The sequence below is a fragment of the Tenacibaculum sp. 190524A02b genome, from assembly GCF_964036645.1.
Classification (GTDB): domain Bacteria; phylum Bacteroidota; class Bacteroidia; order Flavobacteriales; family Flavobacteriaceae; genus Polaribacter; species Polaribacter vairaonense.
Genome location: NZ_OZ038525.1, coordinates 2,459,217 through 2,574,559, shown reverse-complemented (window position 1 = coordinate 2,574,559; position 115,343 = coordinate 2,459,217). Strand labels below are relative to the sequence as shown.

The 115,343-nt window shown below is 29.7% G+C and carries 95 protein-coding genes and 1 other RNA gene (2 of these 96 cut by a window edge); 46 read left to right on the top strand and 50 right to left on the bottom strand.

The window, feature by feature from the left end:
- The 6 genes from ABNT65_RS10495 to ABNT65_RS10470 all read right to left on the bottom strand — a co-directional run.
- Positions 1 to 670: the start of a hypothetical protein gene (locus ABNT65_RS10495; protein ID WP_348737885.1), read on the bottom strand. It extends 4,478 nt beyond the left edge of the window; 670 of the gene's 5,148 nt are visible here — the first part of the coding sequence; the start codon lies at positions 668 to 670; its stop codon lies off the left edge, out of view.
- Between the two features lie 54 nt (positions 671 to 724).
- Positions 725 to 2,803: a hypothetical protein gene (locus ABNT65_RS10490; protein WP_348745807.1), complete on the bottom strand. Its 2,079-nt coding sequence runs from the start codon at positions 2,801 to 2,803 to the stop codon at positions 725 to 727.
- A 267-nt stretch (positions 2,804 to 3,070) separates the two neighbouring features.
- Positions 3,071 to 3,481 carry a heme-binding protein gene (locus ABNT65_RS10485; RefSeq protein WP_348704118.1) on the bottom strand — a complete coding sequence of 137 codons (411 nt, stop codon included), beginning with the start codon at positions 3,479 to 3,481 and terminating at the stop codon, positions 3,071 to 3,073.
- Positions 3,482 to 3,577: 96 nt separating this feature from the next.
- Positions 3,578 to 4,414, bottom strand: a complete 837-nt coding sequence (locus ABNT65_RS10480) for an AraC family transcriptional regulator (protein WP_348737887.1) — start codon at positions 4,412 to 4,414, stop codon at positions 3,578 to 3,580.
- A 4-nt stretch (positions 4,415 to 4,418) separates the two neighbouring features.
- Entirely contained in the window at positions 4,419 to 4,958 is a 540-nt protein-coding gene (locus ABNT65_RS10475; RefSeq protein ID WP_348737889.1) for a TPM domain-containing protein, read from the bottom strand.
- Positions 4,959 to 4,983: 25 nt separating this feature from the next.
- The gene (locus tag ABNT65_RS10470) at positions 4,984 to 5,673 is read right to left on the bottom strand and encodes a Crp/Fnr family transcriptional regulator (RefSeq protein WP_348737890.1); all 690 of its coding nucleotides are present in this window, start codon (positions 5,671 to 5,673) and stop codon (positions 4,984 to 4,986) included.
- 103 nt (positions 5,674 to 5,776) lie between these two features.
- On the opposite strand from ABNT65_RS10470, the gene ABNT65_RS10465 reads away from it, so the two are divergent.
- From ABNT65_RS10465 to ABNT65_RS10405, 13 genes are all read left to right on the top strand, one after another.
- The gene (locus ABNT65_RS10465) at positions 5,777 to 8,146 is read left to right on the top strand and encodes a heavy metal translocating P-type ATPase (RefSeq protein WP_348745806.1); all 2,370 of its coding nucleotides are present in this window, start codon (positions 5,777 to 5,779) and stop codon (positions 8,144 to 8,146) included.
- A 2-nt stretch (positions 8,147 to 8,148) separates the two neighbouring features.
- A complete protein-coding gene (gene deoC, locus ABNT65_RS10460; protein ID WP_348704123.1) occupies positions 8,149 to 8,817 on the top strand; it encodes a deoxyribose-phosphate aldolase in 669 nt (222 codons plus the stop codon).
- A gap of 11 nt (positions 8,818 to 8,828) precedes the next feature.
- Entirely contained in the window at positions 8,829 to 9,527 is a 699-nt protein-coding gene (deoD, locus tag ABNT65_RS10455; protein WP_348704124.1) for a purine-nucleoside phosphorylase, read from the top strand.
- A 4-nt stretch (positions 9,528 to 9,531) separates the two neighbouring features.
- Positions 9,532 to 10,896 carry an oxygen-independent coproporphyrinogen III oxidase gene (gene hemN / locus ABNT65_RS10450; RefSeq protein ID WP_348704125.1) on the top strand — a complete coding sequence of 455 codons (1,365 nt, stop codon included), beginning with the start codon at positions 9,532 to 9,534 and terminating at the stop codon, positions 10,894 to 10,896.
- A gap of 94 nt (positions 10,897 to 10,990) precedes the next feature.
- Entirely contained in the window at positions 10,991 to 11,329 is a 339-nt protein-coding gene (locus ABNT65_RS10445) for a hypothetical protein (protein ID WP_348704126.1), read from the top strand.
- A 137-nt stretch (positions 11,330 to 11,466) separates the two neighbouring features.
- On the top strand, positions 11,467 to 11,634 hold the full coding sequence (ccoS, locus tag ABNT65_RS10440) for a cbb3-type cytochrome oxidase assembly protein CcoS (RefSeq protein WP_348704127.1): 168 nt from the start codon (positions 11,467 to 11,469) through the stop codon (positions 11,632 to 11,634).
- 9 nt (positions 11,635 to 11,643) lie between these two features.
- Positions 11,644 to 13,845: a cytochrome-c oxidase, cbb3-type subunit I gene (gene ccoN / locus ABNT65_RS10435; protein ID WP_348704128.1), complete on the top strand. Its 2,202-nt coding sequence runs from the start codon at positions 11,644 to 11,646 to the stop codon at positions 13,843 to 13,845.
- Between the two features lie 4 nt (positions 13,846 to 13,849).
- A complete protein-coding gene (locus ABNT65_RS10430; protein ID WP_348704129.1) occupies positions 13,850 to 14,017 on the top strand; it encodes a CcoQ/FixQ family Cbb3-type cytochrome c oxidase assembly chaperone in 168 nt (55 codons plus the stop codon).
- Between the two features lie 13 nt (positions 14,018 to 14,030).
- Entirely contained in the window at positions 14,031 to 14,897 is an 867-nt protein-coding gene (locus tag ABNT65_RS10425) for a cbb3-type cytochrome c oxidase N-terminal domain-containing protein (protein ID WP_348737894.1), read from the top strand.
- Positions 14,898 to 14,927: 30 nt separating this feature from the next.
- Positions 14,928 to 16,349 (top strand): cytochrome c oxidase accessory protein CcoG, encoded by a 1,422-nt coding sequence (ccoG, locus tag ABNT65_RS10420; protein WP_348737895.1) that lies wholly within the window; start codon positions 14,928 to 14,930, stop codon positions 16,347 to 16,349.
- A gap of 24 nt (positions 16,350 to 16,373) precedes the next feature.
- Positions 16,374 to 16,823: a FixH family protein gene (locus ABNT65_RS10415; RefSeq protein ID WP_348745805.1), complete on the top strand. Its 450-nt coding sequence runs from the start codon at positions 16,374 to 16,376 to the stop codon at positions 16,821 to 16,823.
- The gene (locus ABNT65_RS10410) at positions 16,823 to 17,527 is read left to right on the top strand and encodes a sulfite exporter TauE/SafE family protein (RefSeq protein WP_348745804.1); all 705 of its coding nucleotides are present in this window, start codon (positions 16,823 to 16,825) and stop codon (positions 17,525 to 17,527) included. The genes ABNT65_RS10415 and ABNT65_RS10410 overlap by 1 nt, the downstream gene beginning before the upstream one ends.
- 178 nt (positions 17,528 to 17,705) lie before the next feature.
- Positions 17,706 to 18,539 (top strand): universal stress protein, encoded by an 834-nt coding sequence (locus tag ABNT65_RS10405; protein ID WP_348704138.1) that lies wholly within the window; start codon positions 17,706 to 17,708, stop codon positions 18,537 to 18,539.
- Between the two features lie 19 nt (positions 18,540 to 18,558).
- Here the strand turns inward: ABNT65_RS10405 and ABNT65_RS10400 are convergent, their stop codons facing one another.
- Both ABNT65_RS10400 and tsaD read right to left on the bottom strand, forming a co-directional pair.
- Complete coding sequence (locus ABNT65_RS10400) at positions 18,559 to 19,020, bottom strand: VOC family protein (protein ID WP_348745803.1); 462 nt, start codon at positions 19,018 to 19,020, stop codon at positions 18,559 to 18,561.
- Positions 19,021 to 19,038: 18 nt separating this feature from the next.
- Positions 19,039 to 20,067: a tRNA (adenosine(37)-N6)-threonylcarbamoyltransferase complex transferase subunit TsaD gene (gene tsaD / locus ABNT65_RS10395; RefSeq protein WP_348737899.1), complete on the bottom strand. Its 1,029-nt coding sequence runs from the start codon at positions 20,065 to 20,067 to the stop codon at positions 19,039 to 19,041.
- A gap of 233 nt (positions 20,068 to 20,300) precedes the next feature.
- On the opposite strand from tsaD, the gene ABNT65_RS10390 reads away from it, so the two are divergent.
- From ABNT65_RS10390 to ABNT65_RS10370, 5 genes are all read left to right on the top strand, one after another.
- Positions 20,301 to 24,692, top strand: a complete 4,392-nt coding sequence (locus tag ABNT65_RS10390; protein WP_348745802.1) for a translocation/assembly module TamB domain-containing protein — start codon at positions 20,301 to 20,303, stop codon at positions 24,690 to 24,692.
- Positions 24,693 to 24,698: 6 nt separating this feature from the next.
- Positions 24,699 to 25,622, top strand: a complete 924-nt coding sequence (locus ABNT65_RS10385) for a DUF368 domain-containing protein (protein WP_348745801.1) — start codon at positions 24,699 to 24,701, stop codon at positions 25,620 to 25,622.
- Positions 25,623 to 25,657: 35 nt separating this feature from the next.
- Complete coding sequence (locus ABNT65_RS10380) at positions 25,658 to 26,665, top strand: DUF368 domain-containing protein (RefSeq protein ID WP_348704148.1); 1,008 nt, start codon at positions 25,658 to 25,660, stop codon at positions 26,663 to 26,665.
- Positions 26,646 to 27,404 (top strand): shikimate dehydrogenase, encoded by a 759-nt coding sequence (gene aroE, locus ABNT65_RS10375; protein ID WP_348704149.1) that lies wholly within the window; start codon positions 26,646 to 26,648, stop codon positions 27,402 to 27,404. Before ABNT65_RS10380 ends, aroE begins: the two co-directional genes overlap by 20 nt.
- 89 nt (positions 27,405 to 27,493) lie before the next feature.
- A complete protein-coding gene (locus ABNT65_RS10370) occupies positions 27,494 to 29,335 on the top strand; it encodes a DUF349 domain-containing protein (RefSeq protein WP_348745800.1) in 1,842 nt (613 codons plus the stop codon).
- 38 nt (positions 29,336 to 29,373) lie between these two features.
- On the opposite strand, the gene ABNT65_RS10365 is transcribed toward ABNT65_RS10370, so the two are convergent.
- The 4 genes from ABNT65_RS10365 to ABNT65_RS10350 form a co-directional block, all read right to left on the bottom strand.
- Positions 29,374 to 29,721 (bottom strand): TfoX/Sxy family protein, encoded by a 348-nt coding sequence (locus ABNT65_RS10365; protein WP_348745799.1) that lies wholly within the window; start codon positions 29,719 to 29,721, stop codon positions 29,374 to 29,376.
- Between the two features lie 2 nt (positions 29,722 to 29,723).
- Complete coding sequence (locus ABNT65_RS10360; RefSeq protein ID WP_348704152.1) at positions 29,724 to 30,245, bottom strand: DUF4136 domain-containing protein; 522 nt, start codon at positions 30,243 to 30,245, stop codon at positions 29,724 to 29,726.
- A 105-nt stretch (positions 30,246 to 30,350) separates the two neighbouring features.
- Entirely contained in the window at positions 30,351 to 31,835 is a 1,485-nt protein-coding gene (locus tag ABNT65_RS10355; protein ID WP_348737905.1) for a S8 family peptidase, read from the bottom strand.
- Between the two features lie 238 nt (positions 31,836 to 32,073).
- On the bottom strand, positions 32,074 to 33,063 hold the full coding sequence (locus ABNT65_RS10350; RefSeq protein ID WP_348745798.1) for a M20/M25/M40 family metallo-hydrolase: 990 nt from the start codon (positions 33,061 to 33,063) through the stop codon (positions 32,074 to 32,076).
- Between the two features lie 68 nt (positions 33,064 to 33,131).
- On the opposite strand from ABNT65_RS10350, the gene kdsA reads away from it, so the two are divergent.
- Both kdsA and ABNT65_RS10340 read left to right on the top strand, forming a co-directional pair.
- Positions 33,132 to 33,950, top strand: a complete 819-nt coding sequence (gene kdsA, locus ABNT65_RS10345) for a 3-deoxy-8-phosphooctulonate synthase (protein WP_348704155.1) — start codon at positions 33,132 to 33,134, stop codon at positions 33,948 to 33,950.
- A gap of 53 nt (positions 33,951 to 34,003) precedes the next feature.
- A complete protein-coding gene (locus tag ABNT65_RS10340) occupies positions 34,004 to 34,954 on the top strand; it encodes a transglutaminase domain-containing protein (protein ID WP_348704157.1) in 951 nt (316 codons plus the stop codon).
- Between the two features lie 62 nt (positions 34,955 to 35,016).
- Here ABNT65_RS10340 and ABNT65_RS10335 read toward each other — a convergent pair whose 3' ends face one another.
- Positions 35,017 to 35,373 (bottom strand): DUF1801 domain-containing protein, encoded by a 357-nt coding sequence (locus ABNT65_RS10335; RefSeq protein WP_348704158.1) that lies wholly within the window; start codon positions 35,371 to 35,373, stop codon positions 35,017 to 35,019.
- A 167-nt stretch (positions 35,374 to 35,540) separates the two neighbouring features.
- On the opposite strand from ABNT65_RS10335, the gene ABNT65_RS10330 reads away from it, so the two are divergent.
- On the top strand, positions 35,541 to 35,726 hold the full coding sequence (locus tag ABNT65_RS10330; protein ID WP_348704159.1) for a hypothetical protein: 186 nt from the start codon (positions 35,541 to 35,543) through the stop codon (positions 35,724 to 35,726).
- A gap of 50 nt (positions 35,727 to 35,776) precedes the next feature.
- On the opposite strand, the gene ABNT65_RS10325 is transcribed toward ABNT65_RS10330, so the two are convergent.
- The 4 genes from ABNT65_RS10325 to ABNT65_RS10310 form a co-directional block, all read right to left on the bottom strand.
- Positions 35,777 to 37,276 (bottom strand): GEVED domain-containing protein, encoded by a 1,500-nt coding sequence (locus tag ABNT65_RS10325; protein WP_348745797.1) that lies wholly within the window; start codon positions 37,274 to 37,276, stop codon positions 35,777 to 35,779.
- Between the two features lie 466 nt (positions 37,277 to 37,742).
- Positions 37,743 to 37,958 (bottom strand): DUF3820 family protein, encoded by a 216-nt coding sequence (locus ABNT65_RS10320; protein WP_348704161.1) that lies wholly within the window; start codon positions 37,956 to 37,958, stop codon positions 37,743 to 37,745.
- Entirely contained in the window at positions 37,958 to 38,560 is a 603-nt protein-coding gene (locus ABNT65_RS10315) for a DUF2459 domain-containing protein (protein WP_348704163.1), read from the bottom strand. The genes ABNT65_RS10320 and ABNT65_RS10315 overlap by 1 nt, the downstream gene beginning before the upstream one ends.
- Positions 38,561 to 38,612: 52 nt before the next feature.
- Positions 38,613 to 39,821 (bottom strand): NAD(P)-dependent oxidoreductase, encoded by a 1,209-nt coding sequence (locus ABNT65_RS10310; protein WP_348745796.1) that lies wholly within the window; start codon positions 39,819 to 39,821, stop codon positions 38,613 to 38,615.
- Between the two features lie 237 nt (positions 39,822 to 40,058).
- Here ABNT65_RS10310 and ssrA point away from each other — a divergent pair.
- Positions 40,059 to 40,457, top strand: a transfer-messenger RNA (tmRNA) gene (gene ssrA / locus ABNT65_RS10305).
- 332 nt (positions 40,458 to 40,789) lie between these two features.
- Here the strand turns inward: ssrA and ABNT65_RS10300 are convergent.
- From ABNT65_RS10300 to ABNT65_RS10235, 14 genes are all read right to left on the bottom strand, one after another.
- Positions 40,790 to 43,336, bottom strand: coding sequence for a S8 family serine peptidase (locus tag ABNT65_RS10300; protein WP_348704258.1), 2,547 nt, complete (start codon positions 43,334 to 43,336; stop codon positions 40,790 to 40,792).
- Between the two features lie 440 nt (positions 43,337 to 43,776).
- Positions 43,777 to 44,913, bottom strand: coding sequence for a helix-turn-helix domain-containing protein (locus ABNT65_RS10295; RefSeq protein ID WP_348745795.1), 1,137 nt, complete (start codon positions 44,911 to 44,913; stop codon positions 43,777 to 43,779).
- A gap of 385 nt (positions 44,914 to 45,298) precedes the next feature.
- On the bottom strand, positions 45,299 to 45,484 hold the full coding sequence (locus tag ABNT65_RS10290; RefSeq protein ID WP_348704260.1) for a hypothetical protein: 186 nt from the start codon (positions 45,482 to 45,484) through the stop codon (positions 45,299 to 45,301).
- Between the two features lie 699 nt (positions 45,485 to 46,183).
- Entirely contained in the window at positions 46,184 to 46,552 is a 369-nt protein-coding gene (locus ABNT65_RS10285; RefSeq protein ID WP_348745794.1) for a hypothetical protein, read from the bottom strand.
- Between the two features lie 433 nt (positions 46,553 to 46,985).
- Positions 46,986 to 47,141 (bottom strand): hypothetical protein, encoded by a 156-nt coding sequence (locus ABNT65_RS10280; protein ID WP_348745793.1) that lies wholly within the window; start codon positions 47,139 to 47,141, stop codon positions 46,986 to 46,988.
- A gap of 33 nt (positions 47,142 to 47,174) precedes the next feature.
- Positions 47,175 to 50,333 (bottom strand): leucine-rich repeat domain-containing protein, encoded by a 3,159-nt coding sequence (locus tag ABNT65_RS10275; RefSeq protein ID WP_348745792.1) that lies wholly within the window; start codon positions 50,331 to 50,333, stop codon positions 47,175 to 47,177.
- A 431-nt stretch (positions 50,334 to 50,764) separates the two neighbouring features.
- Positions 50,765 to 54,208 (bottom strand): DEAD/DEAH box helicase family protein, encoded by a 3,444-nt coding sequence (locus tag ABNT65_RS10270; protein WP_348745791.1) that lies wholly within the window; start codon positions 54,206 to 54,208, stop codon positions 50,765 to 50,767.
- Between the two features lie 301 nt (positions 54,209 to 54,509).
- Entirely contained in the window at positions 54,510 to 55,466 is a 957-nt protein-coding gene (locus tag ABNT65_RS10265) for an HTH domain-containing protein (protein ID WP_348745790.1), read from the bottom strand.
- Positions 55,467 to 55,495: 29 nt separating this feature from the next.
- Entirely contained in the window at positions 55,496 to 56,695 is a 1,200-nt protein-coding gene (locus tag ABNT65_RS10260; protein WP_348747812.1) for a restriction endonuclease subunit S, read from the bottom strand.
- A gap of 1 nt (position 56,696) precedes the next feature.
- Entirely contained in the window at positions 56,697 to 58,367 is a 1,671-nt protein-coding gene (locus ABNT65_RS10255; RefSeq protein ID WP_348747811.1) for a class I SAM-dependent DNA methyltransferase, read from the bottom strand.
- Positions 58,368 to 58,383: 16 nt separating this feature from the next.
- Complete coding sequence (locus tag ABNT65_RS10250; RefSeq protein ID WP_348747810.1) at positions 58,384 to 59,724, bottom strand: DUF2130 domain-containing protein; 1,341 nt, start codon at positions 59,722 to 59,724, stop codon at positions 58,384 to 58,386.
- 63 nt (positions 59,725 to 59,787) lie between these two features.
- Positions 59,788 to 60,969 (bottom strand): hypothetical protein, encoded by a 1,182-nt coding sequence (locus ABNT65_RS10245; RefSeq protein ID WP_348747809.1) that lies wholly within the window; start codon positions 60,967 to 60,969, stop codon positions 59,788 to 59,790.
- A 2-nt stretch (positions 60,970 to 60,971) separates the two neighbouring features.
- Positions 60,972 to 63,461, bottom strand: coding sequence for an N-6 DNA methylase (locus ABNT65_RS10240; RefSeq protein WP_348747808.1), 2,490 nt, complete (start codon positions 63,459 to 63,461; stop codon positions 60,972 to 60,974).
- A gap of 53 nt (positions 63,462 to 63,514) precedes the next feature.
- Positions 63,515 to 64,513, bottom strand: a complete 999-nt coding sequence (locus ABNT65_RS10235; protein WP_348747807.1) for a WYL domain-containing protein — start codon at positions 64,511 to 64,513, stop codon at positions 63,515 to 63,517.
- A 586-nt stretch (positions 64,514 to 65,099) separates the two neighbouring features.
- Here ABNT65_RS10235 and ABNT65_RS10230 point away from each other — a divergent pair.
- The 4 genes from ABNT65_RS10230 to ABNT65_RS10215 all read left to right on the top strand — a co-directional run bounded on the left by ABNT65_RS10230 (position 65,100) and on the right by ABNT65_RS10215 (position 67,711).
- Positions 65,100 to 65,885, top strand: a complete 786-nt coding sequence (locus ABNT65_RS10230) for a DUF6261 family protein (protein ID WP_348747806.1) — start codon at positions 65,100 to 65,102, stop codon at positions 65,883 to 65,885.
- 762 nt (positions 65,886 to 66,647) lie between these two features.
- Positions 66,648 to 66,827, top strand: a complete 180-nt coding sequence (locus ABNT65_RS10225) for a hypothetical protein (RefSeq protein ID WP_348747805.1) — start codon at positions 66,648 to 66,650, stop codon at positions 66,825 to 66,827.
- The gene (locus ABNT65_RS10220; RefSeq protein WP_348747804.1) at positions 66,799 to 67,521 is read left to right on the top strand and encodes a hypothetical protein; all 723 of its coding nucleotides are present in this window, start codon (positions 66,799 to 66,801) and stop codon (positions 67,519 to 67,521) included. Before ABNT65_RS10225 ends, ABNT65_RS10220 begins: the two co-directional genes overlap by 29 nt.
- Positions 67,508 to 67,711 (top strand): hypothetical protein, encoded by a 204-nt coding sequence (locus ABNT65_RS10215; RefSeq protein ID WP_348747803.1) that lies wholly within the window; start codon positions 67,508 to 67,510, stop codon positions 67,709 to 67,711. The genes ABNT65_RS10220 and ABNT65_RS10215 overlap by 14 nt, the downstream gene beginning before the upstream one ends.
- A 384-nt stretch (positions 67,712 to 68,095) precedes the next feature.
- Here ABNT65_RS10215 and ABNT65_RS10210 read toward each other — a convergent pair whose 3' ends face one another.
- Positions 68,096 to 68,467, bottom strand: a complete 372-nt coding sequence (locus ABNT65_RS10210; protein WP_348747802.1) for a helix-turn-helix transcriptional regulator — start codon at positions 68,465 to 68,467, stop codon at positions 68,096 to 68,098.
- Between the two features lie 185 nt (positions 68,468 to 68,652).
- Between ABNT65_RS10210 and ABNT65_RS10205 the strand changes: the two genes are divergently transcribed.
- The 4 genes from ABNT65_RS10205 to ABNT65_RS10190 all read left to right on the top strand — a co-directional run bounded on the left by ABNT65_RS10205 (position 68,653) and on the right by ABNT65_RS10190 (position 72,155).
- Positions 68,653 to 68,826 (top strand): hypothetical protein, encoded by a 174-nt coding sequence (locus ABNT65_RS10205; protein WP_348747801.1) that lies wholly within the window; start codon positions 68,653 to 68,655, stop codon positions 68,824 to 68,826.
- Positions 68,827 to 69,493: 667 nt separating this feature from the next.
- Positions 69,494 to 70,249: a hypothetical protein gene (locus ABNT65_RS10200; protein WP_348747800.1), complete on the top strand. Its 756-nt coding sequence runs from the start codon at positions 69,494 to 69,496 to the stop codon at positions 70,247 to 70,249.
- A 243-nt stretch (positions 70,250 to 70,492) separates the two neighbouring features.
- The gene (locus tag ABNT65_RS10195; RefSeq protein WP_348737923.1) at positions 70,493 to 71,239 is read left to right on the top strand and encodes a hypothetical protein; all 747 of its coding nucleotides are present in this window, start codon (positions 70,493 to 70,495) and stop codon (positions 71,237 to 71,239) included.
- 166 nt (positions 71,240 to 71,405) lie between these two features.
- A complete protein-coding gene (locus ABNT65_RS10190; protein WP_348747799.1) occupies positions 71,406 to 72,155 on the top strand; it encodes a hypothetical protein in 750 nt (249 codons plus the stop codon).
- A 220-nt stretch (positions 72,156 to 72,375) separates the two neighbouring features.
- Here the strand turns inward: ABNT65_RS10190 and ABNT65_RS10185 are convergent, their stop codons facing one another.
- The 7 genes from ABNT65_RS10185 to ABNT65_RS10155 form a co-directional block, all read right to left on the bottom strand.
- Positions 72,376 to 73,455 (bottom strand): sensor histidine kinase, encoded by a 1,080-nt coding sequence (locus ABNT65_RS10185; RefSeq protein WP_348747798.1) that lies wholly within the window; start codon positions 73,453 to 73,455, stop codon positions 72,376 to 72,378.
- Positions 73,456 to 73,495: 40 nt separating this feature from the next.
- A complete protein-coding gene (locus ABNT65_RS10180) occupies positions 73,496 to 74,782 on the bottom strand; it encodes a sensor histidine kinase (RefSeq protein WP_348747797.1) in 1,287 nt (428 codons plus the stop codon).
- Between the two features lie 428 nt (positions 74,783 to 75,210).
- A complete protein-coding gene (locus tag ABNT65_RS10175) occupies positions 75,211 to 75,708 on the bottom strand; it encodes a hypothetical protein (protein ID WP_348747796.1) in 498 nt (165 codons plus the stop codon).
- Between the two features lie 144 nt (positions 75,709 to 75,852).
- Positions 75,853 to 82,206 carry a carboxypeptidase-like regulatory domain-containing protein gene (locus tag ABNT65_RS10170; protein WP_348747795.1) on the bottom strand — a complete coding sequence of 2,118 codons (6,354 nt, stop codon included), beginning with the start codon at positions 82,204 to 82,206 and terminating at the stop codon, positions 75,853 to 75,855.
- 235 nt (positions 82,207 to 82,441) lie between these two features.
- Positions 82,442 to 84,514, bottom strand: coding sequence for an OmpA family protein (locus ABNT65_RS10165; RefSeq protein ID WP_348747794.1), 2,073 nt, complete (start codon positions 84,512 to 84,514; stop codon positions 82,442 to 82,444).
- A gap of 10 nt (positions 84,515 to 84,524) precedes the next feature.
- Positions 84,525 to 85,478 (bottom strand): type IX secretion system membrane protein PorP/SprF, encoded by a 954-nt coding sequence (locus ABNT65_RS10160; RefSeq protein ID WP_348737934.1) that lies wholly within the window; start codon positions 85,476 to 85,478, stop codon positions 84,525 to 84,527.
- A gap of 6 nt (positions 85,479 to 85,484) precedes the next feature.
- Positions 85,485 to 88,379, bottom strand: a complete 2,895-nt coding sequence (locus ABNT65_RS10155; protein ID WP_348747793.1) for a gliding motility-associated C-terminal domain-containing protein — start codon at positions 88,377 to 88,379, stop codon at positions 85,485 to 85,487.
- A gap of 194 nt (positions 88,380 to 88,573) precedes the next feature.
- Here ABNT65_RS10155 and ABNT65_RS10150 point away from each other — a divergent pair, with 194 nt between their 5' ends.
- Positions 88,574 to 89,926 carry a UDP-N-acetylmuramate--L-alanine ligase gene (locus ABNT65_RS10150; protein WP_348747792.1) on the top strand — a complete coding sequence of 451 codons (1,353 nt, stop codon included), beginning with the start codon at positions 88,574 to 88,576 and terminating at the stop codon, positions 89,924 to 89,926.
- Here ABNT65_RS10150 and ABNT65_RS10145 read toward each other — a convergent pair.
- Entirely contained in the window at positions 89,918 to 91,003 is a 1,086-nt protein-coding gene (locus tag ABNT65_RS10145; protein WP_348747791.1) for a nucleotidyltransferase family protein, read from the bottom strand. The genes ABNT65_RS10150 and ABNT65_RS10145 overlap by 9 nt on opposite strands.
- Positions 90,993 to 92,102: a hypothetical protein gene (locus tag ABNT65_RS10140; RefSeq protein WP_348747790.1), complete on the bottom strand. Its 1,110-nt coding sequence runs from the start codon at positions 92,100 to 92,102 to the stop codon at positions 90,993 to 90,995. The genes ABNT65_RS10145 and ABNT65_RS10140 overlap by 11 nt, the downstream gene beginning before the upstream one ends.
- Before the next feature lie 110 nt (positions 92,103 to 92,212).
- Here ABNT65_RS10140 and ABNT65_RS10135 point away from each other — a divergent pair, with 110 nt between their 5' ends.
- The 3 genes from ABNT65_RS10135 to ABNT65_RS10125 all read left to right on the top strand — a co-directional run bounded on the left by ABNT65_RS10135 (position 92,213) and on the right by ABNT65_RS10125 (position 93,522).
- Positions 92,213 to 92,377 carry a DUF5522 domain-containing protein gene (locus tag ABNT65_RS10135; RefSeq protein WP_348737942.1) on the top strand — a complete coding sequence of 55 codons (165 nt, stop codon included), beginning with the start codon at positions 92,213 to 92,215 and terminating at the stop codon, positions 92,375 to 92,377.
- Between the two features lie 59 nt (positions 92,378 to 92,436).
- Positions 92,437 to 93,144 carry a DUF4197 domain-containing protein gene (locus tag ABNT65_RS10130; RefSeq protein WP_348737944.1) on the top strand — a complete coding sequence of 236 codons (708 nt, stop codon included), beginning with the start codon at positions 92,437 to 92,439 and terminating at the stop codon, positions 93,142 to 93,144.
- A 180-nt stretch (positions 93,145 to 93,324) separates the two neighbouring features.
- Positions 93,325 to 93,522: a Lacal_2735 family protein gene (locus tag ABNT65_RS10125; RefSeq protein WP_348704314.1), complete on the top strand. Its 198-nt coding sequence runs from the start codon at positions 93,325 to 93,327 to the stop codon at positions 93,520 to 93,522.
- Here the strand turns inward: ABNT65_RS10125 and ABNT65_RS10120 are convergent.
- From ABNT65_RS10120 to ABNT65_RS10110, 3 genes are read right to left on the bottom strand one after another with little or no spacing between them, the layout of a single operon-like run.
- On the bottom strand, positions 93,505 to 94,290 hold the full coding sequence (locus tag ABNT65_RS10120) for a helical backbone metal receptor (protein WP_348704315.1): 786 nt from the start codon (positions 94,288 to 94,290) through the stop codon (positions 93,505 to 93,507). The two genes, ABNT65_RS10125 and ABNT65_RS10120, sit on opposite strands and share 18 nt — an antisense overlap.
- Positions 94,283 to 95,401: a sensor histidine kinase gene (locus ABNT65_RS10115; RefSeq protein WP_348747789.1), complete on the bottom strand. Its 1,119-nt coding sequence runs from the start codon at positions 95,399 to 95,401 to the stop codon at positions 94,283 to 94,285. Before ABNT65_RS10115 ends, ABNT65_RS10120 begins: the two co-directional genes overlap by 8 nt.
- Positions 95,402 to 95,436: 35 nt before the next feature.
- Positions 95,437 to 96,225, bottom strand: a complete 789-nt coding sequence (locus tag ABNT65_RS10110; protein ID WP_348747788.1) for a LytTR family DNA-binding domain-containing protein — start codon at positions 96,223 to 96,225, stop codon at positions 95,437 to 95,439.
- A gap of 270 nt (positions 96,226 to 96,495) precedes the next feature.
- Here ABNT65_RS10110 and ABNT65_RS10105 point away from each other — a divergent pair, with 270 nt between their 5' ends.
- Both ABNT65_RS10105 and ABNT65_RS10100 read left to right on the top strand, forming a co-directional pair.
- Positions 96,496 to 99,573 carry a TonB-dependent receptor gene (locus ABNT65_RS10105; protein ID WP_348704318.1) on the top strand — a complete coding sequence of 1,026 codons (3,078 nt, stop codon included), beginning with the start codon at positions 96,496 to 96,498 and terminating at the stop codon, positions 99,571 to 99,573.
- A gap of 12 nt (positions 99,574 to 99,585) precedes the next feature.
- Positions 99,586 to 100,785, top strand: coding sequence for a RagB/SusD family nutrient uptake outer membrane protein (locus tag ABNT65_RS10100; RefSeq protein WP_348704319.1), 1,200 nt, complete (start codon positions 99,586 to 99,588; stop codon positions 100,783 to 100,785).
- A gap of 216 nt (positions 100,786 to 101,001) precedes the next feature.
- Here the strand turns inward: ABNT65_RS10100 and pyrF are convergent, their stop codons facing one another.
- Positions 101,002 to 101,829 carry an orotidine-5'-phosphate decarboxylase gene (pyrF, locus tag ABNT65_RS10095; protein ID WP_348704320.1) on the bottom strand — a complete coding sequence of 276 codons (828 nt, stop codon included), beginning with the start codon at positions 101,827 to 101,829 and terminating at the stop codon, positions 101,002 to 101,004.
- Between the two features lie 63 nt (positions 101,830 to 101,892).
- Between pyrF and ABNT65_RS10090 the strand changes: the two genes are divergently transcribed.
- Genes ABNT65_RS10090 through ABNT65_RS10055 form a run of 8 tightly spaced genes read left to right on the top strand, consistent with a single transcriptional unit; the run spans position 101,893 to position 106,593 of the window.
- The gene (locus ABNT65_RS10090; RefSeq protein ID WP_348704321.1) at positions 101,893 to 102,972 is read left to right on the top strand and encodes an ABC transporter permease; all 1,080 of its coding nucleotides are present in this window, start codon (positions 101,893 to 101,895) and stop codon (positions 102,970 to 102,972) included.
- 15 nt (positions 102,973 to 102,987) lie between these two features.
- Positions 102,988 to 103,473 (top strand): TlpA family protein disulfide reductase, encoded by a 486-nt coding sequence (locus ABNT65_RS10085; RefSeq protein WP_348737953.1) that lies wholly within the window; start codon positions 102,988 to 102,990, stop codon positions 103,471 to 103,473.
- A 3-nt stretch (positions 103,474 to 103,476) separates the two neighbouring features.
- Positions 103,477 to 103,965, top strand: a complete 489-nt coding sequence (locus ABNT65_RS10080) for a TlpA family protein disulfide reductase (RefSeq protein WP_348704323.1) — start codon at positions 103,477 to 103,479, stop codon at positions 103,963 to 103,965.
- Between the two features lie 58 nt (positions 103,966 to 104,023).
- The gene (gene tpiA / locus ABNT65_RS10075) at positions 104,024 to 104,782 is read left to right on the top strand and encodes a triose-phosphate isomerase (RefSeq protein WP_348704324.1); all 759 of its coding nucleotides are present in this window, start codon (positions 104,024 to 104,026) and stop codon (positions 104,780 to 104,782) included.
- Position 104,783: 1 nt separating this feature from the next.
- Positions 104,784 to 105,191 carry a hypothetical protein gene (locus tag ABNT65_RS10070; protein WP_348704325.1) on the top strand — a complete coding sequence of 136 codons (408 nt, stop codon included), beginning with the start codon at positions 104,784 to 104,786 and terminating at the stop codon, positions 105,189 to 105,191.
- Positions 105,191 to 106,024 (top strand): 50S ribosomal protein L11 methyltransferase, encoded by an 834-nt coding sequence (prmA, locus tag ABNT65_RS10065; protein ID WP_348704326.1) that lies wholly within the window; start codon positions 105,191 to 105,193, stop codon positions 106,022 to 106,024. The genes ABNT65_RS10070 and prmA overlap by 1 nt, the downstream gene beginning before the upstream one ends.
- A gap of 7 nt (positions 106,025 to 106,031) precedes the next feature.
- The gene (locus tag ABNT65_RS10060) at positions 106,032 to 106,307 is read left to right on the top strand and encodes an ATP-dependent Clp protease adaptor ClpS (RefSeq protein ID WP_348704327.1); all 276 of its coding nucleotides are present in this window, start codon (positions 106,032 to 106,034) and stop codon (positions 106,305 to 106,307) included.
- A gap of 1 nt (position 106,308) precedes the next feature.
- A complete protein-coding gene (locus ABNT65_RS10055; protein WP_348704328.1) occupies positions 106,309 to 106,593 on the top strand; it encodes a hypothetical protein in 285 nt (94 codons plus the stop codon).
- 1,444 nt (positions 106,594 to 108,037) lie between these two features.
- Here the strand turns inward: ABNT65_RS10055 and ABNT65_RS10050 are convergent.
- The 4 genes from ABNT65_RS10050 to ABNT65_RS10035 are packed head-to-tail and all read right to left on the bottom strand — an operon-like array spanning position 108,038 to position 113,127.
- Positions 108,038 to 109,426, bottom strand: a complete 1,389-nt coding sequence (locus tag ABNT65_RS10050; protein ID WP_348704329.1) for a TolC family protein — start codon at positions 109,424 to 109,426, stop codon at positions 108,038 to 108,040.
- The gene (locus tag ABNT65_RS10045) at positions 109,426 to 110,784 is read right to left on the bottom strand and encodes an HlyD family secretion protein (RefSeq protein ID WP_348704330.1); all 1,359 of its coding nucleotides are present in this window, start codon (positions 110,782 to 110,784) and stop codon (positions 109,426 to 109,428) included. Before ABNT65_RS10045 ends, ABNT65_RS10050 begins: the two co-directional genes overlap by 1 nt.
- 5 nt (positions 110,785 to 110,789) lie before the next feature.
- Positions 110,790 to 112,457 carry a peptidase domain-containing ABC transporter gene (locus ABNT65_RS10040; protein WP_348704331.1) on the bottom strand — a complete coding sequence of 556 codons (1,668 nt, stop codon included), beginning with the start codon at positions 112,455 to 112,457 and terminating at the stop codon, positions 110,790 to 110,792.
- Positions 112,450 to 113,127 (bottom strand): TetR/AcrR family transcriptional regulator, encoded by a 678-nt coding sequence (locus ABNT65_RS10035; RefSeq protein WP_348747787.1) that lies wholly within the window; start codon positions 113,125 to 113,127, stop codon positions 112,450 to 112,452. The genes ABNT65_RS10040 and ABNT65_RS10035 overlap by 8 nt, the downstream gene beginning before the upstream one ends.
- Before the next feature lie 195 nt (positions 113,128 to 113,322).
- Here ABNT65_RS10035 and prfA point away from each other — a divergent pair, with 195 nt between their 5' ends.
- On the top strand, positions 113,323 to 114,399 hold the full coding sequence (gene prfA, locus ABNT65_RS10030) for a peptide chain release factor 1 (protein WP_348704333.1): 1,077 nt from the start codon (positions 113,323 to 113,325) through the stop codon (positions 114,397 to 114,399).
- A gap of 333 nt (positions 114,400 to 114,732) precedes the next feature.
- The gene (gene rpsU / locus ABNT65_RS10025; RefSeq protein WP_348704334.1) at positions 114,733 to 114,921 is read left to right on the top strand and encodes a 30S ribosomal protein S21; all 189 of its coding nucleotides are present in this window, start codon (positions 114,733 to 114,735) and stop codon (positions 114,919 to 114,921) included.
- 90 nt (positions 114,922 to 115,011) lie between these two features.
- Here rpsU and ABNT65_RS10020 read toward each other — a convergent pair whose 3' ends face one another.
- Positions 115,012 to 115,343, bottom strand: partial view of a hypothetical protein gene (locus tag ABNT65_RS10020; RefSeq protein WP_348704335.1) — the final stretch only. The gene runs 445 nt beyond the window's last position; the window shows 332 of its 777 coding nt (coding positions 446–777); its start codon lies off the right edge, out of view; its stop codon occupies positions 115,012 to 115,014.

Sequence of the window (115,343 nt, the reverse complement as noted above, 5' to 3'; positions counted from 1 at the left end):
AAGAAATACCACCTCCTCCAATTCTATTACTAGCATATGAAATACCAATTCCGTTTGAACCTGCATTAATTCCCAAAGTAGCATCTTTTCCTTTAAAACCTGCATGAGCTCCAAAAGCAAAATAGCTAGATGTTTCACCTCCAAAGGCTCTATTTTCACCCCAAGCAGAGTATAAACCCACAGAATATTTTCCATTACCTCCCCAACCTACGCTTAATGATAATTTATTACTTGTAGATTCTCCTCCAATATTATATATCATATCTGTTCTTTTGGAATCTTTCCAGTCATCTGGAAAGCCATTTATAGATCTATTAATAGCACCAGGATTCAAAGACCAACCTAAACCAACCCATGAAGCTTGTTGATCCATAGCAATGCCAGCGTGATAGGATAGTGCCAAAGGATAGCCTCCTTCAGGACTTGGCACGTTTAATATAGGTAATACATAAGACATATCACCCGTTGCTAAGTTAACCATATCAGTAGCATCAACGGGTTCAAAAGCCATGGCTTCAGGAGCATTTGGACCATTATTGTTAGCCCATAATTGATGATGTGGGAGTAAACTTTGTAAAAAAGTAAATATAAAAAACAACGCAATGGCTTTATGCGAAGGCTTTGTAGTAACTTCTTTATTTGTGAGGTTATTTTTATTGTTTATTTGCATGAGAAATTTGTTTAGATATTAGTAATTAATAGCTAAGAATAAAAAACATAGTTATTACTTGTTTTGCTTATCCAGTAATAATTGTTCTAGTCTTTTTAATCGGTTCTCTTGTGTTTGTATTTTCTTTTCTTGAGAAATAGTGTATAAGGTTAACTCTTCAATTTTTTCTAAAAGCTTGGCATTAATTTCGCCTATTTTGATTCCTTTTTCAGCCACTTCTTTAGCAGAAGGTATGTTTTTAAGGTGTCCTTTCTCCTTTATATGAGTTTCAACCTCTTTTAAGGTAGGAAGGTTGTAATCCTTTTCAAAAACATAATCTGCCCAATCCGTTTCCACAGTTACTTCTTTAGCTCTTACTTGACCGTTGACAGATAGTTTAAATTTGGGATCCGGACTTGAAGTACCAATACCAACAATATCATTAGTTATTATTTTTCCTTCAAACATAGAGCTACCTTTTATCACTACCGCATGTTGTGTAAGGTAATCTCCATAAGTTCCTATTCTTAATCTTGAGTTTGGCTTACCCATTTGCATTACTTTAGCTCCATCTGCAAACTCTAATACTTTAAAATATTCTGACTGATCTTTATCTAATAAAATGAATTGACTTTCTTTTCCTTTGTCAGCAATAAAGCGTAACCTTCCTTTATTGTTTTGATCTTCAATGCCAAAAAACACAGAATTAGGAAAATCAAAAAAGTTAAGTAATCTTTCTTCAAAACCATTGTCGTAGGTTCCTACCAATCTTCCTGCAGATAAAGCAATACTATTAAGGTTTCTATCTTGCCAATTTCCTGCTGCATCTGCTTCAATTGCTGCATCTAAGCTTTTAGCTTCAAAAATACCTGTATTGGCTTTAAAATCCCCTTCAATTACTGAGGCTCCATTTACAACCATTGCTTTTTCAGGAAGGTATTCTGAAAGTCTACCCACTCGTAGTTTAGAGTTTGGTTTTCCCATTTGAAGAAAAGTACCGTCTTGACTCCATTGTACTTTGAAAAACTCATCACCGTTTGTATCATGATATGAGTTTGAAGTTAAATTAGGATATGCCCAAGTTTGTTGTCTTCTTTTTCCATTAAAATCCCATACACTTTGCTCTAAATATCCAGTTTTACTTATATGCCAAAGAAAATTTTTCTTTTCTCCATCTACATTTTTACCTAAACGTAGAGGATAACTACTAACAGATACATCTTCTCCTAAAATGGCTCCATTAACGCTTTTTAAAGCACCATCTATAAAAGTGTTTCCTTTTACAGCTAAGCTCTCATTACTATTAAATGTTTTAGTATTAATTCCAATTCTGTTTGTACTAAAGTCTCCATAAATTAGTGGAGTAGAATCGTTAGAGTTTTCTATATATAACTTGTTACTACCAGCTTCATTATATCCAGCATAATTACCAATAAGAACATTACCTTCACCTTTATTTTTAAATCCTGCATGAGAACCTATAAAAACGTTTCTGTCTCCAATGCCAGATTGCCCAGCTAAAGCACCTATATATACATTGTTTATCCCAGTAGTATTGGCATAACCAGAATAATAACCTAAAAAAGTGTTAAGTGTACCTGTAGTGTTAGAGTAGCCTGTTTTTGCTCCTAAAAACATATTATAAGAAGCAGATGTATTACTTCTACCTGCATCTTTACCTATAAAAGTATTAAAGTTTCCTAATGTGTTTTTAAATCCAGAAGTAGCACCAATAAAAAGGTTATTGTTTCCTGTAGTATTTTCTTTTCCTGAATTATAACCTAAAAATAGGTTGTTAGAAGCTGAGGTGTTGTTAAGCCCTGCATTTGCTCCAAGAAATAAGTTAAAATTACCATTAACATTACTATAACCAGAAAAACTTCCAATAAATAAGTTATTGGATGCTGAGATATTATTAAAACCAGAGCTATTTCCAATAAAAAGATTATAGAGGCCTGTAGTGTTTTTAGCACCTGCTTTAGCTCCAAAAAAGGAATTGTTACTGGAGGTGGTTAATTGCCCAGCTTGATAGCCAAAAAAACTATTATTTGTTCCTTGATTACCTGAATCTACACCAACATTGGTGGTAGATTGAGCATTGATAAAAGTTACTGTAAATAGTAACATAAACGCTGAGATGACATTTTTTTTCATTAGGAATGTGTTTGTTTTTAAGTTTTAGATACTATTTAGCTGTTTTATAATTTGATAATGAATTCAGTAAACAGTATTTTATACTGTATAGTGCTACTTAAAAAGAAATGTTACCCAGTTTTTTAGAAAATTTTCGAATACTAAAAATGGAATGATGTTGTAAGAAGAAAGGAAAGAAATACGTAATTTTTTTAGAAAGTATCATAAATAAAAAAAACTACAGCCAATAGACTGTAGTTTTAAAATAAAATTATTTAGATAAATATTTTATACGGTTGCTAAAATAGCATTAGCGGCAGCTTCCGCAACAATATGGTCATTTTCTACTGTGCTACCACTTACACCAACAGCACCAATAATGTTACCATCAGCATCCTTTAATGGCACACCTCCAGGAAAGGTAATTAAACCATTGTTAGAGTGTTCAATATTAAATAAAGCACCACCAGGTTGAGATAATTCTCCTACAGTACCAGTGTTCATATCAAAAAAACGAGCTGTTTTAGCTTTTTTAATAGAAATATCTAATGATCCTAACCAAGCACCATTCATTCTAGCAAACGCTACTAAGTTAGCACCTGCATCTACTACAGCAATATTCATTTTAGTATCTATTTCTACAGATTTTGCTTTGGCTTTTGCAATAATTTCTTCTGCTTGTTCTAAAGTAATGTTCATAATTTAATGTATTAGTTTTAAAGTACAGCAAAATTAATAGATAAAAGTGTTTAGATATTTACGATAAAAGTTCAATAAGTTATGAATAAAGTCCATTTAAACCTGAGTTGGATTTATACCAAATCTGGTTTTAAAGGCATTACTAAAGTTGGATAAGTTGTTATAGCCTAGATTTAAATAAATATCAGAAGAAGTTAGATTTCCTTGTTCTAATAATTCTTTAGCCTTTAATAAACGTTGCTCACGAAACCATTTACCAGGAGAAATGTTATACTCTTTTAAAAAATGACGTTTAAAAGTTGAGAGACTCATATTACACAAAAAAGCAATTTCTTCTAAAGATAAAGGTGTAAAAATATTTTGCTCAATGCTTTTTTTAAATGAAGATGTTTCTGGGGTAACTAAAGAGATTAAATAGTTTTCAAAACGAGCTCCATATTTACTCAATAAATACATTAAAAGCTCTTCAAATTTAATAGACAATAAAGCGTTTGAAAAAGTAGAACGTTTGTTAGTAATGGTAGTTAATGAGTTAAAATAATAGCCTAAATATTCATCATTATCAATGGTGAAAAAAGATGAAGATTTTACCTTTTTTTCTTTAGACTTAATCATTTGTTTATTTAAAAACTCCTTAAGATTCTCTTCAGAAAAAAAGAAAAGTTTACAGAAGTAAATAGTATCTTTATCCAACAACTCACTCCATAAACAATTTCCCTTTTTTATAAGAATAGATTGATTATTATTAACGAATGCTGAGGTGTTAGCAAAATGAACTTGTTTTTTGCCAGTTTGTAAAAAACTAAACATATGCATGTTTAAATTGACCTTAGTTTTTATAGAATCTTCGGTCATTTTTAAGTCGTATACAAATAAATTAGGTTTAGGTTTATTTGTATTGAAATAGAGTTCAGGTATGTTGTCTATAGGCATGAGTTTATTTCCATTGTTTAATTAATTCAGTAATCCCGTTTTCAAAACCCTCATAAAATTTACCTTCCTTAAAATAAGGAATCATATTATTGTTAAGTATAGTGCTACAAATGTCGTCTGTTAAAACCTTTTGGGTATCTAGTCCAGTAGCAATTCTTATTTGTTTACAAGGATTACAAAAAACGATTAAAATACCGTTGTTTTTTTCAGCACTTCCTATGCCCCAATAGTTTCCTAAATCAGTACTAAACTTTCTAATATCCGTGTAAGATTCAATATTATTAACGGTAACTAAAGCTATTTGACGTGTCGTTTTTTTATAATAGTTACTAATTAAACTCGTTAATTGCCGTTTTTGAGAAGGATTAAGAATATTACTATAATCATTAACAATTTGGCCTGTTAATTTACTTTGTTTGTATTTTTCTACAGAATTAAAGTCAAAAAAAGGAATAGTCTTTTTAGTGTTCCTTTCAGAAACCGTGAGCTTACAAGAAACAAGAGAAATTGTAAGTGAAATAAGTAAAAGTTGAATAATTTTCATTTTCTAATAACAAATTAATATAATATTAAAAACCATCAGCAATAGTACGTAATCCTTTTACATCCAACACAAAAATATCTTTTCCTTGTAAACGAATTAGTTGTTTCTTTTTTAATTCTGAAAGAAGTCTAATGGCAGATTCAGTTGCAGTTCCTATAATGTTAGCAATATCTTCTCTAGTAAGATGGATGTCAATAGCACCATTATCATGTTTAGTAAAACGTTCATCTAAATATAACAAAGTGGCTGCTAAGCGTTGCTTTACCGTTTTTTGAGCCATATCTACTATAATATTATCTGCATTTTTAAGAGAAGTGGCCATGTTTTTTAAAACCTCCATAGTAAAGTTTGGATTTCTAGCTAGGTCATTTATAATTTCTTCTTTAGGAATAAAACAAACTTCCATATCATTAACTGCTACAGCTTTTAAATTAGAAACTTCATTATTAATTAAGCTACGTTCTCCTATTAAATCACCTCTTTTAATTAAATGTACAATTTGATCACGTCCATTATCACTCCTTTTAGAAACTTTGCAAACACCATTTTTTATGCAAAAAACACCATTAATATGTTTTCCTTCTTCAAAAAGAATGTCTCCTTTTTTATATAGTTTATGGGTTTTACAACTAGATATTCTAACTAGTTCCTCTTTTGTTAATGCTTTTAAAGAGTTAAATTTTCGCACAATACATTGTTCACACTTCCCGTCCATAATGTAGCTTTTTGTAGTGTATCAAAGATACCAAAAAGCTGATAAATATCATATTTTTAAAACAAGCATAACAGCATCTTTGCAGTGAGTAATCAACAAAAGTATGAAGGGAGATAACTGTTTTCATTGTGGTAATGAATGTGATATAGATGCAATTAAGATTGATGATAAATTATTTTGTTGTAACGGATGTAAAACAGTTTATGAAATTTTTTCAGAAAATGATTTAACTTGTTATTACAACTTTGAAAACAGTCCTGGAGCTACTCCTGAAGAAATCAAAGGAAAGTACAACTTTCTTGAGAACGAGGAGATAGTTGAAAAGTTACTAGAGTTTAAGAATGAATCTGTAGCTGTTATCAATTTATGTATTCCGCATATTCATTGTAGCTCTTGTATTTGGGTTTTAGAAAACCTACACAAGCTAAAAAAAGAGATTAAACAATCAAGAGTTAATTTTCCTAAAAAAACAGTAAGAATTACGTATGATACTAGTATAACTTTAAAAGAAATAGTAGTAATGTTAAGTAGTATTGGCTACGAACCCTATATAAGTTTAGAAGATTATGAAGTAGGAAAGAAAAAAGTGAACCGTAATTTAATTTATAAACTTGGTGTTGCAGGATTTGCTTATGGAAATGTAATGTTTCTGTCTTTTCCAGAATATTTTGAAGTATCAGAATATTGGTTAGAGCAATACAAATTTGTTTTTAGATGGCTGATGTTTATTTTTTCATTACCTGTAATTTTTTACGCAAGCACGGATTATTTTATCTCAGCTTATAAAGGAATAAAATCTAAAGTTTTAAACATTGATGTACCTATTGCATTAGGAATTATCGTTTTATTTATAAGAAGTACAGTAGAAATTGTTTTTGATTTAGGAACTGGTTTTTTTGATAGTTTAACTGGTTTGGTTTTCTTTTTATTATTAGGGAAGTTTTTCCAGCAAAAAACATATCAATTTTTATCATTTGAAAGGGATTATAAATCCTATTTTCCAATTTCAGTAACAAGGTTAGGAAAAGAAAAAGAAGAAAATATATCTATTTATAAAGTAGAAAAAGGAGATCGATTATTAATTAGAAATCAAGAATTAATTCCTGTAGATGGTGTTTTAATAAAAGGAGAAGCTGCTATAGATTATAGCTTTGTTACAGGGGAAGCAAATACAGTTAATAAAAGTTCTGGAGATAAGATATACGCAGGAGGTAAACAAATTTCAGGAAGTATAGAAATGGAAGTGTTAAATTCAGTTTCTCAAAGCTACTTAACACAATTATGGAGCAATGATGTTTTTAAAAAAGATAAGAATACTTCGTTTAAGACACTAACTAATACAATAGGAGAGAATTTTACTATTGCAGTGCTAACTATTGCTTTTATTGCTACCTTATTTTGGGTATTTTATGATGCTAATAAAGCTTTAAATGTTTTTACAGCGGTATTAATTATTGCTTGTCCGTGTGCAATAGCATTGGCAGCTCCTTTTGCTTTGGGAAATATGCTACGAATTTTTGGTAAACAAAGGTTTTATTTAAAAAATGTTACTGTAATTGAGCAATTAGCTACTATAAATAGTGTAGTTTTTGATAAAACAGGAACGCTAACCAATACTAAAAAAAGCGAAGTTGAATATTACGGTCAACCAATAAAAAATAAACAAAAAAGTATATTAAAAAGTTCTTTACGAGCTTCTAACCATCCATTAAGTAGAACTTTATATAATACATTGAAAGATGATAAAATAGTAGCTATTGATGATTTTAAAGAACATGTAGGAAAAGGAATAGAAACCATTTGTGGAAATAATAAACTAAAGGTAGGATCGTCTTCATTTGTAAAAAATAAATCTGAAGTTAGTAACATGGATACTTCAGTGCATTTGAGTATAGATAGAGAATACCTAGGTAAGTTTACTTTTAAGAACTCTTATAGACAAGGAATGGAAAAGGTATTAGGGATGTTAAGTCATGATTATGATTTGGCTGTAGTATCAGGAGATAATAATGGAGAAAAAAAATACTTAGAAAAGCATTTGCCTAATAAAACAAATTTAGTGTTTAATCAAAAACCTAAAGATAAGCTTACTTATATAGAAAATTTACAAAAGCTAGATAAAAAAGTAATGATGGTTGGCGATGGCTTGAATGACGCTGGAGCATTAGCACAGAGTAATGTTGGTGTAGCTATATCTGAAGATATTAATGTGTTTTCTCCCGCCTGCGATGCTATTTTAGATGCTTCAAGATTTCATTATTTAACTACTTTTATAAAGTTGTCTAAACAAACAGTAAAAATAATTAAGTACTGTTTTTTACTATCTTTAGCTTACAATATAGTTGGGGTGTATTTTGCAGTAACTGGACAATTAACTCCAATAATAGCAGCTATTTTAATGCCTCTAAGCTCTATTAGTATAGTATTATTTACTACCATTGCTACAAATTTAATTAGTTACAAAATAAAATAAATATGGATAACATAAACCAATATATAGATCATACTTTATTGAAAGCAACAGCAACTCAAAAAGATATTATTCATTTATGTAAAGAAGCTAAAACTCATAATTTCTATGCGGTATGTGTAAACGGTAGCTATGTAGCATTAGCTAAAGAAGAATTAAAAGGGAGCAATGTAAAAGTAGCTGCAGTAGTTGGTTTTCCGTTAGGAGCAATGTGTGCCAAGTCAAAAATATTTGAAGCTAGGCAAGCAGTGGTTGATGGAGCAGAAGAAATAGACATGGTTATTAATATAGGAAACTTATTAGACGGAGAATATGAGAAAGTAGAAGAAGAAATCCGTCAAGTTAAATTAGCAATTGGGCATTATACATTAAAAGTAATTTTTGAAAATTGTTATTTAACTCAAGAGCAAATAAAAAAAGTGAGTCAATTAGCTATAAATGCAGGAGCAGATTTTATCAAAACTTCTACGGGGTTTGGAACAAATGGAGCCACAGTTGAGGATGTTACTGTTATGAAAGAAATAGCAAAAAATAAAATAGAAATAAAAGCTGCAGGCGGTATTAGAGACATAGCCACAGCTCAGACATATATAAAAATCGGAGTAACTCGTTTAGGAACATCATCTGGAGTAGCTTTGGTTACTGAAGGAAATATAAAAGACGGATCTTACTAAAAAAGCATTACATGAGCGTACATATAGAAGCAAAAAAAGGAGAAATAGCAGAGACGGTATTATTACCTGGAGATCCGCTTAGAGCAAAATGGATAGCAGAAACATTTTTAGAGAGCCCTGTTTGTTATAACAATGTGCGTGGTATGTTAGGGTTTACAGGAACTTATAAAGGAAAAAGAATTTCAGTCCAAGGAACAGGAATGGGAGTACCATCAGCATTAATTTATGCACATGAGTTAATTAATGAGTATGGTGTTAAAAAACTTATTAGAGTTGGTTCAGCAGGTTCATATCAAAAAGAAGTTAAAATCAGAGATATAGTAATAGCATTAGCTGCTTCCACAAACTCAGGGTTAAACAAAATTCGTTTTAATGGTGCAGACTATGCACCTACAGTAAGTTTCAAATTACTACAAAAAGTTATGCAAGTAGCAGCACAAAAAGAAATAGTGTTAAAAGCAGGGAATGTACTCAGTTCCGATGAATTTTACGCTGATGATTTTGAAAGTTATAAGAAATGGGCAGATTTTGGAGTTTTATGCGTAGAAATGGAAACAGCTGCATTATATACCATCGCAGCAAAAAATAAAGTAGAAGCATTATCTATTCTTACTATTTCAGACAGTTTAGTAACAGGAGAGAGAACTTCTTCAGAAGAAAGAGAACAAACATTTAAAGAAATGGTAGCCTTGGCTATAGAAATAGCTTAATTAGATGATGGAATCACTCATTCAAAAATACAATATACCAGGGCCAAGATATACTAGCTATCCAACAGTGCCTTATTGGGATTCAAACACATTTTCTATAGACAAATGGATAGAATCTTTTAAAAAGTCATTTAAAGAAAGTAATCAAACAGAAGGAATAAGTTTGTACATTCATTTACCATTTTGTGAGCGTTTATGTACGTTTTGTGCATGTCATAAACATATAACTAAAAGACATGAATTAGAAAAACCTTATATAGATACTGTTTTAAAAGAGTGGCAGTTATATACCAATTTAGTTGATGAAACACCTGTGGTTAAGGAGATTCATTTAGGAGGTGGCACACCTACTTTTTTTCAAAAAGAAGAACTTTTAAGGTTAATGGATGGATTGTTTGATTATGCTATTAAACACCCAAATCATGAATTTAGTTTTGAAGGACACCCTAATAATACAAGCAAAGAGCAATTACAAGCACTTTATGATGTTGGTTTTACAAGAGTTAGTTTTGGGGTGCAAGACTATAATGAAGAAGTACAAAAAGCAATTAATAGAGAGCAAACTTTTTCAGAGGTTGAAAAAGTAACAAAATGGGCTAGGGAAATTGGATATGTTTCTGTTAGTCATGATTTAATTTTTGGATTGCCATTTCAAACAAAAGAAAATGTAATTGATACCATTAATAAAACAAAAGAATTACAACCAGATAGAATCTCATTTTACAGCTATGCACATGTACCTTGGGTAAAAGGAGTAGGACAAAGAGGTTTTAATGAAAATGATTTACCCAATGGTGATGAAAAAAGAAAATTGTATGAAATAGGAAAAAAACTATTTTCAGAAATAGGATATGTAGAAATAGGAATGGATCATTTTGCGTTGCCTACAGATTCCTTATACAAAGCTTCACAAAGTAAAACATTACATAGAAACTTTATGGGGTACTCTGCTAATAAAACACAGTTAATGATTGGTTTAGGGATGTCAGCAATATCTGATTCTTGGTATGGTTTTGCTCAAAATGTTAAAACAGTTAAAGAATATGAAAGGCTGGTGAATAATGGAGAAATTCCAATTTTTAGGGGACATATTTTGTCACAAGAAGATCTGGTTATTCGTCAGCATATTTTAAATATTATGTGTCATTTTAAAACTTCATGGCAAGACAATAAATTACAAGTGAATAATTTGTCTTTTCACATAGATAAATTACAAGAAATGGAAAAAGATGGTTTGGTGATAATAGATGATATAGGGATAGAAGTTCCAGAAAAAGCACGTCCATTTGTTAGAAATATCTGTATGGCATTTGATAAAAAATTATACGAAAAACAATCAAATCTAAAATTGTTTTCTATGACGGTTTAGTGTAATTTATTGTTAGTTAAATATTTATGACTTATATCATGCTTTTTTAGTTAATTAATTGATAACTTTGAGTATAACTTAAAACTCAGGCGTCATGAAAACAATAATTGAAACAAACTGGACAGTACAAGAACTGTATACGTACATTTTTATTTACTGTATGAATGCAGATTATAAAGAAACATCAGAAGAATTAGATATGATTATTTCTAGGTTTGGAAGTGATATGTATCATAAGATGAGATTAGAATTTAAAAAAGATAACGATTACCAAAGTATTCAAAAAATTCAAGATACTTTAGAAGTGTTTAATTCTTCAAAAGTAGAGATAGATAAGTTATTTAATGAAATAAAAGAGTTGTTTCTGTCTGATGGTGAATATGTTATTTTAGAAAGAATTTTGATGACAGGCCTACAGAAACTACTTAAATAATATTACTAAAAATATTTAGCTAAAAAGACTGTTTTAAAACAGTCTTTTTTTTGTGCTGAAAAAACTTTAATATGATAAATATCATATTTTAAGAAGTAACTCCAATCTACCTTTGACGTATAATAATTTGAATGATTATGAGCGTTATTTACCTACTACTAACACTAAGTATACTGATAGCTATATTGTTTTTTATAGCATTTATTATTTCCGTGAAAAATGGACAATATGATGATTCGTATACACCTTCTGTACGAATGCTTTTTGATGATGAATTAGTAAAGAAAGAGAATATTAACCAATAAAAATTGATTATGGAAATGCAACAATTTTATTACGATAATAAAATCGTAAAGAAGTTTATTTATGCAACAATGTTATGGGGGCTTGTTGGATTTTCAGTAGGATTACTACTGGCTTTTATGTTTTTATTTCCCAATATTACTGACGGAATTTCGTGGTTGAGTTTTGGAAGGTTACGCCCGTTACATACCAATGCTGTAATTTTTGCCTTTGTAGGAAATGCCATTTTTGCTGGAGTTTATTATTCGCTTCAAAGACTATTAAAAACAAGAATGGCCAGTGATTTTCTAAGTAATTTTAATTTTTGGGGATGGCAGTTAATAATAATAGCAGCAGCAATTACATTACCGTTAGGGTATACAACTTCTAAAGAATACGCTGAGTTAGAATGGCCTATAGATATTGCTATAGCCTTAGTTTGGGTTGCCTTTGGAGCGAATATGATTTGGACAATTTTAAAAAGAAGGCAGCGTCACTTATACGTTGCAGTTTGGTTTTATTTGGGAACATTTGTTACCGTAGCTGTGCTTCATATCTTTAATAGTTTAGAACTACCTGTAAGTTTTTTAAAGAGTTATTCTGTGTACGCGGGGGTACAAGACGCATTAGTTCAATGGTGGTATGGGCACAATGCGGTAGCATTTTTCTTAACAACTCCTTTTCTAGGGTTAATGTATTACTTTGTTCCTAAAGCAGCAAATCGTCCAGTATATTCTTATAGACTATCCATTGTGCATTTTTGGTCATTAATATTTATATATATATGGGCCGGACCACATCATTTATTATATACCTCATTACCTGAGTGGGCGCAAAACCTAGGAGTTGCTTTTTCTGTAATGCTAATAGCACCTTCTTGGGGAGGTATGATTAATGGATTATTAACATTACGAGGAGCTTGGGATAAAGTTAGAGTAGATCCAGTGCTAAAATTTATGGTGGTTGCAATTACGGGTTACGGAATGGCAACATTTGAAGGGCCTATGTTATCTCTTAAAAATGTAAATGCAATAGCTCATTTTAGTGATTGGATTATAGCGCATGTACATGTTGGAGCATTGGCATGGAACGGCTTTTTAACATTTGGAATGTTGTACTGGTTAATACCAAGATTATTTAAAACAAAATTATACTCTACAGCCTTAGCAAATTTTCACTTTTGGATTGGAACTTTAGGTATAATAATGTACGCACTTCCAATGTATGTAGCAGGTTTTGTACAAGCTTCTATGTGGAAACAGTTTAACCCTGATGGTACCTTAACTTATGGCAACTTTCTAGAAACTGTGTATGAAATAATACCAATGTATTGGATGAGAGCTATTGGAGGAAGTATGTTTATTGTAGGAGCAATAGTAATGCTATACAATGTGGTAAAAACAGTAAAACAAGGAAGAGGTGTAACAGATGAGTTAGCAGAAGCTCCTGCATTGGTTAAAGTATCAAAATACAGAACAGGAGGAGAAACATGGCATACATGGTTAGAAAGAAGGCCAATAAAACTAACTATTTATGCAACCATTGCCATTTTAATTGGTGGAGTAATTCAAATAGTTCCAACGTTATTAGTAAAATCAAATATACCAACTATTTCAAGTGTAAAACCATACAGTCCTTTAGAGTTAGAAGGTAGAGATATTTATATCCGTGAAGGATGTGTTGGGTGCCATTCACAGATGATTAGACCATTTAGAAGTGAAGTAGAACGTTATGGAGAGTATGCAAAAGCAGGTGAGTTTGTTTATGATCATCCTTTTTTATGGGGAAGTAAACGTACAGGGCCAGATTTGTTAAGAATAGGAGGAAAGTATTCGGATAGTTGGCATTTAAATCACATGTATGACCCGCAGAGTACTTCACCAGGTTCAATAATGCCTAGATATCCATGGCTATTAAAAGATAAATTAGATAAATCTGATATAGAAGGAAAAATGAAAGCAATGGTAGCTTTAGGGGTTCCTTATAGTGAAGAGGATATTAACAATGCTCAACACCAAATGGATGTACAAGGAAAGCAGATTGAAGAAAATTTATATGCAGATCCAGATTTTGCTAAAATATATAAGGCAGACAAAAAATATGCAAAAGAAAATGGACTACAGTTCATAGAGATGAAAGATAGAGAAATTGTTGCATTGATAGCTTATTTGCAACGATTAGGAACTGACATAAAAGTTAAGGATATAGAGGAACAATTAAGTGTAAAAAATTAGAATCATGCTAAAGTTTGTGAAAAACCATTTAGAAAGTATTGCTGGAGTAGAAATTTACCCAATAATTTCACTAACAATATTCTTTACCTTTTTTGTAGTGCTTTTTTGGTGGGTATTTACAGCAAAAAAAGGGTATTTGAATAAAGTAAGTCAATTACCATTAGATAATTAATAAAGAAAGTAATATGAGAAAATACATTCAATCATTAGCTTATGTTGTTTTTTTAACGGTAACCATTTTTGCCATTACAAAAGCTATCACTTCTTATAAGAATCCATTTAGTTTATATGAAAATCCACTAGTATGGATAACAATTGTAGCTCTGATATTAGTAGTGTTATTAAAAGAATTGGTAAACATAATAGCATTAAAGAAAGCAGAAGAACTACAATTAGAAAAAGAGGGTATTAATCCAAAAGACATAGATAACTGGGCTTGGTTAAAAAAAATAATTCAGCAATGGACACAAGCGAAAGCAATAGAAAATGAAACTGAAATTGAATTAGATCATGATTATGACGGGATTAAAGAGTTAGATAATAATTTACCGCCTTGGTGGCTATATATGTTTTATGCTACGATGATTTTTGGAGTAGTTTATTTAGTTAAATATCACATTTTAGATGGCGATAATCAGGTAACAGAATATGAAAATGCCGTAGCTATAGCGCAAAGAGAGTTAGATGCTTTCAAAGCAACGTCTAAAGAAGAGGTAATTGCTATTGAAACGGTTACTGAATTGACTGATGAAGCGTCTTTAGGAAGAGGGAAAGCTGTATTTAATTTAAATTGTGCGGCTTGTCATAGAAAAGATGGAGGCGGAGGTATAGGACCAAATTTAACAGATGAATATTGGATTTTAGGAGGAGGTATAAAAAATGTTTTTAAAACAATTTCTAAAGGAGGACGAGCAGGAAAAGGAATGGTTCCTTGGGAAAAAACCTTAAAACCTAAAGATGTTCAGAAAGTTGCAAGTTATGTGATGTCTTTAAAAGGTACCAATCCAGATAATGCCAAAGCTCCACAAGGAGATTTGTTTGAAGGAGAGTAAAATTTAGTTGTTAGTTTTTAATAGTTGATAATGGAAAAGCCCAAGAGTGAAAAATTTAGAGATAGCATTAGTACTATAAATAAAGAAGGGAAGCGCTCTTGGGTATTTCCTAAAAAACCAACAGGGGAATTTTATAAATACAGAACATACGTAAGTTATTTTTTATTACTATCATTAATAGCTGCACCATTTATAAAAATAAATGGAAATCAATTTTTATTATTTAATGTTTTAGAAAGAAGGTTTCATATTTTCGGATTTCCTTTTTGGCCACAAGATTTCCATTTGCTAGTACTTTCAATGATAATAGGAGTAGTCTTTGTTATTCTATTTACAGTTGTTTTTGGTAGGATTTTTTGTGGTTGGATTTGTCCACAAACCATTTTTATGGAAATGGTATTTAGAAAAATAGAATACTTAATAGAAGGAGATAGAGGAAAACAAATAAGACTAGATAAACAACCTTGGAATGCTGAAAAAATTAAGAAGCGACTTTTAAAATGGTTTGCTTTTTTTGTGATTTCATTTGCTATAGCTAACGTGTTTTTAGCTTATTTAATAGGTGGAGACCAATTGTTAATGTACGTAAAAGATAATCCTTTGAATCATTTAGGAACATTGATTTCTCTATTAATTTTTACAAGTATATTTTATTTCGTGTTTGTGTGGTTTAGAGAACAGGTATGTATTATAGCTTGCCCATATGGAAGGCTACAAGGAGTTTTACTAGACAATAAAACTATAAATGTGGCTTATGATTATGTGAGAGGAGAAAAGGAAAAAGGGAGAGCTAAGTTTAAAAAAACAGAAAATAGGTTAACCTCAGGGAAAGGAGATTGTATTGATTGTTTTCAATGTGTGAACGTATGTCCTACAGGCATAGATATAAGAAATGGAACACAGTTAGAATGTGTGAATTGTACCGCGTGTATTGATGAATGTGATACAATGATGGAAAAAGTAGGATTACCTAAAGGCCTAATACGGTATGCTAGTGAAGAAAATATAAGTAAAGGAAAATCTTTTAAGTTTACTACAAGGATGAAGGGTTATTCTGGGGTACTGTTACTATTAATTATTGTTTTTACAGGAATGCTCTTTTTAAGAAATGATGTAGAAGCTACTATTTTAAGATTGCCAGGTCAATTATATCAACACAAAGAAAATAATATAATTAGTAATGTTTATACCTATAAAATAGTAAATAAGACCACTAAAGAAATTAATAAAGTGAGTTATAAATTATTATCTCATAAAGGGAAAATAGAAATAATATCTCATCAAGAAATTGTAATTCCCAAACAAGGAATAGCGTCAGGAACTTTGTTTATTAACTTGCCATCAATATTAATTAAAAAAGAAAAGGAGACTTTAAAGATAGGTGTTTTTAGTGATAATAAATTAATAGAAACAGTCAGTACTGTTTTTCTTAGTCCTAGAAGTTACCGATAAAAACAATTTTCAAAAATAAGTAAAATGAGACTAAATTGGAGTACAGGTATTGTTATCGGAATGATTGGATTTATAGGTTTTATAATGTACTTCGTAATAACAATGAGTACAAACAAAAACTATAGCCATGATTTAGTTACTGAAAAATATTATCAGAAAGAATTATTATATCAAAGTTCTTTAAAAGCTATTGAGAATGCTAAAAAAACAGAAGGCATAAAGATTAAAAAAGATAAAGAAGGACTTATTATAGTTTTTCCTAAAAAATTTGATTCAAAAAAAATAAAAGGAAGTGTACAGTTATATAGACCATCAAATAAGAAACTAGACTTTCAATTACCAATTTCAATGATACCGAAAACTTCTTTTATGCTGGTGTCAGACAAAAAACTATTGAAAGGGCGTTGGAATGTTACAGTTAACTGTAAATATAAAGGACAAGCTTATTTGTTTAAAAAAGAATTGTTTTACTAATGTTGATTTCAGCTTTTATATTAGGATTGTTAGGGAGTTTTCATTGCATAGGAATGTGCGGTCCAATAGCATTTATGTTGCCTATTGACAGATCTAATACTATAAAAAGCTTTTTACAAATAACAAGTTATCATGTAGGCAGGTTAATAGCCTATGGTATTATTGGGTTATTATTTAGTTTGCTTGGAAGAAGTTTCTACATATTTGGTTTACAGCAACAATTATCAATTTTTACAGGAGTTTTAATGATATTATTTATTATCTATCCCAAGTTGGGTGGCAATTTTCAAACACTTGTAAAGCCACTAACTATATTAGTTGTAAAGCTAAAATCGGCTTTAGGTAATCAATTAAAAAAGAAAAAGAAACGTGTTTTTATACTACTAGGGCTTTTGAATGGGTTTTTACCGTGCGGATTAGTCTATGTAGCGGTTTTTGGAGCTTTGGTAAGATCTAATATATTGCATGGAGCGTTATATATGATTTTATTTGGTTTGGGAACAGTTCCATTAATGGTTGCTACAACCTTTTTAGGGAATATTACAAATAGTTATGTAAAAAGAAAGCTTCAAAAAATAATACCATACATAGTTGTGGTTATAGGAATACTTTTTATAGTAAGAGGACTCGGCTTAAATGTTCCTTATATTTCTCCAGAAAAACAGGCTGCAGATATAACAGTTAAAGCAAAAGGTTGCCATTAGAAAAATAGTGCTACCTGACAAAAATCATATTTTAAAAATAGGATAAGAGGTAAATTTGAATAGTAGTATAAACTACCTTAATATATCCAAAAGGTATTTAGTAGAACACTAAGTTTAATTTCGAGGTAAATCTCGAGCTATTATATCTTTTGGCGAAGCCAATAAAAACAATATTATTATGAAAAAAATTATCGTACCTATAGACTTTTCTTTGTATGCAGAAAATGCCTTAAAAACAGCAGCATATTTAGCAAAAAAAATAGAAGCTGAAATTTTGGTAGTTCATATGTTAGAACTATCAAATGCTATTGTATCACAGTCAGAAGCATATACTCAAGAAGAAACATTGTTTTATTTTAAGTTAGCAGAAAAAAAGTTTTCAAAATTTTTAGAAAAAGAATATTTAAAAGGAATTAAAATTACTCCAGTAATTAAACATTTTAAAATTTTTAGTGAATTAGAAAGATTAGCTAGAGAAGAAAAGGCAGATTTAATTATAATGGGTTCCAAAGGAACAAGTGGAGTTAAAGAACTTTTTATAGGTTCTAATACGGAGAGAGTGATAAGATATGCAAATATTCCTGTATTAGTAGTAAAAGATGAACCTATGGAAACCGATTTTAAAACAGCACTGTTTGCCTGTGATTTTTCAGATGATGATATTAAGCCATATCAAGAAGCAAAAGCTTTTTTTGGAATGTTAGGTTGTGCTATGAAATTAGTATACGTTACTACTCCAAATTCTAGATTTAAAAGCACTAAAGAAATTATGAGTAAAGTAGTAAAGTTTATGAATAAAGTTCATGAAAAGATAGATTTTATGGACGGAATTAAAATTGTAGCAGATTACTCAGTTGAAGAAGGAGTATTGAATTATGCAAACTCAATTCAGGCTGATGTAGTGGCTATTGCAACACACGGAAGAAAAGGAATAGCTCATTTTTTTGAAGGAAGTATTTCAGAAGATGTTGCTAATCATAGTAGTTTACCTGTAATGACTTTTAAAGTATAATTGGAAAATAGATAAGAACTTATTTTTCATAAAGCTCAATAGGTAAGTCATCAGGATCAAAAAAGAAAGTGAATTTTTTACCTGTATATTCATCTATTCTAATAGGTTGTATAGACAGGTTTTCACTTTTAAGTTTATCAATAATAGTTTCAATGTTGTCAACCTCAAAAGCTAAACTAATAGGTTGTATAGACAGGTTTTCACTTTTAAGTTTATCAATAATAGTTTCAATGTTGTCAACCTCAAAAGCTAAATGTCTTAAACCACAAGATTCAGGAAAAGATAAGCGTTTTGGAGGATCAGGAAAAGAAAAAAGTTCTATAATGTAATTTCCATTTAAACCTAAATCCAGTTTATAAGAATCTCTATCAACTCTGTAATGCTCTTTAATAATTTCTAAACCTAAAATTTCAGTATAAAAATGTTTAGAAATAGTATAATTAGAACAGATAATAGCAGTATGGTGTATACGGTTTAACATATAAATATGTTTTTAAATTTATTCCGTTACTTTTAATCTAGCCTGAGCAGTTACGGAAACATCTGAATATGTCTTGTTTAAGTATTTTAAATACCCTGTAATGGCAATCATAGCTGCATTATCAGTTGTGTATTCGAATTTAGGGATATAGGTACTCCATCCCCAGTGTTTTTGAGCCATTTCTAAACGCTTTCTAATTTCAGAGTTAGCAGAAACTCCACCAGCTATTGCAATGTGTTTAATACCTGTTTGTTTTACAGCATTTTTAAGTTTATCCATTAAAATTTCAATAATAGTATATTGAATAGAGGCACAAATGTCGTTAAGATTTTCCTGAATAAAATTAGGGTTTTCTTTAACGTTTTTTTGAACAAAATATAAAATACCAGTTTTTAAACCACTAAAACTAAACTCTAGTTCGCCAACTCTAGGTTTGGTAAATTTAAAGGCTTTTGGGTTTCCTAATTGAGCATATTTATCAACTAACGGACCTCCAGGATAAGGAAGCCCAAGTATTTTTGCAGATTTATCAAAAGCTTCACCAACAGCATCATCAATAGTTTCACCTAAAACTTCCATATCAAAATGGTCGGTAATTTTTACAATTTGAGTATGCCCACCACTGATGGTTAAACATATAAAAGGAAAAGGAGGCTTTTTACTATTTTTTTCATCAATAAAATGAGCTAAGATATGCGCTTGCATATGATTTACATCAATTAAAGGAATGTCTAAACCCAAAGCTAATGATTTAGCAAAAGAAGTTCCTACTAATAAAGACCCCATTAACCCTGGACCACGAGTAAAAGAAATAGCACTCAAATCTTCTTTAGAAATCCCAGCTTGTTCAATAGCTTGCTGTACAACAGGAACTATGTTTTGTTGGTGGGCGCGAGAAGCCAATTCTGGAACTACACCACCGTACTTAGCATGCACTTCTTGATTAGCAACAATATTACTTAAAACTTTTCCATTATAAATAACAGCGGCACTTGTGTCATCACAAGAACTTTCAATTCCTAAAATGTAAATGTTTTCTGAACTCAAAATAAAAGGTTTAAACAGCAAAAATATTGATAATGCGTTAGAATTTAGTTAAAATCTAATTTTCTTTATAATAAGGCAGGATTTTTGGGGTTAGCTAGTTACTTTTGTTATGCCAATTATTAATTTTTGAGTTGATTATAAATTAACGATATTACATTAAATTTAAGACCATAAAAACAGTAAGAAAAATAGTATTTAAAGCTTTAAAGTACATAGTGCTATTTTTGATATTGTTGATACTTTTATTATCTACACCTTTTGTTCAAAGTAAGCTAGCCGGTTATGCTACCGATTATGTAAACAAAAGTTTTGGAACCAATATAGTTGTAAAGAAATTAGATTTATCATGGTTGGGTAGTGTAAAATTAAAAGAAATAGAGATTAGAGACCATCATCAAGATACCTTAATTTTTGTGAAAAAACTAAGTACCTCTCTACTTAATGCTAAAAAAGTAATTGAAAATAAAGTAGACCTTGAAGAAGCTTCATTAAGTGGTGTCCATTTCTATATGAAAACTTATAAAGGAGAGGATAATGATAACATGGCTGTTTTTATTGAAAGTTTTGATGATGGGAAACCAAAAGATAGTTTATCCAAGCCTTTTATTTTAAGAAGTGAAAAAATTAAATTAAGAGATTTAACTTTTAAACTCATTGATGCAAATAAAAAAGATGAGCTTCAGTTTTCTGCAAACAAGGCAGGTGCAAATTTACACAACTTTTCTATTGTTGGACCTGATGTTTCTATAAAGATTAAAGACATGTATTTTACGGAGAATAGAGGTGTCAATGTAACCAATTTATCTACAGATTTTGTATACACAAAAAAATACATGCTTTTTGAAAACACAACATTAAAAACAGATAATAAATCGGAGTTAAAAGCAGATATTAAATTTAAATACAAGAGAAAAGATTTTATTGATTTTAATGATAAAGTTAATATTAAAGCAAAATTTAAAAAAAGTGCTTTATCAGTAAAAGACTTAAGTAAACTTTATAAAGAGTTTAGAGGGAGTGATGTAATGTATTTTACGGGGAATATTGATGGTGTCTTAAATAATTTTAGTGCTACTAATGTAAGGCTACGCTCTAAACGAGGAATGCGTATTGTTGGAGATTTAGGGTTTGTAAATGCTATAAAAACGGATAGAGGTTTTGTTTTTGATGCTGATTTAAAAGATGTAACAGCTAATTATTATCAATTAAAAAGTGTATTACCAAATCTATTAGGAAAAACATTACCAAGCGAATTTCATAAGTTAGGAAACTTTACAATGTCAGGTTTGGTTAAAATTACCCCTGAACAAATGGAGGCAACATTAAATGTTGACTCTGAAATAGGAACTACTATTTCTGATTTACAATTGACAAACATAGATAATATAGATGAAGCAGCTTATGTTGGAGAAATTGAATTTAAAGATTTTGATATAGGTGTGTTTGCTAATGATCCATTATTGGGTAAAATTTCTTTGAGAGCAGATGTAAATGGAAGTGGTTTTAATATTGATAATATCAATACTACTATCATTGGAAAAGTCAGTAGTTTAGAGTTTAAAGAATATGAATATAAAGACTTAAATGTTAACGGACAGTTTCAAAATAAAAAGTTTGATGGTTTTTTAAGCGCAGAAGATGAGAATTTTAAAATGAAGTTTGAAGGACTTGCAGATTTTTCATCACTAGTACATAATTTTAATTTTGAAGCAGATATCGATTATATAGATTTAAAGAAGACTAACTTATTTGTTAGAGATAGTTTAGCAACATTAAAAGGAAGGGTAAAACTGGATATTTCTGGAAATACATTTGATGATATCGTTGGAAAAGCTACTTTTAATAACTTTAAATATAAAAATCAAAAACAAGAATATACATTTAGAAAGTTTATTATAAATTCTTCAGTAAAAGATAGCGTTAAAACCATTGAAGTAAATTCTGAAGATATTGTAAAGGGAAAATTACGAGGTAAATTTTTATTTAAAGAATTATTACCAATAACCCAAAATGCTTTAGGTAGCGTATATACAAATTATGAACCTCATGAAGTAACACCTAGCCAGTTTTTAGAGTTTGATTTTACAATTTATAACCAAATTGTAGATGTGTTTTTCCCACAAATAGCAATAGGAAAAAACACACACATAAAAGGTAAAATTAACTCAGATAAAAATTCATTAAAATTAACCTTTACATCACCCAATATAAATTTATATGATAACTTAATTGATGGCTTGGTATTGCGTATGGATAATAAAAATCCATTATATAATACACATTTAACAGCAAAAAAAGTTAACACTAAATATTATAATATAGAAAAGCTAAACCTTTTAAATAGAACACATAAAGATACTTTGTTTTTTAAGTCTGTTTTTAAGGGAGGGAAAAATTATGCAGAAAACTTCAATCTAGATTTTTATTATACAATAGATGAATCTAAAAAATCTGTAGTAGGAGTTCAAAAATCAATTCTAAATTACAAAGGATTTGATTGGGTAATAAATCCTAAGAATAATAAAAAAAATAAAGTAACATTTAATTTAAAAGAAAATGACTTTGTAATTAGCCCGTTTGTTTTTGCTTCAAATGAACAGAAAATTGATCTATCTGGGAGTTTAAAAGGGAAAAATTATCGTGACCTTCAAGCTAAGTTTACAAAAGTTAAATTAGAAAGTTTTTTGCCTACTATTGATAGTTTAAAGTTAAATGGAAAAGTAAACGGTTTTGTTAATTTTAAACAAGAAGAAAATAAAGTAGAGCCTAAAGCTAATTTATTAATAGAAGATTTTAAAATTAATGATTTTGAACAAGGAGATTTAGCATTAAATCTTACAGGGAAAAACTCTTATGAAAATTATCAAGTAACTATGTCTTTAGATAATGAAAAAGCAAAGAGTATTTCTGCTAAAGGAGATGTTAATTTAAGTGGAAAAAGACCTACTTTAGATTTAAATGTATCATTAAAAGAATATGAAATAGCAGCATTTAGTCCTTTAGGAGAAGAAGTTTTATCTAAATTAAGAGGAAAAGTATCAGGTGATTTTACGGCTAAGGGCCCACTAGGTAATCCAAATTTTAATGGTGTTTTAAATTTTGAAGAGACTGGTTTAGGATTTCCTTATTTAAACGTAGATTTTGATTTAAAAGGAAATACATCAGTAGAGTTAGAGGGACAACAATTTAAGTTGAATAATGTAATTTTAGAAGATACAAAATATAAAACTAGAGGTAGTTTATCAGGCTATATAGCACACCAAAACTTTAAATTGTGGTTTATGGATCTTGATATTAATACAGAAAATTTATTAATTCTAGATACAAAAGAACAAGAAGATATTCAATATTATGGGACTGGATTTTTAAAAGGCTCTGCTGAAATAACAGGGTTAACAAGTAATTTAGATATTGATGTTAATGGAAGTACACAGCCTGGTACTAAGTTTGTAATTCCTTTAAGTGATGTTAAAATGATTGATAATTATAAGTTAATTCATTTTAGAAGAAAAGATGAGGTGAAAAAAGAGGGAAATATTGCCATAGATGATATTAAAGGACTAGATTTAAAGATAAATTTAGCAGTAACCAAAGATGCTATAGCACAAGTGGTAATAGATAAAGTTTCTGGAAGTGAATTGCAAGGAAGTGGAACTGGTAACTTATTTATTGATATTGATACCCGAGGTAAATTTAATATGTTTGGTGATTTTACTGTTGATAACGGGTTTTATAACTTTAAATATGCCGGTATAAATAAACCTTTTAAAGTACAAAAAGGCGGAACAATTTCATGGAATGGTAGTCCGTATAATGCTGAGTTAGATATAACCGCTGTTTATAGAACAAAAGCAAATCCAGCACAAGTGTTAGATAATATAGCTTCTAATAGAAAAATACCCATAGATTTGTACACCAAAATAACGGGAGGTTTATTTAATTCAAAACAAGATTTTGATATTAAAATACCTAATGCTAATTCCACAGTAAGCTCGGAATTAGAGTTTGTGTTAAATGAGAATGATTTAAATACAAAAATGCAGCACTTCTCATTTTTATTAGCATTTGGAACATTTTATAACGAAGAAACCATTGGTAATAGTGCTAGTTCAGGTCTAACAGGAACAGCATCAGAAATAGCTTCAAGTATCCTTTCAAATATGTTAAATAGTGAAGGGAATAAAATTAAAGTTGGAGTAGGATATACACAAGCTGATAGAGGAGAAGTTAATAATTTAAATACGGATGATCAAGTAGACGTGTCAGTTAGTACACAGTTAAGTGATAGGGTATTAGTGAATGGGAAAGTAGGAGTTCCTGTAGGAGGAAATACTCAAACTAATGTTGTAGGTGAAGTAAAAGTAGAAGTATTGCTTAATGAAGAAGGGAACTTTAGAGGAACGGTGTTTAATAGACAAAATGATGTTCAGTATTCAGTTGATGATGAGGGGTATACCCAAGGTGTAGGTTTGTCTTATCAGGTGAATTTTAATAATTTATCAGATTTAAAAAAGAAACTAGGACTAAAAAAGAAAGAGCAAAAAGCTAAAAAAGACACCTTAAAAAAAGAAGAAAAGAAAATAATTCATTTTAAAACAAAAAGAAAGAAAAAAACAAATAACTAAACTTACATGAGTAGATCAATTAAAGATTACGTGGTAATTGGATTAAAAGGAATTGCTATGGGAGCAGCAGATGTAGTGCCAGGAGTTTCAGGAGGAACTATTGCTTTTATTTCTGGAATTTATGAAGAGTTGTTAACTTCAATTAGTAATATTAACTTAAAGTTATTAAAAACATTAAGAAAAGAAGGTTTTAAAAAAGCATGGAAACAACTTAATGGTAATTTTTTAGCTTCATTATTTATAGGAATTTTTATTAGTGTACTATCTTTAGCCAAAGCTATAGCTTGGTTGTTAGATAATCACCCTATATTGCTCTGGTCATTTTTCTTCGGATTAGTTTTAGCAAGTGTAATATATATAGCAAAACAAATAACAAAATGGAACCTTTTATCTGTAATGCTAATCATTTTAGGAACTGTATTGGCCTATTATATAACTACACTAAACCCAATGGTAACAGAAAGTTCGTCACCATTATTTTTGTTTTTAGCAGGAGCGTTGGCAATTTGCGCTATGATTTTACCAGGAATTTCAGGGTCTTTTATTTTAGTACTTTTAGGAGCTTATAAACCAATACTAACAGCGGTGAATAATAGGGATATGACAACTATAGCAACTGTAGGTGTTGGAACCATTGTAGGATTGCTTTCTTTTTCAAGAATATTAAAGTGGTTATTTAACAATTATAAAAACTACACATTAGCAGCTTTAACAGGTTTTATAATAGGTTCATTAAATAAAATATGGCCATGGAAAGAGGTGATCACATACAGGACCAATTCTCATGGAGAACAAGTACCCTTTAATGAAAGATCTATTTCCCCTTTTGTTTATGAAGGTAATGCTCAGTTATTATATGCGATTGTACTGGCAATAATAGGATTTAGTTTAATACTACTCTTAGAAAAATTAGCAGTTAAAAAGCAATAGAAATATGTAACTTCGTAGTTCTGTAAATAAAACCAATGTATAAAGATCGAACATTTGTAGAAAAAGTTACTCTTTTTTTAAAAGGTTTAGCTATGGGAGGCGCTAATAAAGTGCCTGGGGTTTCTGGTGGAATGGTAGCTTTTGTAATGGGGTTTTATGAAGAATTAATATTTACTTTCCAAAGAATTAATGGGAAAGCTTTTAAACTACTGTTTAATGGACGTTTTAAAAGTTTTGGACAATATGTAAATATCCAATTTTTAGCATTGGTAATGCTAGGAAGCATGTTTAGCTATTTTAGTATTTCTTTAGTGTTAGATTACTTCTTAAAAAACTATGAACTATATGTTTGGGCATGGTTTTTTGGGATGATTATAGGTTCTATTTATTACATCTCAAAAGATTTTGGAGATTGGAAGTGGAAAAATATAATATCATTACTTATAGGAGTTGGAATAGGGTTGTCGATAAGTTTTATGACACCAGCCAAAGAAAACGACAATTTATGGTTTGTTTTTGTATGCGGAATTATAGGGGTTTCAGGAATGACATTGCCTGGTCTATCAGGATCTTTTATACTTATTTTACTAGGAAACTACGTATTACTTTTGGTAGATAGCGTGAACGTTTTAGGAAGCGTAATAACTAGACTTTTTTCTGGTGATTTTAATGTGCTAAAAGATGAGATTAAAGTTAGGTATCTTAAAATAATAGGTGTTTTTACACTAGGGTCGGCTTTTGGTTTAGTTTCAATATCACATGTGTTAGGATATGTCTTAAAACGATGGCACCAAATTGTATCTGCTATTATTATAGGGTTCATTACAGGTTCTTTAGGAATTGTTTGGCCTTGGAAAAGAACTATATATAAAATGAACAATTCAGCATATTTGCTGGATAAAAAAGGAAATAAAATAGTAGAAAATTATGAGCGATATTTACCAGATTTAGCTTTGTCAGATACATGGTTAACTATTGGGTTTATTACACTAGGTATTATCATGATTTTAATTATAGATTTTTATGGAAAAAAACGAAAATAAACAACTATTCTCTCTAATAGGTAAAAATATATCGTACTCTTTCTCAAGAGGATACTTTACGGAGAAATTTGAAAAACTTGGTTTGGATAATTGTGAGTATGTAAATTTTGATTTTCAGAGTATTCAGGAGTTTCCAGCAAAACTAAAAGCACATTTTAGTGAATTAAAAGGAATGAATGTAACGATACCTTACAAGTTAGAGATTTTTGAATATTTAGATGAAGTAGATGAACAAGCAAAAGCAATAGGAGCTGTAAATACAATTAAAATAACAAGTAATGGAAAACTAAAAGGATATAACACGGACGCTTATGGTTTTAAACAGTCATTAAAACCATTGCTGAAAGAGTATCATAAAAAAGCGCTTATTTTAGGTACTGGCGGTGCATCAAAAGCTGTAGCATTTGTTTTAGATGAGTTAGGAATAGACTTTTTATTTGTTTCCAGACAAGCTAAAGAAGTAAAAACAATAACATATCAAGAAGTGACAGAGCAATTAATGATAGCTAACTTATTAATAATTAATTGTACACCGTTAGGTACACATCCAAATGTAGAAGATTGCCCAGATATTCCTTATGAATTCATTACCAATAAACATTTGTTGTACGATTTAATATATAATCCGTCAGAAACAACTTTTCTTAAGCATGGAAAAGAAAAAGGAGCTGTTATTAAAAATGGATTAGAAATGTTAGAACAACAAGCAGAAAAAGCGTGGAAAATTTGGCATAAATAAATCAAATGTTCATTAAAAATAAAGTTTGGTTTTATGTAATTATGTTTATCTTTAACATCTAAATAACAAGGAACTTAAACATTGTAGATATGTTAGAAAACAATCAAGAAAATTTAGAACAATCAACCAAAGAAGAAATTGTAACTGCAAATGATACTGATAAGGCGGTAAATGATGTAGAGAAAGAGTTAGCTCAAGATGCAGAAAAAGCAGAAGAGAAAAATGAAATCCCTATGCTTGATTACGATGCAATGGATTTACAAAAGTTGGTTGATGAATTAAGTAAATTATTAAAGAAATATCCTGCTCAACAGTTAAAAAATAACGTAGATGCTATAAAAGTTTCATTTAATGGAAAGTTTGGGAAGCTATTAGCAGATAAAAAAGAAGCATTTTTGGCCGAAGGAGGTAACTCTATAGATTTTCAGTTTTCTAGCCCTGTAAAAACAGAATACAATAAATTACTTGGAGAGTATAAAAAGAAAAGAGATGTTTATTACTCTCAATTAGAAAAGCAATTAAAAGACAATCTTGAAAAACGCAATAACATTATTGAAGAATTGAAGTCTTTAATAGAAAGCGCGGATATGAAGACGATGTATAACGATTTTCAAGAACTTCAAAATAGATGGAAGGCAATAGGAGCAGTTCCTAAAACTAAGTATAATGATACTTGGCGTACCTATCATCATCATGTAGAACGTTTTTATGACCTTCTACATTTAAATAAAGATTTTAGAGAGTTAGACTTTAAGCATAATTTAGAAGAAAAATTACGTTTAATAGAAAGAGCAGAAGCTTTAAATAATGTTGAAGATATAAATCAAGCTTTTAAAGAACTGCAAGAGCTTCACCGTTTATGGAAAGAAGAAATAGGACCTGTAGGTAAAGAATATAGAGAAGACGTTTGGAAACGATTTAGTGAAGCAACAAAAAAAATTCACGATAAGCGCCATCAACATTTTAAAGAGCTAAAGTCAAAGTATCAAGATATGATTGACGAAAAACTTAAAGTTGTAGCAGAAATTAATGCGTATGATACTTCCAATAACAAAACACATAATGATTGGCAAAAAAGTATTGTAGACATTGAAGCTTTACGAAAAAAATATTTTGATGTAGGTAAGCTTCCGTACAATAAGAGTGAAGCTATATGGCAACAATTTAAAGCGGCTACAAAGAAGTTTAATTCTGCTAAAAATCTGTTTTACAAGCAAGAAAAAAGCGTTCAGAGTGATAACTTAAAAAAGAAGATGGAGTTAGTAGAGGTTGCTGAGAGCTTAAAAGAAAGTGATGATTGGGAAGCAACTACTAATACGATGAAACGTATTCAATCTGATTGGAAAAAAATTGGACATGTGCCAAGAAAATATTCAGATGAAATATGGAAACGTTTTAAAGATGCTTGTAATCATTATTTTGATAGGTTACATGCTCATAAAAATGAGTTGAATAAAGAGCAGCTAGCGGTTGTTGAAGGTAAAAAGGAATTCATAGAGGCTATAAAAGCTAAAGAAGGTTTAACACTTGAAGATGTTCAAGAAGCTATAACTAAGTGGAAACAATTAGGAGCTCTGCCAAGAAATGCACGCCATTTAAATGAAAAATTTAACAAAGCAATTGATGCTCATTTGAATAAACTAAATATGGGAAGAGCTGATATTGAAATGATGAAGTTTAAAAATGTTGTTGATGGTTATTTAGCTCAAGAGGATTTCAGAAAGTTAGATAGTGAACAGTTATTCATTAGAAGAAAAATAGATGAAAATGTTCGTGAAATGCAACAATTAGAAAATAATTTAAGTTTTATATCTAACGCTACAGAAGATAATCCATTAGTTAAAAGTGTTCGTAAAGGAATTCAAGGATTTAAAGATGAATTAGACATCTGGCAAATGAAGCTAGATTATCTAAAAAGATTAGATTATTAAATGAGAGTAAGTAAGAAAAAAAAGAGTTAACTTTAAAGTTAACTCTTTTTTTTCTTACTGGCCTTGGCTTTAGGATTAAAATCTAAAGCTAACTGGAGCCAATAATAAAGATCTTCATCAAGATCAATAGCTTCATCAGATAAGAAAACAAAACCTTTAGCAGAACGGCCTGTAAAATCCATTTTATTACATCCTTTTTTAGTTAATGATATTTCATAGATGTCAGGATCAATACGAGCCATTACTTCATTTTTAAGAATACCAACACACATTTTATTATCAACCATAAAACATAAACCACCAAACATTTTCTTTTCTATAAAAGATACATTCTTACTCTTAAAAAAGTTAGAGATTCGTTCTGATAAAAATAAGTCGTAAGCCATGGTTAATGTTTATTGGGAGGGTAGTTAGAAAATATTTTGTTTATAACGGAACGATAATAGTTTAATCTTTTATATGGAGTAGTTTGTTCATTTATTCTATGCTCAGATATTCCTTGCCAAAATAAGTCATCCGTATTAGCTTTTACAAAATCTATGGTTAGTGTTTGTATAATTCTTCTATTATCTATAGGTATTCCTCCAGATATTCCAAAACCAACATTTCCGCCACCACCAATTCCAACTCCAATAGTACTTCTATTAACATCTTCAGTTTGTTTTGAAAAAAAGTTTATATAAAAATCTGGGTTTTCAGAAAGTCCCATACCTTTTAATCTAAGTTCGTCAGCAATTACTGTACGAATCCTTTTTATATCAAATTCATTTAAGCCTTCACCTACATCATCAAAAAAACCAAACGTTTGTTGTTTAGAAAAATTAGTTTTATTGTCATAATCATAAGTAACTCTTGAAGAGGAGCAACCAGCTGTGATAATTAAAATTAAGAAAAGTGCTATTTTTTTCATGATAAAGTTTACGTGTTGATATCAAAAACTATACCTATTATACTCTGTAAAAACAGAAAACCTCGAAAAATTTTCGAGGTTTTGAAAAAGTGTTAACTATTTGAATTATTGAACAGCTTTCAAGGCATCAATATTTCCATAACCAAATTCAGAATGTTTATTTGGGTAGAAATCTGCTGACTCTCTCATTTTTTGTAATACTTGTTCTCTAGACCAACTTGGGTGTTTGGCCCAAACTAAAGCAGCTATACCTGCTGTTGCAGCAGTTGCAGCAGATGATCCACCTACATAATTAGCTTTACCGTTATAATAGCTTAAAGCAGGTATTTTGTTGCTAGTACCATTAGTTCTTTCCATTTGTAAGGTGAAATCAATTTTAGAACCTGAATGGCAAACATCACAGGTTTCATATTTACCTTCTTTTACTCCAGTAACAGCAACTGTTTCATTCATACTAGCTGGGAAAATAACACCAAACCATGTAGTAAAACTAGTAGAAGTACCACCAGCAGCTAAAATCATTTTACCTTTACCGTAAGTATATTTGATGGCATCTTTCACTCTGTTTATAGTAAAAGGTGAACCTAGTGACATAGAAATGATTTTTACATCACTTCTATTGGCTAATGCTTTTAATGCTTTAGCGACACCTTTTTCTTCATGATAACCATTTATAACAACATCTTCAACAGATCTATAGGATACTAAATTAGAATTATAAGCTACACCAACAGGTAGATTATCATTATTTCTTGGAGCAGTTGCAATGGCAGCCATATTAGTTCCGTGTCCACATTTATCATCAACACCATCATAGTCATCAGACCAAGGCCAAATAGAGTCTACAAAATTACCATACTTTTGAACGGTTCTACCAGAAGAAAAACCATCATTAAAGTATTGATTCATCCATTTTTGATCTGGTGATAAACCAGAGTCAATAACGGCAATGGTGATACCAGTACCTGTACTGTGGCTCCATGCTTGTGAAATATTGTGAGCATCAAAAGCCCATGGAACTCTGGCGCCTGGAGTAACAGTTCTATAATCATTACCGTTTAATACATGTTGTCTATATCCACATCCAGATGAACTACGTGCTTGAGTATTTTGTCCAGTTTCAACAAAAGAATAGTCACTAGGCTCTATATACCTTACTCTTGGATGCTTTAATAAAGCAGAAACAGTCTCTTTGTTTTCTATTTTTAGGTCAATAATATTCAGTTCTTCATCTGAATAAAGTTCATGGGTACCTTTTGTGGATTTTTTTTCTAATTTATTAACTAGTTCTAAAAGAGAATTTTTTATAGATACTGATTTGTTACTTCTTGCAAAATCATCTTTTGAGTTTCCATAACCAATGGTTAATATATTATTTCCATGTTTTAAAGCACTCCAAATAGTGTGAGGGTTTTGATCATTCCAATAAAAATCACCGTTATTCTGTATAGATTCTTTTATAAGGTTGTTGATTTCAGTTTTGGTTAGAACTTCTTTTTGTTCTTGTGTAGTTACTTCTTGTAAGGGCTCGTTGTTAGTACAGGAAAACATTGTAACAATGATTCCTAAACTTAATAGTTTTTTTCTCATTATAATGAAGGGTTAGTATTATTTGTAGCGAATATATTAAAAATGCAGTATAAATAATATATGTTTTTTAAAAAACACCCTTTTGTTTTATCAAATTGTTAGGTGTTTTTTTTGGTGGGTTTTTCTTTTGGTTTGATTTATAGTTTGTTATAAGTTTTTTAGTTTGGATAAAAAAATACGGTTAAAACTATTTTAACCGTATTTTAATGATTTTATAAATAATAAAGAAATAAATTATCTATTTATCAATTATTACTCTAGATGGTGTATCTTTTCCATTAATAATACTTTCTGTACCTAAAGCAATAGCTTTAACTGTTTCAGTAATATTAGAAATATTAAGAGTTTCAGCTTCATCAGATACTTTATGGTAATGAACATCAACATCTATAGGTCCAGTTGAAAATGTATGAGCAGGAATACCAAGTTTAGCAAGAGAAGCATTATCAGACCTAAAAAAAAGTTTGTATTTAGGAAAAGGGTCAGGATATAATTTATAATTAGTTCCTTTTAAATTCTTTTGAATTATTTTACCAAAATTTGATCTTTCAAATCCAGTTAACCATGCTGTTTTGGGACCATAACTAGATTGTTTACCTATCATTTCTATATTAATTCCAGCAATAAACTTAGCCGGATTTACTTTTTTGCCAAAAAACGTAGAGCCAATTAAACCCATTTCTTCAGCTGTAAAAGCAATAAATAAAATAGTTCTTTCTGTACCTTTTTTAGCGTAATACTCTGCCAGGCTTAATACAGCGGCAACCCCAGACGCATCATCGTCAGCTCCGTTAAAAATACGATCACCTTCCCCATCTTTTTTCATTCCAAGGTGATCATAATGAGCAGATACTACCACATATTCATCTTTTTTACTTTTCCCTTCTAATACGCCTATTAGGTTGAACATTTTTAATTGGTTGTGTTCAAAGTTTTGACGATATTCTTTTAAGTTTTCAAATGTTGTTAAACCTATTCTTTTGAATTCGCTCTCAATATATTGAGCAGCTTTTTCTATTCCTTTACTTCCAGCTTTCCTTCCCTCCATATCATCAGAAGCTAGCGTGTATAAATGTTTTTTTACAGTTAAAGAGTCAATAGAAATATTAATTTCCTTTTTAGGTATGGTAACAATTTTTTTCGTAGTTTTTTCGTTTACATTTTTAGCTTGCTTACAAGAAAAAAGTAGAACAAAAATTGCAAGCAAAGAAGCTGTTTTTGGATTCATGTTAAATTGATTTTAAAGTCTAAAGATAGCTAATTTAATTTCTTACTTTTGCACCTAAATAATACATCATGCATTTATCAAACGTTCCCAAGATAAAACACACAGATTCAAATAATTTTTTTCTTTTAGCGGGGCCTTGCGCCATTGAAGGAGAAGATATGGCATTGCGGATTGCTGAAGAAGTAGTGTCTATAACAAATGAATTAAAGATACCTTATGTTTTCAAAGGAAGCTTTAAGAAGGCTAATAGAAGTAGGTTAGATAGTTTTACTGGAATAGGAGATGAAAAGGCACTAAAGATATTACGTAAAGTTTCTGAGACATTTGATGTGCCTGTAGTAACAGATATTCATGAGGTTTCTGATGCAGAAAAGGCTGCTGAATATGTAGATATTTTACAAATACCTGCTTTTTTAGTTCGTCAAACTGATTTAGTAGTAGCTGCTGCTAAAACTGGTAAAATAGTTAATTTGAAAAAAGGGCAATTTATGAGCCCTGAAGCAATGAAACATGCTGTAACAAAAGTGCATGAGTCTGGAAATGAAAATGCGTGGATAACTGATAGAGGAACGATGTTTGGTTATCAAGACATGATTGTTGATTTTAGAGGTATACCTACAATGAGAGCTTTTGCGCCTACTGTTTTAGATGTAACACATTCTTTGCAACAACCAAATCAGTCTAGTGGAGTAACTGGAGGAAGACCAGAAATGATTGAAACAATTGCTAGAGCAGGTGTTGTAAATAATATTGACGGTTTGTTTATGGAAACGCATTTTGACCCTTCATCTGCAAAAAGTGATGGAGCTAATATGCTAGATTTAAAATTTTTAAGTAAATTGTTGGCAAATTTAGTAGCAATTAGAAAAACAATTGTAAATTTATAGGCACAGTTTTTGATTAATCATTAAAGTTGTTAATAAAAATTCCCCTTATTAATATGAAGCGACTTTTCCCCCTTATAGTATTAATCTGCTTTAATGCGTATGCACAAAAGTACCAAGCAATTGATACAAAAGTAAAGGAATACCCTAGCGAAGTAACCGCAAAAGAACTAGCGAAGAAAGTTAAAAAAGACTTTTCTTCAAAAGAGAATCAAGTACGAGCTACCTTTTATTGGGTAGCAAACAATATTAAGTATAACCTATCGGAATACTATAATCCAAGTAGAAAGAGAATTGGATTTAGTTATACAGATGAAGCTGATAAGTTAAGGAAATTGCAAGCTATTAAAGATAGTATTGTAGAGCAAACCTTAACAACTAGACAAGCTGTTTGTGAAGGGTATGCCCAAACTTTATCTAAAATTTTTACTTTATTACAGTTAGAGAATTATGTGGTTAAAGGGTATGTTAGAAATTCTATTAGAGACATAAATAATGAGCCATTAATGCCTAATCATGCTTGGAATGTAGTAAAAGTAAATGAAGAGTGGATGGTTTTAGATGCTACTTGGGCTGCAGGTTCAGTTATAAACGGCAGATGGCAAGTAAGTTTTGAGGATTATTACTTTAATATTCCTAGAAGAAATTATTTAAAAACTCATTATCCAGCAGAAAAAAAATGGATGCTAGGTCAAAAACTATCTAAGAAAAGTTTTTACAGTCAACCAATATTTACACCTGAGTTTTTAAAAACAGATTTAGAGTTAATAAACCCATTAAAAGGAGCTATTAAATTTAAAAAAGGCAAAACAATTACATTAGAAGTCAAAAATTTACTTTCTTATCAAACAGTATTATGTGGTTTAAGTGGGTATAGATTTGCTAAACAACCAAATTTAGTTTATAAAAATGGTATAGGTTATATAAAAATTACACCAACTAAAGATTGTGATAAATTATCATTAGTTGTAGATGGAGAAATTTATATAAAATATAAGTTAATCTAAAAACCAAAAGAAGTAATTAACTATTTATCTTTCTATTTAAAACAGTATATAACTGAATAAAATTATTGTAATTGTTGTTTTATTTTATAAGCTTCAATTAATATATATATAAGTACTTCGTTGTTAATTTGCTCTGGAGTATAATAGCGTATAGATTTTACTACTTTTCTCTTTTCACTAATTAAAAATTCATTGTATTTATCTAAATCAGTAGATAAGTAAAAAGCAACATCCACATAGCCTTTTTTACTTGCATTTAAATAACATAAAGGTTTGTTATCTAAATAATAAAAAGGAATTTTCCATTTAAACTTTAAAACGACGCTTGGAAATGCATTTTCAATTAAAACTTGTAAGTGTAATAATATGCTTTTTAAGGGTTCTGGTTTATTAAGAATGTAAATTTCTGCAGGTTTCATGTTTCATGAGTGTTATTACAATAGATAAATATAGTTTCAATGTATTTAATAACAGTTAATTATTGAATATATTGAATTGGAGTTACTATAAAATATTCAAAACCTTATTTCTAACTATAATTTTTAGCTAATTTTAAGCCACTTTAAACCGCCTAAAATTTATAAAAATGAAATCAAAACTTTATTCACTAGGAAAAGTCTTAACAAAGGCTGAACAACAACAAATTAATGGATCTAACGATGCTTGTTATAATAAATGTGCTGTAACTTGGATGCAGTGTCTTTGGAGAGGAACACCTCAAAGTTTTTGCTTTGAAAATAGAGATGTATGCTTTAAAGGTTGTGACAGTTAATTAAGTTAAAAAGATATTGCCTAATTTAATAGGCAATATCTTTAGATAATCTAATCTAAAATAATTCTGCTAGTAGTACTCTCAGAATTTGTAATAGTTTGAACAAAATAAGTTCCGCTAGGTAATGAAGATAGATCTAAATTGATCGTATTTTTATAAGAAAAAGATTGAGAAGGTAAAACTTCAATGTTCTTATCGTTAAAAAACTTAAAGTTGATATTTTCTTGTTTTGTATTGAATGTGAAAGTTATATTGCCATCTTTACTTGGAACTGGGTGAACATTAACAATTGTTTCGTCTAAACTATTTAAACTATCAGCTGTTCTTCTATTTCTTTGTTCAGCAACATAAAGAACATAATCTTCTGTTTCTCCAAACCAAGATTCTCCACATGATGTTAAACTTTTACCATGTATAGTACGTATACGTAGTCTAGTTTTTCCGGTTTTGGCATGATTTGGAACTGTAAAGAAGAAGGTAAATTGATTAGATGTACTTTGATTGTTTGTTAATATTCTTTCTTCTCCAGCATCATCAAAATCATCATCTTGATTCCAATCTACCCAAAGACCAACTTTTGTATCTTCCCATCTGTTATTCACTTTAATACTCATAACAGTAGCTTCGTTAAGGTTTGTATAAGGCCCTTTTTCTACTGTTGCATTAGGAAATTCATATAATTCATAGCCACTATTATATTGAGTATGATTCACTACACCAGCAAACTCTACAGCAGTAATGTATTGACCATTAGGTTTTTCATTACTACTAATACAAAATTCATCACTAGGCAGTTCTACGGTAATGTAGTCTTTAATAAAGATTTCATCTTCACCATATTGATTTTTTACAATTAATTTTACAGAAAATTTACCAGATTCAGGATAGGTAACAGAAGGGGTTTGTTCTATACTTGAGGAAGGAATCCCTCCTTCAAATTCCCAGTGCCATGAGGTAGGAGTATTAGCAGATATGTCTCTGTATTCTACCACATCTTTTCTGCTTTTTACATGGTAGATTGAAGCATCAAAACGAGCACTTGGCTTTAAAGGGTTATTTACAATTACTGTATAATCTTCAACATCTGTTAGTTTTTGCACATTGTTGTTACAAGGCGACAATGCTTCAGCATAACTATACCTAACTCGCATAGTGGTTCTACCAATTTTAGCGTCCACAGGAACTGAAATATTTGAGGATAATAAGCCTGTTCCTGTTTTATAAAAAGCACGTTCAGTGTCTTCAAAAATAAAGTTTTGATTCCAGTCTATCCATACTTGAACAACGTTATAACCCCAATGATTCCATTTGGTATTTACACCAATACCGTAGGACTCATTTGGGTAAACTGAAGCTTCTTTACTAGTAAAATTAGTATAACCATTAGTTCCATTTCCAGAAAGGTTTTCAATGCCAGCAAAAACTACATCAGTAATATAGTTTTCTTGTCTTTCAGAGATGACAGAACAATAATTACTAGCTGTTTGGGCTAAAATTTGTTTGGCAAATACAATTAAAATTAATAACATGAATTGTTTAGTTGTTTTCATGATCTTTTGATTTTTGTTTAAAATTTTTAAGGAATAATTCCTATGGGTTTAATAGGGTTATTGAATAAGAGCTAAAACAATACACATATAACCGAAAAATAATCTTTGATTTTAGCTTCTTATTTTCGATGTAAAAGTAGTTGGTAATTCAAAAAAAAATAATTGGATTGTATTAAAAAAATGTTTCTTTTTGAGATTGTTTAACGGGTTTTAAGTCAGGTGTTTAGGTTTTTGGTTGATAAGTAAAATTAACATTAATTTATTGTATACTTCTTTTAAGATTTTAAAAAAAGTTTAAATTTTATTTTAAGGGCTTGTTTTTTGAGGTTTGAGTTTTACCATCTATAGTTTATTTTGTTTTAGATGATTTATAGTTAAAGCTTGTTCAATTTTGTAGAAAATTAACAAGGAGTAAATAAAGAATAGTTTACGATTAAGAATTAATTACGTAAGGTTAAACGAATAGTTAACTTCTAATTTTTCGTAGAATATCTTCCAAACCGTTAAGTTTAAGTTCATATACCAAAGCCATCATTTTTCCTAATTTTCCATTAGGAAAACCTTTGTTTTTATACCATACTAAATAATACTCTGGAATATCAATTAAATACACATTCTTGTATTTACCAAATGGCATTTTCATATTAGCAGTGTCTATTAAAAACTGTTTGTTGTCTATCATTATTTATACTTATTGAGTACACCAAAATCCCAAAGGGTCCAATAGCTAGCTTTTAGTCCACTTTCTTTTAAAGCGCTATTTACCCATGTATTACAAGTTTTAATAGGGGAGTAGCTACCTTTTGCACTGTAGAAAGAATCATAAATACTGTAGTCTTTATGTGGTATAGGTATTTTCTTTCCTTCTAAGTTAATTTTAAACGTATTTTTAATGTAAGCATTTAGCTTATATAGTTCTCTGTCACTTAATTTCACAGGAATCCATTTAGGTTGCTTATTATAATAAGTAGTTAAGTGTATAGCAGTTTCTCCGTTTAAAAAAAGCGCTTTTAATCCGTTTGAAACTTTAAAATCATCCCAAGTAGGAGTGTTTAAGTAAAAATAAGCATTTCCCCAGCCAAACATGAAATAGTGGTGGTTTTTAGAATACGACAAATCTCTTAATAAAGTAGGATCTATATTTTCTTTAGGTAAAATAATACTTAAATGAATACCATTACTGCTTAAATAAACTGTTTTATTATCTGTGGGTTTATTAGAGTTTTTATTAACAGTAATAAAACTGACAAGAATAGATATACCTGTATAGAGTATAAGCATCATTAAAAAAAAGAAAAAGTATTTTAATATTTTTTTAATGATGCGCATTGATTATTTATTCTTTACCATCAACATAGTCTTGTAAATAAGCATAACGTTGGGTGAGTTGTTTGTTTTCTGTCATTTTTGATCTTGCTAAAATACCATCTTTATCGTTATTATAAAAAGCAGGAATAACATGTTGTAAAAACATATCACCAAAACCTTCACTAGCATCTTTAGGTAATTCACAAGGTAAATTGTCTACAGCCATTACCACAATAGCATCTTCTTGTTTATAATCTACTTCACTTTCTGTAGCAGCGTGGTATCCGTATATAGGATCAGCAATGGTAGAAGCTCTAAGAGTTGAAGCTACTGGACCATCTACATCACATGAAATATCAGCTACGTACTTAATATTAAAGTCAGTATGTTTAGCATCTTCTCTAGTATATAAATATGGAGCACCATCTCCATAAAAATGACCTGCTATAAAAAAGTCGGTTTCTTTAGCATAAGGCATAAAATTACTTTCATAACCTGATGGATCTTTATAAAAAGCAAATTTATCACCTACTTTACCATCAATCCTTTTTGCATATTCCATTACATCTACCATGCAGTAAACTGGTTCTGTAAATTTAGATGTTAAATATAGCGCATCACTCACTTGTTTAATTTGTAAATGATCTAATATTTCTTTAGCACCATAGGCTACTTTGCCTGTACCTGACAATAAAATTTTAAGGTTATTAGGAATGGTAATTTTATCTAACTCCTTTTTAACGGCATCTAAATCCGATAAGGTTTCTACTTTAGGCAAAGTAAAAATTCCCTCTCTTAATCCAATAGCTCTAAAACCATTGTAAGCACCTACTAAACCAGCATAGCGACCAAAACCTATTAAACGAGCACCATTTTCTTTAATAATAGTTTCATGGTCATACATTTCAATGTTTTTTTCTAACATCGTTTTTAACAACTTTCTATTATAAGGTTGCTTTTTAATGGTATGAGAAAAGAAAAAATATTTTTTATTTGGAATCAAATTATCTAAAGGAACTTCTTTTACACCTAACAATACATCACAATCACTAACATCATTGGTAACTGTAAAACCAGCATCTTCATATGCTTTGTCAGGAAATACTCTAATATCTGAACTCTCTACTATTATTTCAGCCTGTGGAAATTGCTTTTTAAGTTCTTGTAGTTTACTAGGAGAAAAAACAACTCTTCTATCTGGTGGGTTTTTACGTTCCTTGATAATCCCAAATTTCATACTATTTTGTATTAAAATTAAACAATTTGATTTTAATTGTTGTAAATTACAACTATTTGTTGCGAAAATACTTTTTTTTAAATGATTTTACAAGTAGTATTTTTTTATATTTGCATCCGCTTATTTTATATTGCTAGTAAAATAATTTTATACAGTTATCAATTTAGATGTATGTTAGATAATAAAAACAGATTTACTAGTATATTTGAAAGAAATAAGTAATTCTTTGACATATTTGGGGACGACTGGTTTTGACAGCAAGATTAGTGAAAACGTAAGCATACCGAGGAGTGAGATGATAACTCGTTAAACTTATTTCAACTTTATAAACGGCGAAAATAATTACGCTTTAGCTGCTTAATAATCTGAATTATAGTAAGATTCAAGCCTCGGCGCACAAGGTGCGCAAGCTTTATGTCCACGAAAAGCCTTGGTTTACGGCGTTTCATTTTTGGGCATCGTAAAAGTAAACATAGAAAGCTTAGTACTTCGATAGGTTTTTGAAATTAAAGAAGATAAGCTAAAAGTGGGTAGTTTTGAATCAGCTTTTAGCCGACAATTAAATCAAAACTAAGTATGTAGAAAGCCTTTGAACTACTTGTTTGGACCCGAGTTCGATTCTCGGCGTCTCCACAATTGACCTCTGTAGCCCCTGTGGTTACAGAGGTTTTTTTTTGAGGTGTAAGAATAGGTGTAAGTTAAATGCTTTAAAGGTTACATTCTCCTTCTCAATCTTTTTATGTTTAAAATGTTGAAAATTGAAACAACATCTTTTAAGTTAATTTTAGAATCTTTGTAAAGTGGATTTAATGGATGTAAGGTTAATTGTTTGAATTTGAAAGGAACGTGGATGTTGGTTAAAATATAAAGCCCCAGCTATTTAATAGTTGGGACTTTAATCATGAATTATAAAGGGAGACTTTTAATTGATTTATACGATCAATTATTTCTTAGTTACAGAAGTTTAATTACTCTTTTATAAATTTAACTATACGTTGTTCTTGTTTACTTTTATATTCAAAAAAGTAAACTCCTTTTGTTAATTTAGATATATCTATATTTTTAGTTATTTTTCCAAACAGGACAGTTTTACCCGAGATATTAAAAATACGGTACTTAGCTTTTAACAAGAACGCAGTTTTTATGTTTATAAAGTTTGATGCTGGGTTTGGAAAAATTGTAATGTCTGAAGAAGCACTACTATTAGTCGAAAATTCATCCCAGTCCCAGTCGTCACCCCAATCCCAGTCATCATCATTTCCATCATCAAATTTAGTAGTTACATTAATTTCATTACTACTAGTAGAAACATTACCAGCCGCATCTTTTGCTTTTACCGAAAACTTATATGCTGTATTAGCAGTTAGTCCAGTTACATTATATGAAGTACCTGTTGCAACTCCTAATTTAGTTGTTCCTTTATATATATCGTAACTAGTTACGGCAATATTATCAGTTGAAGCTGTCCAGTTTAATGTTAAAGTGGTTTGTTCAACTTTGTTAGCTTTTAAATTAGTAGGAGCAGTTGGTGCTTGTGTATCTTGCACTGGCTTTTGTTTAGTAGTAAAATTAACAATAGAGCTGTAAGCTGAGCTTTTGTTAGCGCATTTACTACGTACTTGAATATCATATTTAGTTTTAGCCGTTAAATTAGTAACTTTATAATTGTTAGTAGTCACTTCTTTAGTTGTCCAATTAGTAGTACCAGACTTACGGTATCTTATATCATACTTTGCTCCAGATACAGTTGTCCATTCAATTTTAGCTTCTTTTTCTGTTATATCTTTTGAAATTACGTTTGTTGGCACCGTGGCATTACATACAACTGGTTCTCCTTTTAACCCAGTTACAATTAATGAAAAGTTTTGATTATTGCCTGTTAATGTTCCTTTATGAGTAACCGTAATAGTATAAGTACCAGACGCATTTGAAATATCTACTCTTTCATAAGGATCTACTTTGTTGTCTCCTTTTCCATTAGTTGCTACTCCTGTTAATCTCCAAGGTTTGTATGTTGTGCCACTTTTAGTAACTTTTAAATCTAAATCGTTTACTAAAACAGGTGTAGATTGATTTGCTTTTTCAGTAGCAGTACCCGGTCTATCTGTCCAAGAAATAGATGTTAATAAAGGGTTTTTTCCATCAGAATTAACAGTTAATGTATATGATTTACCAGAAGCTAAAGTTAACTCTTTAATTTGTGCTTCTTTACCATTTTGAGTAATTGCCGTAGCAGCTGCTTTAGCGTTTAATAAACCCCATCCGTAAATTGCATCTGGTCCTTTAGCTCCAACATCATCAGCAGTGTGTAAAGCCAAACCTTTTAAAGTTGCGGCTTTCATAAAAGTACCATTATTCTTATTTTTATAATGTTGTTGTAATAATACTAAAGAACCAGTTACGTTTGGTGCAGCCATTGAGGTTCCTGTCATTTCAATGTAATCATCAGTAATGTTTCCATCACTATGATTTGAGCTAGATGCTTTATCATAGCTAGGGAAATGAGTAGCAGAATACACTCCTGAACCGTTACCTGTAATATCTGGTTTAATACGTAGGTCATCAGTAGGACCTTCACTACTAGAACTATGAATCTGAACCGAGATTAACTTTCCACTTGAATCAATATTTGCATCTTGTGCATTTGCTACAACTAAATTATTTTTAGATGTTGAATGGCCTGATAATTTATCATAAGCGCTATTACCATTTAAAGGCTTAGCATTAGAACTTTCATCTTCTCCGTCATTACCAGCAGCTACTACCATTAAATAGTTTGGAGCATTAAACATAATCTCATCCCATTCACGAGATACCGCAATATAGGCACCAAAATAGTAGTCAGGAATTTGTTGAGCTCCATAACCATAAGAATGATTAGAAAGAATCATTCCATTAGTTGCAGCTTTAGTAGCCTCAGATTTATCATTATTCCAGTCATTTCCTACTGCAGTTGCATGAGGAGCCATTCCTTTTGATTTAGCTATTTTTCCAGATGCCACAATAGTAGCCGTTACATGCTCTGCGTGAAAATTAAGTGTTGAAGAACCGTCGCCTATAGATACTCTATTGTTTCCACCGGTTCCATCATATTCTTGATGGTCTTTATTAGGTATTCCACCATCCCATACATAAGCTTTCATACCTTGGCCTAAAAGGTTTAAGCCTAATGAACCTCCACTATGTAAGTGATTAGTTCTAGTTGATTTAGCTGCATCTACATTAAAAGTTGTATAGTAAATAGGTTTACCATCAACAACCTCTTGAAGTTCCATGTAAGTACCATTTTTGTTGAAAATTTTAGTTTCCCATCCTTTTCTCTTAGCAATTTTGAAAGCCTTTTCTTTCTTATCTATACTTTTTTCTTTAAAGTTATGACTCATTTTTTGTAGCTTTTTTAAGTCATAATTTTTACGGATAGATTCCACTTCTTTTTTGTTTTGCGCTTGTGTTTGATAATTAGTTCCTAAAAGAACTGAAGAAAGAACAAAAGCCTTTAAATACTTGTTTTTCATTTTGAAGGATTTATTTATTGTTTTAAAATTTCGGTTTAAAACTAAATAACCCACCTAAATTAAAGGTCAATTCTTATAATGCTAAGACAAAAAATAAGTCAATATTTATAAATATTGACTTTAAATTAATTTTCAAGTTATTTATAATTAGTGTTTTGAGAGTGTATGTTATATAGTCTATTTATTTCAGTTTTATGAAAACTATTTATTAAATAAAAATAAAAAACAAGTATCATTTCTTTTGCCTAAGTAATTTTTTTTGATAGTGTAGTAAATACACTTAATAATTGTGAATAAATATGAGGAGTTATGAATTTTTGTAGAAACTTTAAAACCTTCTAACTAGAGTTGATAGGGAGTAGAAACTTACTTTATAACGATTAATAACCCTGAGTTAGAATAGGGGAATTGTATTTGTAGTAGAAAGGAGAATTACTTTTTTAAATATTAGTTTTTTCTTTTTTATATTGACTAGGGGTCATGTTGGTTTGCTTTTTAAAAGCATTGTAAAAAGTAGTTTTATTGTTAAACCCTACATCTATAGCAATTGCAAAAATCGTATCAGGCTTGTCTATTAATAATTTTTTTTTAGCTTCTTCAACTCTAAAAGAATTGATGTAATCTGGGAAACTTTTTTGAGTATTTTCATTTATAGCTTGAGATATGTATGGTATTGATTTAGATAATTTTTTTGAGATCTTATTCATTTTTAACTCTGAGTCTAGATACAATTTTTCTTTTTTAACTAAGGTGTCAATTTCCATAAAAAGAGCATATGAATTATTTAAAGTAGAGTTTTTATATTTTTCTGTATTGGTTTCATACAAGGAAGGAAGGTCTTCGTACCTACCTGAATAAGCAAATACAGGAAAGTACATCATGGATATAGTTAAGAATATAAAAAATATTGATTGGAGCAGGTTTTCTATGCTAATAATAGAATACAAATTTTCTCTACTAAAAGAAAGTAGTATGGTATTTATAAATGCAAAAGTATATAGAGAAACAGAAAATATAAGTATAATATTACCCCATTTATAATATAAAGTTTGATTAGATTTTAAAGAGATAATTAAAGGAGCTTTTTTTAAAATTTTATAAGCTATAATAATTAAAGTTAAATTATATACAACCATTATAAACTCATCTATGTTTGCAAGTATTGTATAAAGTCTAAAATTAGGATTTGTAAAGTTTTTAATACCAGAAATATCTGTTTTTATTAATAATTCCTGTATAAAGACATAAAAAATTAACCTGAGTATGGAGATCCCTATAGTAATAAAAGTTATTTTTTTTATATGTTGAAAGTAATTAGTAATTACTGAGATGAAAAGCAATAAAAAATAACCTGTTAAATGTGATAATATTATGGTAATAAAAATAAATATATTATAACGATTTGGAGAGTGCTCAGCCATAATATATTCAGATATCGCTGAAAAAGTAAAAATAGTGATAACGCCAATAATAGCAGTTTTAGCGTAAAAGTTTTGACCTAAATTATGTTTGTTTAAAAAAATAAAAATAATTAAAGTTATTCCAATAACAGCATTGATCAAAGGTAGGATATCCATAGTTGATTTATCACTTTATAAGGGTAAATATAAAGTATAATTTCATAATATTTATTTAAAAATCAATTATTAAGAGAGTATAAGTTGAAATGTTTTTTCGTTTAAAATTATTATACTACTACTATTGATTATTTGTTATTGTTAAAGGAATTTTTGTTACTCAGTGTTTAAAATATGTTGAAAGATGAGTAAACATCATTTTAAAGTATTTGTAGAGCTAGAGAAGTATAAGGGAAATAATAATGTTTTGGAGTATATTATTAGCTGAAAAAATTTTAGTAACGCTTAGCAAGTTGAATTAAGATAAGAAAGAGTACTGCAAGAATCACTTTATGTAATAAAGAAAAAGCTAGAAACATAAATGCTTCTAGCTTTAACCTTAGAATTATAATTCTATCTCGTAACTTGTAATATCGTTAGGATCCATACATGGTCCTTTTTTTATTGTAGATCTTTTATTTTCGTGATCTTCAGTAACGCAATAAACATCACCTTCTGCACCTCCTCCTTTTACTGATTGTTGTGTTTCTTTGCTTAAAACTTTTCCTAAACTTAAAAGTTGATTTTTCATAATTAAAATTTAAAAAATTTATAAAATCTTGATCATTTTAAGACACTCAAGACTTGTGTCTATTTTCGCGAAAAATATTTTACATACATAGCATAATAGTTTCATTCTAAATAAAAATAGAAAGTACTATTAACTAGTATAAATAATATTAGAAGTAATGCTACATGTAATGCAATGCTTTGGTAATAAAAACCTGTGTTGTAAGAAAACACAAAGAATGGCTTTTATAAATGCAAATAACAATTTCACATAAAATGCATACTTTTTCTTTTAATTCAGTTACGAAGTAACGCAAAAAAAGATAAAAAAACAAAAAAATGATAAAAATGATGTTTGCTTAAATATGAAAAACAAGGCTATTGGTTTTATTTTTAAAAGCTTAATTGATGAAATTTTTATAGGGTAAATAGTATTATAAGTAAACATACAAACTCGATATAACTTTATGTTATAAGTTTAATAAACTTCCTGTTGTCACTGCGAAAAAACGTAATGCAATGGAGTTTTTGTGGCAGTCTTTAGTTAGTATAGGGAAAGATTACTTCTTAGCTTCATTTCATTTCGCTAATCGTAATGACTAATTATTTTGATTTTCAGGTAAATAAGATTTTTGTTATATCGGAATCACGTTGAATAATAAAACACCTTAATATATTATAAAAATACAAAAGGTGTTTTTAGTAACTATGAATTATTATTTTAACTATTTTCTCCTTTTTTAGCTTTCAATTTTTGATTTCGTTCTTTTAAGAGTTTCTTTTGCTTTTTTTCCATTTCTTTTTTGTGTCTCCATTTATCTTCTGCTAGTTTTCTTTTTCTTTCTTTTCTTTCTTTTAATAATTTTTTCTGTTTTTTCTCATTCTTTTTTCTTTTTTCTTTCATGGCTTTTTTACTTTCTTTTTCAAGTACTCGTTGCTTTTTTCTATCTGCTTTAGCCAATTTTTTTTCTTTTTTCTTAAGCTCTTTTTTGGTTTCCTTTTCTACCTTTTCTTGTGCAAATAATGAGGTATTTGTTGTAAATACAAATACCAATAATAATAACATTGTTTTGAGTAATTTTACCTTCATGATTTTGATTTTTTATGTTAATTATAAAAAGTAAGACTTATTGGTATGTATTGTTTAGTGTTTATGGGTACTGCAAAAAGTATAATAGCTATAAGATTTCCTAAAAATAAAACCTATTACCTTATTAGTTACTTATTGGTAGGTTACTTTTTAATTCACAGTAATTTAATCATTTTTTTTTAAATAAAAAACCGTTACTAAAAAGAGATGACACTAATTTTATATAATTACAACGTAGTTTAAATGAAGATGGATATGTAGAAATTTTAAAGGGAGTAGTATATTTAGACTTGGGCTTGGGTTTGAATCTTAGTACTCCTGTAATTAATAAGTCTTAACTTTTTTGGGTATAAAATCCTGATGAAGAACAATTAAGTAAAAAACTAAAAAGACTGCCTTTTTAAACAGTCTTTTTATGATATATATTTATGTTTTAAAAATTGTCACCAGGACGATCTGGGCTTTGAGCTTGTGCTTTTTTAGGATTTAATAGAATATAGGTACCTAATGCTGTTAAAGCTGTATATTTACCATAGTTCCCTATTTTTTTTAAAGCCTCTTTTCTTGAAATATCTTTAGTATCATTCATAATGAACTTTTGTGTATATTGTTTTTAAAATGCTTATTTTAAAATAATTTTTTTAATTACCTGTGCTTCTTTTGCCTTTACTTTTACAATATAAACGCCACTAGCTAATTTAGGTAGCATAAGTTGAGTGTTATTGTGTTTTAAATTTTTAGCAATAACCGTTTTACCTTGTAGGGTATATACTTCTATAGCTATTAAATCATTTATTCCTTCAACTTTAATTAAATTAGGTTTTATATGGTTTATTTTTATAGGAGTAGCTGCAATAGTATTGTTGCCTAATGTTTCTTTTGAAGAAGTGTGTAAGTAAAAACGTCCAGTACCATTTGTGTTTTTAGATAATGTAACTGAATAGTTTTCAGTTGTGTTATCAAGTTCGGTAAGAAGTTTCTTTTCTTTATCCTCAAGATATACATTTTTTAAATTATTTTTATTTTCAATAGAAAATTTAATTGTTTCTCCAGCAGAAGCTTTGATACCTATTGGAATAATAGTGTGTTCTTCTGTAGTAGGAATTGATTGAATTTGATATTTTTTATTTTTATTATTCTCTAATAATTCTGAGTACACCTCAAATTTATTTTCTACTCCTGAAAATAACTCTCCATCATATCCATTATCAAATCCTTTAGTAGCAGATGCTATAAAATAAATTTTAGTATATCTATCAACTTCTCCATTAGATACGAGTAATTTAAGTGCTGATTTATCATTTGCTTTTCTTTGAAAAGTTTCTGCTCCATGTGTTTGATCAGATAGCTGAAAATTAACAGTTCCTGTTGTTGCTTTTGATTTTACAAAAAAAGCTTGCCCCGTTGCTATGTTAAAATTATCTGCAGTTACTTTAGTATCATAACTATTGGTTGCTTGATTCCAAACCCAAATAGTTTCACTTTCTAATGATGCTGTATTCCTTGTTAAAAAACTTTGTGATTTAACAAGTGCTAAATACGGATTACCTATTAAATTATAAGGCGTAGCGTTTTTAGTTATAGATACTGCTGTATTACCAGGGTTCACTGACCCTTCAAAAGAAAAAACTCCAGGTGTAGACAATTTAACCGAAAACCCTTTCCCTAGATGTATAGATCCTGTTGAGTTTGATTGTTGATACCTCCATCTATCTTTAGATAAAACTTGAGTATTATCGTAAAATGCTAAACCTAAATTATTATTTGTGCCTCTTGCTAAAGAATTTTTAGCAATTAAGCCTTGTATTGTTTCTCTTACTAAAGGACTAGCCATTAAATACCAATTACTAGTTAATAATTTTTTTCTATAAATAGCATTACCTGTTACTGTAGCATTAGCTATTAATGTAGCGCCAGACTCTATTTCTATATTATTTACAGTGATAGCTTGGTTTATTGTAGGGAAATTAGTAGCTGTTGAAGGAATTAATACTCTATCAGTGATACTAGGTAGAGTTCCCCCAAGCCAGTTTTCTGCTAAGTTCCAATTTGAGTTTACATTACCAGACCAAGTTATAGGTTCACAATTTTCATTATAAGTAGCCGTAACATCTTTATTTTTCCAATTTGTAGTACTCCAAGTAGCATCATCAACTTGAATACAAGTTAACCTTGGTGTGTTTTTTACTTCAAAATATTGGTTTTTGATATTGGTGTTAGTGCCGTTTTTTAAATTTAAACTTTCTATTAACGGATTATTTGAGGCATTTAATTGCAGAAGTTTAGTATGCAAACTTAAGTCTAAAGTTTTTATTTGATTATTATAAATCTCTAAAGAAACAATATTTAAATTTGTACTTAAATCTATTACTTTAAGTAAATTGTTTCCCAAATTAAATTTCCCAGACAATTTTGTTTGATTGGTAAGATTAAGCTCTTCAATTTTATTATTTTCAATTGATAAACTCATTAACTCTAAATTTTTACTCAAATCTATAGCAGTTAACTTATTTGATTGTAAATACAAATGTTTTAAATTCGTATAAGTACTTAGATCTATAGAGGTTACCCCACAATTTCCTAGGTTAAGATATTCTAAGTTTATATTTTTACTTAAATCAAACGACTCTAGGTTAAAGTTTCCATAACCAAAAAGATTTTTTAATGCTGTGTTTTTAGATAAATCTAATTCCTTTAAATTGTAATTTTGGGAAATATCTAAATGTTCTAAGGCTTTAAACGCTTCTATACCTGTTAAATTTGAAATTTCTTTATTAGAAATATTCAAATTCTTTATAACACAAATTTTCCCTGTAGCTGCAGAACCATCTATAACATCATCATAGCCTAAATCTATTAACGCCTGTTCAAATTTTGTATCTGGTATACTAGTTTCCTCAAGATTTGTAGGGCAATTTTCATTAAAAGTTATAGCGGAACCTATATTTGTCCAATTTGTTCTACTCCAATCTGAATCATCAACTTGAATACATCCTAACCTTGGTAAATTTGTTGCTTTAAAATATGTACTAGTAATTTTAGTATTGGTACCATTCTTTATATTAAAATGCTCTAATTTAGAATTATTAGACACATCTATTTGAACAAGTTTAGTATGTAAACTTACATCTAATGTTTTTAATTGATTGTTATTAATTGTTAAAGCTTGAATGTCTAAATTTGTACTTATATCTATTTTATTTAACAAGTTATAAGCTAGTTCTAACTTTCCTCCTAATTTTGTTTGGTTGGTAAGGTCAAGCTCTTCTAATTTGTTGTTAGACAATGATAATCTAGTTAATTTGATATTCTTACTTAAATCTATAGAAGTTAACTTATTTGATTGTAAATACAGGCTAATTAACTCTGGATAAATACTTACATCTATAGAGGTTAACCCACAATACCCTAAATTAAGAAATTTTAACTTAGTATTCTTACTCAAATCAAAAGACTCTAAATTAAAGTTCCCATAACTATTAATATCAATTAACGCTGTATTTTTAGATAAATCCAACTTTTTTAAATTAATGTTTTGGGAAATATTTAAATTTTCTAATGCAGTAAACTCCTCTATACCTGTTAAATCAGAAATTCCTTTTCTACTAATAAACAAGTTTTTCACAGTACTAATGTTTGTAGTAAGTACAGCTCCATCTACAACATCATCATATCCTAAATCGATTAAAGCTTGTTCAAAATTTGGATCAGGTATTGCAGTAGTTTGCGCATAACTAATTATAGTTAAGCACATAAATAACAAGGGTATTATTTTTTTCATGATTAAATTATTTTAAGCCACAAAAGTATTCTAGCGTCATATTCTACACTTCACCCTAAAAGTGTGAATTTTGCTGTGTTTTTCTAACAATATGTTTATACATAATATGTTAGTGCTGTGTAAAATTATTTAGCTAGAATAATGTTCTTTAATCTATAGAATTCCTCAAGGCTCTGCCTTGGGGTTGTTCATTAAATTGTAATAGCTGTGTTCTAATGTAGCTGTATATGTTGTGTTTTTTGAATACTTGGCATCATTAAAAAGTGGTGAAATACCTGTTTTTTAATTCTTTTAATTGATTTAAGCTTAGATTAGTCTGTTGATTTAGGAACTACTAAATAGTATGTTTTGTCAAACGGTGTGTTCTATGAAAGTATTAATATTACAAGCTTCTTTAAAATAGGTATAGTGCTAGTCTAATGACTACCACATTATCCTGCATTATCATTTACTTCATCAATTAAAGAAATGATTTTTCGTATTTTTTTATCTTCTTTAAAAACACCAAAAATTCCATTTTCATGAGTTTTATTAAAGGGAGGTTTTTTCAATAACCTTTTGTCAATAATTCCATTATTTGTTAAAAAGTCAATTAAAATATTTACGAAAGTAATTTGGGTACTATTTAAGTTATTTTCTTGAATAAATTGAGCAAATATCCCATTGGTTACCGTAGCATCTAAACCAACAATACCGCGTATAAATTTACCTAAAGAAACCGCTCCAAACTCTTTTGCATATTCTTCTTTTGTACTATGCGTTTCCTCATAAAGAAAAGATTCCAATAAGTCTAATTCGGCTTCTGTTATTGGAATATTTTTATACAATTTATCAATTACTAAATGTGATTTGTTTTTCCTGATAAATGCTGTAATTCTATCTTTATAAGGTTGCAGATTTTTATGTATTTCCAAAATATCAACTTCCTCTACTTTCGAATGATCTAATACATCTTCAAAGTCTGTATAAACCACCTCTGTATGGTTTTTGTCTAAAAACTTAATAAGTGATTTAAGTTCATTTTTTATACTTTCTAATGTTGATACTCCCACAGTTTGCCAATATTCCATGTCAATAATATTCTCAATCGTTTCTATTTTCGCTGCTACCATTGGAATATTTCTTTTTCGGTACAATTGGTTTCCTATATCCATTATTTTACCAACATAGGTTTCTTGGGCTTTTGATTGCTGCAATAAAGCCAATTGAAAACGAAGCATTAATAACTCAAAACGCAGTTCAACTTCATTGGTATCATTACTCTTGGTTAGGGCTGCTAAATGCGTTATAATTTCAGAGACCACTCCTACTGATAAATGCTCCCAGCACTCTCTTTTTTGATATTTATCAACAAACTCTTGTACTTTTCTTACTTCAAATCTTTCAGGGTTTAAGTTTGTGATGGTTGTATAAAGTTCATTTGTATATTGTAATGCCAAAGCATCCTCTTCTTTTGTGGCTTCATGATGATTTCTAATTGCAGTAATCACATTTAATTTAGCCTCAAAAACTTGGGTAGTTACCGATTTTTGAAGCTTACTTTGATACCCTTCAGGGTTTGCTTCAAAAAATTCAAGGTTTTTGCAAAGGTCAAAGATTAAAAAGAACTCTTTGTCTTTATTGGGACCAAACAAATTAGGTCTTAATCGGGTACCTCTACCTACCATTTGCCAGAACTTTGCGTATGATTTTACCTCTTTAAAGAATACTAAATTTACCACTTTTGGAGCATCTACGCCAGTGTCCATCATATCAACAGAAACAGCTATTTGAGGCAGTAAATCTTCTTTGTCATCACAAAATTTTTCTAATAAATCTTGTGCTTTATCATTATAATTATCAATTACCCTTAAAAAATCACCGCTGTATTGCGGATAATTTTTATAAAATCGTTTTTCAATAAACACTGCATGTTTATGATTTTTTGCAAAAATAATAGACTTCCCTAAGGTATCGCCTCCATTTACTTTTAGTCCGTGTGTCATTAAATAATCCAAAACCAAATCAACTGTTTTTGAATTAAAAAATATTTTGTTTATCACACTTTTATCAATGGTAATATCAGTTTCGGAATCAGACTGGATTCCAAATTTTTCTTCGAACTTTGTTTTATCTTTTTCCGAAAGTTCACTGTATTTAATACCCTCTCTTATAAACTTTACAGGTACTTTATATGATTTTGGTGGGTTTAAAAAACCTTGAGCCACGGCATCATTTAACTCATACGCAAAAGTGGGGGTATCATCCTCTATATTAAACAAACCATAGGTATCATGATCTAATTCTTTTTTAGGAGTAGCGGTAAGCCCTATTAAAATGGCATCAAAATACTCAAATATGGCTTGGTATTTTTGATATACCGAACGGTGGGCTTCGTCAATAATAATCACATCAAAATGCCCTACACCATAAAAACGCCCTTCTTCATTTTTTAAAGCGTCTATTTTATTCATAATGGTCGGGTAGGTTGAGAATACCAAACGTGTTTTATCGTCTTCTTTTTCTTTTGTTAAATCAATACCGCTAAAACTTGGCAAATGCTCTTTAAAGGCATTTTTAGCCTGTGTTACCAAAGCATTTCTATCGGCTAAAAACAATACACGTTTTGCCCATTTGGTTTTCATTAGCATATCTACAATAGCACAAGCAGTTCGTGTTTTTCCACTTCCTGTTGCCATTACCAATAACGCTTCTCTTCCATTACCTCTAAGCTTTCCTTCTGTAGAGGTAATTGCCAAGGTTTCCGCTACACGTTGTATGGCTTCTAACTGATAGGCTCTTCCTGCAATATCAGTATTTACCTTAAAATTTCTAATGTCTTCCCTATTGGCTCGCTGAAAAATGAGGTATTCTAATTCGTCTTTGGTATAAAAACCGTCCACTTCTCTTTCGCTGCTATAAAAAGTATCATCCCAAAGATAGGTTTGATAACCATTGGTATAAAATATTACGGGGCGTTGCCCATGCATTTTTTCCAAACAATTGGCATATAAATACGCCTGATGCTTTCCTTTATCAGCACTTTTCAAGGTACTTTTCGCTTCAATTACAGCTAAAGGCAATCCGTTATCACCCCAAAGTACATAATCAGCATTTCCTTTTCCTGAGGGGTTGGTACTTAGGGGCATTCCTAGTACTGAGTACTCAGTATCTCTTCCTTTTTGTAAGTTTTGCCAACCAGCTTCTTCCAATAATACATCAATATACAATTTGCGTGTTTCAGCTTCTGGTAATAGTTGAGGTATTTCAATATCTTCATTTATCGTAGTTTTTCGTGCTTCTTTTCTTAACTGTAACTCATTTTGCAAACGTTCTTTTTGCAGTTGCAATAATTCGTTTTTTGCTATAAGCTCCTGCTGCTTTTTGTGTGCAGCTTCATACTTTTTTATAAGAGCTTCAGCGGTTGCTATTTTTTGTTGAAACTCCTTTGTTGAAATTTTTTCTTTTTCTGATGTGGGTATCGGGATAATTGCTTCTTCAAAAGCGTCAATGGTGGGGTTGGTTTCACTGTAGTATTTGCTAAGATATACACAAAAACTAAAGACTCCTTTTAAAGCTGCCAATGATTGTGAGGTACTTACTTTTTTTCCATGTGCTGCATTGTTTCCTATTTTTCTAACCAAATTGAGTTCTTTAAACATAGAAGGACGAACCGAATGTCGAAAACTAGTATGGTGTAACAAACTGTTTAAACTTGTATCATGAGGCAAGGTAAATTCGGTATCATTATGATACATCCATTTTACGCCAAGCTCTAATACCGTACGACATTGCAACGCTCCAAATTTAGGTTCTTTAAAGGTATATTCTTCCGCTTTTATAGCTTCTTGATAAATTTCAGGAAATTCGTTTTGTAAAAAGTTAAAGTTCGTCATCTGGTTAGCAAGTTCTATTTTTTTTTATAAAGATATACATCTAATTCGTACAAGACAAAAAAATAAGATATAATGGTATGGTGCTATAAAAAACAACTCATTATGTAACCTGTAATACCGTGGAGTGGCTTCCCATTATCTCTAATGTTAATGAAGTCTCGACTGTTTCACAGCGTGCTTTCAATCAAAATGCATTTTGATTTCAACCAATGCTGGACTTGACAGATTGCACTCGATCTCACATTGTTAATGATGTAGTTTTTCTTGTGCTAAAATAAATTTTATTTAAATATCATATGTACTACTCTTGTTCTATGGGTATGTTTTTTTCCTTGCAATACGTATCTATTTCTGAATCTGTTTTAAAATAGGCATCACAAAAATTTTCAAAAGCTGCTCTGGTAGGTTTTATATACTCTTCGGGTGCTGTAAGCATACTTTTAGCTTGTTCAATAAAGGTTTTAAACGCTGGGTTTATCTCACAAAGCTTATCAATGGTTTTAAAATCTAATTCTTTAAATTTTGCAGGAAAAAGTACATCACTCTCGTAAGGGTTTGCCTTTAACTCAATAATACCTATTCCAAATGATTGATGTAAGCGCTCCATTTCGTCCAGTAAATTTTTACTAATATCAAAAGCTACCAAATACCCAAAATTTGCCCAGCTAGAATTGGATACTGCTTGAAAAAAACACTTTTTTAATTCGTGATCTGATTTGATTTCTCGTTTTAGTTCATAAGAAATTAACGTAAAGGCATCCGATTTATTAATTTCCTTTAGCAAGGCATTACTTGCAGCATTTTTTAAATGCAAAAAACGGATGCCCAACATATCTGGGTGAATCCATTTCTGATGATCGTCTTTGCTATTTGCTGATTTTTCATGAAGAATGGTTTTGGCATAAATATTTTGACTTTTTAAATAGGAACTCAATAATTTATGCAAATCACGTTCTTGGTATTTTTTGGCTACTGCTTTTTTTGAGCTTGCTTCTTTTTCTACTATTTCTGACAAATTAAGCTCGTTCTCATAAGCAGTAAAGTAGTATTCAAATCCTTTTTTTCCTTTTACGCGCTTAACGCGTGTATCATTCTGTCGGATAAAATGTCCTAATTGTGCACCTATGGTGTCAGAAGGTGTTTTGGCATTGCTCCAATCAATATACTGTTGTTCGTCTATTTTTTTAAGGACTTCTAAATAGGTAAAAGCGCCTTTATTGTCTTCTAATACTTTTAATATAGCTTCTTTTATGGTCATTAATTCTCTTTATAAATCATTGAACTCATTTATAACTGCCCTTTAAAGGCTTTTTGTAACAAACTGTTAAACAAGTCTTCACTTTTTTGCAAGGCTGCTTGGGCTTGTTGTTTTTGTTCTTGAATAATTCTTAAACTTTCTCTAAATTGAATTTGTAATTGAATAGGAGGTACTGGTATTTTTATATCTGTAATACCATCCTGTGATATTGTTGTCATTGTTGAAGTTTTAGCTCTTTTCTTAATATTAGATCTGAAATAATTAGTATTGGATAAAAATCTAAAATATTCAGGTACAATCTTATCTAAATTAAATTTCAATCTAATAATATGACATTCAAATAATGTTTTTTCTTTCAAACTCTCAGGAACAATTGCACACTTACCAATTCCTTCAACGGTTAAAGATGAACGACAAAACAAAGCATCTCCATATTCTAAAGCATATTTGTCATCTTTTCTTGACACCTGAGCTCTTCTTAAATTCATTTGGTCTATATATATTTTATCGATAAAATTATTTAACCAAACAACAGGGGTGCCTAAAGAATTGTATAAGTCTTTTTTTGCAAAAAAACCATTATCAGGTTTTTGGGTAATTAACTCTTTAAGTTGAATAAAATTTTCTTTCGTTTTACTCATTCCTACATCCCCAAACATATCTAAAAATAAACTTTGCATTAGGGCATCGTATTTTTTGATCAATTGCGTATTTAGTTGGCGTAGCTTGTCTGCTTCGTCTAATATAGCGGCTATACGTTTTTGTTCGGGTAATGATGGTAGGGGGATTTTGAGTTCCGAGATATAATTTTGTAATTTAAGATTTATAATTCCTGTTGTCTTATTTTGATATCTGCTTGTAACTCCTTTTTGATGGTTTATGAATAAAATAAATAAAAGATATTTTGGATAGACTTTATCTTTTTTAGGACGTAAGATAGAGGTGAAATTATTACATAAGTATAATTCTGTTTTCTGATCAAAAAACACAACTCGTCCAACTGGTTGCTTAGGACTTCCTCCTGATTTCTCAATAATAACATCTCCAAATACTAATTTTTTAGCCTTTACTTTTTTTTCATCAACAATCCTTTTAACAACATTTTCTAAATTTAGTTTTCCTTCATTAGTGAAATTTGTAGTTCTAATTACATTAACTCCATTCCCTTCTGTTCCCCATTCCCCTGTAATAGGCTTTTCAATTATGGATTTTATACTTACTAATTCCATATTAACCTATCATCTTTTCAAGGTTCAACATGGCTTGCGTACGTTGGGCATCTAAGTCTTTTATTTGCTGTAATAATGCACTTGGGGCTTCGTACTCAATTTCTTTGTATACAATTTCTTTGTAGCGGTTAATGGATAAATCCCAATTTTTGTCAATAATTTCTTGTTTGGGTACTAGGAAGCTTTGTTGGGTGCGGTCTGCGTACTTCTCTTCAAGAGATTGCTTCGTCGTACCTTCTCGCAATGACGTATTATCCGAACTGACATTTAGGAGTTTTTGAGCATCTAATAATATTTGTGGGATATCACATTTCTCTTTTACCTCTGTTACTATATTTTCAGGTTCTGTAAAACACTGTTCAAAAGCTGCCTCGGTTACTAATAAGTTACGTTTATCATCTAAACTTAAACCATCGGCTTTCATGTCGTAAAACCAAACTTTATCGGTACCACCAGAGTTGGTTTTGGTAAATATTAAAATAGCTGTACTTACTACTGCATAAGGTTTAAATACACCACTAGGCATGGAAATTACAGCGTGTAGTTGTTGGTTTTCAACAAGCTGTTTACGTATGCTTTTATGTGCATTTGAGCTTCCAAACAATACGCCATCGGGTACAATAACTGCGGCGCGTCCTCCTGTTTTTAGCAAGCGTAGCATAAGGGCTAAAAACAACAATTCGGTTTTTTTGGTTTTGGTAACTTTTAATAAGCTACTTTCTACCTCCTCATAGTCTAAACTTCCTTTAAACGGCGGATTGGCTAAAATAAGCGAGTAGGCTTCTTCAAGAATTTCTTTCTGAAATTCTTTTTCCTTTTTTTCATTTTCTTCTTGTGAAAGCTTATCGTTGTATTGGTATTCGGTGGTTAACTTAGTACTCAAGGCATCTTTACCAATAAGTGTTGGGTTTTCCAAGCCATGTGATTGCATGTTCATAGCGCCAATACGAAGCATGTTAGGATCAAATTCAATACCGTTAAACATTTGGTTATGAAAGTGGTTTCTAAAGGTTTCGTCTAAAAACCAATCGTTATGTTTTTCGTAAATATATTGCCCTGCCGCTACCAAAAAACCTGCCGTTCCGCTTGACGGATCGCAAATGGTATCTTCTTTTTTGGGTTGCATTATTTCTACCATCATACGAATAATATGGCGAGGCGTACGGAATTGCCCATTGGTGCCTGCTTCTGCAATTTTTGAGAGCATGTATTCGTATAAATCGCCCAGTAAATCCTTATCATTAATATTAAGCGCATCAATTTGCTGTACCACCTTATCCAACAAGCCTGGGGTTTGTATCATAAACATGGCTCCTTTCATGTGCTGGGCAAACACCCCTCCTTGTTTACCTATGTTTTTCATAAAATCAAAAGCCGTTAAATTGTCCATCTCCTTTTGTGGGCGTGTAAATAAGATAAATCTCTCTTCTGGGGTGAGTTGCTTAAAATAACTCCAGCGAAATTTCTTGTATTTTTCTGGGTAAATCTCATTTTCTATTGCAATACCTAACAAATTTGCTTCCTTTTCTTTTTGCGTTTGCTTTTCGTTTAACTGTCGTAAAAATATAAGGTAGGTAAATTGCTCAATAACAGTGATTGGGGTGGAAATTCCTCCACTCCTGAAATCACCCCAAATTTTATCAATTTTACTCTTTAATTCTCCTGTAATCATTTTTAGTGTCTGTATTTTAATTGCTTAAGTTTTCAAACTTACTTTTCATGGTTGGGTTGCCACGGGTAAGTTTTTTAATACTTAAATCCTCTGCTTTATTATTGGCTAATCTAAGATTGTTTTCTGATTTTGTAAGCGCTTCTTTTATTTTATTTAAATGCAAAATACTTTTATCTATTTCTTGAATAGCGGTTCCAAACTGTTTTTTTGCTAACTCATAATTTCTAGCAAAGCCAGTTTTAAAAGCGTTCATTTTTTCTTCAAAATTAGTGATGTCAATATTTTGATTTCTAACAGCGTTTAATTCTGCTTTATATTGCAAGGCTTTACTACCAGAGTTTCTTAACAAGGTAATTATTTGGATAAAAAATTGCGGACGTATCACATACATTTTTTCGTATTTGTGTGAAACATCAACAATACCTGTATTGTAATACTCATTATCTGCCTCTAATAAAGAAACCAAAACAGCGTATTCACAACCTTTTGTTTTTCTATCTTTATCTAATTTGGCTAAAAAGTCTTCGTTTTTCTTTTTGGTAGCTGTTGTTTCGTTTTCATTTTTCATTTCAAACATTATAGAAACAACCTCATTTCCGTTAGCATCGGCTTCTTTAAAAATATAATCTCCTTTGGTACCAGAAGAAGCATCGTTGTCTTTTTCAAAATAAGCGTTTTGAAAAGCAGTGGCTCTTAATTTATTAAACGCTATTTCACAATGCTGTTCTAGGGTTTCTCCTAACATTTTGGTAGAAAGCTTTTGTTTAAAATCTTTTAAACGATGAATTTCATCATCTTTTAATTGAAGTTCTTTTGCAATATGATCTTTTTCTAATCGGAACTCTTCTCTTAATGATTTTTCAAGATTTATTTTTTCTGCTTCTTTAAGTTTGATATCATTTTCTAACTGGTCTCTTTTTTTTTCAATATGGATTACCGCTTTTTGTAATGCTAATTCTTTATCCGATGCGGCTTGTTGTAATTTAGCTTCCAAATCTTTAATAGTAGCATCTTTTTTAGAAGTTTCTTCAAGTAATGCTGTTTTACTTTTTTCTTTTAGTAACTCAATTTCTTTCTGTTTTTGCGCCAACTGTTCCGTTAGTGCTGCCTTACTTTGAAATTTTAGTGCATTGAGTTCGTTTTCCTTCTGGGTTAATTGCTTGTCAAAAGCATTTTTTACTTTGGTTTCTGCTAGTTCTACAGCTGCTTTTTTTTCATTTTCAGCCGCTAGTAGTCTGTTAGCTACTTCTTCTTTAAACTGTTGATCTCTTACTTGTTTTACAATATCTGTGTACACAGATTCATCTACTTTAAAAACTTCCTGGCAGTTAGGACACTGAATGTGGTTATCTTTCATAACTTTCTCATTTAATAATTATACTACAAAACTACAAATAAACTATGCGGAGTAATTGCAGGGTTAAGCTTTAGTTATGTCTTTCGCAATAGAAGAGGCTTTAATTGTAAACTTAATCTGATCTCCAACCTTTAGACTGAGTCTTGTTATATCATCTTTAAATACGCTAATACTTTCTAAACCTCCATTTATTAAAATAGTACCCCATCCGTTTCTAGCAATATTTTGTAATTTTCCTATTTCATATTTATTTCCATTTGCATTGTACATGATATCTTGCCAATGTGATTTATTGGTTGCTATGTCACTATTTACTTTAATATAGTCATCAAACCAAATTAATGTATCCATTAGTTGAAGTGCCAATGAATATAATAAATAAGGGGTTTTTATAGCATTACGATATGCTTGAATATGTATGTTTTTAGTTACATCTACGACAGTAGTATGCGAAGCAGCTCCAGTAATATCAATAATGTTTTTTACATTATCCGCTATTATTTTTGGAAAGTGGGTTACTGAACAACTAACTTTTAGGTGCTTAGTATCATAACCTGAAAGAAATAAACTAGATTCAGATAAATTAACTTTGTTACCATTTACTTGAACACATTTATCGTGTAATAAACCATATGCATTAGCCATTCTAAACATAGTCTCTAATATAATTCTTAGTTGAGTAAAGTATAATTGATCATCAAACTGATTGTTAATACCTTTTAAGCCTTTAAAGATTGAGATAAATGTATCTCTAGCAGAATCCGGATAGTTTTTTAGAATGTCGAATAATTGTTGGTTTTCATGTTTTATTTGAAGATCTACTTGAGCATCAGCTTCTTTTTTGATGTTGATAAGTAATTCTTTTACATCCTCTGAATTCTTTTTATTGTAACATCTTAATTTAAAAGCTTCAATAATAGGATTCGAAACTTCAGTAAAATTCGATTGACCAGAAAGAATAAAATATGGAAATGTTTTTTTTGTTCTGAGTTCATAAATTCTTTTAATAGCTGAACCCAATGCCATTGGGCTGACTGTTTCTGAATCTTTCTCTTCAAAAAAGAGAGCATCTAGCACAATTGCATCATAGAAATTTAAATCAGCTTCTAAAGCTTCAAAACCCTCTACAAAAGATCCATATCCATGTAATAAAATATCTTGTTGTTCAGTTTGGATAATAAATGTATCCATTTCTTCGTGATTGTGTTCATCATCTATCCAAAGTATGTTATAGGTTTTATTCATAATTAAATAATTGGTAATAAAAATGATATTGTTGTACAATATTCTAATTCTTGATTTGAGATAATATTTAAAGCTTGTTTTCTGTCATTATGTACTTTAAGTATTTCATTCACCTCATATCCTCCAAGACCTTTGTTTTTGGTTGCCCCCACGGCAAAACTTTTTCTAATATAATCCTCTAATTTTAGGTCTTTGGGAAATGGTTTTCCTGTATTAGAGACCTTAACTTCTACGTAAGATTTTCTTCCATCTATATCATAATTGAATTGATCAGCCTCTTTTTCATTACCAGTAAATGGAAGGATTTCTATATTTATTTTATGCTCCTGGTCTTTATTAATAAAAGCATGATTTTTAGCATTATCTATAAGATTGGTTAAAACAATTTTTAGCTTTTGTTCATTCCCTTTAATCAATATTTGATTATTCATTTGTTCCTTAATATCATCATGTATATCTAGTTTAAGATCAATATTGCCATTTAAACTCTTTTTTTCGGTTTTTACAAATTCTGACAAAAACTTTAGGAAATGAATTTCAGTTAAATTAAATGCAGATACACTCACTAATGCTGTGTTGACATCTGCTAATTCCTGAATGTATTTTAAATTTTTTGAAATAGAATCAAACGCATCAGACATCTTAAACTGTCTTCGTTCACTAATTACAATATTTTTCCAGTTAGGGTCTACTTTGGTTAAAGCATTTTGAATTATTTCTATAGAGGAACCAATACTTAATAGTGGCTTCCCTAATATATGGCTTAAAGAAGTTGAGCTTTCAGTTTCTTCTTTTTGAATACCTCTTACAATGTTTTCTTTTTCAGCTTCTATTTTTTTAAGTCTGTCGGATAGCTCAATAATTGCACTAACTTTTGCCTTCTGCTCTTGCATAGTAGGCAATTGAAAAATAATGTTAATTAAATCTTTACTACGAAGTATTGGTTGAACGGAGCCAACTCTGTAAGCTTTCAATTGTTTTTTTATATAATCAGCTGATAATTCATTGATGAAAAATGTAGGGTCAACGATATCTTCATTTAGTCGAAGAGCTACAATAGATCTAGATATTGCAATTGGTTCCCCAGTATATTCAAAATAGGTAGGTTTGAGTGAGTTCCATTTGGTAGCGATTAAGATACAAGATTTTTCAATTATTTTAAATGTACCTCTATTTATAACACTTAAATTGATTTCAGTACTATTTAATTTACTGTCGAAAACTTCGTCTTTTAAGTTTTTAATTTGCACTTGACGCATTTTTTTACCTTGAGGAGCTTTAGATCCATTTATAATCTCAGCAAATTCCTTTAAAGGCGTACCATTTATATCTTTTAAAAAGTATCTACCGAAAGACAAGTCGAAATCATTTTTATAAAAATGCTCCGTACTTATATATTTTAAATAGTCATTTTCTAAATCATCATTTAAAAGATCTATAATTTGTTGATTATTTAAAATCTTATTTCTTGGGCCATCTTTGCTATAAAAATTTGAGGCATCCAATAGCTTTACATAACCTGGGCGTGAAGAAACAGTTTTAAAAATGATAATACATACAGGAATATTGGTATTTGAAAACAGACCCGAAGGTAATGTTATAATAGTATCTATAAAGTTCTTATCTATTAACCATTTTTTTATTCTAGTAGATTGTCCACCCTTGAAGAGAAAGGATAATGAAAAAACAGTGATTAACTTTCCATTATTTTTTAATGAATTAAGACCTTTATCAATTAGAAAGTTCTCAATCGTTCCGTATGATTTTCCAAAAAAATATGAATCTATGTATTTGGGTATTCGCATACCAAAAGGCGGGGTGGCAACAATAAGATCATATTTTTTAAATTCATCCCATTTTTCTATTGAATCACTTAATTCATATCTATAGCTAAAGTCTTTGTTATGAGCTTTCAATCTCATTTTTCCAATTGCCCATGTTTGTTGGTTTATTTCCTGACCATAATATTCATGAAAGCCTTCTAAGAATATACCAAAAGATGCTAAACCAGCAAAAGGATTGTATACCTTAGCGTTAGTAGGTAATTTTGCTAATTTTATAATCAAACGACTTATTTCTTTTGGCTGTATGGATTCGCCTGAGTACTTTCCTTTATAGGAGAAAATTTTTTGAAGAATCTTTTCAAAGACTTTATGAAAATATAAATTTAAATCATAGTGGCTAATATTCGTAATATGATAAAATAACTGATCTAATTGATTTGGAGGGATATTATCAATCAGAGGAGCATAAACTTCATATATTCTGCTGTAAAATGAGTTATTTTGAATATTTTTTTTTATCTCGTTTAATTGCTCATGACGAGAGGCCATATTCAGATCCGTAAAAATTTCGTCTTTATATACACAAACAAAAAAAAGTGTAAGATCAAGGCTAGCATCTAATACTATTGTTTTCAAAACATGGGCAGATTGCCAGAACTGATCTGATATTTTCTCAACTATATAATTATCTTCTCTCATAAGCTTCATTAAATACTTGTCTACAAATTAAGTGTTTTTTTATGCGGAGTAATTGCATAGTTTTAACTGTAATAGTTTTGCATGTTCTCTGCATGTTCTTTCATTTTTAGTTTTAAACGCTCTGGAGCAATCACTTCAACATCTTGACCATATGATAACAATTGTTGTACTAATTCTTTATTAATAATAGCCTCAAACCAGATTTGGTTTTGTTTATCTTCTTCAAAAAACTCCTCGTAATCAGGATGCAGGGGTTTGGTTTTAAAATATTGTTCTCTACCATTATAAAAGCGGAGTATAATCTTTTCTATGGTGGCATTAACAGGTTTAACAACACCAATTATTGGTCTGAAAAAAGACTCCCAATTGGTTGCTGTTTCAATAAAATTAGCATCTTCTAGTACTTCAAAATTCAGTAATCTTTCGTCTAAAGGAATACTCCATTGTGCAATGTTTTTTGTTTTATTAAGTCCAAAAACAAACCACCTTCTATTATATTGTTTTAATACATAAGGATGAAACTCAAATATTTTAGATTCACTGTTATTAAAACCTAAAAACGTAATTTGAAGAACTTGTTTCTTTTTTATGGCTAGGTATAAAGGTTTAAGGTGTTTAATTCCTTTATATTCTTTATTGTAGTCATAAAACAAGACTTTTGATAATTGATTGTCTTGATCTTCTTCTTCTTGAAATGTAAGTAAAGCTTCTGCTAACTTCTCATATTTAGGGTGGTTTTCGAACCTTTGTAGTAACTGTTGAGCAGCTTCAATTAAATATTGTTCATATTCCAATAATGGTTTTGTTGCAATGGAAAAATTTGGAGTATCATATTTTAAAACTCTCACTTTATTAGGAAGTGGAGCGCCAAACCCTTGTTTATGATCTCGAAATAATTTTAAATCTTCTCTTAAAGTTCGTTCTGAAATATTTTCTTCGGGATAATATTTTTCTATTTGATTATTCACATAGACTAATAATTGATTAAAATTCAGTGCTTTTTTTCTAAAGCAATAATCTAGTATATTATACCTTAGATGAGCATGTTTGCTATTGGCCATAAATATGAGTTAATTTTTAGTATGCAACTTGAGTTATGTAAAGATAATTATTACAGCATAATAATTTTATGTTTGTTGTGAATCGAATTTGAAAAAAATTAGAAGTTAAAAACCTATTTTTTTAATCGTAAACAACTATTTAAATGCGATTTTAGGTGTAGTTTGTTGTTTTTTAGTGTTTTATATTGTTTTTTTCTTTTTCCTGCACTAGTGCAGGAAGCAATTTATTTTTCTGGAAGCTGTGCTGCACTAGTGCGGGAAGAGATTTATTTTTCTGGAAGTTGTGCTGCACTAGTGCGGGAAGCAATTTATTTTTCTGGAAGCTGTGTTGCACCAGTGCGGGAAACAATTTATTTTTCTGGAAATTGTATTGTACTAATAGGAGGAGGAAAGCTAAATATTCAAATCTCTACTATTTTATATTGAATCAAATACAAAGACTTTGGAGTAGAATAAAGTTAATGTATTAAAATGATGTTAAAAAACAACAGCTTACTTATTTAATAAACAGAATGCATTATATTTGAGACAGCTATGCAAGTAAATTGCTTTCAATAAAAATTGTAAATCCAAATTTAAAAATACTATGATTTCATCATTTTTTTACAGGTTTAAACACCTAGAAATTATACAATACCTAGATCAAGTAATAGCTATTGTAAATAAAGAAGACGTGAGTACTTTATTGCTTACCGACTCGCTAACTGAGCTTAACGTTAAATTAAGCGCTTTGCAAGCCGTGTACAAGCAAACAAGAGGCAGTGTAATAACTAAGGAAATAGAAGCTATTGATGATAGAAGAGATAAAGCTATTAGAGGCTTAAAAACAGTAGTTACAGGGTATACACATTATTTTACAGAGGCAGAGTCATTGGCAGCTAACAAGTTACTAACAGTAATAGATAAGCACGGTCCAAATATTGCCCGCAGAGAATATAATGAAGAAACAGCCATTCTTAATACTATAGTAAAAGACATAGAAAAAGAAACAGTGCTAACAGAAGCAGTGACTACTTTACATTTAACTAATTGGTTTAATGAGTTAAAAGAAAGTAATACCTTGTTTAATACAAAGTATTTAGAACGTTTAGACGAATCTGTAGAAAATCCATTAGCTAATTTCCCAGAATTACGTAAAGAGGCAGTAAATGCCTATTATAATTTAGTAGATCATATAAAAGCGCATAAAACACTAACCAATACCGCAGCTTACACACTATTGTTAGAAAAAATAGAAAGTTTAGCTGCGGCTTATGAACAAACTATTGAAAACAGATACAATACAACATCTGAAACGCCAGACACTGAGGAACCTAATACGGAAGTCCCTACAGATACAGTGTCTACAGATGTTGATGATACACTAGCCTAAGGCTATGAATTAAAGATATTGAAGGTATAGCATAGTAAAAACTACAACTGAAAAGTTGTGGTTTTTTGTTTTAAAACGTAATAATTAGTACTGAGTAGTTAGTATTGAGTATTGAGTATTGAGATGAGTTATGAGTTCAGAGTTATGAGTGAATTTATTAAATTAACGTGAGTTTAACTTTATGTTATAAGTTTAATAAACCTCTGTTGTCACTGCGAAAAAACGTAATGCAATGGAGTTTTTGTGGCAGTCTTTAGTTAGCATAGGGAAAGATTACTTCTTAGCTTCATTTCATTTCGCCAATCGTAATGACAAATTATGTTGATATTCAGGTAAATATACTATCTGTTATATCGAGTTCACGTTAATTAGTACTGAGTATTGAGTATTGAGATGGGGTATGGAGTTATGAGTTATGAGTTCAGAGTTATGGAGTTATGAGTGAATTAATTAAACACTAAAAATTAAAAACTAGCTTTAGCCTTCTGCCTTCTGCCTTCTGCCTTCTGCCTTCTGCCTTCTGCCTTCTGCCTTCTACCTTCTACCTTTTACCTCTTACCTCAAACCAACTAATAGTATGAATTAAGGGAAAACCCTTAGAAAAATTTCAGGGCTATTGAGTATTGTAAATCAAGTAAAAACCCTGTAAGTTTGAAGCTATTAAAAAACAGCAACTAACTAAAAATCAAAATAAACCAGTACAAAAGCCCCTGTAAATTAACTGTATATTTACTTAGTTATTAATTTTTAAACTAAGCAAACATGAAAAAAGTAGCAGTTATTATAGGTGCATTGGTAAGTATAATGGTATTAGGTAGTTGTACAGACAATACCATACAAGACCTTGAAGAACAAAAAAGAATACAGCTCATCGACAAAGAAAACAGCATCAACCCAAATTCATCAGATGACTATGATGATCCAAGTAATGATGAAGAGTAAACAGATTGTACCCTATATTCTTGCGGTAGTTTGCGCTACCGCTTTTTTTGCATTTGAATTTGCTCCAGATAAAACAAAAGCTTATCAAGAAGCAAAAGCAAATCATTTAGAGAGGAAAAAAGCAAGGACTTTAGCTTTAAGCAAAGTAAAAGAAGCTGCCAAAGATACAGAGGTTTATAAATTGTATTTAAAAGAAAAAAAAGCCACTAATGAAGCATGGCTAGAGTATTTGGAGGTAAGGAAAAAAGAAAAGTTTTTGGGCTTTAGAAGCTTCCAACAATTTTTAGGAGAATTAGGTTGGGTATTGGGTCTTTTTATTTATGCTTTATTTAATTTGTTTAGAAGTTATGTAGAAGAAAAGCAAAACAAGGGCATTATAGTATTGCATGGCACATTAATAATTATAGCCTGTTTTTATTTGTATTGGATTTTTCAACCTTTTCAAGATGTAAATAAAATAAGCTATTATATAATGGCAGTATTAACAGGTTTATTAGTATGCAGTGCGGTGTATTTAATGGCTAAATACAAGTTTACACAAGTACATAAACTACAGCTAACCATTAGAAATTTGTTTGATTTTATTTTAGTAGATACCAAAGAACAAGCTTTAATAAAAGAAGAAAAACAAAACTACTACAATAAAAAGAGTTTAGAGTTGGTAAAAAATGCGCTAGATAATGAGCAAGGATAAAGAAAAAGATTATAAACAAATGATAGCGGTTTCTAAACTGCTTACCAACAAAGGAAAAAAGGAAGCTAGAGGCTTGTTAGAAAAATTAGAAACGCTATACCAACGTATGGACAAAGAGGCGTTGAATAGAGAAAAGAAAAAAATTAAAGAAGAAATAGACCATCTAAAAAAACACTTAGACTTACCGTAATTAACGTGAGTTTCTATGTAACTTTATCTTGATAACCTTTGTAAATAAAGGATGTCATTGCGAAAAAAATGGAATTTAATGGAATTTTTTGTGGCAATCTGCTATATAAAAGAAAGATTCTTTCGCTCCGTAAACTCTGCTCAGAATGACAATAAATTTTGAATTATTAGTTTGATTTAAAACTAAACACTAAAAATTAAAAACTTACTTAAGCCAACAGCCAACAGCCAACAGTCAACAGTCAACAGTCAACAGCCAACAGCCAACAGCCAAGAAGTTATGAGTTCAGAGCTATGAGTTCAGATTTATGAGTGAGTTGACTAAAAACTAAACACTAAAAATTAAAAACTTACTTAAGCCAAGAGCCAAGAGCCAATAGCCACCTTATTTCTTTTGAGCTAAATAATCTTTCATAGCATTTAAGGCATGCCTGTCTAGTAAATCCTTAAAATCAGAATTTTTAGTAAAACTATCATAATTGGCAATAACAATGTCTACAATTTTTTGTACCTCAATAGTTCCTTCATTATCAATAGCAATAGCAGCAGTAGTGGTATAGTTAAAACTCTTAATATGCTCATAGCTATATTGCGGATAAACTTCACTTATTTTTTTAGAAAGCTTGTCGCTAATTTTTTTGGTGTCGCCTCTTAATATCTTATAAATGCCACTTTTACCAACCCCAATTTTTACCCCAAACTCTTCAGGAGTAACGCCAAGTTCATCAAGTAAGTTTCTAAATTTATCTTTCACCATAGAAATAAAAAGTAAAAAAAAGTGTAAAAAGTACGCTTTGTGTCTAAAAATGTCCTATATTTGTATCATACCATAACAAATATATGTAAATATTACCTATTGGCAGTACAATACACTGGCTTACCAAGGCTTATTATGTTTAAAAATTAATAACACCAAAAAATCAATAACTAAACATTAAAAAGATGAATGTATTACAAAATCATCAAAGATTATTAACCATTGTAGAAGCATACGCAACTATTTATAAAGAAGATATACATAATAGTTTATTGGCTAATGAAATAACCCAAGCATTGAGTGAAGGACATGAAATACAAAAACAAGGAACTGCACCTTTTTTTATATTTCCTAACTAGGTAAGTACTTTTTATAAGTTTTTAGAAGGGTACTTATAACAGGGTACTTACCACTTTTTCTCCTTGTAAAGTCAACTAAGGTGTGTTTGTGTTTGGTTAGCACAGTAATAGTATTAGTGGCACACCTTTTAGTTGGCTATATGCTAATAGATAATAAATATTTTAATTAAATACAATTTATGAAACCAGCAAAACTCCCCAGATGTAAGTTATAGAAAAAAGACTTCATCCTAAATAAGAAAAACCACTAAAAAACACATAAAATTATCTCTTTTAATAAGTAATAATACATTACATTTGAGTAAACTAACTAAATTTTATTATCATGACTATCATAAGCTTTTGGAAAATTTTTAATATTTTTTTACTTATAATTTTGAGTGTTTTCGTTATTAAAATTTGTAAAAAACTATTTAAAATTATCAGAGAATGAAAACAATACGTAAGCACAGTTTACTATTACTGTGCAGTTTCTTTTTAATTACGGCTTGTAATCAAGAAGATTTAAATTTGAAAAACTACAACTGAAAAGTTGTGGTTTTTTGTTTTTATAAGCCATATAAAATAAATCATGTAAACTTTTTTCAAAAAAAAAATAGGGTACTTAAATTCTCATACGTTTTATAGTAGAGATAAAAATTAAACCGAAAATATAAACAAAGAAAACATGAGAAATTTATTTAGTAAAATAGTAGTATTAACAATTACTCTAATGGCGGTTAGTTGTTCTAATAATGAAGGAACAGCAGTAATTAATTATGAAAGAAGTTTTACAACCAAAGAAGTAACCGATTTTTTTATTAATAGAGATGGTACTGTAGATTTAACCGTAACAGGTGCTTATAAAGATACCGACCCAAATTCTACGGTATCAGAAAAAGGATTTGTTTACGGATTAGCCCCTAAACCAGAAGTAGGAGCTAATAACACAGCTTTAGCTGGTGGCTCTGCAGATAGTAATGTTGTAAGCGTTTTAAAAAATTTAGAGAAAGGAAAACTTTATTATGTAAGAGGGTATTTTAAAATGAGTAATGGAAGTTTTTTGTACGGAGAAGAAATCCAAGCAAGCACAGATGTAAATGCAAGTACTACACGTACCTTAGTAATGGTTATGGAGCCAGAACCTTTTTGGCGTTCAACAACTGAAATGACTCCAGAATTAAAAGTAACAGAAATTAGTAAAGAGTCACCAACTGAATTAGGGTTTGAATACAGCCTAAATGCCGATTTTTCTGATAGTAAAATATGGTTAGTTAGAGGTATTAATGGATTGGATATAGGAAATGTAAAAGTAAGAAAGTATTCAGACGTGCTTAATAACTTAACACCTGCAACCAAATATTACTTTAGGCCGTATGCTAAGTATGCAGATGGTACCATTTCGCAAGGAGGTACAAGTACAGCAGAATTAAGTACAAATTAATAACGCATTTATTCTTAAAATTAGTTTCATTCCACAACTTATTATAGTTGTGGATTTTTAGTTTATAAATACTTGTTTTTTTAAATTGTTACTTAATTAGTAAATTTGATAGAAAACTAAAAAGTGCTATACTATTAATTAATAGTATGCAACAGCAGTTTAGGTATAAAAACAGTAGCAAAATTTATTAACATTACTAAAGAATATTTTTTAGGTAGTTAATTATAAACAAAAACTAAAAAAATGAAAAAAATAATTAACCAATTAGCATTATTGTTTACTATTATAACTATAGTAAGTTGCTCTAATGATACAAATAATGATTTTCAAATTGTACATACTAAAGAGTTTCTAACTAAAGAGGCAGAAAGTACTTTTATAAACAGAAACGGTACAGTTTATTTAACTGTTTCTGGATCTTTTAAAGATACAGATCCAGATTCTAAAGTTACTGAACGTGGATTTGTGTTTGGCTTAAATTCAGAACCAACAGTAGGAGATTCAAATACTGAAATAGCCATTGGTCCGCAAGATAATGTAACAGGGAATTTAAGAAGTTTAGAAAAAGGAAAAACATATTATATAAGAGGGTATTTTAAAATGAATGATGGGAGCTTTTTTTACGGTAACGAAATTCAGGCAAGTACAGAGGTTGATTTCAGTACTACCCGTACTTTGAAAATGACCATGAAACCAGATCCATTTTGGCGTTCTACTACTGAAATGACACCGCAGTTGGATGTTACAGAGCTAACACAAGAATCTCCTGTAGAATTAGGGTTTGAGTATAGCTTGAAAGATGATTTTTCTGATAGTATAATATCTATTGTTGATTTAGATATGAATCAAAATTTTCGTGTTACATTTTATCAAAAAGTATTAAGCGGACTTACACCAGTTACCAAATATTATTTTAGGCCGTATGCAAAATATGCAGATGGTACCATTACTCACGGAGGAGTTAGTACTGCTGAACTGAGCACAAATTAATGTTAAGCTTCTATAATAAATCTTTTATAATATAACAATATTGAAGTTAAATGTTAGTTTACTTTTATGATTGTTAAATAATTAGTAAAATTGATAGGGTATATAAAGTTTTTTACGTCTTATACTAAGGAAGTTTTACTTCTTTTATCAACCAAAACTAATCAACATGAAAAAATCAATTAATCAATTAGCGTTGTTTATAACCATTGTGTTTTTAGTGGGATGCAGAAATGACCAAGACTTAGAATTAAAATTAGTACATACTAAAGAATTTAATACAGATAGAATAAATGGAGTTTTCATTAATAGAAATGGAACTGCATACTTAAGAGTTGTAGGATCTTATGAAGATACTGATCCTAATTCAAATGTTATAGAACGTGGCTTTGTATATGGATTTAATACAGATCCTGAGGTTGGAGATTCAAATACAGTTCCAGCATTGGGAGAACCTGAAAGTGTTGTGGGGCATTTGGATTGGTTAGAGAGAAATAGAAACTTTAGAATAAGAGGTTATTTTAAAATGAATGATGGTAGCTTTTTTTACGGAAATGAAATAGGAGCCAATACTTTTTTTGATCTTAGTGGTACACGCAGTTTAGAATTAGAAATGAATTCATTACCTTTTTGGCGTTCTACTACAGAAATAACCGCAGAATTAAAAGTTGTTAAACTTAACAGTGAATCTCCAGTAGACATTGGATTTGAGTATAGTGTAAATGCCAATTTTTCCGATAGTAAGTTGGCTTTAATAGATTTAAATATTAATAGAAACTTCCAAACAGGGTCTTCATACAGAAAAGAGTTGAGTGGTTTAATACCTAATACCAAATATTATTTTAGACCCTATGCAAAATATACAGACGGAGCTATAACTACTGGTGGAATTACTACAGCGGAGTTGAGTACGTTGTAACTTTAAAATATATTAAAGTCAAAGTAGAGTAGAGCGTATATACAAGTCATTGCGAAGAATTGAAGGAATCTGTTTAATTCTAGATAAACAAAAAAAGATTCCTTCATTCGTTATCATTCCTTAGGGTGATGAATCCTAAAGTCATTGCGAGGCACGAAGCAATCTATAAATCTATTTTTCAAAAATCCAAAAGCTAATAGTTCAAGGCTAAGTACTGAACTTAACCAACAAATTCCTTTATCATATAAGGCATTTTAATCTGTATAGTAGTTCCATTTTTAGGAGAAGAAACCAATTCCATAGTAGCGTTTAACCTTTTTACTCTAGACTTAATATTATTAATACCAATTCCGTTCCTGTTTTTAGAAGTGTTAAAACCAACACCATTATCCTCTATAGAAATTAAAATATGTCCGTTTTGTGTAGAAAAAGTGAGGGTTACATGGTTAGCTTTGGCATGTTTAATAATATTTTGCAAGGCTTCTTGAATAATTCGGTATAAGTTTACACGGTTTACTTCATTAACAGAACTCCAGTTAATCGTAACATCAGTGTTTAGGGTATATTCAAAATTGCCAAGCTTGCTTTTATCTTTTACTAATTGAGTAACAATACCTTCAAAACCAATATCGGAACCATCTAAGTTTGCACTTAATTTATGAGAAACTTCACGAATTTCCTTTTCAACTTCTTGGAGTTCATCTAAAAACTGTTGGTATTTTTCCTTGTCAGCTTCCTCAGGAATATTTAAAAAACCAAGACCTAAACGAGTACCAAACAGTTTGCCAAGCACGCCATCGTGTAACTCTTCAGAAATTCGCTGACGTTCTTTTTCTCTTTCTTCTTTTTGTTTAGTGAATACTTCTTGTTCTAGTTGTTGGATGGTGCTTTTTGCTATATCAAGGGCGCTTTTTCTTTTGTGTAAAAATTGTATAAATACTTTAGATATAATTACGCTTAAAATTACAATACTAAAGTAATAAGTAGGTTTAGGTAAATCTTGTCTATCCCAAAAAATCCAAATAAATTGAAAAAAACAACTCCATGTAAATAAAAAGGAAACAGTAGAGTAAAAAGATTTGTTATATTTTTCTTTAATATGTTTAGTAGCCATTAACAAAAATAGAGAACAAAGGAATAGAGATAAAGGTGTGCCAATAGCATACATAAAGTATCTCGCATTTTTGAAACCAAAAATTTTCACTTTACTTTTTTTATCTAAAAAAATATGAATATAAGGAGCTATAACAAAGAGTAGTGTAATTGAGATTAATAATAGTTTGTATAATTTTTTTTTCATTTAAGTGTTCAGTTTTATGTTTAGGAAGCTGTTTTGATAATTAAATAAGGTTTTTAATAACTAAAGAAGTTCCATTATTAGGTGAAGAATCTAGCTCTAGAGTCGCTTTTAACCTTTTTACTCTAGACTTAATATTATTAATACCAATTCCGTTCCTGTTTTTAGCCGTGTTAAAACCAACACCATTATCCTCTATAGAAATTAGAATATGTCCGTTTTGTTTAGAAAAAGCAAGGGTTAAATGGCTAGCTTTTGCATGTTTAATAATATTTTGCAAGGCTTCTTGAATAATTCGGTATAAGTTTACACGGTTTACTTCATTAACAGAATTCCAGTCAATAGTAGTATCTGTATTTATGGAGTATTCAAAATTACCCAGTTTACTTTTATCTTTTACTAATTGCGAAACAATACCTTCAAAACCAATATTAGAACCATCTAAGTTTGCACTTAATTTATGAGACACCTCACGAATTTCCTTTTCAACTTCTTGGAGTTCATCTAAAAACTGTTGGTATTTTTCCTTGTCAGTTTCCTCAGGAATATTTAAAAAACCGAGTCCTAAACGAGTCCCAAATAGTTTACCCAATACACCATCGTGTAATTCTTCAGAGATCCGTTGACGTTCTTTTTCTCTTTCTTCTTTTTGTTTGGTGAATACTTCTTTTTTCAAATTTTCAATTGTATCTAGAGCTATATTGTATCGTTTTTCATTTCTAGATTTTCTTCTAGAAAAGAATATAGTTAAACTATAAGTAGCTATTGTTGTTAATAATGATACGATTACAATACTAGTTCCATAAAACATTTTAGGGAAGTCTGTTCTGGTTAAGAAAGAGTGCAAAACCCAGTATGAGGATACATAAATAAAGCTATAGTTTATTATTGAATATATTTTTTTGATTTTTTTAGATAAAGGAGGACTATGAATTAAAATAAGTATAAAAACAGATATTCCTAAACTAAATATTGGTAGACCAACAGCATAAAGAAAATATCTGAAAGACGTGTAACCCAGAAAAGAATATTCTTTTTTTAAAAGCTTTCTTTTTTTATGATATTTTTTTAGCTCTATTTTTTCAGTTTTTTCAATACCTCGAGCTTTAATTAAAAAATCATATTTAGTTAGTTTATTTTGCTCTAGCTTTTCAAATAAAAGCTGTCTATCTGAAATAGACTTGTTAACTATATTGTGATATTTTTTGTAATGTTGTTTGTATGGTTTCCAGTCTTTAAGCTTTGGAAAGTAATTATGTATAAAAGGGATTGATAAAAAAGACAATATGGCTAAACCAATAAAAAAAGATTTAATAAAACTTTTAGTCATAGACTAGTTTGTTAAGGTTTATAATGAAAGTAAATTTATATAATATTTAGATAGAAGTATGTGAAAACCTCTAATTAAAAATATGGTTTAACCTATGTTTATAAGTAAGGATAAAAATAGTTAAAATTATAGTCTAAAAATTTCCCATAAATATATTGTATTTAATCAGAAGTTTTATATATTTGTAGTGTCTAGGAGACGTCCTAGATACTTTTTCTTTTTCATAGCAATTTTCCCACTCAATTTTGAGTGGGTTTTTTTTATGCTTAAAACATAGAGATTTTAATTTTATATTGAAATTACAGAGAAGATTTTTAAAATATAAAACTAAGAAAACCTTCAAAACTTAATTTGAAGGTTTTCAATATAGTTAGCTTGTTATCTAAATTTTATGTAATATGGGAAATTAGATTGACAAGTTGGAGTTTTTAAAACTGATAACGAACACTTAATCCGAAGTCTGAGTTAAACCCATCATAAGTATCATTAAAACCAATCTCAGGGCGATAGTCTAATGAAATTAATAAAGGAATATCAAAGTTATATTCCACACCAATAACACCAGCAGCAAATAAGGCAGTACTACTTGAACTTTCAATAGTTAAACCACCAACTGTTTTTGCTTTGGTTTTCCAACTACCAAAACCACCACCAACACCAGCGTACCAATTAAAACGATCTTCTAGTTGCCATACCCATTCGTACAACCCTGTAGCTTTAAAAGCACTAAAGTTACTATTGCTTCTAATTCCTAGATCTACTTCTAAACGATTAGCACTACCTAATTTACGTTGGTACGAAATTTCTCCACCAAATCCATTATTGTCTCCAATACGGATACCAATGGCATTGTCTGAGATTTCTTGTGCATTAGCTGTTAAAACTGATAATGTTAAAAAGCCAATGAATAAAAATAGTTTTCTCATAATTAAAAAATTTTAATTGTTTAACCTCTTTTTAGGCAAATTATATGCCAAATATAACTAATACTAGTTTAGTATTAGTTGTATTTAGCTATAAACAATTGTTTTTATGTTTTAGTATGCTGTCAAAAAAACAAATAAAATTCTTTACTTAACTCTAATACGAATACCTTTTGAATGACTTGTAAATTCTGGGGCATACATACTTTGAATAGTGGTAATACCATTACTAAAATCACCAGCATTATTTACACGAACATCATATTCAAAAACATAAACGCCTTTTGGTAATCTATCAAAAAAGAAGTTGGTAGAAGCATCTTTAGTACTTTCATAATACCCTAAACCATCTTGCCATTTGTATTCTGATAATATAGTAACAGGTTCAACACCACTGGCACGCATATCTTTCATATGTATAAATTCCATAGTTCTATCAGCACGAAGTTCTATTCTTACGGTAAGTAAATCACCTACTTTTAAATCAGTAGTATTGGTAACTTCAAGTAGTTTTTTACCAGTATCTGAATTTACTTTTTTAAATAATTTCTTTTTAAGTTGTAAAGGTGTTTCAGAAGAAGTAATTTTATCTAAATCTTCAAAATACTGCCAGTACAAACCACCCCAAGCAATAGAATTATTCTTAGCAGTTAAGGTTACTGTTCCCATAGCAGGTGTTATTTCAGAAGTATTCCAAGAAGTTTTAAAATATCCAGTACCTGCTTCCGCTTTCATTTCAGGATTTTTTGTAGGATCAATGGTTTGATTACCTACTTTTACATCAACTAAATCAGAAACAGATAACCAGTCACTACCTTGTAATAGCAAAGCGTATACAGCTTCAGTAGTAGCTTTGGTGGTTTTCCATTGATTGACTTGCTTATTTTTTAATAACCATATCTTTAGGTTATCAATAGTTTTAATATCGTTTTCAATTTCAGTAAAAGCTTCTATTAATAAAGCCTGTGTTTCAATAGGAGATTGATACCAGTTCCAGCTTGGTTGGTTGCTTTTCCAATACATACCCAACTCTTCTGAAGTAATGCTGTTTTCTTTTAATGATTTTAGAATTTTGTTAGCATTGGTTTTATCACCCGCTCTATGTTGTATTAAAGCAATCAATCCTTTGCTATACAATCCAAACTCTTTCCAATACGTTGCTGCTTGTTTTTTGAAATAAGCAATACTTTGTTCGGTTTTATTATTGGTAGGTATCTTACTATAAAAACTACGCATGTATAAGTATTGTAACTCAAAGTTGTTGATATGCTTTTCAGCAAGATACTTAGCAGCTTTAGCTTCACCATCTTTCTCTTTAATTCTATTAGCCTGTTCCAATAATTTTCTATGAGTTTCTGCAATTTCAGCATCTAAAAATTGAATAGCTTTATTTACAATGGTTTTTGCATTATCATCTAAATTAGTAACTCCAAGCAGTTGTAAATGTCCAAAACCACTAGCAACATGTAAAGTAATATAGCTATTTGGATAGGTACTTCCTTTAAACCAAGGAAACCCACCATTACTCATTTGTAATTGTTTTAACTTTTGAATAGCACCTTGTTTTTCGTTGCTTAATTTATTCAAGTCAAATAACAAAGCAATACGTTTCTTTTGCTCAGATTCAGATTGTGCTTCACGTAACCAAGGTGTTTCCTGAATGATTAATGATTTTAATTCTTGATTTTTTTCTAAGTTACTTAATAATGCTTCTGAAGATTTCCATTGTTTGAATACTTCTTGTATTCTTGGGTTAGAATTTGCAATATAACTAGCTAAACTATTTGCATAGTAACGCGCAAAAATTTGTTCGCTACATTCGTGAGGATACTCCATTAAATAAGGCAAAGCTTGTACAGCATACCAAGCAGGGTTGGAAGTAACTTCTAAGGTTAATTTATGATTACGTAGTGTTTTGGAAGTAGTATTTTTTAGTTTATCCAGTGCAAAAGTCTTAGTTTCTTTACTACGAATCCACATAGGTAACGTTTCAGTCACTAACATTCTATTGGTAAGTACTGGTAACGCATTTTGCTCACCATCAGAAAAATCACCAGCTTTGGCTACTATTTTATATTGAACCGCATCTAATGTTTCAGGAACTTTTAGGTTCCATGAAACTGATGTATTTCCATTTTTAGCTACAGTAAAAGAGTTCTTTGCACTAGAATCATTCAATATATCTATATTTTTCCCAGTAATAGGATTGGTTAAAATAAGTTGTGCAACACCTTCTAAATTGGCAGTCGAAAGATTAGAAATTTTAGCACTTAACGTAAGTTTATCACCATGACGAAGGAAACGTGGTGCATTAGGTGTTACCATTAATTCTTTTTGAGTAACAGTTTCCAATGTTTTGGTGGCCGAGTGTAATTCTTTTGTATGTGCTAACAATTGCAATTTCCATTTGGTTAACGCTTCTGGAACCGTAAAATTAAAAGTAACGTTCCCGTTTTTATCTGTTGTTAAATGCGGATAGAAAAATGCCGTTTCTTGTAAGTTTTTTCTAGCTTTTACATTTTGTAAATCGGTTTCTTTTTTAGCAGGTATATCGGATGAATCAAAAAGTCCTAATTTTCCATCTGAATTATCATTAGCCATTGCACCTTCAGCAACAACTGATTCGTTATTTATAACTTCATCACTCATAGTAGTAGCACTACCAGTAATGGATGATTTTCTTCTCAGACTAGCATTACCTCTAATAACAACTTCGTTTAATGAATTGGTAGTTTCTTCTAAAATAATTACAGTATCATTAAAGTTTGTAATTGTTTTTTCTATTGATTTATAACCAACGAAACTAATGCTGATAGTGTCTCCACTATTAGCTTTTAGGGTGAATTTCCCATTAATATCAGTAGTTGTCCCAAATTTTGTTCCTTTAATATATATATTAACAAAAGGTAGAGGGGTACCATTTATATTTTCAACAATACCTGTAAACGTACCGTCGAATTTTGTTCGTTGTATTTTTAAGTTACGGATGTATTGTTGATTAGTCCATCTATTTTTATTAAAGCTGAATCCAAACCAGTTAAATTGTGCATTTGGTTGGTAAGATTGAAAATAAGAATTTCCAGCGTAAGGAAGGTTCTGTATTTTAAAACTATTGTTACCAAAACTAACATTAGCTTCTGCATTGTTATAACTACGATACCTAGGTTTTTGAATAGGAGAGAAGTACCAATCGTGTTGTTTAAATGCATCTAAAGAGGCATCATACATACCGGCTAATAACTCAGCAGCTACTGCATCTTTTTTAGGCCCTTTTACCGTAAAGCTCCATGTTTGATGTGTGCCTGGTTGTAATTTGTCTCTTAAAGTATTGGTAGTAATTTCTAATTCTGTTTTAGGATATGGAACATTTACCGCTAAACTTCCTTTATCAAAAGCATTGTAATTTACAAAATACCATTGTACGCTAAATCCGCCTAAATCATTTTGAGAAATGGGAATGCTTATTTTTTTATGACTTTTATTTAAATGTATGTAATACCTTTCAACTGTTTTGTGTTTTTTTTCTATAAAAAGCATTACCGTTATATTTTTTGAATGAGTACTTACGGTTACCGTTGCTTTTTCTCCAACTTTGTAGGTTGGTTTGTCTAAAGAAACATTGATTAATTTGTTGTCCGCAGGTGATTTGTCTTTAGCTGAAAAGACTTCAAAAAACTGTCTTCCTGTTACTTTTTGTCCGTATGTATCTTTCGTTTCAAAAACACAAATGTATTGACCAGATGCCCATTTTTGAATGTTTTTAAGGTTAATTTCCTTTTGAGTGTCCGTATTTACATTGGTTTCAAAAACAAGTTTTCCTTTTTTCCAATTAGTAACTTTGTCTTCATCAGTATAGGCATCATTTGGAAATTGTTTTTCAAATTGTTTTTTAGGAATGGCTTGATAGTCTGGAAAAGCCCAAGGGCGTTTACGTAATATACGATTAGGAGCTTGTAGTTTGTAGACTTTTAAAACGCCTTTTGAAGCTACTTTTTCTCCATTTAAGTTTTTGGTGTTTACCGTAATGGTATTTTCTGTATTGGTTTTGTTTAACAACTCAGGTAAAGTTACATCGGCAATTAGCGTATGATACCCAACTTTTATAGTGGTAGTAGCACTTCTTGTTTCTCCATTAATATCCGTAACATCAGCAGTAACTTCATAAGTAAAAACAGGCAAGTCTTTTTTAGCAACACTTTCATCAGGCAGTGCTTTAAAGTCAATTTCAAAAACTCCAGAATCATTGGTTGTGGTTTCTCCTTGTTTAATTTCTTGTGGCTCGGATACAAAATGAGGTCTGTACCAATACCACCATCTTGGATATTCTATTTTACGATGTACTCTATAAACAACTTTTGCATCTGTAATATTGATTCCAGAAAACGAATTGGCAGTACCCGTAACTTTTACTTGGTCATTTACCTGTATAGCATCGGTAATGGGTTTAAAGCTGGTTGCAAATTTTGGTCTTTTGTATTCTTCAACAGATATATACGTGTAGTTTCTACCACTACTTACAGCAGTTTCTATTAAAAATTGCCCAGTTAACGTATTACTAGGAATGGTAAAGGTAGATGAGAAAGAACCAAATTCATTAGTAGTTAATTTTAATTCTTTTATTATTTGATGATTTACATCTTTCAATGTAATGTAAGCGGTTTCATTAGTAACAACATTTGATTTGTTTTTAAGAGCTTTCATGGCAATTCCTTTAAAATGGATGGTTTGTCCAGGTCTGTAAATGCTTCTATCAGTAAAAACAAACGTTTCAATACGTGCTTTTGGCTCGTTATGATGATTTTTATATCTAGGGTTTATATAAAAACGTTTAAAAATAGCCGTTTCTTTATTATGTGTAATTTTTGCTTCAACGCCTGAATAATATTGTTTGTTAGGTGTAAAAGTAAATTCACCATTTTTATTGGTGGTAAAATGTTTGTCTAGCTTTTTACCGTAGCGTCTAGGAGTATTACTAAGGTGTACTTTTGCACCCGCTAAAGGTTTTCCTGTATTTCTATCTACAACTTGGTAATTATTGGTGTTTTTATGATTGGTAATAAAAGCAATGTTGGTTATTTGAATAGCATCAAAAGCCAAAGTTGTTTCTTTGGAAAAATCTTTATTAGTAGTGGCAACAACTAAGTAATTCCCTGTTTTTAATTTAGGAATAACAACTTCTGTAGTATGAACTTGATAATCGCCTTCATTCTTTAAGTTATTTTCCCAGTTTTCTAATTTTGTTAATTTTTGAATAAAATTAATACGTTTTTCTTCTGTATATAATTTGTCTAATTCTTCAATTTGAGATGGCGTGACTTTATACAAAGAAAAGTACAGGTTATTTAAGTTTTTATAAGAAACTAAAGCTCTTGAATATTGATTTATAGGTAAGTGCTTTTCAGAGGTAATGTTTAAAGTAGGTGTTGTAATTTGATTCTTTAAACTGGTGCATTTTTTAGCGCCTAAACTTTTAGGAAATTGTTTAATAACCGTATTACAGATGGTTAAAGCTTCTTTGTTTTTAAATTGATGAACTTCATTTTTAATAGCCTTGTAGGTATTTGCCTGTTCATTATATATTTTGGCTATTTCATAGGCATATAACCCAGATGCTTCGTGTTTTTTATAGTTGTTTTTAGCTTTTTCTAAAGCCTCTAATAATAAGGATTGTTTATTACTAAAGGTTCCATTTTTATTGACAAATTGTAAACGTTGTAAATCAATATTGGTTAATGCATCTATATTTTTTGAACGAAGATGAAATTGTAAAAGTTGTTGATATACTTTTAAAGCATTAAATTGTAAAGAGGTTTGGTCTTTAGTGGTAATATTTAGTTTAGAGAACGTTTCAATAGCTGCTAAATATGCTGGATTGTTTAGTTTAAATTGATACGCAGGTTTGGTAATGTTTGTTTCATTAGTGGTGTAAAAACTAAGGGTGTTTTGCGCTAGAAAGTCAAATAAAGTAGGATGATATTTTAAAGCATCTTTTGAAAGTTGTAGAATATCTGCAAATTCACGAATACTTATTTTTTGTAGCTGTTTGGTATTTTGTAATGAGTTTTGGTAATGTACATGTATTTCATTAAAAAGCGTGGTCAAATCCCAAGTTCTAAAATCGTTTTTATCAACTTTTTTGTTGGTTTGCGTTCGGTTGTAAAATTTCCATCTATTTTCAGTAAAGTATTGCCAGTATAAATTAGCCAGTATATTTTCTAGTATATTTTTAGTTGGTGTTTTTGAATTAGCAATATGCTTTTGATAGTGTTTTATTACTTTTAGTTGAGCATCTTCTTCTAACGTTAATGAAAACTTACTTTTATAAAATAGTGACTTAACAAGTTGAGGTGAGTTGTTACTTTTTTGTGCTTTATTATAAATTTCATCAACAATTTTCAACGCAGATTTTGGAAGGTTGTCTATTTCAAATTGATGAACCTTGTTCCATAACTCGCTATAATTTTCTTGAGATTTACAAGTGGTTGAAAATAAAAATATCATTAGTAAAAAGGGTGTCAGTTTTCTCATAACTTATCTACTTTATGCTTTATAAAGCACTGAATTATTAGTTAGTTTATCAATTAAAATTTAGTGAACTACTACTTTAACTGAGTAAACAAAATGATTGGTCTAGTTAGGTTAAAGATACTAATACCAGTTTAAAGTAAAAAAAGGTATAGGTTTCACTTAATATCTATAAAACAATAAACGAGCCAATTGGCTCGTTTATTTAATTTTAATATATTTTTTTTACTATAAATTCACAACGTCGGTTTAATTCGTGTTGTTCTTCTGAACAAGACTCCTCTGTTTTACATTTAATAATTGGTTTGTTTTCACCATAACCAATAGCACTTATTCTATCAGGTTCAATACCCTGTTCCATAAAATAGGTTCTTGCAGAATTGGCTCTTTTTTGAGAAAGTTCAAGATTGTATCTGTTATTACCTCGGATATCTGAATGTGTACCAATTTCAACAATCATGTCTGGATACTTTTTCATCAATCCAATTACTTTGTCTATGGCTTTTTTAGCATCACGTCTTAAATACCATAAATTATAGTCAAAATTTATTTCGTCAGTCTTAACAATTATTTGACCTTTATCTTTTACAATATCTTTTTCTTTATCAATAGCTTCTTCTGTTTTTTTCTTTTTATCTAAGTCAAGTTGCAAAGCTAATTTTTTTCTAAGTGCTTCTTGTTTTTTCTTTTTTAAAGCTAATTGTTCTTTAAACTCCCTATCTATTTGCTCTAAAGATTTTAATGCCATAGAAGCATCGTTATTCTTTTTACGTTCTTTTAAAAGTAACAATGTTTTCTGTTTGCTTTCATAACCTTCTTTAGAAGCTTTAATAAGGTATTCAGTTTTACAAGCTACCTTAAAACCAAATTTTCCATTAGTATCTGTTTGAACAGAAGTGGCTTTTTTAGTGTCTTGATTCGTTAGCTTAATAGTAGCATTGGCTAATATTTCTCGCGTATCAATGTCTGTAATAATTCCAGAAATAAATTGATAACAATCTTCAATAATTAAAGGTTTTTGCTCCACAATTTTATAAATATCATCTCCGCCTTTTCCTTCTGGTCTGTTAGAAGAGAAAAAACCTTCTTTAGTTGCGGAGTTAATAAAAAATGAAAAGTCATCATGACCAGAGTTTACAGGGAAACCTACATTGTCAGGTTTAGAAAACGAATCATTAGAAATAGTACTAACAAAAATATCTAAAGAACCAAAACTTGGATGCCCATTAGAAGCAAAATATAATTTGTCATCATCACTAACAAAAGGAAACTGTTCTTTTTTATCTGTATTTATTTTTGAGCCTAAATTTCTAGGAGTTCCATAACTACCATCAGAATTAATACTAACAGCATACAAATCAAAAGAGCCAAAACCACCTACCATATCAGAAGCAAAATATAAGGTTTTTTCATCTTTACTTAATGCTGGATGCTCTGTAGAGAATGAGTTGTCATTAAAAGGGAGTGATGTGATATTTTTCCATGAACCATCAATAAATTGTGCTTTAAAAATTTGAACATGGGTAACTTTTTTGTTGTCCTTTTTACGTTTACCTTTTATAAAATTATTTCTAGTGAAATACGCTGTTTTTCCATCTTTGGTAAAAATAATATTAGACTCATGTAGTTTGGTGTTAATTGCATTAGAAAACGGATATGCAATGCTATCGCCTAGATGAATTTCATTAGCGTTTATTTCATATAAATCAAGATAGTGATTTCCAGTCCACCCAAAACGTTTTGCTAAGTTATCAGCTTGCTTTTTAGGAGCTGCAAAAATTATTTTTCCATTTTTCTCTATGGCTCCAAATTCAGAAGAAGAAGTATTTAAAGACAAGTTTTTAATGGTATATCTATTGCCAATAGCTCTAATATTGTCTAAATATTTTTCTGAACGGTTTAACTCTTCTAACTTCTTAGTATCATTCTTTTTATAGTAACGACGTAATAAGTTATAGGCGTTGTTATATTTTCCTTGTGCTTTTAATACAGTTGCATATCGTACATAATGTGTTTCCTTAATAAGAGACTTGTAGTATTTAATTAGGTATTTATAGTGAATAGCTGCTTTATCAAAGTTATTTGTAAAGTAATAAGCGTCCGCTAAATTTTTTACTGCTTTAAAAGTTTTGTTGTTTTTTATAGCTTTTTCATACAAAGGAATAGCGCTATAGTAAAAAGTTCTTTCAAAAAGTTTGTTAGCTCTTTTTAAGTCTCTATTAATTTGTGCATTTGTATGCTGAACAAAAAGAAATGTAATGAGTATAAAAATTGTTTTTTTCATGCTGTATTTTTTAAAAAAATCGTGGAGATTTATCATATCCTTTTTTCAATCCTAATAAATCAAAGTCAAATAAAACAAATACTTCGTGAGTACCAGAGTTAAAGTTACTAAGATTACTGGTAGTATAATCAAAAGCATAACCAATTCGTAAAAAATCGGTAGCTCTAACATTAAACATTGCACTAGCAGAATCATTAATCCTGTAGGATAAACCACCTTCAAATCGTTCATTGAATAACACATTTATAGAAGTATCTAATACTAAAGGAGAGCCTTTTACTGCCTTTAAAAGCATAGAAGGTTTTAGTTTTACTACATCACTTAATTTAAAAACATATCCTGCATTCATAAAAAAGTGAATTTCTTCTCCACCAATGCTTTTAAGTCCGTTTTTGTCTTCTAAGTGTTTTGAATTTAATAAGTTGGGGGCAGAAATACCAACATAATAATTATCTGTAAAATAAAAAGCGCCAATTCCAAAATTCGGCACAGTAGTATTTTGATTGTCAAAAGCAATATCGTTAGTAGTAAATCCCGTAATAATATCATCATCAGGAAACCTAAAGTTGGTAAAATTAGTTGCTAAACTAGTTACCCCAGCTTTTAAACCTAAAGAAAGTTTATGGTCTTCGTTAAATTGTAAAATATAAGCAAAGTCAGCATACACATTATTTTCTTTTAATGCACCATCTCCAATATTATCGGTTATTAAAGAAAGTCCTATTTCAAATTTTTTAGTGATAGGAGTATGAGCAAAAAAGGTATATGTTTTTGGTGCTCCAACTGCATTTGTCCATTGTGTTCTATGCATAAAACCAAAATTTACAATTCCTAATTCATTAGTTACGTATGCAGGATTTATAACATTTTGATTGTACATGTATTGCGTGTACTGTGGATCTTGTTGAGCCGATATGGTCAAGATTGAGCCTATAAGAGTTAAAATGAGACTTATTTTTTTCATGAATTTTTATTTACTTAAGTATATCCTTCCTTGTTTCGGAGCTAAATTATCTTTGTTATATTGTAGAATATAGAAATAAACACCATTGGTTACATCATTCCCTGAAGCACTATTTTGCCCGTTCCATTTTGGGGTGTTTATATCTCCTTTAAATAAAGATTGTCCATACCTGTTGAAAATTTCTAATTGATAATCAGGATAAAAATATTCTATATTAGGAATATAATATTGGTCATTTGTACCGTCATTATTAGGAGAAAAACCATCAGGGATAAAGAAATCATAATCTTCAGGATTACAATTATTCAAAGTAACTGTAATAGGCAGTCGATTACCTTCACAACCAGTATTTGAATCTTTATAAACAACATAGTAAGTAATATCTTCTTCCAATAAGTCAGATTCATCTAAAGGAATTTCATTATCAATACTATCATACCAAACAAGGTCAAAATTAGTATTTAAAGTAAAAGAGCTTTCAAAATCTAATAAGGTAGTATTAGCTAAAGCGCATAAAAGTGTTGTGCCTTCTAATACAGGAGTAGGAGGAGAAATAACAGTAACATTAAAAGCTAATCTGTTAGGGTATTCACATCCTTGAATACTTTCGGTAGCATAATAAATGGAGGTGTTAGTTAATGGTGTGTCATTAGTTAATAAATTGCCTCCAGTAGCTGAATCATACCAGACTAAATTTCCAGTGTTTGCTATTGCTTCTAAGTTAGTAATAGTTGGGTTAGTAATACCACAAAATATAGGATTGGTATTAGTGGAAGTTACAGGTTGTGGTGAAAGTAAAATTACTGTTGTTTGATTTCTATTTTCACTCTCACAATTACTATTTGTATTGGTAGCGCTTGCAAAGTAAGTTTCACCATTTACCAATACTGTATTCATGGGAAGCTCTGTAGTGATAGTTTCATCAGCATACCATTTTAATGTATGCGGACTTGTAGATGTTATATCAGCTAATGTTGGAACATTAGGTAAGAAGTCGGGTAAACAAAATATAGTTTCATTTTCTATTTCAGGAGCATCAGGAATTCCACCAATTGAAAAGTTTTTTTGAATTTCAAAATCGAATTGAGTTCTACAAGGATGCATGTCGTTTTGGGTACTTTTAAGTATTACATTATACGCTCCTTCATTTAAATTAGTAATATCTACATTGTAATTTGCTTGCCCTCCTGTAAATGTTATCGTGTTTTCTATTAGTTTTGTTGGATTGCCAATTTCTGTTACTTCATAACTTACAACATAAGTTCCGTTAGTAAGTTGTGGAGCATCAATAATAACCTTCATATCAGTAGCATTACAAGTATTGTCCACTTGAAGGTCAAGTTTAATATCTTCAGGAACTCTATTTACACTGAAATCAAGATTAATACATTGTAAATTTGGATCTGATGCTGAAGAAATAGCAATATTATAATCAGAATTTTGTTCAGTAAAAGCGGAAATATTAATTGAAAGATTCGCTTGTCCATCTGTAAATGAAACACTTTGGTTATTAAAAACAATTTGTTCCTTGGAAGTAGTATCAGTTATTAAATAACTAATACTTACAGTATCATTAGATGGATTTCCTGAGTTATCAATTAAATCAGATATAGTAGCATTGATAAGGTCAGTTTCATAACACTTATCTTCAATACTCATATTTGCATTTAATATTGTAAAAGTGTCTTCTGTTACGGTGTAAGAGTTGCAAATTAATCCTTTTAAATTAGAAATATTAGAAGTACGTATTGTATAGTTTCCAGCAGTAAAAATATTACTTGGTAAGGTTATTAAAGGTCCGTCAGGAGCGTTAGTATCCTTTATTACTTTAATATCAGTGTAGGTACCTGTATAGATAATTTGATTAGTATGATTATTAACAATTTCATAGGTTAAATCATAAGACATATTTAAGTTACTTGGGTTACTATGAATAATATCTATATCAATGCCATCATTATTTAAACATTGATTAGTGGTTAAAAATTTACCTGATATTTGAGGAAGTTTTACAGTAACTCTTGTAACGCTTTCAGGACATACTCCATGTGTGGGGTACACAGTGTATTCAAAATTATATTGACCAGAACCAAAATTATCATAGATTTCTTGAATATTTATAATATGATCCGTAGGAAAAGTTATTTGATTGGTACTGTCAACATCAATCCATATTCCATTAGGATCGTATCCAGAAATTTGTTCAAATAAGTTAACATTAGTATAAGGAGATAAATCATCGGTATCACAGATAATAATATCGGTAGATTTTCCAGATTCAGGAGCTCTGTGAACTTCCAAGACAACGTTTGCTATTCTAGAAGTACATGTTTCTACTTCATCAACTGTGTAGGTGAAGCTATAAGTTCCTACACCAGCAGCTTGAGCATTAAAAATATTCTCATTTAATAAGGCCGTTGATTTAGGAGGAAGAATTTCCCATGTACCATTCAAATCAGCACTAATATCAGTCAAGTCATTATCTAAAAAAGTAAATAAATCCACAGTGGTATCATCACTACAAGCGTTTGCGCCACCATCAACGTTATCTTCACCTGGGTATCCACCTAAAAAAATAGTAATCTCTGAAGTTTCATTACAACTAGTATTGGTATAAGTAAACTTATGTTCTCCAAAACGATTAATTCTCCATAAGTTTACTAGTCCATTAAGATTATCTAAAGCAGGTTCATTTATAGGGTTATTGGCAGACCAAACACCACCCGTTTCTGGAGAACCATTTAAGATATTAAAAAGATCAAAACTTTTATAGTTTTCATTCAACTCTTTGTTACAGATAATTACAGTATTGTCAATCCCTGCGCATTGAGAGAAAGCCATCTGGCAGTTAAACAAAATTAGAGTAATTGTTAGAATATAATTTGTTATTGTTTTTTGCATAGTAATATGATTGGTAGCAATTATTTAACTTCATTTTTCAATCGGCAAAAAAACATAAAAAATAGTAAATTTTCAAATGTTGGTTCATAAATATTGAATCAACCCTTATCTTTACCCCGAAAAAGAAGTTTATAATTACATATATCTGTTTTTAAGGAACATTAACAGCTCAAAGCGTATAGAGTTTTATACATATGAAAATACATTTTATAGCCATAGGAGGAAGTGCAATGCACAATTTAGCAATAGCATTACATAAGGAAGGGTATCAAGTAACAGGAAGTGATGATGTTATTCACGATCCTTCAAAGTCACGCTTGAAGCAATATGGGTTGTTACCCAATGAATTTGGATGGTTTTCTGAAAAAATTTCTTCTAATTTAGACGCTGTGATATTAGGAATGCATGCTAAGAAAGATAATGAAGAATTACTTAGAGCTCAAGAGTTAGGTGTAAAAATCTATTCTTATCCTGAGTTTTTATACGAGCAAGCTAAAAATAAAACACGTGTAGTTATTGGTGGATCACATGGTAAAACTACCATTACTTCTATGATTTTACATGTGTTGAATTATCATAATGTAGAAGTAGATTATATGGTTGGAGCTCAGCTAGAAGGTTTCGATACGATGGTTCATTTAACTGAAGAAAATGAATTTATGGTTTTAGAAGGGGATGAGTATTTAAGTTCACCAATTGATTTAAGGCCTAAATTTCATTTATATAAACCTAATATAGCTCTGATTAGTGGGATAGCATGGGATCATATAAATGTATTTCCAACTTATGAAAATTATATAGAGCAATTTTCAATTTTTACAGATTCTTTGACTAATGGAGGGATTATGGTTTACAATGAAGAAGATCAGGAAGTAAGAAATGTAGTGGAAGCTTCTGAGCATGCTATAAAAAAATACCCTTATACAACACCAAAGAATTTTGTTGAGGATGGTGTTACCTATATTGATACACCTGATGGAGAAATGCCTTTAGAAGTTTTTGGAACTCATAATTTACAAAACCTTGCAGGCGCTAAATGGATTTGTCAACACATGGGAATAGATGAAGATGATTTTTATGAAGCCATTGCCAGTTTTAAAGGGGCAAGTAAGCGTTTAGAAAAAATAGCAGAAAATAATACCACTGTTGTTTTTAAAGATTTTGCACACAGCCCTAGTAAGGTAAAAGCAACTACAAAAGCTGTAAAAAAACAATATGAGAATAGAGAGTTATTAGCCTGTTTAGAATTGCATACTTATAGCAGTTTGAATGCTGAGTTTTTGGCTGAATACAAAGGAGCACTAGAAAACGCAGATAAAGCAGTAGTGTTTTATTCACCTGAAGCTGTAAAAATAAAACGACTGGATACCATAACTAAAGAGCAAATAGCACTAGCTTTTGAACGAGAGGATTTAATTATATATACAAACCCCCAAGAATTTAAAGATTTTTTGTTTAATGAGGAGTTAAAAAATAAATCTCTTTTATTAATGAGTTCTGGTAATTATGGAGGGTTGAATTTTGATGAGGTTAAGGAGTTAGTTTAAGTTTTTTAATTGTTTTTTTAACTCGTTGTCAGTTAGTCTTTTAATTAGCCAAAACCTATGATCTTTGTCAAATATGGATTTGTAAATAATATTTAATCTACTTTTTAGATAGATGTATTTTTTTTGTTTAGAAAAATGTTTTTTCTGTAATTGACTGTCATTTAATAATCTTTTAAAAAAAGATAAGTAAGATTGAGTATCCTTACAGTCTTTATAGTCAAGAGATTCTATTTCACCAAATACGAAATGACAAGAAGCTAAAAAGGAGTTTAAAGGTTTTTTTAATTTGTTTAGTTTATCAAAACTATTCTTAGCTGATGTTTTTTTAGAAAGTAAAAAAACATCGTATGCATTTCGCAAGGAAATATCTTTAAAATAGATACCATCATCATTAATTTGTTTAGCTATTATAGATAAGCAGAGTTGATGTTGATAACTTAAAACATTTACTCCATTGATAACCTGTTTATCTTTAACAACAAAATCAAAATTAAATTCATTAGCATATTTTTCAATGGTTATTTGTTTATGAATTTCTACGGCTGCTATTTTTTGCTCATTTTGAATTCTTGGATAATGTTTAAAAGAAGGGAAGTTGTATTTTAAATTAGCAACATATGAGTAATTTTTTGATTTTAATAGTTTAATAGTTTGAAGATAATCACTTTTATGTATGATGAAATCAATATCTCCAACCATACGTTCAGCAATATCTTCATACAATCCTTCAAGTAAATTTCCAGTACCTTTTAAGAAAATAGGAGTAATGCCGTTGTCTAAAAGAAGTTGATTAATCTCTTTGGCTTGTTCAATTATTTGTTCATTTCGCTCTCTGTTTAGTTGGGTAATATGCTGCATATATTCAACTAAATCGTTTGGCAAATACTGTAAGAAATCAGCACGTTTTAAATTACAGTACAAAGCAGGAAAAACAAAATGAGAAGTACTCAGTTTAACTACATTATCCCAATTAACACTTCCAGAAACGATTTTTTCTTCAACTAGTTTTTTATTCTCTTCTTCATGAGAAATCGTTAAACATTTAGCTACAAAAAATAAAGTTTCTTTATAATTCATCTGAAAAAAGTTTATTAACAGTGTCAATCATTTTTTTATTATCAGAGTAAGTTAACTTATAACAGGTTAAGTTCTCAAACCAATCTAAAAAAGCTTTTGCATTTTCAGCATGGGGTGATAACCATGAATCAGGAACTAATTTTTCAAAAGCGTTTAAACTAGAGATTTGGTTAATTTGTATATCACTTTCTGGTACATATTTTATGAACACAAGTGAAGTACATTTTTTATGCTGACTATAATTGTTATTTTTTGGAGGTAAATATCTTACAATTTTATTTAAAGCTTTAAAATGATATTCAGCAGTTGTAGCTAGCTCAGGGTACATAGAAAGTAAAACAGGAACACTATTTTTTTTGATAGAAATAGCAGAAGGAAAACTATACACTTCATTAGTTTTGGCTAAAACAGGAACAAAATCATCAGCTAAACAAGTAAAACCATTTGCTTGTAATAAAGCCAAAGAAGTACTTTTTCCGTTACCAGAATCTCCTAAAAAAAGCATAGATTTATTATTATCACTAACTGCTGATGCATGAAAAATACCCATCCATTTATCTTCTGGGTTTTGATGTGTGTGTTCAATTATTTTCATAGAGAACTTTCCTTGAAAATAATGGCTTTCAGTTTTATTCCATGAGTTAATGAACTCATTATTTACATAAAAATAAATAGTATTGCCTTTTGAAAAAACTTGATAATTAAAATCAAATTTTTCTTGTTGATTAATTTCTAGGTGGGCAAATTTTGGATGAATTAATGAAAGCTCATATTCAGATGAGAATTGAATAAAAAAAACAAATTCATTAATCTTATAGTATTTGGTTTGCTCAAAACTTTTAGGTAGTTCAGAAGTCTGTTTTTGTTGTTCCTCGTTTTTTGGGTGGTTAAGTAGATTTTCAATATCAGACACAAAGTTTTCGGCTTGTTGATAAGGAATATTTATTTGATTGAATAAAAAGTTAATAACTTCCTTTTTTGGAGTGCTATTGCTTAATAAAGAAAGTATGTCAGCAACAATGTTTTCAACAACTATATATTGATTACTTTGTGATAACCAGACAATACTTTTATCTTCAATTTTCTTGACTAAAATCATAATTTGGTAAAAGTACTAAAAACATAAAGCTGAAAAATTAATTTTTCGATTATTCTTACCAATAAAGCATAATTCATCAAAAATTAAAAATTGATTGGTATTTTTGTACCATGTATAGACAACGAATAGAGTTAGAAGAAGGAGATTATTATTTAAATGAACAAGGGTATAAGGTTTTTACAGAACAGTATCATTTAAGAAGAGGGTATTGTTGTAAAAGCGGATGTAGACATTGCCCGTATGGATATGATAAAAAAACAGATAGTTTTAAATAAAAGTGACAATATTTAAGTATTTGTATCTAAATTAAAAAAGAACTAAATAGAATATATACATGAAAAAATTAATTATACTGTTTTTGGCTTTCCAATTTGTTGGGTGCGCAGAATTACAAAAAGTAGTAAGTCAGCTACCAAACCAAGGAGTTTTAACACAAGATCAAATAGGAAATGGATTAAGGCAGGCTTTAGATAATGGAATTCAGCATCAGGTTACAAAATTAACAGCTAAGGATGGTTTTTATAAAAATGAATTGGTGAAAATATTACTTCCTGAAGAGTTACAGGTAGTGGATAAAGGGTTGAGAAAAATAGGGTTGAGTTCTTTGGCAGATGAAGGGTTAAGGGCTATTAATAGAACAGCCGAAGATGCTGTTAAAACGGCAACTCCAATTTTTGTCAATGCTGTTAAGGGAATTACATTTAATGATGCAAAAAATATATTGCTAGGAGAACAAAATGCTGCAACTACGTATTTACAAGGAAAAACAAATACAGCTTTATATAATAAATTTAATCCTGTAATTAAAAATTCTTTTGGAAAAGTTGGAGCAGATAAAATATGGGGAGACTTAATAACAAAATATAATAGTATTCCATTTGTAAAAAAGGTGAATCCAGATTTAACTGATTATGTAACTACAGAGGCTCTAAAAGGAGTTTTTAAAATGATTGCAGTTGAAGAAAAAGGAATTAGAGAAAAAGTGGGATTACGTAATACTGATTTATTAAGAAGAGTTTTTGCTTTACAAGATAAAAGGTAAATTATAAAATAAGAAGATATATGATAAAAAAGAACCTTCAAATGAGGGTTCTTTTCTTTTTGGTTTGATATTAATCAATAAAAAATTGCAAATTATACATTTTTATATAAAAACAATAAATTTTAATTACTTGTTAGTCAAAATATTGTGTATATTTATATGTCGTTTAATTGAACAAAAATGTTACGAGTAAATCAACTACATAGATACAAGAAACATCTTGAAGAAAGATATGGGAAACTAGTAGAAAGAGCTAATGATTACAAATATGTTGATGAATGTAAGAGTGACAGGTCAGCATTTAAGGCAATGAAAGTTTTGGAAAAATTAAATAGGCTTAAATATTTAGATAACGAAATATCAAATTCTATTATTTAGTCTTTTAAAATAATCAAACGCTTTTAATAATCTGCTCCCATACCAAGAAAACATTTCTCCATCAACTAATAGAATTTTAGATTGATGTGTTTTTTCTTGCAATTCTATAATATGTTTTTCTTTAAAAGGATAAGGTTCTGATGATAGTAATATTAGATCAGGATTCTTAGCTTGTATTGTATTGTCAATATCTATTTGAGGATATCTAGGTTGGTTGCTAAAAATATTTTCAAACTTATTTAATAAAAGTAGGTGGTTGATAAAAGTATTGTTACCTGCCACCATCCATGGATCTCTCCATATAAAATAAGCTACTTTTTTGTAAGGTCTATTCTTAATAAAAGTTTTAAAACTAACAATTTCATGGTTTAACTTATTAATTATTTCTTCAGCTTTATCTGGAATAGAAAATAGCTTACCGTATTGTAGTATTAACCCTTTAGCATCTTCTAAAGTAAAAATGTCAGAAACATGGGTAGGCGCTATTTTTTCACATATTTCAACAATTTCTTTGGTGTTTTCTTCCTTGTTACATAGAATGATATCAGGTTTTAGTTCCTTAATTTTTTCGATTTTTATATTTTTAGTTCCTCCAACTATTGTTTTACTTTTTCTTAACTCATTAGGGTGAATACAAAATTTGGTAATTCCTACAATATGTGGCTCCAAACCTAGGTCAACCAAAAGTTCAGTTTGACTTGGAACCAAAGAAATAATTCTAGTAGGTGTGTTATTAATGATTATTTTTCTGTTTAGCTGGTCAATCAATGTTAGTATTCTTTTTAAGAACAATATAGGGAAAAGTGATAGTTGTGATTACACCACTTTTATTTTTATTATTTCTCATTTCAAATGTATAAAACTTTTCATAAGTACTTTTTAACCTTTCAATAGTGCTTTCTAGTCCAATATTCATTTTTTTAGCGCAAAAGTTTTCAGAAAGTAATTGGCCATCATTTTCAATAGAAATTACAATAAAATCATTTTTCTTTTTTATGGTGAGGGCTATGGTTAAAACAGTATGGTTATATGAGTAACCGTGTTTAACAGAGTTTTCAACAATAGGTTGTAATAATAAATAAGGAACTTTAGCATTAAGTATAGTTTTGTCTTCAATATTTGTATTAAACGAAAAACTGTCAGAAAATCGAACCTCTAAAATATTTATATATTTTTTTAAAGTATTTAATTCGCAAAATAAATCCGTAGTTAGTTGTTCTTTAGCGTCTAATAGCTCTCTTAAAAAGCTACTCAAATCAATAATAGTATCTTGAGCTTTTTTAGGATGAATGTCAATTAAAGTAGTAATACTATTTAAAGTGTTAAAAAGAAAATGAGGTTGTAAATTAGAGCGTAATAAGTTTAGTCTAGTTTTTATAAGTTGTTTTTCTAAAGATGATTTCTCTTTTTCGTTTTTTTCATTTTTCTTTAGGTAATGGTAAGAATAAATTATAAGTATAATTACAAAATAAATAAGTACGTTTATATCTATAGTACTAATAGTATATCTTAGAATTTCTTTTGGAATAGAATGGTTAAGCTTAATGTTGCCGTTTGAAATATGAAAAATATAAATGCCAAGTACTATAGAAAAACTCATTAAAAAAGAAAAAGCTAAATGAATAAAGGCTATTTGTTTCCATGATTTTTTTCTCTTTAGGAGTTTTAACGTAGTTTTATTTATGGCTACAAAAAGTAATATTACTAATAGATAATCAATAAGAGAATCAGTAAGAAGAATAGACCAACTTTTATTAGTGTAACGATATCCAATATTTTTTAAATAGTATACTTTAACTAAATGTAATGAGCAAATAAATGCATAGAAAATAGCAAAAAACAATGTTAGCTTATTTTTTTTAAAACTAATAAATTTCATCTAAATGGCTTGCTAAAAATTGAAGTTAAAGTAGTTTATTTAACACCAAGAGCTTCTTGAAATTCCTTTTTGTAACCTTTACTAACTCTAAAAATTTTATTGTCTTTAATTTTTACATCAGTTTCTCCATAATTTGAAGAGATAATTTCGTCTATGAAGTTTGAGTTAATAATAGTTGATCTATGAATGCGGATAAAAAGATTGGAATTTAACCGATTAATAATACTAGATAATGATTCTCTTAATAAAAACTTTTTATTATCAACAGTAAAAATTTCTACATAATAACCAGATGCAGAAATATATTTAATAGATTCAATATCTAAAAAGATAATTTTATTACCTGATTTAATGTTTATTTTTTTATTATTGATAATTGGAGATTCAGATATACCTTTATTATCCTTAACAATATCAAGAATGTTTTCTAAGTTATTTTGAAAATTAGAAAGTTCTTCTTTTTTCTTATAGTCAATAACTTTTTCAATAGAGGAAAAGAAGCGTTCATCTTTAAAAGGCTTTAGTAAATAGTCAAAAGCAAAATAATCAAAAGCTTTTAAAGCAAACTCATTATAAGCTGTAGTAAAGATAAAGATTGGTTTTTTGGGTAGCGTAATGTTTTCAATAATGTCAAACCCACTCATGTCTTTAATTTTAATATCTAAAAAAACCACGTCAGGATTTAAAGAGTTTATTTTTTCAATAGCTTCCTTACCAGTGGCACAATCACCAATGATTTTTAAAGATTCGTGTTGATTTATTAAGTTTTTAACTCTTATTCTAGCAAGACTTTCATCATCAACTATAAAAACTGATATATTCATTTTTTTAGGTAATAAGTGGGTTAATCATTTGGGGGTTAAGTCGATTTTTTTAGCAAAATTAATGAAGGAAAAAATACTATAACTAGAAATGGTACGTTAATTTCAAACTTTAACACAGTTTTCCTAAAAAAATGTTAAGGGTAGGTTTTGTTCAAATCTAAAAAAAGTTTTTCCACATCAATTTATAGGTTGTTTACTTCAAACAGATATTAACAAAAGGTTACTGCTCGTACTTTTATGTTTGATTAATTAATAAAAAATAAATAATTTATGAATTCACGTTACAGAAACGTAATCTGTGTGTTTTTATTTTTTAGTTTTCTACTAAATATAAATGCACAACAAAAAAAGATTGCTGGAACAGTGTCTGATAGTACAGGTCCATTACCTGGGGTTAATGTAATCCTAAAGGGAACCATGAATGGAACGGAAACAGACTTTGAAGGGAATTATCTAATAAATGCTAAACAGGGAGATGTTTTAGTGTTCAGTTTTGTGGGAATGAAAACTGTTGAAAAAGCAGTTGGAACACAAACAACTATTAATGTATTATTAGAAGATGATAATGATATGTTAGAAGAGATAGTGGTAGTTGGATATGGTTCAGTAGCTAAAAAAGATTTAACAGGGGCAATTTCTACAATTGGAATTGAACAATTAGAAGATAAGCCAGTAGCTTCTGTTACTCAAGCATTACAAGGAGCAACTTCAGGGTTACAAATTGTAAGTACAGGAGGTAGAACAGGAGATGCAACGCAAATTAGTATAAGAGGAAATGGATCACTTAGTGCTTCAAATAATGCGCTATATGTTATTGATGGTGTTCCTCAAGAAGATATGACAGGTATTTCTCCTGAAGATATTAAAAGCATTAGTGTTTTAAAAGATGCAGCTTCTACGGCAATTTATGGATCTAGAGCTTCTAATGGAGTTGTTTTAATTCAAACTAAAAGAGGTTCTTACGGTAAAGGGATTCAAGTTTCATTGAATACTTCTTACGGAATTCAAAATATTGTAAAAAGACCAAGTTTATTAAATAGTACACAATACAAACATATTTCTGATGTAGCTAGAGTAAACTATGAAAATGATATTGCTGCTGGAATTTTAGCAGGGCCAAAAGATCCTAATTCTCTAACACCATTACCAACTAGTAATTATGATGTAGATTGGTTGTCTTTAGTATTAAAAGAGAATGCAGCAGTAAAGAGGCATCAGTTTAGCATATCTGGAGGTGGTGAAAATACAAGAGCTTATTTATCTGCTTCTTTATTTGATCAAGAAGGAGTTATTAAAGAGGATACTTATAAAATTGCTCGTGTAAAGTTAAATATGGAGCAAAAAATGAATGATTATATAAAGTTTGGAATAAACTCAAACTTTGCATTCTCAGAAGCTACCCCAATAGTTGATGATAATAATTCATACCAACCGTATACAAAAGCTTTAGAAGCCAGACCAGATGTGAGTCCTTATACGGCTGATGGGAAAATAGCAGAATACACTTTTAGAAATCCATTATATGCTTTTGAAAGACAGTTAACTAGTAAGTGGCAAAATTTAGGAGGAACTTTTTATTTTGATGTAAAGCCTGTAGAGAGTGTAGTGTGGCATTCTGCTTATAGTGGAAATATTAGAAGTAATAGATATAATAGATATGATGCTCCAAATACACGAAGAGGTTTAAATGGAGATGGTGTGCCAACTGGTTACGGTTATTATAGTACAGATAACAATAGAGATTATTTAATAGAGAATACGGTAACTTTTAGAGATAGCTTTTTCAATGATAAGTTAAATGTAAATTTATTAGGAGGACATTCATTTCAAAAATGGGAATATGAAGACTCATTTGTTGAAGGAGAAGGTTTTCCATCTAGTGATTTAAAGTGGTTAACTTCAGCTGGAGAGATTAACAGAGGTCGTAGTTATTATAAAGCTATGGCTTTAGAATCGTACTTTACAAGGTTACAATTATCATGGGATGCTAAATATCATTTAATGTTATCTACTAGATATGATGGTTCATCTAAGTTTACAAAAGATAATAGATGGGGTAATTTCCCTGCTGTATCAGCAGGTTGGACAGTTTCAAATGAAGATTTCTTTAATGTCTCAGCTATAAATAGTTTAAAAATTAGAGGTTCTTTTGGTTATAATGGTAACCAATCAGGTATTTCTTATGCGTCTGGTCAAAACTTAATAGGCTCAGGTGAAAACTATGATCAAGCTCCAGGTTTAGCTTCAACTAGTATTTTCAATCCAAATTTAATTTGGGAAAAAGCAGAAGATTTTAATGTTGGTTTTGATATGACGTTATTTAATAAGATTGATATTAATTTTGATTACTATCAGAAAGAAACTCAGGATTTATTAAGTAGAATTAATGTTCCTCAAGAAAGTGGTTTTAGAACAATGTTAGCTAATGTTGGTAAAATTTCTAATAAAGGTTTTGAAGTAAATGTAAATGCTAGAATTATAGAGAAAGAAGATTTCAGATGGAGTTTTGGAGGAAATTTTTCTTATAATAAAAATGAGGTGTTAAAAGTAGGTTCTGAAACGGGACAATATACTACTGGTTTTGTATCTGTTGTAAAAGAAGGTAATAGTTTAGGTTCTTTCTTTATTTTAGAAGCTGCAGGAATAGCTAATGAAAGTTATACATATAAAGATAAAGATGGAAATGATGGATATACCGTGGCTGCAGGTGATATGATTTATGTTGATCAAAATCAGGACGGTCAAATTAACGATGATGATAAAAAAGTTTTTGAAGGGGGAATTGCTCCAATTTATGGAGGTTTTAACACAAGAATTGATTATAAAGGATTTGATTTAGGTATTAGTGGACAGTATTCTATTGGTAAAAAAGTATATGCATTATTTAAAAGAGACCTTTTAAATGGAGGTGCTGTAGGAGCTCCTTCTTACTCAAACAATATGATAACAGAAATGTTAGATTATTGGACGCCAGAAAATCCAAATGCTGCTAATCCAAGACCACATTTAGCATCAACAATATCTTCATGGAATACTAGAGAATCTACAAGGTTTTTAGAAAATGCAGATTATTTAAGAATATCTAATATTACATTAGGATATAGTTTTAATTTCTTGAAAGATAATCCTAAAATGAACTTTATTAAGTCTTTAAGAATTTATGCGCAGTTAGTAAATCCATTTACTTTTACTAGTTATTCAGGAGCAGATCCAGAAACTAGCTATGTAGACCAAACAGAGGAGAATAGTCAAGATAGATCAGATGGAAGTAAAATTGAAGCAGGAGTTGATTTAGGAGGTATTCCTAATATTAAATCTTTTTCAGTTGGATTAAATGTTAAATTTTAATAAGTAAAAAATATGTTAAAGCAAATATCGAAAATAGTTTCAGTAGGTCTTTTCGCTTCTTTATTACTTACTTCTTGTAGTAATGAATTAGATACTCCTTCTGAAGCATCACTTTCTGCAACTGCAGATTTGGCGAAAGAAGACGTAGATAAATTATTAACTGGGGTTTATAAAAAATTAAGGCACCCAAATCAATATGGTTACTTTGCTATAATGAACACTGAGATAATGGGTGATAATTATAAGCCTGTTAAATTTCAATGGTCTCAAGTAAAAAACTTTTACGAAAACACAGTGCCAGCTTCTGATATTTTATTAAGCTATTTTTATGCAGATTATTATGCTGGTATTGATAGAGCAAATACAGTTTTAAAAGTACCAACGGCTGATAATGTGCAAAAAGGAGCAGCAAGATATTGTAGAGCATTAAGTTATTTAAGACTTTATGATATGTTTGAAAGAGTACCTTTAATTGATGAAAATTATGACAGAAAACCAATTGCTCCTTCTTCTAAGGATGAGGTTATAGACTTTATAATTGAGGATTTAAAATATGCTAAAGCAAATACATTAAACTTTAATAGTATTGATATAGTTACTGGCCAAAAAACTCCATCAAAAGAAGCAGCTGCTGCATTGTTGGCGAGAGTTTATAGGATAAAAGGAGATATAGCGTCAGCAGGAGTGGAAGCAGAATATGTTATTAATTCCGGTAAATTTTCTTTGTCAACTAATCCATTAGAAAGAGCTTCTGAAGTAATCTTTATGTTTAAAGGAAATAAATCTGAAGAAGTAGGTCAATGGGGTTGGATTATGAGTGTTGATGCAAAGTCATGGAATTGTTTTGCTGCAGCTGATGATTTAACAGCTTTAGTAAAAGGAGAAGATACTCGTAAAGTCTTATTTGATTTTGAAGGACAAGTAGCTAATGATGGCTTTATTTATTCAAAAAAATATAAAACAGAAGGAAACTCAGATTTATTAATTTCTAGAGTAGCTGAAATGTACTTAGTATCAGCAGAAGCAGGAAACGCAAATAGATTAACAGAATTACAAGCAGCAAGAAAATCTTCGTTAACTTTTGAAGAAGAAAGACGTTTAGAAATGTCTTTTGAGTGGACTAGGTGGGAAGATATGAAGTTAGAAGGAAAAACTACTTATGTTTTACCTTATCCTACAAGAGCAGTAGATTCAAATCCTTTATTAAAATAAAAATTATTCCCCTTTAATTTCGAAAGAGGCTGTCCGAGAGGGCAGTCTTTTTTATTGATGTAGTAATTCCTGATTGTTTAATTCAAAAAGCAAGCAATTCAAATCAAAACTATAAAGAAACTTTTTAAACCTATTTACTTTTGCAGGCGTATACCAACAACTTTGTTTTCATTGGTATAATTGTTTGAATTAATTAATTGGTAAGCCAAGGAGTAATTAACCTTGGCTTTTTTTATGTAATATATTTTTCATTTCTATTTGCAAAGCTGTTGCTTTTTCAGCAGCAGCAAATGCAAAATCATCATCACTACTAGCATAGATAATACCTCTAGATGAATTTATAAGAAGCCCTATATTTTCATTCATTCCATGTTTGCATACATCTTGTAAGTTACCACCTTGAGCGCCAACACCAGGAACCAAAAGAAAACTATTAGGGATAATTTCACGTATTTCAGATAGGTATTCTGCTTTTGTAGCACCCACAACATACATTAAATTTTGTGAATTAGCCCATTTTTTAGAAGTGGCTAATACATTTTTATATAACTCTTTGTTGTTAGTTAACTGAGTTTGAAAATCAAAAGCACCTTGGTTTGAAGTTAAGGCTAAAAGAATAGTATGTTTATCTTTAAAAGCTAAGAAAGGCTCTACTGAATCTTTACCCATATACGGAGCAACGGTAACACTATCAAAAGCTAAATCATCAAAAAAAGCCTTGGCGTACATGGTAGAAGTGTTTCCAATATCACCGCGTTTAGCATCGGCAATAGTGAAAATTTCAGGGTGATTTTCGTTAATATAACGAATAGTTTTTTCAAGGGCTTTCCAACCTTTTAAACCATATGCTTCATAGAAAGCCGTATTAGGTTTGTAAGCTACACATAAATGATGAGTGGCATCTATAATAGCTTTATTAAATTCAAAAATAGGATCATCTTTTTTAAGTAAATGATTAGGTATTTTGGTAAGGTCTACATCAAGGCCTATGCATAAAAAAGATTCCTTTCTTTTAATTTCAGTTACAAGTTGTTGTGTTGTCATGAATAGTTATAAAAGTTAGGCAAAAGTAAACAATTTTACGAGTTTCTCTTATCTTTGTTTCTAATGATCCAATACATTATAAATAAACTTTTCTACGGTTTTATAACCCTGTTTGGGGTAGTAACAGTTATCTTTTTATTATTTAATATTTTACCTGGAGATCCGGCTAGAATGATGCTAGACCAAAGAGAAGATACAGAACAACTGGATAATATTAGAAAGAAATATGGGTTTGACAAACCAATCTTCACTCAATATCTATATTATCTTAATGATGTTTCTCCAATATCATTACATAGTAAAAATAATGATGATTATACTTTTTTGAGTGAAAATAAGTATAATTATCATAAATTATTTAATCTAGGAAACTTAACGTTAGTTGTTAAATACCCATATTTAAGACAGTCATTTCAGAAAAATGGGAAAAGTGTATCAGAAGTAATAGCAGAAACATTACCTAATACGGCAGTTTTAGCCATTACAGCTATAGCTTTAGCTATTTTTTTTGGAATATTATTAGGTGTTTTATCAGCTATACTTAAAGACACTATTTTTGATAGGATAATAGCTGTTATAAGTACATTAGGAATGAGTATTCCATCTTTTTTTTCAGCAATATTATTTGCGTGGTTTTTTGGGTTTATATTACATAAATATACAAATCTAAATATGACAGGTAGTTTATTTGAGGTAGATGATTTTGGAGAAGATGTTTTTATAAAATGGAAAAATTTAACACTACCGGCACTAGTTTTAGGAATAAGACCTCTAGCAGTTATAATTCAGCTAATGAGAAATTCATTATTAGAAACATTAGGTCAAGATTATATAAGAACTGCTAAAGCAAAAGGACTTAATACCTATCAAGTAATAAAAAAACATGCGTTAAAAAACTCTTTAAATCCAGTTATAACTGCAATTTCAGGTTGGTTTGCTTCTATGTTAGCAGGAGCCGTTTTTGTAGAGTATATTTTTAACTGGAATGGTTTAGGTAAAGAGATTGTAAATGCATTGAATACTTTAGATTTACCAGTAATTATGGGGAGTGTATTAGTCATAGCAACATTGTTTATTATTATTAATATTGTAGTAGATATATTATATAGTGTGCTTGACCCTAGAGTAAATTTATATGAGTAAAAAGAGAATATAAATATGAAGAAAGTTTTAATAATTTTAATAACCATATTTTTTACAAGTTGTACCGTTTTTCAACCAAAATCATTTACAAAAGAATCTTTAGAAGAAAAGTTAGTAACAATAAATAGAGATTCAATCAATTTAAACGAATTGTTAAAAAGGAATAAGAATAAACAAACTTTTATACAAGTTTATGCAAGTTATTGTCCCTACAGTCAAGATAGTTTTAAAGATGTAGAAAAACTACAAGAAAAAAATAATGATATTGATTATGTTTTCCTATCAGTAGATCATTCGTATCATGATTGGAAAAGAGGACTAGAAAATTTAAAGAATTTAAAAGGACAACATTATTATATCCCGCAAAAAGGAAAAGGAGCTATAGCAAAATTTATAAAATTAAAAACAATACCTAGATTTTTATTAATTAATACCAATCAAGAAATAGTAGTGTTTAAAAGTGCTAAAGTTGCAGATATTGAAGCTAAACTAATAAAATAACAAATGAAAAAGTATATTCTACTACTATTAATAACTAGTCTTTATTCTAGCTGTATAACTAATGAAACAGCCTTTTCAAAAAAAGCATTGGCCGACACATTTATAAACATAAATAATAATGAGGTAGCTTTTAATCAAATATTAGAAGAAAATAAAGGAAAAATAATAGTAATTAATGTTTGGGCTTCATGGTGTAAAGATTGTTTAGATAGTTTACCTTATTTATTAGAATTAAAAGAAAAATATCCACAAGCATCTTACGTGTTTTTATCATTAGATAAATCTTTAGAAGAATGGAAAGAAAGTATTGAAAGATTAAATTTAAGCGGAAATCATTACTTTATGCAGTCTGGATGGGAAGGAGATTTCGCTAATTTTCTTCAATTACGTTGGATTCCTAGATATTTAGTGGTAGATGAAACTGGCGGAATCAAAGTATTCAATGCTACAAAATCAACAGATAAACAAATAGAACAAAGCTTAAAAAAATGATGTATTTTTGCAAGCTTAACAACAAAACTATAACACAATCAACTAAAAACTTAACACCGTGAGAAACAAAATTATTGCAGGCAACTGGAAAATGAATAAAAACCTTGATGAAGCAAAAAAGCTAATTAAGGGAATAAAAAAAGGATTAAAAAAACAAGAGCTAAAAGATAAAAGAGTTATCATAGCGCCAAGCTTTGTTAACTTAAGTACAGCAGTAAAGAGAACCGAAAAATCAGTAATTGAAGTGGCTGCACAAAATGTACACCAAGAAAAAAGTGGTGCATTTACGGGAGAAGTTGCAGCAGAGATGTTAACTGAAATAGGGGTAGGTATTGTTATTATTGGTCATTCAGAAAGAAGAAGTTATTTTGGAGAAACAAGTGAAATGTTAGCTAAAAAAGTAGATGCAGCACTAACTAACAGTTTAGAAGTAATATTTTGTTTTGGAGAACAATTAGAAGATAGAAAAACTGAAAAACACTTTGAAGTTGTAGAGACGCAATTAAAAGAAAGTTTGTTTCATTTGTTAGAAGATAATTATTCGAAAATAACTTTAGCTTATGAGCCAGTATGGGCAATAGGAACAGGAGAAACAGCAACACCAGAGCAAGCACAGGAGATGCACGCTTTTATCAGACAAGTTTTAGCTAAAGAATACAATGAAGAATTAGCTAATAAAGTTTCTATATTGTATGGAGGAAGCGTTAAACCAGCCAATGCAAAAGAAATATTTTCGAAATCAGATGTAGATGGAGGCTTAATAGGTGGCGCTTCATTAAAATCAGAAGACTTTTTAGCGATAGTAGAGGCAATATAAAATGGCAAAAACTTGGCAAGAAAAATATAATAACGCAAAACCACCTCAAAAAAAGGTGATAGAAAAAAGGTTTGCAGATCTTTCAGAAGGAACTAATATGTTTATAGCAACTCCTCAAATAATTGAAAGTTATGTTAACGAAATTCCTTATGGTGCCCAAGTTGATTTAAAAACAATGCGAAAAGATATTGCTTTAGCCAATAATGCTGATAATTCTTGTCCAGTAACTACTAGTATTTTTTTAAGGATAGTTACTGAGTTAGCTTATCAAAAGTATAAAGAAGGAGAAAAGTTAGAGAGTATAATGCCTTTTTGGAGAGTAATCTCTAAGAAAATGCCAATCGCTAAAAAATTAGAATGTGGTATTGATTTTATTAATAAACTAAGACAAAAAGAAGGAATAGATTGATGGATAATGTTTATATAGAGTATACTTTTAAAGTAACACCAAAAGAACCTGCAACTGAAATATTGATAGCAGAATTAGGTAATGTAGGATTTGAAAGTTTTGTAGAGAATGAACAAGGGGTTACGGCATATATACAAAAGCAGGACTGGAACGAGAGTATTTTAGAAGAAATATTTATATTAAACTCTCCAGAATTTATCTTTGAATACCAGAATACTGAAGTAGCTCAAACTAATTGGAATGCGGAATGGGAAAAAAATTTTCAACCTATACAAGTAGATGATTTAGTAAGTATTAGAGCTCCTTTTCATGAGAATCCTAATTTGAGATATGATATAGTAATAGAGCCTAAAATGAGTTTTGGGACAGGTCATCATGAAACTACACATATGATGGTACAACATTTGCTAAATTTAGATTTGGACGATAAAAAAGTACTTGATATGGGGTGTGGTACAGGAATTTTAGCCATTTTTGCAGAAATAAAAGGAGCAAAACCCATAGACGCTATAGATATAGATAAATGGTGTTATGAAAACTCTATTGAAAATGTAGAAAGAAATAAATGTCAAGAAATAAATGTATATCAAGGAGATGCTAAGCTTTTAATAGATAAAAAATATGACGTTATTATAGCGAATATTAATAGAAATATCTTGCTCAATGATATGGAAACTTATATTAATAGTTTAAATGAAGAAGGAACATTACTATTAAGTGGTTTTTATAAAGAAGATATTTCAATAATAGATAGCAATGTAATAAAATATGGATTATCTTTATATAAAACCATAGAAAGGAATAATTGGGTAGCATTGAGATATCAAAAATAGAAGGAAGATGAGCACAATAGAGAAAATTCAAGAAGAATTAGATGTTTTAATACAAGAAACAAAAGAGTATGAAATTATCTTATACAATGATGATGTAAATACCTTTGATTTTGTAATTGATAGTTTAATAAGTGTGTGTGAGCATACACCAGAACAAGCAGAACAATGTACAGTTTTAGTTCACTACAAAGGTAAGTGTGCAGTAAAAACTGGAGAATATAAAGATTTAGAACCAAGATGCTCTAGGTTACTACAGCTAGGACTTTCTGCGGAGATTGTATAATATGGAAAACGTTTTTAGGTATTATGAGTTTTCTGATTTTTTTGAAGACAAATCAGGGGCTTTCAAAGGAAAAAAAATATGCTTTACAGAGTTAAATGAAACTCATTTTTTAATTTTTGAGAAAGAAAAAATAAAAGAAGAAGAATATTATAACTTATATGTTTCTAAATTTAAATCAAAAAAAGAAGTAGGAGTGAAACCGCCAGAAATACTTGAAAAACTGGTAGAAAAGTATGATAAATCACTACCAGAACACCGAGTAATTTTAAGAAAATATTTATACTAGAAAATCTCAAAATAAAAATTTTGAGATTTTTTTTTTGATTCAATGTGACTATCTAAAAAAAGACGTGTCAAATAACATGAAAACACAAAACAATAAAATAACAGTTTTGAAGTTTTTAAATGTTCATTGAACAATTAGTTAGCTTTTTTCTTTAAAAAAGCCCCTAAAAACAAGTCTCTCTTAGTAAGATATGGTGTATGAATACAGAAAAAGAAGTACTGAAAAGAGAGGTTTTTAATTAAAAAGAAAGAAAAGTTCTTAAAAATAGTAGTAGTTAGTTTTTATACTAAGTTTGGTTAGACGAAAAGGCCTTGGATATATGTTCAAGGTCTTTTTAAAAAGAATTAAAAGAAAATAAAAATTAACTTTTATGTGACTTCTTAGAAAAGTAAGTGTCATATAAATGAAAACAAAAACAAAGTAATAGTTTTAAAGTTTTTTACAAGTTCATTAAAGATATAATTATAATTAATTATAGTTTGTTTTTCCCTAGTTTATACAAAATGTATAAACACCCAAAGTCTCTCTGAGTAAGATTTCCCTTGTATATGCGGTCTGAAAAGACATTCCTGAAAAGAGAGCTTTTAATAAAGAAAAAAATATAGTTTTTAAAATAGTAGTAGTTAGTTTTTATACTAAGTTTGGTTAGACAAAAAGGCCTTGGATGAATATTCAAGGTCTTTTTTATTAGGTGTTTTTGAAGATGAAATTAAACCAGTTTATACTATTGTTCTAATCTTAATTCTTTTTTAGTCATTATTTGGAGATAAAATAAAACAAGTATGTTGGTTATGTAGTAAAGTTTTTCTTTGTAAGGATGTGACCTAGTAGAAAAAAATGTGTCATATAAATGTAAGTAATAAACAAATAATTTGTTTCAAGTTTTAAAACGATCATTAGAATAGTTAATATTAGTAGTTTATAGTTTGTTTTTCCCTAATAAATATAAACCCTTAAATACTCTCTGAGTAAGATTTCCCTAGTATAATGTAATCTGAAAAGGTGCTCCTGAAAAGAGAGTTTTAAAAAATAGAAAAGTATAGTTTTTAAATAGTAGTAGTTAGTTTTTATACTAAGTTTGGTTATAAAAAGCCTTGAGTGAGAGTTCAAGGTTTTTTTAATGTTTTTTACAAAAGAAGTGACTTAATGAAAAAAAATGTGTCAAATAACTGAAAATCAGTTTAAAATGGTTTTGTTGTTAAGCTGAGTTTTCATTGTATAATATAGTTTGTTTTCCCTAGTTTATACAAAGGTATAAACACCTAAAGTCTCTCTGAGTAAGATTTCCCTTGTATATGCGGTCTGAAAAGACACCCCTGAAAGGAGAGCTTTTAAAAAAATAGAAAAGTATAGTTTTTAAATAGTAGTAGTTAGTTTTATACTAAGTTTGGTTATAAAAAACCTGAATGTGAGTTCAGGTTTTTTTATATCTAATAATAGATACTTAAACTTTAAAGTTATTTAGAAGTTGAACCAAAGTAGACTTAGCTATGAATAACTCATTTTGAGTTTTAATGAGTTTGAGTTTACTCTCAATTAATTTAACTTCTCTATAATTAATAAGGAATAGGGAACCTTCACCTAAAGAAAACTTTCTTTCTTCACTATTTACTATAGTACTATAATCATTAACAAGGTCATTTAAAATCCTATTTTGTTCATTATAAGAATTAATTTCAGTAATAGTAGCTTTAATTTTATTTTGTAAAGCCACTTTAGTAGCAGTAATGTCAAAATCAATATCCTTAACTTTAAGTTTAGCTAGCTTTAAATTACCACGTTCTTTTCTTAAAAATAGAGGGAAACTAATTTGGAGTGCACCTTTATAGTTAGAAGTGTTAAAAGAATTAATATTTCTGTAGTCTGCAGAAAGGAAGTTGTATTGTAGATCTACTTTAGGTAATAATTTGTTAAGTTGTAATCTTTTTTCAATTAATAAACTTTCTTTCTTTAAATTTAGTTGTTTTAACTTTGGGTGTACTTCTATGTTAAAGTTCAAAGCTTTAGAGATAGATGAATCTAAAACCGTATCGATAATAGTTAAGGTGTTTATATCAGGAATTATAGAGTTTTTTAATTCCAGAGGAAGGTTATTATTTAACCATAAAAAATTAGAAAGCTCTAATTTAGATTTTGTATAACTTAATTTAGATTTCTCTAAATCTAAAACTCTATTTTTGTAATTAATGTTAGCTTCTAAGGTGTCAATAGCTGGTTTGTCTCCAGCGTAAAAACTCTTTTTAATATTAGTTAATCTTACTTTTGCATTTGTTAAATAATCACCATAAACAGATTGTGTTTGATAGTTTTTTAACCATTTAAAATAAACGTTAATAGCATCAAATAAAATTTGATTTATAGCTAACTTTTGTTGTTCTATAGATTGCTTGTTGTATAGTTTGGCTTTTCGTAAAGTAGCCATACGCTTATTAGTAAGTAAGCCTCTTGCTAAAGAAATAGATACTCCAGCACTATACAAACCATTTTTAGGAGTTTTTAACTCAGGGTTTAGATAAATACCAGAATTAGTCTCATAATTAGCTTTAAATTCAATACCGTACCAAGTAGGTATTTTAAAAGTAGTATTCAATTTATTGTAATATTCAGATTTTTTAAATTTTTTACGATTATAGTCTACCTCAATTTTGGGGTCAAATGCACCTCTAGCCTTTAAAAGTTTAGCTTCTCCATTACTAGTAATTAATTGAGCCTGTTTTAAAATAGGATGGTATTTTTTTACATAGCCTATATATTCTTCAAGACTTAAAATATCTGGAGTTTGAGCAATAGTAACTGTGCTAATAAATAATAAAAAGGATAAAAACTTTTTCATTATTTTTTCTTTTTAGATGTTGAATTTATTGTAGTTTCAGGTTGGTAAAAATTAGGAGGGAAGCTATTAATTTGCCTCCATAACTCATACCAAATAGGTACATTTTCAAGTAAAGCAATAGTTCTAGCGCCAGAACCTATTCTTATAGCTTTAGGCCAAGGTTCTGCGTCTTTATCAGGGGCTAATAAAACTCGATACATACCATTTGTACTAATAAAGTTTTCAATAGCAATAACTTTAGCTCCATAAGTACCGTAAGAAACATTTGGCCATCCACTAAAAACTATGGCAGGCCATCCATCAAACTGAACTCTAACCATTTCATCAATATGGATTAGAGGTAAGTCAATAGGTCTAACATACATTTCAACTGCTAACTCATAATTGGCAGGCATAATACTTACCAACTGTTCACCTTCTTTAAATGTTTCTCCAATTCCAGATTTAATAGCTTTATTTATATATCCATCTTGAGGAGCGGTAACAAATAATAAACTTCCTCTTCTTTTGTAGTTAGCTAAGTTAGTTTCAAGTTTTGAAACTTGAGCTTCACTATCAAAAGCACTAGACTGTGCAGAAAATAAATTACTTTGTACTTTAGAAATTTTATCTGCATAACTAGCTTTTAATGTAGAAATAGTAAGCTCGGCATTTATAATATTGTTTCTAGAAGTAAGTAATTTATTTTGTTGGGAAATTAATTTAGCATTAGCTTCTTGAAATTTTGAGCGTTTTTCTTCAACATCTTTTACAGCTTTAAGACCTTCTTTTTGAAGAGAGACAGTTCTTTCAAATTGGGTTTTTGCAATGGAAGATTTTATTTTGATAGCTTCTAAGTCAATACTATCACTTTTAACTTTTAAATGAGATTGAGTAAGTTTGTTTTTAGCTTGTGCTAATTTTAAAGAGCGTTCTTTTTGTAATGCTACTATTTGTTGTTGTAAAGCAATAACTTTGTTTTTGTAAGCATTTACAGAAGAAGATTTGGCATTAATTTGATCACCTGTTCGCTCAGCTAGTTTATTGTCAAAGTACTCACTTTTTATTTCAGATATACGAAGTATAGTGTCTCCTTTTTTAACTAATTCACCTTCTCTTACAAACCACTCTTCAATACGTCCAGGTATTTGAGATTGTAATGTTTGAGGTCTTTGACTTGGTTTTAACGTAGTCACATTTCCTTTACTTGTAATGTTTTGAGTCCATGGTAAGAATAAAACAATAAATAAAAATAGAGTAATGTATAATAAGAAGCGTTTAAACCGCTTATGGTACTCTTTGGTGAAAATTTCACTTCCAGATTTAAATGAAGTGATGTCTATATATTCTGAGATTTTATTTTTTGAAATGTTTAGCATAGCATTTACGATTTAAACTTTTTAATACCACCTTTTTCCAAAAGAATATGTTTGTTACATTTTTCTTTCCATGCTTGATTGTTACTAACTACAATTAAACTCCAAGATTGAGAAGGATCCGTTAAGAAGTTTATGATGTTTTGAGTTACTTCTTTCCTAAATTGATCTAGAGGATCTTCAAGAATTAAAACCTTAGGTTTTTTAGCAATAGCTCTTGCTAAAACTATTTTTTTAGCGGTTGTGTAGGCTATTTGTTTACCCTCTGGTTTTAAGAAAGTGTTAAGCCCTTTAGGTTGTTGTTTGATAAAGTCAGTTAACCCTACACAATTTAGGATCTTATAAATTTCATCATCTGTAATATCAGTATTTCCAAACGTTATATTTTCACGTATGGTTCCTTCAAAAGGAGTTTCTTCAGATAAGGAAAGTCCTAAATTAGCTCGATAATTATTAATTAATAAGCTTGATATTGATAGATTGTTAATGTATAGATAGCCAGAAGTAGGTAGAATAACACCTGAAATAAGCTGTAGTAAACTTGATTTACCGCTACCACTAGCGCCTTCAATAAATACTCTATCTTTTGGAGTAATAGTTAAAGAAATATCATTTAAAATTGGATTATTAACCTCTTTTACTTTATAACTTGCATTTTGAAGTTCAATAGTAATAGGATTTCCATTTGTGATGATTTCTCCTTCTTGAGGTTCTAAAGGTTTATCAACAACTTGTCCAAGCTTTTCTATAGAAGTAAGCACATCGTAAAAAGACTCTAAGCCAACAATTAATTTTTCAACAGAAGTAATTACTAAAAGAATAATGATTTCTGCTGCAACAAATTGACCAATATTCATTTTTTGGTTTAGAACTAAAAAACCACCAATAAGTAATAGTCCAGCTGTTACTAACACTTTAAAACCTATCATTTGAATAAATTGAATAACCAATATTTTAAAATGATTCTCTCTAGACTTTAAATAATCACTTACAAGATTATCACTTTTATCTAAAGCTAAATTTGTTTTTCCAGATAGCTTAAAACTAATTACTGTTCTAGCTATTTCTTGAAGCCAGTGTGCAACTTTATATTTATTTTTAGATTCAATTAAACTAGTATCTAATCCTTTTTGAGCTGTATATTTAAACACACCATAAATTAATAGAATTAGTAATAACCCAAAGAAAATAAAAAACGGATGGTAAAATGATAAAAGTACTAAAGCAAAAATTATTTGTAAAAATGCTGACGGTACATCAATTAATATTTTAGCAAGTCCTTTTTGAATAGTTAAAGTGTCGAAGAAACGATTAGCCAATTCAGGTAAATAATAATTTCTAAGTTCACTCATTTTTATTTTTGGTAAGCGATAACTTAATTCAAATGAAGCTCTAGTGAAAATTCGTTGCTGAATAGTTTCTATAATTCGCATTTGCATTAGTTTTAATGCGCCAGAGAAAGCAACGCCAAAGGTTACAAGGATAATTAAAATAATCCAAGAAGCTGATATTTGTGCTCCTTGAAGTAAATTTATAATGGCCTGTATTCCTAAAGGCAATGATAACGCTACCACTCCTTCAAATACGGCAAAATAGGCTATCTGTAAAAAATCTTTCCTTTCAAGTTTTATTAATCCTAAGAATCTAGTCCAAGGAGAAAGAGGAGGGTTAGTCATTTGTAAGTGTCTTTAAAATTAAATCAGTTAAAAAACTAGTTGGTGTAATGTTAGCATTACAACTTGTGATAGAAGGAAAATGTAATTTTATAAAATGTTGATGTAGGCCACTTTCAGTAAGGGTGCTTGCAAGACTTAAAGCATACTTATAATTGTTGTTATAGGCTAATATTATCTCTGACAAACGTCTAACTACTCGTTTATAAGGCAAGAAGAAACCTTCTTTATTTTCATTATCAACATCTTTTGTTAAATAAGATTTAGAATTTTCATTAATAACAATTTTATTTAACAAAACTTCATTTATATGTCCATAATTATTGTCCTGTTTTGTTGTTCTAGTAACTACTTCAATAGCCTTTATCAATTTATCTTTAGAGTTGCTAATGCTGTAGGTTTCAATAACTAATAGGTATTCTAACCATCCCCAGTACCAGGCAGTTAAGTAAATTAATAAATGATGTTTACTTTCAAAATATCTATAAATTGAACTTTCATTTGAGCCTATTGAGGTGCCAAGTTTTTTGAAATTAAATCTTTCAAATCCAATTTCTTCAATAAGTATTATGCTATTGCTAATAATTTTTTTACCTAAACTAGAAGATTCAGGGTCTTTTATATAAATTCCTTCTGGAATGTCAATTTTTATATTCGAAAGTAATCTTTTCATATGTGAAAATATTTATCGCAAAAATAATAGTAATACTATTAATCTAGAAAGTAATAATGTTAAAAATAAATTAATTTACATTTGAAAAAGAAGAGTGAATTACCTTAAATTGTATGATGGTTAGATATTTTAAATAGTTTGTTATGTGTTTAATTTTAAGAAAAATCGTAAATTCGCACTCCAAGAAAAGATACAATGCTAGACAAATTACAGATAGTAAAACAACGTTTTGATGAGGTTTCTGATTTAATTATTCAACCAGATGTAATTACTGATCAAAAGCGTTATGTGCAATTAAATAAAGAATATAAGGATTTAGGTAAGGTAGTTAAAAAGGCTAAAGAGTATGAAGGGCTTTTAAATACTATTGATGAAGCTAAGGAAATTATAGCTGATGGGAGTGATGCGGAAATGGTAGAAATGGCTAAAATGGAAATGGATGAAGCTAAAGGTCGTATTCCTACTTTAGAAGAGGAAATAAAGTTTTTATTAATACCTAAAGATCCTGAAGATTCTAAAAATGCTGTTGTGGAATTAAGAGCAGGTACAGGAGGTGATGAGGCTAGTATATTTGCTGGAGACTTATTTAGAATGTATTCTAAATATTGTGAAGGTAAAGGTTGGAATGTATCTGTGGTAGATTATAGTGAAGGGACTAACGGTGGTTTTAAGGAAATTCAATTTGAAGTATCAGGAGAAGATGTTTATGGGACTTTAAAGTTTGAGGCTGGTGTACATCGTGTGCAACGAGTACCACAGACAGAAACTCAAGGGCGTGTTCATACTTCAGCAGCTACATGCATGGTTTTTCCTGAAGCTGAAGAATTTGATGTAGAGATAAATCCTAAAGATGTACGTATTGATTATTTCTGTTCATCTGGACCAGGAGGTCAGTCGGTGAATACTACGTATTCTGCTGTGCGTTTAACACATATTCCAACAGGTTTAGTAGCGCAATGTCAAGATCAAAAGTCACAACATAAGAATAAAGAGAAGGCATTTAAAGTATTACGTTCTCGTTTATATGATTTAGAGTTGGCAAAAAAGCAAGCAGAAGATGCCGCTAAAAGAGGTTCCATGGTAACTTCAGGAGACCGCTCTGCCAAGATTAGAACATATAATTACCCTCAAGGACGAGTAACTGATCATAGAATTGGCTTGACATTATATGATTTACAAAATATAGTGAATGGAGATATCCAAAAAATTATAGATGAATTAATGCTTGCAGAAAATACCTCTAAATTAAAAGAATTAGGAGAGACTATTTAATAAGTATTTTATAATATAAATAATAAACCTCAATCTTTAAAGATTGAGGTTTATTATTTATTTGGTTGATAACTAAATAAACAATAACTTTGCACCTTCATTTAGGTTCTATCCTTAAAGAGGGGAATGTCTGCGAAATAAGCATTTATCATAATTCTAGTTATATAACTTATTTTCAAAGTTTAATAATAAATTTTTCTTTTTATGAATTAAGTTTAATCTACCATTAGGTAAAGGTTAGATGTACAACTATATAGAATTTTACTAAAATCTATATAGTTTTAGAGCAAAATTGAAACTTTAAGAAGCGTGATATAAATTAAAATTAGATATATGTTAAAAATTATAGTAAAAGATGGTGAAAATATTGATAGAGCTTTAAAACGTTATAAGCGTAAGTTTAGAGACGTTAAAATTTTACAACAATTAAGAGAAAGAAAGCAATATACAAAGCCATCAGTTGCAAGAAGAGCAGAGGTTAAAAAAGCAGCTTATAAAGAGCAGTTTTTAAGAGAAGAGTAGAATATTTTTCTTTTCGGTTTAATATAAAAAGCTCAATCTTTTATAAAAGATTGAGCTTTTTATATTGTGTTATTCTTTAAAATTTATTTTCTAGAAAGAAGAAAATAAACTATCTATTTTCTCACGCTCTTCGGCAGCTAAAGCAGCGTCAACTAAAATACGTCCACTATGCTCATCAATAGTAATTTTTTTACGATTAGCTATTTCCAACTGTACTTGAGGAGGAATGGTAAAAAAAGATCCACCAGCAGCTCCACGTTCAATAGAAACAACTGCTAAACCATTTTTTACTTTATTACGAATTCTATTGTAAGCAGTTAACAAATGACGATCTATAGATTGAGAGAACTCTTCAGACTTTTCTTTTAATAATTGTTCTTCTTTTTCTGTTTCTTTTAAAATAGCGTCAAGCTCATTTTTTT

Coding starts and splice junctions, on each gene's coding strand:
- ABNT65_RS10330 (WP_348704159.1), top strand. CDS start 35,541: ATGAAATCAAAACTTTATTCACTAGGAAAAGTCTTAACAAAGGCTGAA.
- ABNT65_RS10110 (WP_348747788.1), bottom strand. CDS start 96,225: ATGAATATATCAGTTTTTATAGTTGATGATGAAAGTCTTGCTAGAATA.
- ABNT65_RS10320 (WP_348704161.1), bottom strand. CDS start 37,958: ATGATAGACAACAAACAGTTTTTAATAGACACTGCTAATATGAAAATG.
- ABNT65_RS10240 (WP_348747808.1), bottom strand. CDS start 63,461: ATGAAGCTTATGAGAGAAGATAATTATATAGTTGAGAAAATATCAGAT.
- prfA (WP_348704333.1), top strand. CDS start 113,323: ATGCTAGACAAATTACAGATAGTAAAACAACGTTTTGATGAGGTTTCT.
- ABNT65_RS10040 (WP_348704331.1), bottom strand. CDS start 112,457: ATGACTAACCCTCCTCTTTCTCCTTGGACTAGATTCTTAGGATTAATA.
- ABNT65_RS10400 (WP_348745803.1), bottom strand. CDS start 19,020: ATGTTAAACCGTATACACCATACTGCTATTATCTGTTCTAATTATACT.
- ABNT65_RS10100 (WP_348704319.1), top strand. CDS start 99,586: ATGTTAAAGCAAATATCGAAAATAGTTTCAGTAGGTCTTTTCGCTTCT.
- ABNT65_RS10405 (WP_348704138.1), top strand. CDS start 17,706: ATGAAAAAAATTATCGTACCTATAGACTTTTCTTTGTATGCAGAAAAT.
- ABNT65_RS10445 (WP_348704126.1), top strand. CDS start 10,991: ATGAAAACAATAATTGAAACAAACTGGACAGTACAAGAACTGTATACG.
- ABNT65_RS10090 (WP_348704321.1), top strand. CDS start 101,893: ATGATCCAATACATTATAAATAAACTTTTCTACGGTTTTATAACCCTG.
- ABNT65_RS10155 (WP_348747793.1), bottom strand. CDS start 88,379: ATGCAAAAAACAATAACAAATTATATTCTAACAATTACTCTAATTTTG.
- ABNT65_RS10290 (WP_348704260.1), bottom strand. CDS start 45,484: ATGAAAAATCAACTTTTAAGTTTAGGAAAAGTTTTAAGCAAAGAAACA.
- deoC (WP_348704123.1), top strand. CDS start 8,149: ATGGATAACATAAACCAATATATAGATCATACTTTATTGAAAGCAACA.
- ABNT65_RS10195 (WP_348737923.1), top strand. CDS start 70,493: ATGAAAAAAATAATTAACCAATTAGCATTATTGTTTACTATTATAACT.
- ABNT65_RS10230 (WP_348747806.1), top strand. CDS start 65,100: ATGATTTCATCATTTTTTTACAGGTTTAAACACCTAGAAATTATACAA.
- ABNT65_RS10135 (WP_348737942.1), top strand. CDS start 92,213: ATGTATAGACAACGAATAGAGTTAGAAGAAGGAGATTATTATTTAAAT.
- ABNT65_RS10340 (WP_348704157.1), top strand. CDS start 34,004: ATGAAGCGACTTTTCCCCCTTATAGTATTAATCTGCTTTAATGCGTAT.
- ABNT65_RS10105 (WP_348704318.1), top strand. CDS start 96,496: ATGAATTCACGTTACAGAAACGTAATCTGTGTGTTTTTATTTTTTAGT.
- ABNT65_RS10145 (WP_348747791.1), bottom strand. CDS start 91,003: ATGAATTATAAAGAAACTTTATTTTTTGTAGCTAAATGTTTAACGATT.
- ABNT65_RS10175 (WP_348747796.1), bottom strand. CDS start 75,708: ATGAGAAAACTATTTTTATTCATTGGCTTTTTAACATTATCAGTTTTA.
- deoD (WP_348704124.1), top strand. CDS start 8,829: ATGAGCGTACATATAGAAGCAAAAAAAGGAGAAATAGCAGAGACGGTA.
- ABNT65_RS10260 (WP_348747812.1), bottom strand. CDS start 56,695: ATGGAATTAGTAAGTATAAAATCCATAATTGAAAAGCCTATTACAGGG.
- ABNT65_RS10370 (WP_348745800.1), top strand. CDS start 27,494: ATGTTAGAAAACAATCAAGAAAATTTAGAACAATCAACCAAAGAAGAA.
- ABNT65_RS10215 (WP_348747803.1), top strand. CDS start 67,508: ATGAGCAAGGATAAAGAAAAAGATTATAAACAAATGATAGCGGTTTCT.
- ABNT65_RS10140 (WP_348747790.1), bottom strand. CDS start 92,102: ATGATTTTAGTCAAGAAAATTGAAGATAAAAGTATTGTCTGGTTATCA.
- ABNT65_RS10080 (WP_348704323.1), top strand. CDS start 103,477: ATGAAAAAGTATATTCTACTACTATTAATAACTAGTCTTTATTCTAGC.
- ABNT65_RS10280 (WP_348745793.1), bottom strand. CDS start 47,141: ATGAATGATACTAAAGATATTTCAAGAAAAGAGGCTTTAAAAAAAATA.
- ABNT65_RS10285 (WP_348745794.1), bottom strand. CDS start 46,552: ATGAAGGTAAAATTACTCAAAACAATGTTATTATTATTGGTATTTGTA.
- ABNT65_RS10045 (WP_348704330.1), bottom strand. CDS start 110,784: ATGCTAAACATTTCAAAAAATAAAATCTCAGAATATATAGACATCACT.
- aroE (WP_348704149.1), top strand. CDS start 26,646: ATGGAAAAAAACGAAAATAAACAACTATTCTCTCTAATAGGTAAAAAT.
- ABNT65_RS10245 (WP_348747809.1), bottom strand. CDS start 60,969: ATGAATAAAACCTATAACATACTTTGGATAGATGATGAACACAATCAC.
- ABNT65_RS10475 (WP_348737889.1), bottom strand. CDS start 4,958: ATGAAAATTATTCAACTTTTACTTATTTCACTTACAATTTCTCTTGTT.
- ccoN (WP_348704128.1), top strand. CDS start 11,644: ATGGAAATGCAACAATTTTATTACGATAATAAAATCGTAAAGAAGTTT.
- ABNT65_RS10410 (WP_348745804.1), top strand. CDS start 16,823: ATGTTGATTTCAGCTTTTATATTAGGATTGTTAGGGAGTTTTCATTGC.
- ABNT65_RS10185 (WP_348747798.1), bottom strand. CDS start 73,455: ATGAAAAAAAAATTATACAAACTATTATTAATCTCAATTACACTACTC.
- ABNT65_RS10295 (WP_348745795.1), bottom strand. CDS start 44,913: ATGGATATCCTACCTTTGATCAATGCTGTTATTGGAATAACTTTAATT.
- rpsU (WP_348704334.1), top strand. CDS start 114,733: ATGTTAAAAATTATAGTAAAAGATGGTGAAAATATTGATAGAGCTTTA.
- ABNT65_RS10190 (WP_348747799.1), top strand. CDS start 71,406: ATGAAAAAATCAATTAATCAATTAGCGTTGTTTATAACCATTGTGTTT.
- ABNT65_RS10335 (WP_348704158.1), bottom strand. CDS start 35,373: ATGAAACCTGCAGAAATTTACATTCTTAATAAACCAGAACCCTTAAAA.
- ABNT65_RS10225 (WP_348747805.1), top strand. CDS start 66,648: ATGAAAAAAGTAGCAGTTATTATAGGTGCATTGGTAAGTATAATGGTA.
- ABNT65_RS10050 (WP_348704329.1), bottom strand. CDS start 109,426: ATGAAAAAGTTTTTATCCTTTTTATTATTTATTAGCACAGTTACTATT.
- ABNT65_RS10125 (WP_348704314.1), top strand. CDS start 93,325: ATGTTACGAGTAAATCAACTACATAGATACAAGAAACATCTTGAAGAA.
- ABNT65_RS10315 (WP_348704163.1), bottom strand. CDS start 38,560: ATGATGCTTATACTCTATACAGGTATATCTATTCTTGTCAGTTTTATT.
- ABNT65_RS10035 (WP_348747787.1), bottom strand. CDS start 113,127: ATGAAAAGATTACTTTCGAATATAAAAATTGACATTCCAGAAGGAATT.
- ABNT65_RS10180 (WP_348747797.1), bottom strand. CDS start 74,782: ATGACTAAAAGTTTTATTAAATCTTTTTTTATTGGTTTAGCCATATTG.
- ABNT65_RS10385 (WP_348745801.1), top strand. CDS start 24,699: ATGAGTAGATCAATTAAAGATTACGTGGTAATTGGATTAAAAGGAATT.
- ABNT65_RS10425 (WP_348737894.1), top strand. CDS start 14,031: ATGAGAAAATACATTCAATCATTAGCTTATGTTGTTTTTTTAACGGTA.
- ABNT65_RS10485 (WP_348704118.1), bottom strand. CDS start 3,481: ATGAACATTACTTTAGAACAAGCAGAAGAAATTATTGCAAAAGCCAAA.
- ccoG (WP_348737895.1), top strand. CDS start 14,928: ATGGAAAAGCCCAAGAGTGAAAAATTTAGAGATAGCATTAGTACTATA.
- ABNT65_RS10070 (WP_348704325.1), top strand. CDS start 104,784: ATGGCAAAAACTTGGCAAGAAAAATATAATAACGCAAAACCACCTCAA.
- ABNT65_RS10350 (WP_348745798.1), bottom strand. CDS start 33,063: ATGAATCCAAAAACAGCTTCTTTGCTTGCAATTTTTGTTCTACTTTTT.
- ABNT65_RS10470 (WP_348737890.1), bottom strand. CDS start 5,673: ATGGACGGGAAGTGTGAACAATGTATTGTGCGAAAATTTAACTCTTTA.
- pyrF (WP_348704320.1), bottom strand. CDS start 101,829: ATGACAACACAACAACTTGTAACTGAAATTAAAAGAAAGGAATCTTTT.
- ABNT65_RS10325 (WP_348745797.1), bottom strand. CDS start 37,276: ATGAAAACAACTAAACAATTCATGTTATTAATTTTAATTGTATTTGCC.
- ABNT65_RS10270 (WP_348745791.1), bottom strand. CDS start 54,208: ATGACGAACTTTAACTTTTTACAAAACGAATTTCCTGAAATTTATCAA.
- ABNT65_RS10160 (WP_348737934.1), bottom strand. CDS start 85,478: ATGAAAAAAATAAGTCTCATTTTAACTCTTATAGGCTCAATCTTGACC.
- ABNT65_RS10210 (WP_348747802.1), bottom strand. CDS start 68,467: ATGGTGAAAGATAAATTTAGAAACTTACTTGATGAACTTGGCGTTACT.
- ABNT65_RS10255 (WP_348747811.1), bottom strand. CDS start 58,367: ATGATTACAGGAGAATTAAAGAGTAAAATTGATAAAATTTGGGGTGAT.
- ABNT65_RS10265 (WP_348745790.1), bottom strand. CDS start 55,466: ATGACCATAAAAGAAGCTATATTAAAAGTATTAGAAGACAATAAAGGC.
- ABNT65_RS10490 (WP_348745807.1), bottom strand. CDS start 2,803: ATGAAAAAAAATGTCATCTCAGCGTTTATGTTACTATTTACAGTAACT.
- ABNT65_RS10365 (WP_348745799.1), bottom strand. CDS start 29,721: ATGGCTTACGACTTATTTTTATCAGAACGAATCTCTAACTTTTTTAAG.
- ABNT65_RS10055 (WP_348704328.1), top strand. CDS start 106,309: ATGGAAAACGTTTTTAGGTATTATGAGTTTTCTGATTTTTTTGAAGAC.
- ABNT65_RS10165 (WP_348747794.1), bottom strand. CDS start 84,514: ATGAAAAAAACAATTTTTATACTCATTACATTTCTTTTTGTTCAGCAT.
- hemN (WP_348704125.1), top strand. CDS start 9,532: ATGATGGAATCACTCATTCAAAAATACAATATACCAGGGCCAAGATAT.
- ABNT65_RS10480 (WP_348737887.1), bottom strand. CDS start 4,414: ATGCCTATAGACAACATACCTGAACTCTATTTCAATACAAATAAACCT.
- ABNT65_RS10355 (WP_348737905.1), bottom strand. CDS start 31,835: ATGAGAAAAAAACTATTAAGTTTAGGAATCATTGTTACAATGTTTTCC.
- ABNT65_RS10235 (WP_348747807.1), bottom strand. CDS start 64,513: ATGGCCAATAGCAAACATGCTCATCTAAGGTATAATATACTAGATTAT.
- ABNT65_RS10310 (WP_348745796.1), bottom strand. CDS start 39,821: ATGAAATTTGGGATTATCAAGGAACGTAAAAACCCACCAGATAGAAGA.
- ABNT65_RS10380 (WP_348704148.1), top strand. CDS start 25,658: ATGTATAAAGATCGAACATTTGTAGAAAAAGTTACTCTTTTTTTAAAA.
- ABNT65_RS10205 (WP_348747801.1), top strand. CDS start 68,653: ATGAATGTATTACAAAATCATCAAAGATTATTAACCATTGTAGAAGCA.
- ABNT65_RS10115 (WP_348747789.1), bottom strand. CDS start 95,401: ATGAAATTTATTAGTTTTAAAAAAAATAAGCTAACATTGTTTTTTGCT.
- ABNT65_RS10220 (WP_348747804.1), top strand. CDS start 66,799: ATGATGATCCAAGTAATGATGAAGAGTAAACAGATTGTACCCTATATT.
- prmA (WP_348704326.1), top strand. CDS start 105,191: ATGGATAATGTTTATATAGAGTATACTTTTAAAGTAACACCAAAAGAA.
- ABNT65_RS10300 (WP_348704258.1), bottom strand. CDS start 43,336: ATGAAAAACAAGTATTTAAAGGCTTTTGTTCTTTCTTCAGTTCTTTTA.
- ABNT65_RS10060 (WP_348704327.1), top strand. CDS start 106,032: ATGAGCACAATAGAGAAAATTCAAGAAGAATTAGATGTTTTAATACAA.
- ABNT65_RS10130 (WP_348737944.1), top strand. CDS start 92,437: ATGAAAAAATTAATTATACTGTTTTTGGCTTTCCAATTTGTTGGGTGC.
- ABNT65_RS10170 (WP_348747795.1), bottom strand. CDS start 82,206: ATGATATTTTTATTTTCAACCACTTGTAAATCTCAAGAAAATTATAGC.
- ABNT65_RS10275 (WP_348745792.1), bottom strand. CDS start 50,333: ATGAAAAAAATAATACCCTTGTTATTTATGTGCTTAACTATAATTAGT.
- ABNT65_RS10085 (WP_348737953.1), top strand. CDS start 102,988: ATGAAGAAAGTTTTAATAATTTTAATAACCATATTTTTTACAAGTTGT.
- ABNT65_RS10430 (WP_348704129.1), top strand. CDS start 13,850: ATGCTAAAGTTTGTGAAAAACCATTTAGAAAGTATTGCTGGAGTAGAA.
- ABNT65_RS10415 (WP_348745805.1), top strand. CDS start 16,374: ATGAGACTAAATTGGAGTACAGGTATTGTTATCGGAATGATTGGATTT.
- kdsA (WP_348704155.1), top strand. CDS start 33,132: ATGCATTTATCAAACGTTCCCAAGATAAAACACACAGATTCAAATAAT.
- ABNT65_RS10150 (WP_348747792.1), top strand. CDS start 88,574: ATGAAAATACATTTTATAGCCATAGGAGGAAGTGCAATGCACAATTTA.
- ABNT65_RS10360 (WP_348704152.1), bottom strand. CDS start 30,245: ATGAAAAAAATAGCACTTTTCTTAATTTTAATTATCACAGCTGGTTGC.
- ABNT65_RS10250 (WP_348747810.1), bottom strand. CDS start 59,724: ATGAAAGATAACCACATTCAGTGTCCTAACTGCCAGGAAGTTTTTAAA.
- ABNT65_RS10465 (WP_348745806.1), top strand. CDS start 5,777: ATGAAGGGAGATAACTGTTTTCATTGTGGTAATGAATGTGATATAGAT.
- ABNT65_RS10200 (WP_348747800.1), top strand. CDS start 69,494: ATGAGAAATTTATTTAGTAAAATAGTAGTATTAACAATTACTCTAATG.
- ccoS (WP_348704127.1), top strand. CDS start 11,467: ATGAGCGTTATTTACCTACTACTAACACTAAGTATACTGATAGCTATA.